Origin of the sequence: Bacteroides sp. ET336, from assembly GCF_024733815.1 — a bacterium.
In the GTDB taxonomy this organism is placed as follows: Bacteria; Bacteroidota; Bacteroidia; order Bacteroidales; family Bacteroidaceae; genus Phocaeicola; species Phocaeicola cellulolyticus.
The window spans coordinates 1-96,120 of the sequence record NZ_JANRHK010000015.1 but is presented as its reverse complement, the minus strand read 5'-3'; the positions used below and the strand labels follow the sequence as shown (position 1 = coordinate 96,120).

The 96,120-nt window shown below is 44.7% G+C and carries 101 protein-coding genes and 1 pseudogene; 42 read left to right on the top strand and 60 right to left on the bottom strand.

Translation table 11 applies throughout. The features are described from left to right. The 4 genes from NW213_RS12990 to NW213_RS12975 form a co-directional block, all read left to right on the top strand. Positions 1-328, top strand: a 328-nt coding sequence (locus NW213_RS12990; protein ID WP_258323039.1) for a transposase, incomplete at its 5' end; no start/stop codon positions are given. A 113-nt stretch (positions 329-441) separates the two neighbouring features. Next, a complete protein-coding gene (locus NW213_RS12985; RefSeq protein WP_204394739.1) occupies positions 442-630 on the top strand; it encodes a hypothetical protein in 189 nt (62 codons plus the stop codon). 272 nt (positions 631-902) lie between these two features. Beyond that, positions 903-1,964 (top strand): IS5-like element IS1169 family transposase, encoded by a 1,062-nt coding sequence (locus NW213_RS12980; protein WP_005794453.1) that lies wholly within the window; start codon positions 903-905, stop codon positions 1,962-1,964. A gap of 248 nt (positions 1,965-2,212) precedes the next feature. Beyond that, the gene (locus NW213_RS12975) at positions 2,213-2,791 is read left to right on the top strand and encodes a porin family protein (protein ID WP_154043670.1); all 579 of its coding nucleotides are present in this window, start codon (positions 2,213-2,215) and stop codon (positions 2,789-2,791) included. A 143-nt stretch (positions 2,792-2,934) separates the two neighbouring features. Here the strand turns inward: NW213_RS12975 and NW213_RS12970 are convergent, their stop codons facing one another. Further along, positions 2,935-3,450 (bottom strand): flavin reductase family protein, encoded by a 516-nt coding sequence (locus NW213_RS12970; RefSeq protein ID WP_258323038.1) that lies wholly within the window; start codon positions 3,448-3,450, stop codon positions 2,935-2,937. 284 nt (positions 3,451-3,734) lie between these two features. Here NW213_RS12970 and NW213_RS12965 point away from each other — a divergent pair, with 284 nt between their 5' ends. Both NW213_RS12965 and mutS read left to right on the top strand, forming a co-directional pair. Then, positions 3,735-4,547, top strand: a complete 813-nt coding sequence (locus NW213_RS12965) for a CPBP family intramembrane glutamic endopeptidase (RefSeq protein ID WP_258323037.1) — start codon at positions 3,735-3,737, stop codon at positions 4,545-4,547. A gap of 100 nt (positions 4,548-4,647) precedes the next feature. Beyond that, the gene (gene mutS, locus NW213_RS12960) at positions 4,648-7,272 is read left to right on the top strand and encodes a DNA mismatch repair protein MutS (protein ID WP_258323042.1); all 2,625 of its coding nucleotides are present in this window, start codon (positions 4,648-4,650) and stop codon (positions 7,270-7,272) included. Here mutS and NW213_RS12955 read toward each other — a convergent pair. The 4 genes from NW213_RS12955 to NW213_RS17020 all read right to left on the bottom strand — a co-directional run bounded on the left by NW213_RS12955 (position 7,265) and on the right by NW213_RS17020 (position 11,629). Beyond that, positions 7,265-8,011 (bottom strand): NigD-like protein, encoded by a 747-nt coding sequence (locus NW213_RS12955; RefSeq protein ID WP_204392381.1) that lies wholly within the window; start codon positions 8,009-8,011, stop codon positions 7,265-7,267. The genes mutS and NW213_RS12955 overlap by 8 nt on opposite strands. A gap of 142 nt (positions 8,012-8,153) precedes the next feature. Continuing rightward, a complete protein-coding gene (gene glgP, locus NW213_RS12950) occupies positions 8,154-10,712 on the bottom strand; it encodes an alpha-glucan family phosphorylase (protein ID WP_258323036.1) in 2,559 nt (852 codons plus the stop codon). A gap of 28 nt (positions 10,713-10,740) precedes the next feature. Next, positions 10,741-11,379: a porin family protein gene (locus NW213_RS12945; protein ID WP_258323035.1), complete on the bottom strand. Its 639-nt coding sequence runs from the start codon at positions 11,377-11,379 to the stop codon at positions 10,741-10,743. A gap of 40 nt (positions 11,380-11,419) precedes the next feature. Then, positions 11,420-11,629 (bottom strand): winged helix-turn-helix domain-containing protein, encoded by a 210-nt coding sequence (locus NW213_RS17020; RefSeq protein ID WP_204392375.1) that lies wholly within the window; start codon positions 11,627-11,629, stop codon positions 11,420-11,422. A gap of 203 nt (positions 11,630-11,832) precedes the next feature. Here NW213_RS17020 and NW213_RS12940 point away from each other — a divergent pair, with 203 nt between their 5' ends. Beyond that, on the top strand, positions 11,833-12,735 hold the full coding sequence (locus NW213_RS12940) for an AraC family transcriptional regulator (protein ID WP_204392373.1): 903 nt from the start codon (positions 11,833-11,835) through the stop codon (positions 12,733-12,735). Between the two features lie 210 nt (positions 12,736-12,945). Here the strand turns inward: NW213_RS12940 and NW213_RS12935 are convergent, their stop codons facing one another. The 5 genes from NW213_RS12935 to NW213_RS12915 all read right to left on the bottom strand — a co-directional run bounded on the left by NW213_RS12935 (position 12,946) and on the right by NW213_RS12915 (position 15,865). After that, positions 12,946-13,938, bottom strand: coding sequence for a nucleotidyl transferase AbiEii/AbiGii toxin family protein (locus tag NW213_RS12935; RefSeq protein ID WP_013617187.1), 993 nt, complete (start codon positions 13,936-13,938; stop codon positions 12,946-12,948). Next, positions 13,928-14,659, bottom strand: coding sequence for a hypothetical protein (locus NW213_RS12930; protein ID WP_245546583.1), 732 nt, complete (start codon positions 14,657-14,659; stop codon positions 13,928-13,930). Before NW213_RS12930 ends, NW213_RS12935 begins: the two co-directional genes overlap by 11 nt. Before the next feature lie 498 nt (positions 14,660-15,157). Next, positions 15,158-15,259, bottom strand: coding sequence for a transposase (locus NW213_RS12925; protein WP_258323041.1), 102 nt, complete (start codon positions 15,257-15,259; stop codon positions 15,158-15,160). Positions 15,260-15,344: 85 nt separating this feature from the next. Next, entirely contained in the window at positions 15,345-15,641 is a 297-nt protein-coding gene (locus tag NW213_RS12920; protein WP_052305967.1) for a transposase, read from the bottom strand. Positions 15,642-15,718: 77 nt separating this feature from the next. Further along, positions 15,719-15,865, bottom strand: a complete 147-nt coding sequence (locus tag NW213_RS12915) for a hypothetical protein (protein WP_258323034.1) — start codon at positions 15,863-15,865, stop codon at positions 15,719-15,721. Positions 15,866-16,161: 296 nt separating this feature from the next. On the opposite strand from NW213_RS12915, the gene NW213_RS12910 reads away from it, so the two are divergent. The 23 genes from NW213_RS12910 (at position 16,162) to NW213_RS12800 (ending at position 34,502) form a co-directional block, all read left to right on the top strand. Then, positions 16,162-17,460, top strand: coding sequence for a metallophosphoesterase (locus NW213_RS12910; RefSeq protein WP_258323033.1), 1,299 nt, complete (start codon positions 16,162-16,164; stop codon positions 17,458-17,460). 29 nt (positions 17,461-17,489) lie between these two features. Then, a complete protein-coding gene (locus NW213_RS12905) occupies positions 17,490-18,386 on the top strand; it encodes a hypothetical protein (protein ID WP_258323032.1) in 897 nt (298 codons plus the stop codon). A 2-nt stretch (positions 18,387-18,388) separates the two neighbouring features. Further along, positions 18,389-19,306: a hypothetical protein gene (locus NW213_RS12900; RefSeq protein ID WP_013617181.1), complete on the top strand. Its 918-nt coding sequence runs from the start codon at positions 18,389-18,391 to the stop codon at positions 19,304-19,306. Next, entirely contained in the window at positions 19,303-20,130 is an 828-nt protein-coding gene (locus tag NW213_RS12895; RefSeq protein ID WP_013617180.1) for a hypothetical protein, read from the top strand. Before NW213_RS12900 ends, NW213_RS12895 begins: the two co-directional genes overlap by 4 nt. Then, the gene (locus NW213_RS12890; protein ID WP_041583905.1) at positions 20,127-22,118 is read left to right on the top strand and encodes a hypothetical protein; all 1,992 of its coding nucleotides are present in this window, start codon (positions 20,127-20,129) and stop codon (positions 22,116-22,118) included. Before NW213_RS12895 ends, NW213_RS12890 begins: the two co-directional genes overlap by 4 nt. Positions 22,119-22,824: 706 nt before the next feature. Then, entirely contained in the window at positions 22,825-23,082 is a 258-nt protein-coding gene (locus tag NW213_RS12885; RefSeq protein ID WP_013617177.1) for a hypothetical protein, read from the top strand. Between the two features lie 11 nt (positions 23,083-23,093). Further along, positions 23,094-23,948, top strand: coding sequence for a DpnD/PcfM family protein (locus tag NW213_RS12880; RefSeq protein ID WP_117652600.1), 855 nt, complete (start codon positions 23,094-23,096; stop codon positions 23,946-23,948). Between the two features lie 23 nt (positions 23,949-23,971). Further along, a complete protein-coding gene (locus NW213_RS12875) occupies positions 23,972-24,352 on the top strand; it encodes a hypothetical protein (protein WP_258323031.1) in 381 nt (126 codons plus the stop codon). 95 nt (positions 24,353-24,447) lie between these two features. Then, a complete protein-coding gene (locus NW213_RS12870; RefSeq protein WP_258323030.1) occupies positions 24,448-25,371 on the top strand; it encodes a hypothetical protein in 924 nt (307 codons plus the stop codon). Between the two features lie 41 nt (positions 25,372-25,412). Then, positions 25,413-25,715, top strand: coding sequence for a hypothetical protein (locus NW213_RS12865; RefSeq protein WP_258323029.1), 303 nt, complete (start codon positions 25,413-25,415; stop codon positions 25,713-25,715). 33 nt (positions 25,716-25,748) lie between these two features. Beyond that, on the top strand, positions 25,749-26,006 hold the full coding sequence (locus tag NW213_RS12860; RefSeq protein ID WP_258323028.1) for a hypothetical protein: 258 nt from the start codon (positions 25,749-25,751) through the stop codon (positions 26,004-26,006). Between the two features lie 215 nt (positions 26,007-26,221). Further along, positions 26,222-26,470, top strand: a complete 249-nt coding sequence (locus NW213_RS12855) for a hypothetical protein (RefSeq protein WP_258323027.1) — start codon at positions 26,222-26,224, stop codon at positions 26,468-26,470. 64 nt (positions 26,471-26,534) lie between these two features. Then, positions 26,535-27,692, top strand: a complete 1,158-nt coding sequence (locus NW213_RS12850) for a hypothetical protein (RefSeq protein WP_258323026.1) — start codon at positions 26,535-26,537, stop codon at positions 27,690-27,692. A 3-nt stretch (positions 27,693-27,695) separates the two neighbouring features. Then, complete coding sequence (locus NW213_RS12845) at positions 27,696-28,589, top strand: hypothetical protein (RefSeq protein WP_258323025.1); 894 nt, start codon at positions 27,696-27,698, stop codon at positions 28,587-28,589. Between the two features lie 73 nt (positions 28,590-28,662). After that, the gene (locus tag NW213_RS12840) at positions 28,663-29,220 is read left to right on the top strand and encodes a hypothetical protein (protein WP_258323024.1); all 558 of its coding nucleotides are present in this window, start codon (positions 28,663-28,665) and stop codon (positions 29,218-29,220) included. Positions 29,221-29,407: 187 nt separating this feature from the next. Continuing rightward, entirely contained in the window at positions 29,408-29,689 is a 282-nt protein-coding gene (locus NW213_RS12835) for a hypothetical protein (protein WP_258323023.1), read from the top strand. Positions 29,690-29,694: 5 nt separating this feature from the next. Beyond that, positions 29,695-30,399 carry an SAM-dependent methyltransferase gene (locus NW213_RS12830; RefSeq protein ID WP_258323022.1) on the top strand — a complete coding sequence of 235 codons (705 nt, stop codon included), beginning with the start codon at positions 29,695-29,697 and terminating at the stop codon, positions 30,397-30,399. A gap of 5 nt (positions 30,400-30,404) precedes the next feature. After that, a complete protein-coding gene (locus NW213_RS12825; protein WP_258323021.1) occupies positions 30,405-30,614 on the top strand; it encodes a hypothetical protein in 210 nt (69 codons plus the stop codon). Positions 30,615-30,648: 34 nt separating this feature from the next. Continuing rightward, positions 30,649-31,878, top strand: coding sequence for a hypothetical protein (locus NW213_RS12820; RefSeq protein ID WP_258323020.1), 1,230 nt, complete (start codon positions 30,649-30,651; stop codon positions 31,876-31,878). 74 nt (positions 31,879-31,952) lie between these two features. Then, positions 31,953-32,828: a hypothetical protein gene (locus NW213_RS12815; RefSeq protein ID WP_258323019.1), complete on the top strand. Its 876-nt coding sequence runs from the start codon at positions 31,953-31,955 to the stop codon at positions 32,826-32,828. Between the two features lie 23 nt (positions 32,829-32,851). Further along, positions 32,852-34,012, top strand: coding sequence for a hypothetical protein (locus NW213_RS12810; protein ID WP_258323018.1), 1,161 nt, complete (start codon positions 32,852-32,854; stop codon positions 34,010-34,012). Between the two features lie 16 nt (positions 34,013-34,028). Beyond that, on the top strand, positions 34,029-34,181 hold the full coding sequence (locus tag NW213_RS12805; protein WP_258323017.1) for a hypothetical protein: 153 nt from the start codon (positions 34,029-34,031) through the stop codon (positions 34,179-34,181). Positions 34,182-34,208: 27 nt separating this feature from the next. Continuing rightward, positions 34,209-34,502 carry a DUF4120 family protein gene (locus NW213_RS12800; RefSeq protein ID WP_087209319.1) on the top strand — a complete coding sequence of 98 codons (294 nt, stop codon included), beginning with the start codon at positions 34,209-34,211 and terminating at the stop codon, positions 34,500-34,502. Between the two features lie 334 nt (positions 34,503-34,836). Here NW213_RS12800 and NW213_RS12795 read toward each other — a convergent pair whose 3' ends face one another. From NW213_RS12795 to NW213_RS12710, 19 genes and pseudogenes are all read right to left on the bottom strand, one after another. Further along, a complete protein-coding gene (locus NW213_RS12795; RefSeq protein WP_258323016.1) occupies positions 34,837-35,382 on the bottom strand; it encodes a hypothetical protein in 546 nt (181 codons plus the stop codon). A gap of 11 nt (positions 35,383-35,393) precedes the next feature. Continuing rightward, positions 35,394-36,740, bottom strand: coding sequence for a hypothetical protein (locus tag NW213_RS12790; RefSeq protein ID WP_087209315.1), 1,347 nt, complete (start codon positions 36,738-36,740; stop codon positions 35,394-35,396). Beyond that, positions 36,727-37,464, bottom strand: a complete 738-nt coding sequence (gene tssD, locus NW213_RS12785; RefSeq protein WP_087209312.1) for a type VI secretion system tube protein TssD — start codon at positions 37,462-37,464, stop codon at positions 36,727-36,729. The genes NW213_RS12790 and tssD (NW213_RS12785) overlap by 14 nt, the downstream gene beginning before the upstream one ends. 153 nt (positions 37,465-37,617) lie before the next feature. Next, the gene (locus NW213_RS12780) at positions 37,618-38,487 is read right to left on the bottom strand and encodes a toprim domain-containing protein (protein ID WP_258323015.1); all 870 of its coding nucleotides are present in this window, start codon (positions 38,485-38,487) and stop codon (positions 37,618-37,620) included. A 63-nt stretch (positions 38,488-38,550) separates the two neighbouring features. Then, the gene (locus NW213_RS12775; RefSeq protein ID WP_258323014.1) at positions 38,551-39,060 is read right to left on the bottom strand and encodes a glycoside hydrolase family protein; all 510 of its coding nucleotides are present in this window, start codon (positions 39,058-39,060) and stop codon (positions 38,551-38,553) included. 5 nt (positions 39,061-39,065) lie between these two features. Continuing rightward, positions 39,066-39,374 carry a hypothetical protein gene (locus NW213_RS12770; RefSeq protein WP_258323013.1) on the bottom strand — a complete coding sequence of 103 codons (309 nt, stop codon included), beginning with the start codon at positions 39,372-39,374 and terminating at the stop codon, positions 39,066-39,068. Then, on the bottom strand, positions 39,371-39,868 hold the full coding sequence (locus tag NW213_RS12765) for a DUF3872 domain-containing protein (protein ID WP_258323040.1): 498 nt from the start codon (positions 39,866-39,868) through the stop codon (positions 39,371-39,373). Before NW213_RS12765 ends, NW213_RS12770 begins: the two co-directional genes overlap by 4 nt. Before the next feature lie 31 nt (positions 39,869-39,899). Further along, positions 39,900-40,481: a conjugal transfer protein TraO gene (locus NW213_RS12760; RefSeq protein ID WP_258323012.1), complete on the bottom strand. Its 582-nt coding sequence runs from the start codon at positions 40,479-40,481 to the stop codon at positions 39,900-39,902. Further along, complete coding sequence (gene traN, locus NW213_RS12755; protein ID WP_258323011.1) at positions 40,478-41,392, bottom strand: conjugative transposon protein TraN; 915 nt, start codon at positions 41,390-41,392, stop codon at positions 40,478-40,480. The genes NW213_RS12760 and traN overlap by 4 nt, the downstream gene beginning before the upstream one ends. Before the next feature lie 60 nt (positions 41,393-41,452). Further along, positions 41,453-42,745 (bottom strand): conjugative transposon protein TraM, encoded by a 1,293-nt coding sequence (gene traM, locus NW213_RS12750; RefSeq protein ID WP_258323010.1) that lies wholly within the window; start codon positions 42,743-42,745, stop codon positions 41,453-41,455. Continuing rightward, positions 42,669-43,007 carry a TraL conjugative transposon family protein gene (locus NW213_RS17015; protein WP_375338148.1) on the bottom strand — a complete coding sequence of 113 codons (339 nt, stop codon included), beginning with the start codon at positions 43,005-43,007 and terminating at the stop codon, positions 42,669-42,671. Before NW213_RS17015 ends, traM begins: the two co-directional genes overlap by 77 nt. Then, a complete protein-coding gene (traK, locus tag NW213_RS12745; protein ID WP_258323009.1) occupies positions 43,004-43,627 on the bottom strand; it encodes a conjugative transposon protein TraK in 624 nt (207 codons plus the stop codon). Before traK ends, NW213_RS17015 begins: the two co-directional genes overlap by 4 nt. Before the next feature lie 18 nt (positions 43,628-43,645). Then, positions 43,646-44,659: a conjugative transposon protein TraJ gene (traJ, locus tag NW213_RS12740; protein WP_258323008.1), complete on the bottom strand. Its 1,014-nt coding sequence runs from the start codon at positions 44,657-44,659 to the stop codon at positions 43,646-43,648. 3 nt (positions 44,660-44,662) lie between these two features. Then, positions 44,663-45,295 carry a DUF4141 domain-containing protein gene (locus NW213_RS12735; RefSeq protein WP_258323007.1) on the bottom strand — a complete coding sequence of 211 codons (633 nt, stop codon included), beginning with the start codon at positions 45,293-45,295 and terminating at the stop codon, positions 44,663-44,665. Beyond that, the gene (locus NW213_RS12730) at positions 45,292-45,654 is read right to left on the bottom strand and encodes a DUF3876 domain-containing protein (RefSeq protein WP_087209294.1); all 363 of its coding nucleotides are present in this window, start codon (positions 45,652-45,654) and stop codon (positions 45,292-45,294) included. Before NW213_RS12730 ends, NW213_RS12735 begins: the two co-directional genes overlap by 4 nt. A 14-nt stretch (positions 45,655-45,668) precedes the next feature. Continuing rightward, positions 45,669-48,182: a TraG family conjugative transposon ATPase gene (locus tag NW213_RS12725; RefSeq protein ID WP_258323006.1), complete on the bottom strand. Its 2,514-nt coding sequence runs from the start codon at positions 48,180-48,182 to the stop codon at positions 45,669-45,671. Further along, complete coding sequence (locus NW213_RS12720) at positions 48,179-48,499, bottom strand: DUF4133 domain-containing protein (RefSeq protein WP_258323005.1); 321 nt, start codon at positions 48,497-48,499, stop codon at positions 48,179-48,181. The genes NW213_RS12725 and NW213_RS12720 overlap by 4 nt, the downstream gene beginning before the upstream one ends. 4 nt (positions 48,500-48,503) lie before the next feature. Further along, on the bottom strand, positions 48,504-48,800 hold the full coding sequence (locus NW213_RS12715) for a DUF4134 domain-containing protein (protein ID WP_013617142.1): 297 nt from the start codon (positions 48,798-48,800) through the stop codon (positions 48,504-48,506). A gap of 348 nt (positions 48,801-49,148) precedes the next feature. Then, positions 49,149-49,352, bottom strand: a pseudogene (locus NW213_RS12710) (IS982 family transposase); the annotation flags it as partial. A gap of 77 nt (positions 49,353-49,429) precedes the next feature. Between NW213_RS12710 and NW213_RS12705 the strand changes: the two are divergent. Continuing rightward, on the top strand, positions 49,430-50,896 hold the full coding sequence (locus tag NW213_RS12705) for a hypothetical protein (protein ID WP_258323004.1): 1,467 nt from the start codon (positions 49,430-49,432) through the stop codon (positions 50,894-50,896). A gap of 546 nt (positions 50,897-51,442) precedes the next feature. Here the strand turns inward: NW213_RS12705 and NW213_RS12700 are convergent. The 5 genes from NW213_RS12700 to NW213_RS12680 form a co-directional block, all read right to left on the bottom strand. After that, positions 51,443-52,117 (bottom strand): DUF4122 domain-containing protein, encoded by a 675-nt coding sequence (locus tag NW213_RS12700; protein ID WP_258323003.1) that lies wholly within the window; start codon positions 52,115-52,117, stop codon positions 51,443-51,445. Continuing rightward, complete coding sequence (locus tag NW213_RS12695) at positions 52,105-52,524, bottom strand: DUF3408 domain-containing protein (RefSeq protein ID WP_258323002.1); 420 nt, start codon at positions 52,522-52,524, stop codon at positions 52,105-52,107. The genes NW213_RS12700 and NW213_RS12695 overlap by 13 nt, the downstream gene beginning before the upstream one ends. Before the next feature lie 14 nt (positions 52,525-52,538). Further along, positions 52,539-53,309, bottom strand: coding sequence for an AAA family ATPase (locus tag NW213_RS12690; protein WP_258323001.1), 771 nt, complete (start codon positions 53,307-53,309; stop codon positions 52,539-52,541). Positions 53,310-53,682: 373 nt separating this feature from the next. Then, positions 53,683-54,045: a DUF3408 domain-containing protein gene (locus tag NW213_RS12685; RefSeq protein WP_258323000.1), complete on the bottom strand. Its 363-nt coding sequence runs from the start codon at positions 54,043-54,045 to the stop codon at positions 53,683-53,685. Continuing rightward, complete coding sequence (locus tag NW213_RS12680; protein ID WP_258322999.1) at positions 54,042-54,329, bottom strand: hypothetical protein; 288 nt, start codon at positions 54,327-54,329, stop codon at positions 54,042-54,044. Before NW213_RS12680 ends, NW213_RS12685 begins: the two co-directional genes overlap by 4 nt. Before the next feature lie 259 nt (positions 54,330-54,588). Here NW213_RS12680 and mobA point away from each other — a divergent pair, with 259 nt between their 5' ends. From mobA to mobC, 3 genes are read left to right on the top strand one after another with little or no spacing between them, the layout of a single operon-like run. Then, complete coding sequence (mobA, locus tag NW213_RS12675) at positions 54,589-55,011, top strand: conjugal transfer protein MobA (protein WP_258322998.1); 423 nt, start codon at positions 54,589-54,591, stop codon at positions 55,009-55,011. Further along, positions 54,996-56,249, top strand: a complete 1,254-nt coding sequence (locus tag NW213_RS12670; protein ID WP_258322997.1) for a relaxase/mobilization nuclease domain-containing protein — start codon at positions 54,996-54,998, stop codon at positions 56,247-56,249. Before mobA ends, NW213_RS12670 begins: the two co-directional genes overlap by 16 nt. A 32-nt stretch (positions 56,250-56,281) precedes the next feature. Then, positions 56,282-58,312, top strand: coding sequence for a conjugal transfer protein MobC (gene mobC / locus NW213_RS12665; RefSeq protein ID WP_258322996.1), 2,031 nt, complete (start codon positions 56,282-56,284; stop codon positions 58,310-58,312). Positions 58,313-58,329: 17 nt separating this feature from the next. Here mobC and NW213_RS12660 read toward each other — a convergent pair whose 3' ends face one another. From NW213_RS12660 to NW213_RS12645, 4 genes are read right to left on the bottom strand one after another with little or no spacing between them, the layout of a single operon-like run. Then, entirely contained in the window at positions 58,330-59,436 is a 1,107-nt protein-coding gene (locus NW213_RS12660) for a hypothetical protein (protein WP_258322995.1), read from the bottom strand. Continuing rightward, positions 59,433-61,610: an AAA family ATPase gene (locus NW213_RS12655; RefSeq protein ID WP_087208694.1), complete on the bottom strand. Its 2,178-nt coding sequence runs from the start codon at positions 61,608-61,610 to the stop codon at positions 59,433-59,435. Before NW213_RS12655 ends, NW213_RS12660 begins: the two co-directional genes overlap by 4 nt. 44 nt (positions 61,611-61,654) lie before the next feature. Further along, positions 61,655-67,276: an ATP-binding protein gene (locus NW213_RS12650; RefSeq protein WP_258322994.1), complete on the bottom strand. Its 5,622-nt coding sequence runs from the start codon at positions 67,274-67,276 to the stop codon at positions 61,655-61,657. Between the two features lie 6 nt (positions 67,277-67,282). After that, on the bottom strand, positions 67,283-67,909 hold the full coding sequence (locus tag NW213_RS12645; RefSeq protein WP_258322993.1) for a hypothetical protein: 627 nt from the start codon (positions 67,907-67,909) through the stop codon (positions 67,283-67,285). Between the two features lie 120 nt (positions 67,910-68,029). On the opposite strand from NW213_RS12645, the gene NW213_RS12640 reads away from it, so the two are divergent. Further along, complete coding sequence (locus tag NW213_RS12640) at positions 68,030-68,935, top strand: IS982 family transposase (protein WP_258322992.1); 906 nt, start codon at positions 68,030-68,032, stop codon at positions 68,933-68,935. 716 nt (positions 68,936-69,651) lie between these two features. Here the strand turns inward: NW213_RS12640 and NW213_RS12635 are convergent. The 11 genes from NW213_RS12635 to NW213_RS17010 are packed head-to-tail and all read right to left on the bottom strand — an operon-like array spanning position 69,652 to position 79,174. Then, the gene (locus tag NW213_RS12635; RefSeq protein WP_258322991.1) at positions 69,652-70,524 is read right to left on the bottom strand and encodes a hypothetical protein; all 873 of its coding nucleotides are present in this window, start codon (positions 70,522-70,524) and stop codon (positions 69,652-69,654) included. A gap of 47 nt (positions 70,525-70,571) precedes the next feature. Then, the gene (locus NW213_RS12630; protein WP_258322990.1) at positions 70,572-70,952 is read right to left on the bottom strand and encodes a hypothetical protein; all 381 of its coding nucleotides are present in this window, start codon (positions 70,950-70,952) and stop codon (positions 70,572-70,574) included. 12 nt (positions 70,953-70,964) lie between these two features. Beyond that, positions 70,965-71,855 carry a translation initiation factor 2 gene (locus NW213_RS12625; RefSeq protein ID WP_258322989.1) on the bottom strand — a complete coding sequence of 297 codons (891 nt, stop codon included), beginning with the start codon at positions 71,853-71,855 and terminating at the stop codon, positions 70,965-70,967. A 7-nt stretch (positions 71,856-71,862) separates the two neighbouring features. After that, positions 71,863-72,384, bottom strand: a complete 522-nt coding sequence (locus NW213_RS12620) for a hypothetical protein (RefSeq protein ID WP_258322988.1) — start codon at positions 72,382-72,384, stop codon at positions 71,863-71,865. Between the two features lie 24 nt (positions 72,385-72,408). Continuing rightward, the gene (locus tag NW213_RS12615) at positions 72,409-73,110 is read right to left on the bottom strand and encodes a PoNi-like cognate immunity protein (RefSeq protein WP_258322987.1); all 702 of its coding nucleotides are present in this window, start codon (positions 73,108-73,110) and stop codon (positions 72,409-72,411) included. Between the two features lie 21 nt (positions 73,111-73,131). After that, complete coding sequence (gene tssD / locus NW213_RS12610) at positions 73,132-74,283, bottom strand: type VI secretion system tube protein TssD (protein ID WP_258322986.1); 1,152 nt, start codon at positions 74,281-74,283, stop codon at positions 73,132-73,134. Positions 74,284-74,307: 24 nt separating this feature from the next. Then, entirely contained in the window at positions 74,308-76,797 is a 2,490-nt protein-coding gene (tssR, locus tag NW213_RS12605) for a type VI secretion system protein TssR domain-containing protein (protein ID WP_258322985.1), read from the bottom strand. A 6-nt stretch (positions 76,798-76,803) separates the two neighbouring features. Continuing rightward, positions 76,804-77,709 (bottom strand): PKD domain-containing protein, encoded by a 906-nt coding sequence (locus NW213_RS12600; protein WP_258322984.1) that lies wholly within the window; start codon positions 77,707-77,709, stop codon positions 76,804-76,806. 5 nt (positions 77,710-77,714) lie between these two features. Then, entirely contained in the window at positions 77,715-78,224 is a 510-nt protein-coding gene (locus tag NW213_RS12595) for a type VI secretion system transmembrane protein TssO (RefSeq protein ID WP_258322983.1), read from the bottom strand. Between the two features lie 11 nt (positions 78,225-78,235). Further along, complete coding sequence (gene tssO, locus NW213_RS12590; protein ID WP_013617121.1) at positions 78,236-78,733, bottom strand: type VI secretion system TssO; 498 nt, start codon at positions 78,731-78,733, stop codon at positions 78,236-78,238. A gap of 21 nt (positions 78,734-78,754) precedes the next feature. Further along, positions 78,755-79,174 (bottom strand): type VI secretion system baseplate subunit TssG, encoded by a 420-nt coding sequence (locus tag NW213_RS17010; RefSeq protein WP_375338147.1) that lies wholly within the window; start codon positions 79,172-79,174, stop codon positions 78,755-78,757. Between NW213_RS17010 and NW213_RS17005 the strand changes: the two genes are divergently transcribed. Then, a complete protein-coding gene (locus tag NW213_RS17005) occupies positions 79,173-79,313 on the top strand; it encodes a GXWXG domain-containing protein (RefSeq protein ID WP_375338146.1) in 141 nt (46 codons plus the stop codon). The two genes, NW213_RS17010 and NW213_RS17005, sit on opposite strands and share 2 nt — an antisense overlap. A gap of 423 nt (positions 79,314-79,736) precedes the next feature. Here the strand turns inward: NW213_RS17005 and NW213_RS12580 are convergent, their stop codons facing one another. The 11 genes from NW213_RS12580 to NW213_RS12530 form a co-directional block, all read right to left on the bottom strand. Then, on the bottom strand, positions 79,737-80,897 hold the full coding sequence (locus NW213_RS12580; RefSeq protein WP_258322981.1) for a type VI secretion system baseplate subunit TssK: 1,161 nt from the start codon (positions 80,895-80,897) through the stop codon (positions 79,737-79,739). Between the two features lie 11 nt (positions 80,898-80,908). Next, positions 80,909-81,787, bottom strand: coding sequence for a TssN family type VI secretion system protein (locus NW213_RS12575; protein WP_258322980.1), 879 nt, complete (start codon positions 81,785-81,787; stop codon positions 80,909-80,911). 14 nt (positions 81,788-81,801) lie between these two features. After that, on the bottom strand, positions 81,802-83,646 hold the full coding sequence (locus NW213_RS12570; RefSeq protein WP_258322979.1) for a type VI secretion system baseplate subunit TssF: 1,845 nt from the start codon (positions 83,644-83,646) through the stop codon (positions 81,802-81,804). Between the two features lie 8 nt (positions 83,647-83,654). Beyond that, on the bottom strand, positions 83,655-84,119 hold the full coding sequence (locus NW213_RS12565) for a GPW/gp25 family protein (protein WP_309148298.1): 465 nt from the start codon (positions 84,117-84,119) through the stop codon (positions 83,655-83,657). Further along, positions 84,110-84,547 (bottom strand): type VI secretion system tube protein TssD, encoded by a 438-nt coding sequence (gene tssD, locus NW213_RS12560; protein WP_258322977.1) that lies wholly within the window; start codon positions 84,545-84,547, stop codon positions 84,110-84,112. The genes NW213_RS12565 and tssD (NW213_RS12560) overlap by 10 nt, the downstream gene beginning before the upstream one ends. After that, positions 84,544-84,948, bottom strand: coding sequence for a type VI secretion system tube protein TssD (gene tssD, locus NW213_RS12555; protein ID WP_258322976.1), 405 nt, complete (start codon positions 84,946-84,948; stop codon positions 84,544-84,546). Before tssD (NW213_RS12555) ends, tssD (NW213_RS12560) begins: the two co-directional genes overlap by 4 nt. A gap of 14 nt (positions 84,949-84,962) precedes the next feature. Beyond that, positions 84,963-85,256 carry a hypothetical protein gene (locus NW213_RS12550; RefSeq protein ID WP_258322975.1) on the bottom strand — a complete coding sequence of 98 codons (294 nt, stop codon included), beginning with the start codon at positions 85,254-85,256 and terminating at the stop codon, positions 84,963-84,965. A gap of 383 nt (positions 85,257-85,639) precedes the next feature. Beyond that, a complete protein-coding gene (locus NW213_RS12545) occupies positions 85,640-86,581 on the bottom strand; it encodes a hypothetical protein (RefSeq protein ID WP_258322974.1) in 942 nt (313 codons plus the stop codon). Further along, complete coding sequence (gene tssD, locus NW213_RS12540) at positions 86,581-86,997, bottom strand: type VI secretion system tube protein TssD (RefSeq protein ID WP_258322973.1); 417 nt, start codon at positions 86,995-86,997, stop codon at positions 86,581-86,583. The genes NW213_RS12545 and tssD (NW213_RS12540) overlap by 1 nt, the downstream gene beginning before the upstream one ends. A 14-nt stretch (positions 86,998-87,011) precedes the next feature. Next, positions 87,012-87,434, bottom strand: coding sequence for a type VI secretion system tube protein TssD (tssD, locus tag NW213_RS12535; protein WP_013617109.1), 423 nt, complete (start codon positions 87,432-87,434; stop codon positions 87,012-87,014). A gap of 14 nt (positions 87,435-87,448) precedes the next feature. Continuing rightward, on the bottom strand, positions 87,449-89,929 hold the full coding sequence (locus NW213_RS12530; protein ID WP_258322972.1) for an ATP-dependent Clp protease ATP-binding subunit: 2,481 nt from the start codon (positions 89,927-89,929) through the stop codon (positions 87,449-87,451). A gap of 263 nt (positions 89,930-90,192) precedes the next feature. On the opposite strand from NW213_RS12530, the gene tssD (NW213_RS12525) reads away from it, so the two are divergent. The 6 genes from tssD (NW213_RS12525) to NW213_RS12500 form a co-directional block, all read left to right on the top strand. Continuing rightward, positions 90,193-90,591 carry a type VI secretion system tube protein TssD gene (gene tssD / locus NW213_RS12525; protein ID WP_013617107.1) on the top strand — a complete coding sequence of 133 codons (399 nt, stop codon included), beginning with the start codon at positions 90,193-90,195 and terminating at the stop codon, positions 90,589-90,591. 119 nt (positions 90,592-90,710) lie between these two features. After that, positions 90,711-92,522, top strand: a complete 1,812-nt coding sequence (locus tag NW213_RS12520) for a type VI secretion system Vgr family protein (RefSeq protein WP_258322971.1) — start codon at positions 90,711-90,713, stop codon at positions 92,520-92,522. A gap of 11 nt (positions 92,523-92,533) precedes the next feature. Further along, a complete protein-coding gene (locus NW213_RS12515; protein WP_258322970.1) occupies positions 92,534-93,892 on the top strand; it encodes a hypothetical protein in 1,359 nt (452 codons plus the stop codon). A 44-nt stretch (positions 93,893-93,936) separates the two neighbouring features. Beyond that, positions 93,937-94,410, top strand: coding sequence for a hypothetical protein (locus NW213_RS12510; protein ID WP_013617104.1), 474 nt, complete (start codon positions 93,937-93,939; stop codon positions 94,408-94,410). Next, positions 94,407-95,783: a DUF5458 family protein gene (locus tag NW213_RS12505; RefSeq protein WP_174490712.1), complete on the top strand. Its 1,377-nt coding sequence runs from the start codon at positions 94,407-94,409 to the stop codon at positions 95,781-95,783. Before NW213_RS12510 ends, NW213_RS12505 begins: the two co-directional genes overlap by 4 nt. Positions 95,784-95,864: 81 nt before the next feature. Next, a partial coding sequence (locus tag NW213_RS12500) for a hypothetical protein (RefSeq protein ID WP_258322969.1) occupies positions 95,865-96,120 on the top strand: 256 nt, incomplete at its 3' end.

The window sequence follows — 96,120 nt, the reverse complement described above, 5'->3', positions numbered from 1 at the left end:
AGCGTGTACCGGTTTTGTTGAAGATCATCACATTTATCTTCTCCAGATGATCCGAAAGGATATAGACCAGACTCAGGCTTTGGTTGATGATTTGTCCGAACGTATAAAGAGACTGTTGTCCAAGTACGATAATGTCCTTGAACTTCTCAGGGAGATTCCCGGTTTTAGCACCAAAGTTGTAGAGGATCTGGTTTCTGAGATAGGTCTTGACATGTCCCACTTCCCTTCAGAAAAGCATCTTTCGTCCTGGGCCGGTCTTTCTCCGGGTAACAACGAGAGTGCTGGCAAAAAAAAAGCGCACGAATCACTCACGGAAACAAACAGGTAAAGGCGGTAATCACAGAAGCCGCATGGGCTGCGACCCGTACAAAGAATACGTTTTTCAGTGAGAGATACCATCGTATAGCTGCCCGCAGAGGAAAAAAACGTGCCTTGATTGCAGTGGGACATTCTCAGTTGATATCCGTTTATCTGATACTGAGTACGGGAGCCCGTTACCATGAACTTGGTGCACAATATATGCAATCCAAGATAGAGCAGAAACGCAAGGTATATTTGTCTTCCGAACTTAAAAAGCTTGGATACAATGTCTCGCTTACTAAAGTTCCACAAGCAGTAACACCCAATTAACAATACAGACCAAAGGCCGACTTTTACTGGAATTACCATAGTCCGAAAATGAAATTGGTCTCAACAGCTAAGCGCCAAAGATTGTGACTTATGTACACGTGTATGAAACTTTTAAATTCTTAGCTGTTGCTATTTGTCATCGTATAATAGCCGCATTTGTGTTTTCATGAGTGCTAATCTTTCTTTTGAGGAGTTCTATAAATTAAAATATTGTAGTACAGTTGTTTATATGGTTCCAAGAGCGTAAATTTGCAGAAAATAAGAATTTTATAATGAACAAGTTATCCCGATACCGTAAGCTTCGTTATAATCAACTATTTGAGTCAGAGAATCGTGAATTGCGTTTGAATGAAATGGGCAATCCTCTTGAAGTGTTGTCTCAGTATGTTGATTTTGAGATCTTTCGTCCTACTCTTGAATCAGCCCTTTTTACCGGAGAGCGCAAAAGTAATGCCGGTCGTCCGCCGATAGACTGTGTGCTGATGTTCAAGGTCTTGTTTCTTCAGCGTTATTATGGTTTGAGTGACCATCAGATAGAGTATCAGATAGTTGACCGTACGAGTTTCCGCAAGTTTCTTGGTATTGAATGTGTTGACGATGTTCCTGACGAGAAGACGGTGTGGAAGTATCGCGAACTCCTGACAAATACAGGCGTTTATGACAAGCTTTTTTCGGAATTTCATAGTTTCATGGAAAGTAAGGGTCTGCAATTCAATGAGGGTCGCATCATTGATGCCAGTTTTGTTATTGCCCCTCGCCAACGTAACACCCGTGATGAAAATGAGCAGATAAAACAGGGAGCGGGTGATAAGTTGTGGAATGACAATCCCCACAAGAAGTGCCACAAGGATGTAGATGCCCGCTGGACAAAGAAGCGTGATGAGACTTTTTACGGCTACAAGCAGCATACTAAAGTTGAGAAACGCAATAAGATCATACTTTCTTATGATACCACGTCGGCAGAAGTGCATGATTCCAAAGGCTTTGAAGGACTGCTGGATGAAAAAGACGAAGGCAAGGACTTGTATTTGGACGCCGGTTATGTCGGACAAGAGGAGATTGTAAAACAGCATAAGATGAATCCGATAATTTGCGAAAAGGGCTACCGTAACCGTCCGCTTACCAAGGAGCAGAAATCAGACAATAGGAAAAAATCCAAGACACGTTGCCTTGTCGAGCATGTATTCGGGTTTGAGGAACAAACCATGCGTGGACTTGTTGTGCGTACAGTAGGGCTTATTCGTGCTAAAGCCAATGTAGCACTCACCAGTCTTGTGTATAACATCAGTCGTTACACGCAAATAATCAGGCTGAAACCTGAGTTGTTGGGGTGAATTATGCCTGCACATCCAATTTTTACAACAAACACAAGTTAATTATTGTAAAAATTGGGGGGGGTAGAAAATATTCGCTAAATTTGAAAGACTAAAGCTCACAAATTGGGCAGTTAAAGAGTTCTGCTGTCTGATACAAGAGGATAAATTGAATTGATAGAACTCACCTTTTGTCAAAACACTCGGCTTTATATCAATTTTAGTATAAACCTGTCCTGCTTTATGTGTAGGACGCTTAATATTTACGTATGAAAAAGGTTCTTATTTTATTCGTGTGTTTAATTGCGTTCTCTTTTAGTAATTTGAATGCTCAGAGTCAATGGTCGTTCGGACCACGTGTTGGTGTCGGATTCTCCAGTAGATATGGTGATAATGGTTATTATTCCAAAATGTTAGGCGGTGTGTTTGGAGAATACAGAATCAAAAAGTTTGCAACAGAACTTGATGTTTTATTTACCAAACAAGGAGAAGGTGGTGAAGATTATCTGGAGAAAAGTAAATGTATTCTTATTCCATTAAAATTTAAGTTTTATCCTTGTTCTACATTGGGGCTAAATATCTTTGTCGGTCCCCAGTTGGATATCTATTATAATGGTTTGGAAGGAATGCAACCGGATGGTAGTCCTATGATTCATTATCGAAAGACGTCGGCATCTTTAACGGCAGGTCTTGGTTATCGTTTCAAGTTTGGACTTGATTTGACATTCAATTATAATTATGGTCTTGTAAAATTGAATAAGGATGAATTTCCCGGATTGGAAAACTATAGAGACAGGGTATTTCAGATTTCCTTGGGATATGATTTATTCAGTCTGTTCAAAAAGTAGAGAATAAAGATAACTCAATTTTTATAAGAAGGCATATCTGACTTGTTTCCAAGTAATGATATGCCTTCTTTAGTTGTTAAGTTATAATACTTATTTTTATACTAATGAATTTACTGACATTCTTATAATCAGCTGATTTATGCTTAGTTCTTTGTTTTTCTCCAAATATGTTCTATCTCCAGTATAATCATCTTGTGGTAATTGCCATGCCCATTGCCGTACCATTTTCCGTCAAGCGATTTGTCTATGAATTTTTCCGGCTTTATGTCGTCTTCGTAAAGCTTTCTGCATTCCAGTGTAAGGCGTGCCTGATCAAATGTAATATTACCATTTTCTGTTAAAGCCGGTTTAAGTCCTGTTTCTGCTATCTTGTCCGTGTCACGTCCTGATTTTGAGCCGCACACCTTATGTATAGCCTTGTTTTCTTCACCCAGGAACGAGAGTGTGAGAGTGTCACATTTTTCTATAAACTCGTATGTATAGCGTTCAGGACGTATGAAAATAAATGCGACTGTTTTTCCCCATAACACTCCTGTGCCACCCCAAGAGGCTGTCATTGTATTGAATTTCTCTTTTGTTCCTGCTGTTACCAACATCCATTCTTTTCCGATGGCTTCAATCATGTTGTCTGCCAACTGAGATACGTTTATTTCTTTCATTCTTTCTTTATATTAATATGAGTTTACAAAAATAGGAAAAAGAGAAATTTGAGAAATATGTTTTTCATCAAATTTCTGCAATCTCATTTCTTGGTGACGACTATTGTGGACAGCACTGCTGACTATAGTCGGCATCATTGCCTACTATAGTGGGACGCATTGCTTACTATGGTCAGCACCAAGAAATACATATATTGTGGTACTTAATTCTTCTGACCTTCTTATTATACTTGGTTTATTACGTTAAACTGTATATTTTTGTGGTGTAATATAATAGAACTTTTATGGGACGTACAATAAAATTACTATTGCTTTATTTTGCCTATCAGCTGGCATTTTTCGGAGTGCTTGTAGGAATATATATGCTGAAAAACGGAGTTGTGGAAATGCCGGACGTGTCCGGTAGTGGATATATGTCTGTCATTATGTGGGCACAATTTCTTTCCACGTTGTCTGTAGGTCTTCATGTAGTATTGGGAAAATATGTATCTATTGATGTTTTCAGATTGAAAACTTCCAATAGATGGGCTGTATTGTTTGCATCAGCTGTTTTTATCGTGGCAATGGGATTGTGGACCAACTATTTCAGCGAGCTTGCCGGACTGCCTGACAATATGAAGGATATGTTTGAACAGATGATGAACAATCCGTTGGGGATAATATCTATTGTAGTTATGGCTCCGTTGGTGGAAGAACTGCTGTTCCGTGGTGCTATACAGGGACATCTTATGCGAAAGTGGAAAATGCCTTATCTTGGTATAGTGGTGTCGTCGCTTATATTCGGTGTGGTACATGGTAATCCGGCTCAGATTCCGTTTGCATTCGTAGTGGGAATGGCCCTTGGATGGATGTATTACCTCACAGGAAGTCTTATTCCTGGAATGCTGATGCACTTTATTAATAATGGAAGTTCGGTGTTGCTTTATGTTTTGTCGGGCGATCCTGATGCGACAATGATTTCATCACTTGGCGAGACTGGTTCTCTGGCTTTGGCTGTGGCAGGAATTATTCTTACTGTAGTATGTATTTTCATTATCAGAAGGAAACTGGTGAAAGAACCGGTGCAGTGGAACGAAGAAAATAACTTGCAGGCATAAATGATATTCGTGGATTTTGGAGTATCTTTGTGCGACAATAAAAATAATCGAACAAAATAAAAGAAAGGATTTTACCGTGGCAAAAGACAGCGAAGTAGTAATGACCCCCATGATGAAACAGTTTTTCGACCTGAAGGCGAAGCACCCGGATGCTATCATGCTTTTCAGATGCGGAGACTTTTATGAGACGTATTCGGAAGATGCGGTGGCAGCATCCGAGATTTTGGGCATTACCCTTACAAAGAGGGCCAACGGACAGAACAAGACTATCGAGATGGCGGGATTTCCTCATCATGCTCTTGATACATATCTGCCAAAACTTATCAGAGCAGGACGACGTGTGGCTATCTGTGACCAGCTGGAGGACCCTAAAACTACCAAGAAACTGGTGAAACGCGGTATAACCGAGCTTGTTACGCCGGGTGTGGCCATAGGCGACAATATTCTTTCTTATAAGGAAAACAACTTCCTGGCTGCCGTTCATTTCGGAAAGACAGCTTGCGGTGTAGCTTTTCTGGATATTTCTACCGGAGAGTTTATGACTGCAGAAGGAAAACTTGATTATATCGATAAACTTCTCAATAATTTTGCTCCTAAGGAGGTACTTTTCGAACGTGGAAAGAAACCTATGTTCGAAGCTAATTTCGGAACCAAATTCTTTACTTTCGAACTTGACGACTGGGTTTTCACTGAGACATCGGCTGTGAAGAAACTGCTCAAGCATTTTGAAACGAAAAATCTGAAAGGTTTCGGAGTGGAACATCTGAAGAATGGTGTGATAGCTTCGGGAGCTATTCTTCAGTATCTTGAAATGACTCAGCATGAGCATGTCGGGCATATCACATCGCTGTCGCGCATAGAAGAGGAAAAGTATGTGCGCATAGATAAGTTTACTGCCCGCAGTCTGGAGCTGATGGGAAGTATGAACGATGGTGGAACTAGTCTGCTCGACGTGATAGACCATACTATAAGCCCGATGGGGGCACGTATGCTGAAACGTTGGATTATATTCCCGCTGAAGGATGTGCAGCCTATTAACAGGAGGCTTGATGTGGTGGAATATTTTTTCCGTCATCCGGACTTTAAGGAGGAGGTTGAGGACTGCCTTCACAGAATAGGTGATTTGGAACGTATAGTGTCGAAAGCTGCTGTGGGCAGGATTTCTCCACGTGAAGTGGTGCAGCTTAAAGTGGCTTTGCAGGCTATTGAACCTATCAAGATGGCTTGTCTTGAGGCTGACAACGAGAGTCTTCGCAGGATAGGTGAACAGCTCAACCTGTGTGTTTCTATCCGTGATAAAATAGCAAAGGAAATAAACAATGATCCTCCGCTCTTGGTCAATAAGGGTGGTGTGATAGCCGACGGTGTGTCCGAAGAACTGGACGAACTGAGACGTATATCATATTCCGGAAAAGATTATCTTCTTCAGATTCAGCAGAGAGAAAGCGAGCTTACAGGTATTCCAAGTCTGAAGATAGCATATAACAATGTGTTCGGCTATTATATAGAGGTGCGTAATGCGCATAAGGATAAGGTTCCTGCCGAATGGATAAGAAAACAGACTCTTGTGAACGCTGAAAGATATATCACTCAGGAACTGAAGGAATACGAAGAGAAAATCCTCGGGGCTGAGGATAAGATTCTTACGCTGGAGACACGTATTTATAACGAGTTGGTAATGTCGTTGGCTGAGTTTATTCCTGCAATTCAGATAAATGCCACTCAGATAGCAGTTCTTGACTGTCTGCTTTCGTTTGCATCGGCTGCGAAGGCTAACGGGTATATCCGTCCGGTTATATCTGAGGATGAGGTACTGGATATTCGCCAGGGAAGACATCCTGTTATAGAAAAACAGCTTCCTCTGGACGAAAAATATATAGCAAATGATGTATATCTTGACACGGAGAAACAGCAGATTATAATCATCACGGGTCCTAATATGGCGGGTAAATCGGCTTTGCTAAGACAGACTGCCCTTATCACTCTTATGGCTCAGATAGGTTGTTTTGTGCCGGCGGAAAGTGCGCATATAGGTATTGTAGATAAGATATTTACCCGTGTGGGTGCAAGCGATAATATATCTGTGGGAGAATCTACGTTTATGGTTGAAATGAACGAGGCTGCAGATATTCTGAACAATCTTTCACAGCGCAGTCTGGTGCTGTTTGATGAGCTTGGACGAGGTACATCTACATACGACGGTATATCAATAGCATGGGCTATTGTGGAACATATACACGAAAATCCTAAGGCAAAGGCACGTACTCTGTTTGCAACCCACTATCATGAGTTGAACGAAATGGAGCGTAAATATAGCCGCATAAAGAACTATAATGTATCTGTCAAGGAAGTTGATAATAAAGTGATTTTCCTTCGTAAACTGGAACCTGGAGGCAGCGAACACTCGTTCGGTATTCATGTGGCTAAGATGGCTGGTATGCCTAAGTCTATCGTTAAGCGTGCTGACGAGATTCTGGCCCTTCTGGAGAAAGAAAACCGTCAGGGATCTATATCTGGTAAGGAAAAGGAGATAACTTCGGAATTAAAGAAAAAGAAAGGTGCTTCATCGTCGTCAACATCAGACGGTATTCAACTGAACTTCTTCCAGCTTGACGACCCCGTATTAAGCCAAATAAGGGATGAAATTATCAATTTGGATATCAATAATCTCACCCCTGTTGAAGCTTTGAACAAATTAAATGAAATAAAGAAAATTCTTAATTGATGAAATTCTTTGCTCTCACGCTTGTCATTTCCGGATTTGCCGGAGTTGACTGGCGTGTGCAGTAGTCAAACTCGTGGCTCTTTTCGCCGCTATATGAGTTCCATATAAGTTTAAGTTTTACAGTCTCGCCTTCTGTGTCGGGCAATATTCCGTCAAGCTTGAATGCTACAAGTCCGTCGGCAGGATGTCCGTAAGTATCGCCGTATGCATTGTGGCGGAATTCCACTTCGTATGGATTTTCAGGATTGTTTGTCGAAATCAGGTTTACGAAGTGTTTTGTTCCTGTGTTGCCCCATGCGGTGCTGAAACGTAATGTCAGATAGCCATCTTCTGAAACAGTCATCCAGCTGTTCATAATCTCTACCGGGTCGTTTCCGTAAACTTTGTCATTCTCTTCATCGCCCAGGTTTGCTGCAATAGGTTTAGTCAGGATACTGTCTATCCAGTTGATGTGTACAGCCTTGCTGAAACCTTCCGAAGGATCTGTAGTCTCTTCAAAATTAACCAAAGCTCTAACTTCTTTTTCGCCGAAAGGTGATTTTGTAACATTCACCGGAAGAAGTGTCGTTTCATTGTCAAGCTGAAGGAAGAAAGTATCATTGGCATCTGTTTTTACAGTAACCAGCGCGTTAGGGAACATTAGAGAATAGTCATAATCATCGTCATTGTCGCATGACTGGAGTGAGAATATGGCAACCGAAGCTACCAATGCATGTTTAAAAATTGAACGTAGTCTCATAATAATTTAATTTTTAACGTGTTAACTTTGAATGTTTGTTTATACGTTAAATGATGGACTTACTGATTTAATGCATCCTATTTTGTTAATTATATATAATGCCATGATTTTTTATCATGGCATTATAGTATTAAGTATATTCTCAAAACCAGCGTACATAGCAAAAATCTTGTCTGTGTGGAAGCAGTTTATTCTTAGGGTACATTCTGAAGGATTGTTTAAAGCTTCCTGCGTTAGATATACATGATTTGCCTTTGAATGTGTATAAGTTTCCGTTTCTGGATATAAGTTCAAGAGGTATTACCGAATATATGCGTTCATTTCCATTCTGTATATGCGTAATCACAGATTCTACACCTATTGCGTCGTCAAGTCCTTTTTCGTCAATGACAATTGTAATATCATATTCTTCACCGGCTTTTATAGTAGCATTTAGTCCGTTTCCTGTGTCAATAGATTTTATTTCTATGTCGTTCCATTTTGAAGCTATTTCCTTTTTCCATGTTGTTATATATTTAGCTTTCGCATAATTGTTTTCGGAAAGAACTTTGAAACGTTTTTCCAATTTGTTGTAGAAACGGTCGTAATAATCGTCTAATTGCCTTTTCATTGTATAATGAGGGGCAATGTTTGCAATGGAGTTTTTAATGTACTTTATCCATCCTTCGGAGAAGTCTTTTCCATGTCGTTCGTAATATAGTGGCAATATCTCGTTTTCCAGTGTGTAGTATATCAGTTCTGCATCTAGTTTGTCCTGATACTCGTTGTTCTGATAAACACTTTCAGCTGGAATTGCCCATCCCGCTTCTTTTTTGTAACCTTCGTACCACCAGCCGTCAAGAACGGAAAAGTTCAATACTCCGTTCATTAACGCTTTTTCTCCGGATGTGCCTGATGCTTCTGCCAGACGCGTAGGTGTATTCATCCATATATCAACGCAAGAAACAAGTTTACGTGCCAGTTCCATATCATAATTTTCGACGAACAATATCTTTCCTAAAAATTCCGGCCGTCTGGATATTTCTACTATTTGTTTTATAAGGTCTTTACCGGGACCGTCATTAGGATGAGCTTTTCCAGCAAATATGAAAACTACTGGTTTTTGTGGGTCGTTTACTATTTTTGATAATCTGTCAAGGTCGGTAAACAACAAATGAGCCCTTTTATATGTTGCAAAACGTCGTCCAAATCCTATCATTAGCGCATTAGAACTGAATTTACTGAATGTGGAAATTCCTAATGATGGGTTTGCCTGACTGTTAAGCCAGTCTTCTGTACATTTTTTCTTTAAAAAATCAGCTAGTTTGTTTTTCATATGTTGTCTCAGGAACCATATTTTTTCGTCCGGAACATTATAAATATTTTTCCAATATGATTCATCAGATAAATTAGATATAAATTTCTCGTCAAAGTATTCTTTGAAAAGTTCTTTCCATTCTTTAGCACACCATGTAGAAAAATGTACACCATTGGTTACATAGCCTACATGGTTCTCTTCAGGAAAATATCCTTTCCATATTGGTGCAAACATCTTTTGTGAGACTTCCTGATGAAGCTTGCTCACACCATTTACTTCCTGACATGTTTTGCAGGCAAAGACCGACATACAGAAACGTTCGTTTTTGTCACCTGGATTTTGTCGTCCCAGATCCATAAGTTCTTCCCAGCTTATTCCTAATTTGTCTGTATAGCCTTTCATGTATTTATAGAAAAGCTGTTCTTCAAAATAATCATGTCCTGCAGGGACGGGTGTGTGTACTGTGTATAATGATGAAGAACGTACCAACTCCATTGCTTCATTAAAACTCAGTCCCTCTTTGATATATTTACACAGTCTGTAAATGTTTATCAGTGCGGCGTGTCCTTCATTGCAATGGTAAATGTCTTTTTTTATTCCGAGTTCATCCAGCATCATCATTCCGCCTATACCAAGCAGTATCTCCTGTTTTAGACGGTTTTCCAAGTCTCCACCGTACAAGTGGTGTGTTATAGGACGGTCGTATTCGCTGTTGAGTTCATTGTCTGTGTCAAGCAGGTATAGCTTTATTCTTCCTACATTGACTTGCCATACATTTGCATGTACTGTAAAACTATCTGCATAAGGTACGTGAATTACCAGCTGTTTTCCTTCCTCTGTTGTAACTTTTTCTATTGGAAGATGTCCGAAATTCTGTGCTTCATAGTCGGCAATCTGTTGTCCGTCCATGGAGAGAGTCTGGTCAAAATATCCGTAACGGTACAGAAGTCCTACTGCACACAGGTCAACATTGCTGTCAGACGCTTCTTTTAAATAATCTCCCGCAAGGATACCCAATCCTCCGGAATATATCTTAAGTGCCTGGTCAAGTCCATATTCCATACTGAAATAGGCTACTGATGGTCTTGAATGGTTTGTTTCAGTATCTATATATCTTCTGAAAGAGGCATATACAGAATTCATTTTTTCAATATAGTTTTCATCTTCCGAAAGTTCTTCCAGCCGTTCGTGGCTTGTCTTCTCCAATAACAATACTGGGTTATGTCTTGTTTGGTTCCATAGCTCAGTGTCAATTACGGAAAATAATTCCTGCGCTTCGTCGTGCCATGACCACCATAGGTTGTGGGCTATTTCTGAAAGATTTTTTAGTTTTTCCGGTAAATATGAACCTACAGATATTTCTCTCCATTTTGGAGTATTTGCATTGTAACTGTTGAATTCCATAATTATATATTTTGGTTGATTTATGTCTTTAAAATGCTAGTCCTAATCGTATTCCCATGCTGTTTAGTCCGTTTACTTGTCTGGATGATACATCATGTTTGTTTGTAGCATATGCATAATATGCCGCCAGATTGATGCCAAGCAAATATTTTTTGAATGGAAATATGTTTATTCCCAATTCAGGGGAAACGTAAAATCCCCATGATTTGTCGCTATATGTATCGAGTGGCATAGTTGATTTTGCTTCAGCATAATTAAATCCTACTTTTGCTGATACATACGGTTGCCACCAGGTATCATGGATAAAACGGTATCTTAAGGATGCTCCAAATGGTACGCTGATATATGATAATGTTTCTTCAATGTTTTCGGATGTTGATGTATTGTCATTGGTAACATTGCGTGTGACATCATCATATTGTGTGTTTACATTTATAAAACCGCCTAAGGAGATGTTGTGGGTGAAATAATACCCAGCATCAACATATAATCCCAAATCGTTCATTTTGTTGGAAAAGTCCGATTTTATAGGAAAATCAAACTGCCATCCGCACTGATAGTATGTATTAGGGTTTACTTGAGCATTTAATGCCATTATGCCTAGGATAAAAAATAAGTATAATGTGATAAACCGTTTGAAATCTTTTATGTAATGTTTTCTATACATATTTATTGATATTAATTATGGTTTGGATAAATAATGTTATTTAAGTTGTTATCTTGTAACATACTTCATTTCCATTGACGAACTGCAGGATTTTGTTATTGCGCAGTAAATGTAGGATGGCCATACATAGATTAATATCATTTAGGCCACTTAGCTTTTGCAATTGCTTGAAAGTCAGTTTCTTTGTACTTGCAAGAAGTTTATATATTTTCTTGCAAGCGATTTTAATATTATTACTGTTAGGTAACATGGCGTAATTGTTTTAAGTTTATATATGTCTTTATTGATATATTGCAAAATTAAATCCAATATATAACTATTAAATGTCTTGATATGTATATAATTAGTCCGAATGTGACACTTGGTTTATTTTTTGTTTAAAGATTATAAATCAGTGAAAATACTTACTGTGAACGGGCTTATATCATTATTTTTGTAAAAAACGATGTTATAATGAAAAGGTATATTTGTTCGGAATGGATATCAGAAAGCGCCTTTGACGAAGGCAAGGTAGATCAAGCGGCTTTCAATGATGATATGTCAGTATTAAAATTACACGGGAAAGGGATTTTTAAATCCGGAATGATAAAAAATCTTCATCACACATTCTTGTTGGTAACCAAAGGTAAGGTAAATTTTATAGCAAGAGGAGAAAATATAGTGGTACATTCGCCGGCATATATCGAGTTTATAGCTTTTTACCGTCAAATATGTTTAAATACCGATAGCGAGTTCGAAGGTTATCTGTTGGTTACGGAGCAAAGTCTTTTTCAAAGGATAGCTGAAGATACGCGTTCTGTTTTTGCCAGATGCATGTATAAATATGGTCAGAAACCTATTTTGTCTTTAGATGATTGTGAATTGGGACATTTATTGCCTTTCATTGATATATTATTAAATACTATAAACCAGAAAGAGCATTACTTTCTACATGGAGTAATGAAAAATACCTTTATTGCATTGCACTTTGAAATATGGAATATAATTTTCAGGAAATTGAAAAATGATACCGGAAGCGATCCGGTTAATCGTTGGAATGATGTTTTGTCACATTTCATTTATCTGATGCATACGAATTGTTGCCGACAGCATGAAGTTGGCTGGTATGCTGATAAATTGTGTGTATCTCCTAATACATTGTCTGTAAAATTAAAAAGAGTATATGGTAAATCTGCTAGTCAGTTAATAAACGAATGTATTATGGAAGAAGCTAAGATTTATTTAAGAAATCCGTCAAATTCAGTTCAGAAAGTGGCAGAGATGCTTTCATTTTCAGACCAAGCAGCTTTTTATAAGTTCTTTAAAAGACTTAGTGGGGTGTCACCAAGTGAATTTCAAAAGGATATAAAAAAATAAGTCTCCATAAAAATGGAGACTTAAGCGGTGCGGACGGGACTAACCACCTCAAATTTAATATTTGATATTCAGTAAGTTGTAAAACCATATCTGAAAAAGGTCCCCGATTTTGCACCTATATAGCCTCTATATTCTTCTGTTAGGAATTTGCCTTATTCCGTTTGGCAAATATACAAAATCTTGTTGATATGGCAATGACAATCTGAAAAATTAGTTGCTTTCGATTTCATCTTTGTCCTTCATAATTTGTTGTTGTGTCCGTAACGCTACTGGATGGTCAAGCAATTTAATGGCCGTTTCATTATCAAACAGCAAATCGGGACAATAATTGCCTCTATAAAATTCATCTATGTACTTTTGTTCTGTTTCATCCAGTGCCATCAGTGTAGAAAGATAGTTTATTACACAATGATTTATTTCATCCTTTGGGTATTTCCCCGCATTGATATGAAGCATCGGCAATAGTTGTGCCTTGACATCCTGAAACGGCATTTTCAAAATATGCCTTACATCCTGTTTTAAAAGATGAGGATTGTCCGGATTCCCCAAAGTACTGTAAAAAACGATGCATTTTCTGAGCAAGGCACGTTCTTCCGGAGTTGATAGGATATTCGATTGGGCAAGAGAATATATATCATAGATATCTCTTGGCTTGCAACGTTCATAAAACGCCTTGATTTTTCCACCGAATAGTTCCGGCATAGCTAAATGGGCAACATTCAGCATACCATCTTTTACTGAAAAAGGAAAAGGTATTTGAGTTATCACATAGGGAAGTATATGGCACCTGTTATGATAATTTATATCCAGTTTTATCTTATCTTTACTCCCTGTTACTGTTATATAATACAGAGAATAAGAGTCCAATGAGAATGATTTCCGCTGTGTAACTTCATAATCGTTCTCTTGGCAATATTGGATCAATGCCTGATTGATTTTGTTCCTTTCCTCCAGCATCTGCTCTCTCGATATGTTTTCCGCAAAATCCAAGTCGAGGTCAACCGAGAGTCTGGGTGGTTCGGCAAAGGCAAGTAAATTGATGGCGGTGCCTCCTTTTAGCAATAATTTCCCTCTAAATTCCGTATGCGTATTCAGGTCATTCAGAATAAAAGACAGCCGAATGACTTTTTCAACATTATTGACCGTATAATTATGTTCTGCGGCAATCTTTTGTATTTCAGATTTCTGAAGCTCAAATTTCATAATAGCAATCTTTTTGAATTTCTTTCATTGCATTTGCCGGGATACACAGTTTCCATTCCTTGGAAAATGAATTGCAGTAATATGGATTTAACAAGTAACTGATATTCTTTCCCATACCTTCCTTGCATACTTTGAAAAAATAGTCCGACAAGCGCAAATCATCTTTAAAGTGAGACAAAACAAATCCCGCACGTTGAAAGAGGCTCTTGCTTCCATACAGTTCCAGACAGTGCAGCATATCTTTCTCATTGACAAGTGTATGGTCAAGTTCTGATATGGCATACAACAGTTCTTCCAATCCTCCAGATAGATTTATATTGTATAAACAGTCTATAAGAGTCTGGTTGATAGATGTTACCCGGATAGGATACGGATTGTCTTTATCCATAATAAGCGGTTTATACAAGAATTTGATCGGCTTGTAAACATAGGATTCTCCTTGATAGGTGAATGTACGGAAAATGGAAGTGCTATGTACATATAGCCAGTTGAATTCCTGTGTCTGTAGTGAATAATATTCCAAGGCAGCATGATATACAAGGCAACCTTCCTCGACAGCGTTGCAGGCTATTCTGAACTTGTCCTGTAAATCTGAGGGTAAATAGATACCTTTGCGCACATGCGCCACCATTCCCTGTTTCTTCCAGTGATACAAGGACGGCGTGGTGCTCTTTCCCCTGAGAAAATGATAACGCTCTAATTTTTGAGTTGTCTGTGACATATCCATACTTAATATTTTATGCAAAGATACGGTTTTTATTTTAATTGCGTGTAATTCTAAGTGTATAATTTGCCGAAATAATTCTTCTTCAAATTGATGATTATTATGTAGTTCAGTTTTAAATTACCATAAAGTCAATAGTTTTGATAGTTTGACAGTAATACATTCGATAAAATACCGTTTACGCCAAGCAATGATGTAAAATTATTTTACGACACGCGTGCGGTATTTTATTGAACACAGAGACACGGAGGCACAGAGTGTGCTTTTTCAGCTCCAACCTCTTGTACGCCGGGAAAGAACACAGAGGGGCGGCATTGCCGCTCGGAGAACACGGAAAATTTACAACCCGGCAGCAGTGACGAAGTCACAGACTCTGTGCCCTCTTCCCTGTTGGTAACGCAAAAGGATGGGTAGAAATAAACTTTGTGCCTCTGTGTCTCTGTGTTGAATTCTAAATTCTCTATTGCATAGTATAAACTAAAATTGAACACCTGCTTACATAATCCTGTCATAGAATGGCATAAGCCTGTTCTTTATACTGGACCTTATTCCCGTAATTATATGAATGCCCTCCTCGAAAAGGGACTCAAAAAGTATCGGTGAGATGTAGCCTTTGTCGGCAAACAGCCTTTGCCGTACAATTCTTTCGCTAGGACATTCTACACTTCAGAAGCCCTATTATCTACATTGGCTTTGAAAAGGTGATGATTTCCCCGCGCTTGTTATAGATGAAATGCAGTTTGACATCATGACACCAGTCCATTGTTCCTTTCTTGTCGGTGTCCATGCCCTTGAAAACCTTGTTGGCATACCTTCTTAGATTGTTGCACACAGGAATCATTGTGCTGTTCACAAAGCTAATGTCTGTGCATCTTTCAAAGGCGTAAAGTTTCAAGAAAAATTTCAACTTAAAGAACACACGGCTTTCCAGTTCAACAAACCTGTTGTAGAATACTGTATCGGAGAAGTTTCGCTGCAAGTGCACTTATATAATGAAAGTAATAGTGCTTGAAATTGATGAATGGCCAAATTGAAACACAAGTAAATGGTCATAACTTAATTATCGGATAGCGATGTCTTATGATGTCGGTGGCGAATGTCGGTAGAGGATAAGAGCTCGCTCTTTGCTACTTCCGCATCAAATTTCTTACTGAATTCATCCAATGTACAGAATATATCTATAATTTTATCTTGGGTAATCATATATTGCTAATTTCATTAATTTGCTATTTCCCAGATAAAAATCAAGAGAAACAACTGTGATTACCTATCTTAGGGGATTTTTTGTCCCGAACTCACGTAGGTTTTGGCTAAATTGAAATCTTTTCGTAACTTTGCCATTGGTTTATATAGCTATGTGTTGCTTGTTTGTATTTGTAATTCATACTATAATGATACAACAAATTTTGTTGTTTACCAACTTCTATTTTTAATTTAATTTTATCGAACTTACGACCGTTATTTAGGGCAGGTTTGAAATAATTTTAGTTGAGGAATATATGGGGAAAATACAAATTTTACAAATTTCCGATATTCACTGGTTATCCATTCCCGATGCAATAGACGATTACAGTTTGATGCGTCGTGAGTTTTTGGAAGATATAGAAAGTTTTTGCAAGAATGGGAATGGGAACTTTGACCATTTGTTAATCTGCGGAGATATAGCTTTTAGTGGTGAAAAAGATCAGTATACAAAAGCTCAAACTTACATTGAAAATATTTGCACTAAAATCAAACTTAAAAAGTCGGAGGTGTATGTTGTTCCTGGCAACCATGACAAACAAAGGAATGCAGGAAAACCTGCATTAAGAAATCTTATCCAATCGGGATTGGCGTGCGAATCAGCCAATGACAAAATGTTCTATGATCTGATGAAAGGGGATATTGAAACATTTCGCGATCTATTCGTTCCTTTTAAAGAGTATCGTGATTTCAGCGCGGGTTATGATAGTGTGGAAATGATGATGGACAAATGTATCGAACGCAAGGAAATAGACGCAGACAACGACCACACGTATTGGGAGACTATAATATCCGACAACTTAGACGGTTATCAAGTTCACTTGTACGGCTTTAACACCTCTTTGAGTTGTGACCAATATGATTGGGACGATTGGGAAACAAAGAGAAATGGCCATAAGATGTTTTTGCCCAAGTTCGCTTACAATGGTTTTCATAAGAAAAAAGGGAAACACATCTATATTTCAATGATGCATCATCCAACCAAGTACTTGGCTAACGGAAGTAAGATTGAGGAAGAATTTGATAAGTTTTTCCAACTACAGTTTTATGGGCATGTACATATTTCTAATGCTTTCCAAAATGCTGATAAAAGTACTGTTAGGGTATTCTCTGGAGCCATGCAGCCTCCAGGCGCATTAGACAAAAAAGATTGTCAATATTGCCCTGTTTTCAACATTGTAGAATTATCTATCAATAAAAATATGGATGGAAGAGATTTTCTGCATATGAATCTCAGAGTAAACCGCTGGAATGACGCAACGAAGAAGTTTGAAGATGATAAGAAAGCGTCCAAAGAGTTTGATATAGAAATAAACGCTAATCCATCCCGTTGGGAAAATGCTCCAGCTCCCGTACTGCCAAAACTGCCTGATGGCGTAACTATAAGGGATATACGTGTAAAATTTGTGAGCAGACTTGACACCAAACGTATCATCAATAGTGTTTATCACGGCTTTTTCGATGAAACACAAACATCCCATACGAACAATGTGAACTTTCTGAAAAAGATTAATGAAGACAATAAATGGATAGAGTTATGGAACAAAATGAAATAAATGAAGAGAACGTATTAAACGAACTTCTCATGCAAAGTGGACTCATTATACCTTATAATAAGAGTTTTACTTTAGTGATGGAAGAAAGATGTAGAAATTTTATTGATGAAAAATTGAACTTTGATGTTTTTGCAGATTTGGCTATGAACTACACAAAAAACAGTTGTCCAGACCTGTTAAAAAGCCATATATGGGAACTAATTGATGAAAACGAGAAACTTTCCCCATGCGTGTGGAACACATTGGTTTTTTACATTATCTATATTGCTATTATTGATAAAGAGGATGAGAAAGAGAAAGCCATCTACTCCTGTATGTTGCAAAATATCCTCGTGCAACGTAAAGGACATTGGGAAGAATTGAGATTTCCATCCTATCTATTGAAACTATATGGTTTCATGGATGCATACTTAAAAAACAACGAGGTCGGTAGTGGCGACTTTCCCAATGATTTTTTAGGAAAAATGTTTGGTGACATTAATTCACTAAAGACAACTCTAAATACAGAGGAAGAGCAGAGGAAGCTAAAAATCATAGGGAAATATGCTTGGAAACATCACTTGGAAGAAATGATTAGGAATGGAGAAATTCAATATCAAGATCCATACTTGAAAGCTATGGTGTTTCTTCAATATTTATTCGAGAATCGTCCCAGTGTATTCATTCATGACGGTGTGTTTGAACTTATTCGAGAATCCAAATTCCTACAGAGTCAGAAAAAAGAAACTTTGGACAGGATACTTGAAACCATAAGGGATGCAGAAATTATTAACGAAGAGACTGAACGGTCAAAGTCCTCAGTCATATTGAGACTAATATCTGAAGAACATATAACAGACGACACATTCCTTCAGGAGAAATTCACTCCAAAAGAATTCTTTGTCTGTGTGTATTACGAACTATTGTTGGAATCTATACTGAATTAAAAATGGAAAACAATAAATCAGCCATATTAAAGGGAAGCGAGCAATCTCAAGAATCCATTGTAGGGGTTAATACAAGTGAACTTCTTGCAACAGAACCGAATCTTGCCGGCAGGTTTTATTCAGACGCCTTGGACGATTCGCAAATAAACGGCATCATCCGTTCAATCAATCCACATCTGATAACACTGATAGGCTTTTCTGAATTTGGAAAATCAACTTTTGTCGCTTCGATGTATCATAGGGTTATGACGCAAGGACAAATAGACGGATATGACTTTTATGATTCTGATACTTTCTCTGGCTTTGAAAGAAGAGCATACATACGAGATGTGGGATTAAAGCTTAATAAGAGGTTTAACAGAACCACCAATACGGAAGGATATTTCTTAAACATGTATTTTAAAAAGGGAAATGAAAAGCTGCTTTTGGTGATTTCTGACAGAGCCGGTGAAACTTATAGAAATGAATATACGACCAATGCAAATGCTGTAAAAGCAGACAAGTCACTTATCTATAACAAACATATCGTGTTCTTTATAGATGTTTCGGCTTTAATAATAGACAAAAATTACTTGGGATTTAAAAGTAAATTCAACACCTTAATTTCAAGGTTCTATAGTGCAGGCGTATTTAAAAACGAGAAGATTATTGACGTGATTTTTAACAAGATAGACCTATTGAATAAGGAAGATAAAAACGTTTGTCAATTATTTGAATCAAATGCAAAAGAAATAATACAAATGATAGAAGAAACTTCACAAACCAAAATCAATAAGCAATTTAAAATCTGTTCGAACAATATGGAGAATAATCATGATTTATACGAGGTATTTGATTATTTCGTAGAAAGTTGCAGGCTTATAAATATTCCTACTCTCTCTGATGTTGATTGGATTAATACAAAAATTAGGGAACTATGAAACAGATGAATTGCCTATTGGCTGGATTACCTGACACAGGAAAATCAACTTATATTGGTGGGTTGTGGTACAACCTGGAAAACCAATCCTCGAAAATGAAGATGAAAGCAAGCCGGGAGTTGGTTGATGACACACAACATTTGGAATCTTTGAGTGACAAATGGTTAGAAGGTGTAAGGGTTGACAGAACGACAGAAGACAAGTCATCCAGTGTAGAACTGAGGATAGAGCAGAAAGACAACGGAAATGTTCTGAACATCAACATTCCCGATTTCTCCGGTGAAACTTTCCGCCAAATCATCGAGATGACGAATAGTAAGGACTTGGACGACTGGTGTGAAGCTGCCGATACCCTGTTTTACATGGCAAATAATTTAGACCCAGGACATTTTGAAGATGATGACAATATAGGCACAGTTGAAGGCGAAAAGAAGAATGATGAAGTGCCACCTTTCAATTCGCAGAAAATGTCTGCATGTGCGCAAAACATTATGGTCTTGAAGTATCTTTTGGGAAGAAAGCAGTTTAAGAAAATGATTTTTGCCATATCATGCTGGGATAAAGTGACTGGAAATGGAATAAATCCTGAAAATCCTGAATCTTGGTTGAAGAGCCACTCACCAGTTTTATACAATTTTCTTAAAGACCAACAGCCTGATAGCCTAATTATTGGCATAAGTGCTCAAGGGCTTGACTATGAAGGAATAGACGATGATGCTGTCATCACCAACAAAACCAAATCCGGGGAACGTGCTTTTGTGGAGATTGGCGATGAAATTAAGTATGACTTGTCATTGCCGCTATATATGTTAATAAACGAATGATGGTTATCGAACAAACACTTCATGGATACGATATGGGGCATGGGCTGTTGGCTTCCTCATTGCCAAATCTTGCCCCAGAAGACCAGGCTCTTTTATTCAAGTTGAGTGATTGGACTGGCTTCCATGTCTTGAATGCTAATGAGGAAGATTGCTATCTGACAGCCTACCCCCTACCCAGCAAGAAATATTATGCCATAGCGAAAACATGGTATGCGGATGAAATGGAAAGGTCCGGATGCGTGTGGACACATACATTACTGATACCTATTGACGGCATATCGCAAGAATTTGATTTCAGAACAATCATTGATTTATTTCACAGACCCAATAACAAAAATTTCTCTGATTATAATTTGTCGATTGAAATTGAGGACAGAAAGATGAAAAGTTTGAATAAGAACTCTGTTTTCAAGAACTTTGATTTTTTATCAATAATATTCTTGTATACATTTCTGATTTCAAAAAATAAGGGTGCTTGTTTGAAGATTGAGCGTAGTCAGTGTGAATTGCAAGAACTGATCTTATCCTTTCTTCAATACCTCCCTGTAGAATATCTACAATATACGTCGCTATGTACAGGAACAGATACCCCAAGGAAATATGAAAACGAATTATTTTCTTTGCAATTTGTTACTGGGGGACGGGCTGTGTCCATAGACAAAGATTCCCCATGGGAAGGGAAAGTAAGTGAAGAAAATTTCAATGAAGGAATTCGCTATATTATAAATGAATCTTTAAAGAATGATGATGAAACCCCGTATCTAATCCGTCTGTTTTCCAAAGATATTGGAAGCAGTGAAAATAAGTTTATTTCTGTTGCCAATCTACTGCGTCTACTTGATGCAGCAATGACGCATGATGTTCACACTGAGCGTCCGGACTATAATGATGTTCTTTATTATATATTTACAGCATTCCCAAAATCACAAGATGGCATCATCGTTAAAGATAATTTTCTTAGCGAACGTGTAGTAAAGTTATTCTGTTCGGAAAGTGAATTCTTATATGATGTCGTCACATATAAGGGCATGGACAAAGCAAATATGGCTTTGATGAGCTTCACTAAACGGCTTCAGAATCTGAAAGATGATGATATATCTGATTTCTATAGTTTAGTTAATGATGTGGCTTCCATAGAAGAAATCAATGATGCAACTATAGAAATCCTCACCTATGCATTAGAGCAGTTGAATCAGCAAACCATAAATCCTATCATTGAATCGCATTGGGAGACAATGTTTCCCCTAATTTCCAAAGACAAGGATTTTATATTAAAATGTTATTGGCTAGACTTTAACAACGAGCATTTCAGCATTTTCTTCCGCTCATTAAGTTTAGATGTGGCGGATGGAATCACGAAGTGGAATGAATTGCTTGACAAGATACTTTCTGTTAACTGTGCAACTGAAGAGGAATGGGCTGCTTATATAGTAAAGCATGCGGATGATTCAGTGATTAAGATATTGGATTATGCCAATGTAAAAGATGTGCCTCAAAATCTCTTGCAGGAATGCAAGTTATATGTAAAAAAATGTCTACAATGGATAGAACACCAAAGTTCATTCGGCATCAATACTATACGTTTTGTATCCAACACTATAAAGCCATCATGTTTAGAGGTGAGACAATCACATCCTTCTATGTGGATGGTGTATCTTAATTCGGATAAAGAGGGATTGGATTATACTTATTATAGTTTCATTTTTTCCCTGTCATTTAATTGGCATGATGAAAACTCGCTATTGTTCTTATCTCATTCATTTGATAGGATTTACATTGCGTTAAGTAAAAACATATTCCCTCAAAAGGAATGGGAAAGGATTGAACCTTTCACTGAAGACCGTGGAAGCATCTTTGAGTGGGACAAATGCAAGAAACTCTGCGCAGGAGTTGCGTCATACTTGAAAAGTAACGGTTTTGATAAAGATGCAATAGATAAAATATCGTCCGAAGAAAAAATAAAAAAGAGATTGCGTAAAATGTGGTAATTGTGTTCTATTTTGTTCATGTTTTAGGCAACTCTCCACAATGTTGAGATATGTTTAAAAATGAATGACTTTAGAAATTATTGATAATGAGAATTCAATATAATTGCTGTTCGCTAAAAAATATGTCAAGGAAGATTCAGCTGTTCGCAGTATCCATAAACGGATATTTTTGTTTGCCTGTCAGTATCATCTAACTGGTGCAAGTCCTTAACGAGGGACATTCTGTAAATACTATAGAATTAGCCACCAATTATTGCGAATTAGTCATCCATTGAAAAGTATATGCTAACGAGATATTTTTCCAATAGAGTATACCGGTAAGCATTTGGTAAACTACAGGTATTAAAACCTTTATATACAACAATAGCGACTGTCACTATAAACCAAATAGTTGTAGTCGCTATTGTTTTGTTGAATCTGTATATTGCAGTCAGCTCTGCAAAACATCCCTTCATTCTATCCTTCACATTATTTACAAAATCAATCCTGCATTTCTCTTTCTTACAGCAAATCTAGCCCCCTGCCTTTGGATTGAGCAAGGCCATGCCCCGTTGGGGTTGGCCGGGAAAAAATCATCCTCGCTTCGCTGCGGTATTTTTTCCCGCCAAGCCTTGCACAATCCCGGCAGGAAGCAACCTTGCACGTAAGAAACAGAAATACTGGCTCCAAGAGCCGGTCATGTCTAACTGTATAAAAGATAGCAAATATGAGAACAGAAGTAAACCAAACGAGAATTAACGGCAAGTATCCTACAGGCAGCGTATATTATTTCGGAATAGCATATCCTGTGCGTGAAGTGGACGGATATAAGGTTTCCACGGAACGGCTGGAAGCCAGACTGGAATTTGACGGTTCTTTGCTGATGGAAGCGGCCGGAATGCTGGAAGAATTCGCCTGTTTCCTAAGCGATGAGGACATTCACGCACTGAGTGATAAAGAAATACTTGAAATCATCCATTCATAAAACAAAGTAATATGGAATACAAAATCGCCATTGAAGAACTGCTCCGACGTGTAGTGACGGTGGAAGCGGAAAATCCCACACTTGCCGTATATGAAGTGGAGGAGGAATATAATTTAACAAGACACGTACTCTCCGAAAATGACTTCATCGGTGTTGATATCGTGTTGGCTCCCGAAGACAAGGAGGCGCAGGAATATTTGAACAACGGCACTTTCCGCAGTTTTGTCGAAAAACGTTTTAACATCCATTCAGCGGACTTTCCTTTGATAGACAAGGTCCGTTTCGTATTCGGCAGCATGGACAACGCGATTTATGAATTTAGCAAACGGGCAAGCAAGCCCTCTTCAGAAGAAAAGGAAATCTGGCTGCTCTACCGTTGCGATGCCTGGCTGAGCACGGCCAGCATGGAACTGGTCGCCCCCTTTTCCTCCAAGGAAGCCGTGACGGATTACCTGGCAGGTAACCGCAAGCGCTTCCGGCTGACGCAATGGGACCTGGACTTCTTCCGGGAAAACAACCAGACCCAACGGGGCGGTACCAATTACATTGTTTTCAGCCACAGCCTTGATCCCGCGCCCAAGCCCCAGCCGGCTGACACGGACGATGCCTTTTACAAAAAGCCTTTCCGCTATGGCACTACCGTCCTGACCCGTTACGACCTTGAAAACCTTTCCTGCCCGTTCTGTACAAAGGATACGGATGATGAGGCAATGCGCAAGATAGTCCGCCGTATGCACCGGAAGATTAACGGACGGATAAACGGCAATGCCGGTGAAACACCGGATATGGAACCAATCCGTTTGGAGGAGATGGACGAGGCGGCGGCGCATTTCAATGTCCCTTACTATGAAGATTTGCAGGAATGACAATATAATTACAACAGGCAAATATGAGTTATCAGATAATTACCCAAATGGTTTATAACGCCCATACCCACCAAATAGAAACGTGGCAGCATTCCAACAATGTATGGCCGAGAACCGACCATTTCCATGTGCTGGACGTACGTACGGACGAACAACTGTTCCGCTTCATTACCCTGGTGGCGGAAGGCTTGTGGCAGACACGCAAATGGCACAAGGAGTTTAAAACGCTGTTCCGGGAATACCCCGAACTGCGCATGGATTCCTACCGGGATGAACTCAGGGGCAAATCCTGGCCGGAATATTGCGCCATTCGCCGAAAGTATAAGGAACTTGCCTGGAGCAAATGCGGGGAAATAGCCGCACGTTTCAGGCAGCTTGTCAAAATAAGGCTAGAAGAAAAATAACGGAAGGGCGACCGCAAGGCCGCCTTTTTTCATTTATGCACTTTCATACACATCATGTACGGGAAATCAAATCCTGCCGTACACAGGTAAGACAGATGAAGAAAAAACTGACAATGGAATTGGTGAAATCACTGATGGAAGAATCCTATACGCTGGTATGGACGGACTACCGGGACAATCTTGACGGCAACCGCGGCCTGCTCCAGGAATGCCTGAATAAGAGAAGTCCGGAACCTCTTTGGGAAAAGGCGGAAGAATGGTGCGGAGATTCCGAATGGGAGGCGGCCAAAGAGATTATGGGAAAACTCAAGGAAAGATGCGTCCTTTTCCATGATTCCGATGAGGATGAAGTGAAATCTTTCTTTGAGGAACACGACGATGAGATACGGAGTGAGATTTACGCCCGTGATGATTCAGACGTTTTAATGGAGTTGATCAAACATACGGATGACATTCCGGTCCGGGTGGAGATGCTTTCCGATTATGACTGCATCAATTCCAACTGGTGGGAATCACAAGGAGGGTACCGTTACGAGGAGTCCTATTTCGGTGACATGGTGGACGCCTTGAGTCTCAATCCTGCCAGGGTAAAGAAGATGCTTGTGGAAAAGGGCTACACGGTACATGGCTGCTTTCCGAACAGGAAAAGCCGTGACGGTAAGGAACAGGTGACCTACGAACATTTCTATCAGGAACTTATCAATTCCTGTTGCGGTGCGAACTTGCTGACCTATATCGGGAAAGTAAGTCTAAAAGACCTATATGACATCGGATTCTCATTCAAGGAAGTCATTATTCCCAAAGGTAACTATTGCGGCATATTCAGTTCCATATACGGTGGCGGCAGTCTGTTCGGAATGGAATTGCAACAGGATGTAAAGTTGGAACTGAAACCAAAAGGCCGCTACAGTTTCCGTTTCAGGCTTGACAACGAAAAGTCAGAGACCGAATGTTCCATTCAACATGTATATGGAGCATGTGACTCCTTCTTCGGTGAAACGTTAAAGATTGTCTCTTGACCAATTTGACAATCATTGTATAATTCTCAAAAGCAGATAAAATGGAAAATAAAACAGAACCAAGACGGGCAGGAATGTCCGAAAGCAGACAGGGCTATTTTGAAGAAGAATTGTACTGTTCCGGCAACAGCCCTTTGCAAAGTACCCTTTGCGATAAGAAACTGGAGGAAATAAAATCCGGTTATAGTGACAGTGAAGTATGTATGGGTGAAATGCTGGCATCCGTACCGGCGGACGGACTGACAGTGGAAGAAGCGTTCTACCTGTACATACGGGCCATGCAATGGGCCGAGGGAGACCGCTTTTTCCGCTGGATATATGACGGGAAGGAAGAACGTTTCTGAAGTGAACTATATATAACCTCAAATAGAAGAATTATGAATTTTCAAGCAGAAAATGCAGTTTCCAGTTTCTTCTACTATATGTGGAATACCTGGAGCCAGGAAGAGTGCAGGATTGTGTACGGGAACATGTCCCGTCATTTTTGGGAAAAATGGTGTATGTTGTCTGACAAAGGCGTATTCGGCGCGGCTGAACGCTTCTATGCGGAGTTGTCGGACACATACCGGGAGCCTTTAGTAGAACGGGCCGTCAGCCTGTATGACGGCAAATCATTCCGAAATATGAGGACATGAACCCCTGACATTCTATTTATATTTCTCTTTCTTATAGCAAAGATAGCCCCGTGCCTTTGGATTGAGCAAGGTCAGGTTGGCTGGGAAAAAATCATCCTCGCTCCGCTGCGGTATTTTTTCCCGCCAAACCTTGCACAATCCCGGCACGGGACTACCTCGCATATAAGAAACAGAAATACCGGCTCCGGGAGCCGGCCATATAAAAAATGAAAAATATGGAAACAGAAAAGAATCAAGAGAAAACGGACAGAAACTACCTGTGCTATTTCGGAGTCAGGTATCCGGTCCGGGAAGTGGACGGATGGCATGTATCCACAAAACAGTTTGAGTCTGTGCTGAGACGTGACAGCCTGCTCCTTATGGAAGCGATAGACATACTGGAAGGTTTTTTCTATTTCCTGGATGAAGAACTGTTCCATTCGTTGAGCGACGAGGAAATATACAGGCTTATCAACAGGTTATGACCGATATGAAAACGATAAGATAAAAAGCCCGACAGGACTTATGTTTAACTAAACCAACAGAACAATGATGACAACAACGACACCGAAACCCCGTGAAGGACAAGTAGCGGGCTTTCCGAAAGAACAGGCTGTCATGCTCACGGAGAGCAATGCCTATCGTGCGAAAAGCATCAGAAGGACGGGGACGGACGAAGCTCCCGTCCTTTTTCATTTCCGGAAACGCTGCATGGGAATACATTCGTATGTGCATACCATAGAGGCGGCAGACGGGACAGAACGGGAAATCCGCCCGTCAGATTTCAAGGACTGGGAAATTACCGGATGCAGATATCCCGGCTATCTGGAAGACCTGTATGGCAGTGCATGCAGCGCCTACCGGTGGAATTCGTTTGACCCGGAAGAGCGTGCCCAGACAGACATCTGTCGCCATGAGGAGCAGTTGTGTGCCGACCTGACTTCCATTCCCGAAGAAAAGCGAGAACAGTATAAGGAAGGCTACCGGAAGCGCCTTGCCGGTTTGTTCGGCAGCCTGTCACGGTGTGCGAGCCCGGCTGTGACCGGACCGGCAGGCTTCGGCCGCCGGAAACAGGAAAAGGCGGAGCAGGCCTGCCAGAACAGGCAGGAGGAGTTTGAAAACTGGCGGGAACGCTTCCTTGCCGCCATGAAGCGGATGCAGGAGGAAGCCCGTCCGGAAGAGGAGAAACTGGAAGCCGCCTGGAAAAACCTGAAAAGAGACATCGCAGACAGTGTCCGGACCATTCACGAACTGGATACCGGGAAAATCCGTGGGTATAACCGGGCGCTTTTTGTCAGCAGCATCCTGAACAAGGTAATGACCTACGTCAACCGGGGTGAAGTGGAAACCGTACAGAAAGCCGTCGATTTTATCCGTATCTGTAACGCAGGCGTGAAGAAGCCGGTCATTACCCCGCGCAACCGTTTCTTCCAGTTCCCCGAAATGGCGGCCCGCGTACGGGAGAAAATGCAGGCTTCCAGACAGGAGGAAAACAGTGAAATCCTTTTTGAAGGAGGCAGGCTGGTGTGGAACCGACAGGCCGACCGGTTACAGATCCTTTTCGACGGCATCCCCGACGATGCCAGACGCAGGGAGCTGAAGTCGAACGGCTTCCGCTGGTCCCCCAAGAACAAGGCGTGGCAACGGCAGCTGACCATGAATGCAGTGCGGACGGCAAAAAGGATGTTGAACCTTCAAGACGTATAAAATATGGGCAGTAGCAAAAAATATGTGGCAGATTCCCGGTATTTCCGGGGAGATGTCCTGACCGTCATGTCTGACGGAGTACATTGTGACGGTTCCGGACACACCCTCATGGAATTGCGTGAAAAGGAACGCAACCCGTACTTGTGTGCTTTCGGGGTGAAAGAGTTGCGCAAGAAAGGACGTATCTATATGGAATCTCTCTGTACACTGTTCAGAGAAATCTCCCCGGAACGGTACGAGGAACTGTCGTTTTATTCAAACATCCGTAAAAACCGCAATAGTTTCTTTGAAGCAGAGCCTTATTATTGGGAGTTGCATGACTTTTATTTCAAAGTGTCCGGCCGGTGCTTTACCGGTATCCGTCCTGTCAACCTGCCCTACGAAGAACTGCAGCGTCAGATAGGCGAACATTACCGGCGTGTTACCTGCAGGCCGGAAATCCGCAAATGGAACATCGCCGTTCCCGGAACGGACGGGAACGGCGGAAGAATGGGCACCGCCTATTTCTTCGTGACAGACAAGGGCTGCCAGCGCTTCATCTGCAACCTGACCGTATCCGGAGAGGCGGAATCCGTTCAGGAGGCACGCAAGGATGTCGCCCGTATCCTCCGAAGCCTGCGCAGGCATCATTTCACTTACTATGCAGGAACGGAAGGCATCGATGACCTGGACCGGTTCATGGATTATATGGAAAAGAACGATTATACCTTGCTGTCAGCCGGGACATTCTTCCAATACCCGATAAACAGGGAGTCCGTCACCTTCACGGGAAAAATTAAGGAAACAGGCAAAAGGTTCCTGTACCGTATTTACGACCGTGAAATTTTCCTGCACCTCTTGAAGCGCCTACGGGGCGTCAAGAGAGAAACGGAACATACGGAACGCATAATGACCTGAGTGTGATTAAAACGAAAGCCCTGTCCTGAACGGATGGGGCTTTCATAGTTCTAATAATGATTGGAAATATAAGATGAGAAAATTCAAGGAAAAACAGGCAGTGTACTGGAACGACCCTGCCGGAGAAACATCAGGCGTCTATGAGGTGCTTGATACGAATGAAGAATATAATGCAGGAATAGCGGAAGCGGAAATTCCGGGCTTTGACTCCCGGGTGCTGCTGATAGGGAACGGCATGAGTGAAGCGGAAGTTTATGCGGAAGAACTGTCCGTCATTGACCCGCCGTCAAGTGAAAGCCGGGGCCTGGTCCAAAAGGACATGGAGAACGGTTTCAGGAGGTTTGTCCGGAATAACGGCTGCAAACCGGATTATGCCGTCTGTTCCATTGCTTGGAATGACGGCGGCAGCTATCCGGAAGTCAATATCCGGCTTTCGGAAACGGCGGATCCGGACACGGACGACAGCTTTTTTTTCTATTGCAACGGACTGGAAAGCCTCAAGTCACTCGCTTTTCCCGGTCTGGAAGAGTTTTACATAACAGGCATCCTTCATTTTGAGATTTTTGCAGGAAACGCCAGGCACAAAAAACAGAAGATAGAATGTCATCCTCATTTCTTGCGGCAAAGATAACCGTTTGCCCGGCTGACCGTGCAAGGCGGCCCCCATGGGGCTGGTTGGCCGGGAAAAAATCATCCTCGCTCCGCTGCGGTATTTTTTCCCGCCAAGCCTTGCACGGTCCCGGGTCAAACGCCAACTTTTGCGACAAGAAATAAGAATGCCTGCAAGCAGGCAGATGTCTCATTAAAAAATAGGATGTATGGTAACAATGGACTACAGACAAATGCTGGTTGTATCCCTGTGGCAGTACAATCATCACGCAAGCGAAGGGCTGACCCTCCCGCTTTTTCAGGAAACTTTCGGAAAAGTCTACGGGCAGCACTATTACGAGAAATGGACGCTTTACTTCAACCGCAACCTGTGGGATATGCTGGCCTATTTCAGGAGCGAGGAGGAAAACGGGCAGAAATTCTGTAACATGGTGGCACGGCAGGTAGAGCTTTACCTTCATAACCGGAAACAGACAACCCTAAAAAATTGAAAGCGATGGCACAATACCCGGTTCCTAAAGAAATACAGCCCTTGGCGAGGCTGATGACGGATTTCGCCCATGCCTGCGGTTATGATCCGTTGACCGTATTCAATGACTTCCTGACATTTGTCATCCACGGTTTCTCCCCCGGCGCACCCCCGCTCAAGAGTTGGAAATACAAGCGGCAGCAGAATGCCGCGTTCATGGGCATGGTTTCCGAATGGGTGCGGCTCATGCAACACCAGTTAAAGGAAGACACAAGTTGGTATGATCCGTTCGGTGACATTTACATGGCATTCTCTTCTACGGGATCCAAACAGGCGCAAGGACAGTTTTTCACTCCGGTGCCGGTTTGCGAACTCATGACGGCCTGCGCCGATACGGGAGAGCATCTGCCCGGACAGCGGATGGGAGATCCTACCTGTGGCAGCGGACGTTTGCTGCTAGCCTGGCACGTACGCAATCTCGGCGGCTATCTGGTCGGTGAGGACATCAACCGCACCTGCTGCCTGATGACCGTATGCAACATGCTCATACACGGTTGCATAGGCGAGGTTATCTGGCACGACAGCCTCCAACCTGAAAAGTTCAACGACGGCTGGCTGGTCAATCCGATGCTTACCCATACCGGCATTCCCACTATACGCAAGATGAGTGAAGAAGAATACCGGAGAAGCCGGGAACTTCCTGTAAACAGAACAATAAATTCTAAAAAATGACAGCTATGGCAACAATCATTATTGTCCGGATCTGCAACTCATGCGGCTGCACTCCGGAAGAAGCGAAGGAGTATCTGGACGGTGAAATACGCAACTTATTGGACTATAGGGATGCGGATGACCTCCGTGCGGAGGATTTCGCACAGGCATGCGACAGCTTGGGTCTGGAACATGACTTCATCCCGTATTTCATCGAACGGCTCAGTATGTGTTGAATTTATGAATAATCCATTATTAAACAGACAAATTATGAAAGTGAATGCAAGCAGCGAACTGAAATCCCGTCTGGCCCATGCGGCAGAAAACGGGAGCGTCATCGCAAGGGACATCCTTGCCGAATTGAAGAAGAATGTGGATGTCACAGAGATTGTGCGGGGATTTTGCAACCATTTTTCCACCAAGCGCAAACGGACATCCTGCGACGGGTTCCAGAAAATCCGCATCGTGTTCACCGCCTGTAACAAGGACCTGTCCAACGGGAATTTCCCGGACCGCAACAATCCGCAGGCGCCCCTGTTCCCGGAAAACCGGGTGGATATGGAGCCGTCCACGTTCATCAGGCAGTTCAAGAACCTGCCAGAGTATCCGGAAACAGACATGGCCTATTTCGCCAGCGCCATCTGCGTGGACAGCAAGGTGACCGTGCGCCTGTTGGAAGGGATGCAGGACATTTACGAGGCGTATGACGGGGATAATTATTCCCCGATAGCGGACGATACGGCATCAACCCTGCACAATTCCTGCATGCGTTATCCGGACAAGGCACGCAATGCCGCGGATTTCTATGCCAACTTCGCCGGGGCGAAAATCCTGGTGGCAAGGGACGAGAGCAACAATGTGCTCGGACGTGCCATCGTGTGGGAGCATGTGCGCTGTCCGGTTAATGATTACGGGCTGGACACGGTTTCACTGACGGACCGGATATATTCTTCCCATGCGTTTGTCATAGGAATGATGCAGCATGAGGCACGCCGGAACGGGATCCTCCTGCGCAGAAAGTACAACGATTATCACCATACCAAGGAATATGTGGCATTGAACAGCCTGCAAGAAACAGGCATTGTGGCAGGGCAAGAACTCCAACTGGCACTCATCGTGGATGTGCCGGCTTTCCGCTGGCATAAGAAAGGGGTGCCTTATATGGACACGTTTTACAGCATTGCCATGAAAGCCGGGAAAATAGAACTGAGAAATTATGAAGGGGACGGGCAGATTGCCACCTGCCGGAATATTGGGGGAAGCGCCGTCCGTACAATGCAGGTATGTCCGGGCTGCGGCAAGATACACGGCGGTTTCGGGAATGTTTTCTGCTCCTCATGCAAGTCTTCCTTTTATGCCAGCACCGTTTTCGGTGAAGTGATCAAAGGTACTGTACGGGATTACAAAGGAGAGGTTTATCCTTCCGTGCTGTTCAAGAAAGGCCGGCCGATCCCGCCGTTCAGGACTTATTTGCAGTTGGAAAAACTTTTCATGTCATGAGAACTGCCACAGGCGTATATCCGCAAGGGTGTACGCCTGTGTCTGATGTGTCACATTCAAATACTTAATATCTTATGGAAAGACTGGTTACACTCTATAATATAGCTTCCCCGTCGGGGAAGGAAAAGCCTATGCTCCGTTACCTCAAGGCGGAGTTGAAGCGTATGGGCATTTCCTGCAGGCAGGACCGGCAGGGCAATCTTTATGCCGTAAAAGGCCGGGCAAAGACTTATCCGTGCGTCGTGGCGCATGTGGACGAGGTGCACCGCCACAGGACAGGCACTTACGGGGCACACGTGGTGGCGGATGCCATGGTGATAGGTTACGACCATCGCCACAAGTGTATGACGGGTATCGGTGCCGATGACAAGAACGGCATCTGGATCTGCCTGAAATGCCTGGAGGATTTCAAAGTGATGAAATGCGCTTTCTTTGTCCAGGAAGAGAACGGCTGCATAGGAAGCCGGGGGGCGGACATGGCTTTCTTTTCGGACTGCCGTTTCGTGCTCCAGTGCGACCGATGGGGGAATTCGGACTTTATCACCCGCATACATGGCACGGAACTCTGTACATGCGACTTCATCGGATGTGCCGCCGCTCCCAAATACGGCTACCAACCGGCCGAGGGTGCCACAACGGATGTGTATGTGTTGAAAAGAAGGGGACTTCCGGTTTCCTGCGCCAATATCTCCTGCGGGTATTACGAGCCGCATACGGACCGTGAATATACCATACTGGAAGACCTGCACAAATGCTACCGCTTTGTACGCCATATCGTCATTGCACACAAGACGGTCAGCATTCACTCTCCGGAGGCGGAACAATATCCGTTCCCCGGATATTATGAACTGTTCGGCATCGGCGGGTACAGCGAGGAAGAATACCAACGGATGCTGGGACGGTTCAAAAGCGGCTGCTCCCGAAAGCTGTTGAAGAAAGACTTTATCTGACAATATTAAAACAAGAATCATTTATGGAAACAACATTGACAATGCCGGCAGCTGCGCCGGTACAGAAGCAGCAGGGATTGAATCAGGTAGTGATTAACAAGGTACGGCGGATGGTCGAAGGCAGGCAACAGGATGTGATGGGCACCATCACCCGCCTGCTCGCAGAAGGGAAAATCGCACAGGACTACATCGCACCCATCGGGGTCAACCGTAGAAACGGCGAGCAGCGTCCTGTCGTGTCGTTCAAGGCGGCGGGCCGGGTGCAGCTTTCGATGCCCGAAGGTGATTTCAGCCTGCATGCCAATGCCATCGGCCAGGTTTCCGAAAAGATGGGCATCCCGGCAAAATACCTCCGCGAGCTTTCGGCGGGAGCCGCATGGCAGAAACAGTTGTGCGCCACCATCCTGAACGAGCATTCGGGCTGGACGGAACGGACGCGTGTGCTGGTCCGGACGGTAGGGACCGAGGTACGGGGCATATTGTCCGATTCCTACCGGAGGCTCAATTCGGTGGAGATCCTGACCGCATTCATCCGGGAGGCGGCAAACCAGGGGGCGGTCGTTTCAGATGCCTACATGAACGATACGAAGGTCTGGTGCGAGACCATCCTGCCCACTCCCATAGAGATCCCCACCCGCAAGAACGGTACGGTCGTCATCTTTGCCGGGGCACGTTTCTCCACGTCCGATTACGGAAACGGTTCGGTGGACATGCGTTCCTTCCTGCTTAACGGGGCATGCCTCAACGGGATGGTGCGTGAGTCCGTCATGCGGCAGGTACATTTGGGGGCGAAGCTGCCGGACTCAATGGCTCTTTCCCAAAAGACTTACGAACTGGACACGCAGACTACCGTGTCGGCGGTTTCCGACCTGACCAAAGGGCTGTACAGCCGGGACACCCTTATGCAAAAGGCCGTGGAGATTCAGGGAGCCGCTGAGGTGGATGTGGATTTCGATAAGGAACTGAGACAGTTGGTACAGCGGGGAGCCTTGCTGAAGAACGAGGGCCGCGAGGTGGAAAAGCTGCTGATGAACAATAACCCGGACGACGGGGTGACGGGCGGTGCCACGCTTTGGAAACTGACCCAGGGCATCACGGCATTCGCACGGGCACAGCAGCCGGAACGCTGCCGTGAACTTCATGAGATTTCCGGCCAGTTGCTGAACCGGGTAAAGGTGAACTGAAAAAACGGTTATGGATATGAAAGCCGGGGATTTTGCCACGCTGGTACACCCTTATAAGGGGTACCGCAACATCGAATTGATCAAGCGCCTGCCATATACATGGCTGGTACGTATCTGCGAAAGCGGATTGGAACTGGAAGTTTACGAGGACGAATTTGTCCTTGATTGAGTATGAACCCTATAAAAAATAACAAATATGAAAATTTTATGTAGCCAGGAGCACTACGACAAGGTAGTGCAGTATGCCGAATCCATCGGCGACACTACGCTCCAAAAATGCCTGGAGCGTCTGAAGAGTTGGGAAAAGAATCCGAACTGTCCTTGTGAGATTGAGTTGTTTTATGACTTTGCTCCTTATTCATTCGGTTTCAGAGAACGTTATCCGGATGGCAGAATTGGCATTGAGGGCGGACTGCTCTATCATGGCAGGCCGGACCAGTCCTTTGCAGTTCTGTTAGAGCCTTTTCACGGGTGGAGCATACATACCTGATGTTGTAGTTGTAGCATAAAAGAATCTCAATTTTGAATTTGAATCTAAAAAAATACAAAAATAATGTTCAGTTCAAAATTGAGATAATATCTGATAAAATGATACAGTTACCAAAAGTCAGTGACTTATTAAACTGTTATCTAAACTATTTTGAATTTATTGTGCGATGATTTAGGATGAGTTTTTGCTCCTTTTCGATGTTGTGATGGGGAAGATAGCGGGCTATCTGACGAAGAATAAGAGTGAAAAGGAGCAAAAAATCGCCCAAAACACACGAAAACGATATACATCAAGACGAGAAAAACTTTTTGTAGAAAATCAAAACAGTTTCTTATTATTGATTGAAATAAACTCTTAAAGGAATATTATGCCATTTTTTATGATCATGGAAATGTAAAAAAATAGAATCTCCTTCAAAAAAATTATTTATGATATTTTTAAAGTTGCTATTGAACTCTTTTAAAGAAACGTGAATTGTATCTTTCTTTTCATTAATCATTTTGTTAAAGTATCCTGATAATTTTTTTTGTAAAGTATCATTTTTATCAATAATATATAATGTAGAACCATTAAATACTTTATAAGATGATGTCAAATAATTATCTTCATCACAAGTCATTAAGTAACAGCCTGCTGTACCAGAACTAAGATTCTTATTGTGGAATAAATAAGAATTTTCCGCATAATAAATGTCTCTATTATCTGTTTTTCTTATCTTAAAAGATAAAGGATAGGATAAACTGAAAATAGAACTTTTGTCTTTCTTCAGTCTCAATACAATTGAATTTGTACTTTTAATTTGTTTTACCAATACTACATCTCTGTTAGAAACACATCCAACAAAAAACAAAACTATTAAAATCTGAATAATGCGAACCATATTATATAATGTTAATTAATAAAAAATGAATCAATCAGAAATATTAAACCATTATCGCTATCAAAATACTCATATAAGATAGTTATATTTTTATCATCTACTTCTTCGTCCGATGCAATTCTGAAGTCTCTAAATTTTTTATACTTACCTTTAATAAGTTCGTTAGCCAAATTAAATGAGACCTTAATAAATCCAAAATGCAACTTTGAAGTCCTACTATTATTAGCTCTTTGAACTACTTGTTGAACCTCATATAAGCCTTTGCTTTTAGCATTCCATAATTCTACATGTACATATTTACTGTATAATTCTTCTCCTTCATAATACATATCTTCCGCTATAAGACCACCTAAGTCTACTAAAAGTGATATAGCCATTCCGAAACCACCTGTTATACCAGGTAATGAAATCGATAATGGTTTTGATGTATCACTTGCATGTGTTTTTGTCACAGAAGAAAAAATATCCCAAGATTGTATACTTTTGGAAAATAAATTCAAAATAGTTACTTTTACTCCTCTATTTGCAAAATGCTCATATTGGTTTATTCCTTTCGTTGACAAGATTTTCCCATCACTAGTTCTTGTAGTCCAATTCTTACCTTGTTTTACATAGATAAGTTTTCCATCTATTGTATAGTAACTATAATCATATACTTCTCTACGACTGCCATCACTTAACATTTCATATACTTTACCTTCATTATTTACCATATATCCTTTTGCTAGTTTTGCGAGGGCAATTTTATCTTTATAAAAATCTATAAACTCGACAGTTTCTTCTGTAATCTTATCTGCTACCTCATCTTTGACAAAATTAATAAAAAACAATTGTTCACCATTGCTAGTATACAGCTCTGGCATCCCCTCATTTATTAATGAGGGTTTGATGAAGAGATCACGGTCTGATATTCTTACATTTAAGAAATCTCTTTTTCCCTTGGGCAAAGAAGTTTTATTTATATTATTGGAGACTATTTTCCAATATAATTCAAGAATTCCCCCATCTTCTTCTACATCTTTTGTCCATGTCCTTGGAAGCTGAAGCTCTATGATAGCATAATTATTTTGTATATATGTATAGGCTGTTTCTATTTTTCCATTAAACTTATATTTATCAGGACACAGGTAGTCTAAAAAAAGAAACTCTTCCAAGTTATATAATTGTAAATCAATTTTTGTTCCATTCCGAACACCACTTGTCTTGATTACAAAATACACGGTATCTTCAAGTCTGGCTTCAGTAATTTTATATTGAAGGTCAGAACTGTTTTTACTAGACCACCATCCTGTAATTTCTCTTATGCCTAAATAGGCTTTACCATATATTTGCGGAGAGGTAATTTCAATTTTCTTCATATTGCACTGTCTCAAACTTAAAGTTCTCAATGACTATAATACCTTCACTATTTATTATGCCTGAGTATTTGGCACATTTATAAGTGCCAGAATCATTAAACTTAAAATTTAAATCAACACGTTTCCCAACAATAGGGGTATCAACTTTCACATATAAAGTAAAAGGAATATCAGGAAAAGAATCTTTTTGTATTGCATTGTTCTCATCAATCCAATAAGCATCCGTTATGAAGATTTCTTGCTTTTCATCATTATTCACAACTCTTGGCTTCACGCTAATATCCGAAACTTTCCACACTTTCTCTCGCGGTTCACAATTCATACGTTTGAGGATGCCAGGTGACAGGAGCACAGTCATCAGCATGGGCATTTCTCCTGTGCACAAGGTTTCTTTCAAACTTACGCAATAGCAATCCCAAAAACGGAATATGTCCACGATGTCATCTCCTGTGGCAAATTCGATTTCTCCGTTTGCCATATTACCTTGGAGTAGCCATTCATAGAAGAAGTTGTCATGATCGGTCGATTCAAAGGTCAGTGCAATCAAATCCCCCTCTACAGGAAGATACTCTACGGTGCCAAGTTTTTGGCAGACTTCCATATGCGCGGCAATAATCCGTCCGATATCAGGACGGTCACTGTGGGCGATATGGCATTCATAACCGTAGCATGCCACATCTCTTTCTACACCATTTTGCATTCTCAGAGTCACTTGATAGGCCATAATATCTGTCAGGTATAAGTTTGCCGGATGTTGGCAAAAGTCTTTGCAACAATTATTTTCTGCAAATATAAAAAGATCGGTTGGTATAATTGTGTGGTAATCAGAATTTATTTCTATGTTTCAAAACAGGATGCGGGAAAGTTCGCAACAGATTTACAGCAGACTTTTCAAATAATCGTTGAGGTCCTTCCAAGTTGAGTACTTAAAAGATTCATCTTTCACATGTCCCCCGTATGTTTCCCTGAGATTCTTCAAGGCGTCCTTCCCGGCACGGTCATTATCCAGAAAACAACGGATTTCCTTGTAACCGTCCAAAAGCGGCACAGCTTTTGCCAGGTTGGCAACAGAGTTCAGCACAATATGGTCACAGCCCGGCTGAAAGCCTTCAACACCTTTCTTCTGTAATGTCAGGAACGACAGGTAATCCATAAACCCCTCATAGAGGCAGCACACCGGCCTTTTCCCTTCCGGTTCCCGGATATACGACACGGCTTTCGGGGAAATGCAGGCCTTGAAATACCGGTTCCGTATCTCATACCCGCCGTTCATGTTGGGAAATCCGACCGCGAAATAGCGTTTCCCGCCCAGTCCGTAACGGATTTCCCGGCATTCCTTGCGGGCTGTTTCCGCCTCGATGCCCCTTTCTTTCAGGTAGCGGTACAAGGCAGGCGATGCCAGTTCCATCACTTCCACGTCCTGAAAAGCCGGTTTCGGCTTTTCCCGTTTGGGGAATGGGTCGGTTATAGGACAGGCGTGTGGAGCCTGGCTTCCTATCTGCCGCAACAGGTAAGACACATCTTTTGACCCGTACAGTTCGGAGGCGAGGGCAATCAGGTCCCCGCCTTTTCCGATGCCGAAATCGAACCATTTATTGAGGGCCGTGTTTACCTTGAACGATGCGTCCGTTTCTTCCCGCAGCGGCGAGCGGTACCACAAGTTCGACCCACATTGCCGCACCGGGAGATGTCCCAGCATGTGCAAATAATCTTCAATGCGTATTTGTTTGGTTGTCTGTATGTTCATAAGGATTTAAGTTAACCGTTATGGAATGAAAAATCCCCCGGAAACTTTTCCGGAGGATTCAAGCTACTGAGGTAAGGGTTCATACAGCAGTGCCAGTTCCATCCGGCGCCGCCTTTCGATGGAAGGGATGACCCGACCTTTCCAGCACCGGAACGACAGGTACTCCCGTTCGATGTCCCGCTCCCCTCGTTCCAGCTTCCGTATCAGTTTGCTTTTGGGCATCTTTCCGTATCCCAGGAGCCGGTTATGGCCGACCTGATAAGCCAGCACAGCCAGCAGGAGGCTGTCCGCCCCGAAGCGCCGGAAGAGGGCGCACCGTTCCAGCAGGTCTTTCCTTAGCAACGCTTCCCCTTCCTCGCGGCTCATCCCGTAGGACAGCTGTTCACCCGGGAGGATGCGGTGCCCGTAAGCGATGTACGGTGTCTTGTCCGGTCCGTGCCAGCCTTCGTACCGCATGATCAGTTGGATGGCGCGTTCAAAAGGAGGCAGCCGTTTTAGTCCCTCCATATCCTGCGCTGCCAGCAGGCAGGGAAACAGCCCCAGCAGGCAAAGGGCGGTTTTGGCTCTCTTCATCCTGCTTACCATTCCACCACCTCCACATCCAGCGTGCAGCAGGGCGTGCCGCCCTCATAGCTCCATTCCCGTCTGCTCACCGTCAGTTCACACTCCTTCAGGAAATCCCCCACACTCATGCTTTCTGTCCTTTCGTTGCGTTCAAAGCAATGGCAGGCGGGCGTTTCTTCCAGCACTTGCCGGGAAAACTTGCAGGCAAGCCGGTCCGCGTTTATGCGGAGCCGGTCGCCGATGGCAGGCACGGTCACCGCCTTCCGGGTCAGCAGGACATACTCCGGCAATCCGGGTATGTCGGCATACAGCAGGATGTTCATTCCGTGCCCTCCTCTCCGTTTTCCGTTCCTGTCCCGGCAGGCTCCGTCACGCTTTCTTCCGGAGCGCCGTCCTCCGCATTGAAACTGAAGCTGAGCTGGCAGACGGCCCCCCAGTTGTTTTCAAAGTAGAGGTCGATGGCCTGCGCCTCATCGCTGCTTTCCGAAGTGTAGTACAGCCTGAATTTCAGGTCTTCCAGCAGATAGCGGTCGTTGGGCTTCAGTGCCGTGCCGTCCGCCAGCTGGAGGGTGCCTTCCCCGTCGGGCTGGAAATACCTCAGCGTGTAGACGGTGCCGTTGAATTCCCCTTCTGGAATGATTTCCAGGCGGATTTCCGCCGTTTCCCCTTCCATAAGTTCATCCGTTACCGGCAGGGCTTCCACGGTGAACGGGTATTCCTGCTGCACCTCCGGCCCTTCGTCACAGGAAGCCAGGCAACATACCGCCGCTGCCAGGCAGCAGGCGGCTTTCATCCGGTCAAATGTCTTTTTCATCATTTTCATCATTGTTTCTTGTTTTCAGTAGGGTTCAGAATATGTATTTGAGGGCGATTCCGTATTGGGTATGGAAATGTCCGGCCGCGCTGCCCCACAGGATGCGTTCCCGCAACCGGAAAGCCAGTACGGTGCAGTCGCTCAGGTAGGCTTCCGCTTCGAAGGTCACGAAACCTCCATAAATGAAGGATTCGCTTTCCTGCAGGACAGCCCCGTCTTCCAGCATCCGTTTCCCGCCGTTTACGCGCTCATACCCCAGCAGGCCCGACAGTCCGGCGTTCAGGAACACCGTCTTGCCCGGCGTGGACAGGAAATTGTAGCAGTATCCCGCTTCCCCCGTATATTGCGCGAGCGGAATCCGGGTTTTCCGGTAGGGATAATGCCGTTTCATCATCCCGATGCCGTACACCCACTTGTGGCCCCCTTTGCCATAGGTGAACAGGGCAAGCGAGAAGGCATAACCGGCATCCTTCCGGTTCCTCTGCGAATAGAATCCGTCCGCCATCTCTGCTGATACCTGTATGCCTTTCATGCCCGGCAGGCACCGCTGGGCTTCCGCCCGTCCTGCCAGAAGGACGGACAGAAGCAGGGTTATAAACAATACCTTCCCCTTCATCGCACACGCAGTTCATTGATGGTCTCGGCCTGTACCAGGTCTTCATTCTCCAGCTCGAAGGTCTGGTGACGCCCGCCTTGTTTCTCGTACATTTCCACGACCAGTTTCTTTCCGTCGGGTATCGTGAATTTCGGCAGGGCGAACACCGTGCATTCGGACTTCCTCCCGTCCACACGGGTCACATAGTTGTAGGCCCGCAGCGGATAGACCACCTGTTCCTGCATGGCGGTACGCTTCACCAGTTTCTTGTCCGCTATCTTGAAAGTCACGAAGTCCACATCGAAGGGCACGTGCGAGGTGTTCTTTATCTGCGTGTGGAAATAGAGCAGCCCGCCGTGGCTGTACAGCCCTTTCAGGAGGAACTGTACCCCGAAACGCTTGCACCCGATGTGGCGGATGCGGCGCTTGTCGCGTTCATACACGGACTTCATGATCAGGCGCACCAGGCGGGGCGACTCGTTGTCCAGTTCCGTCAGGTAGATTTCCATCGCGTTGTTCGGGCGGTTCACCGTTTCCCCGTCATGGATGAAGTCGCACATCTCCACGTTCAGCAGCAGGGGCTCGTCCGCGTACTTCACATTGAAGCTGTAAAAATTCCCGTCTTCCGTAATCACGCTCATGTTCGTTTCCTGCCGGAAGTTCTTCGTGGTGGCCTTCACGCGGATCACATTCTCCGCGCCGTCCGCCTTTCCCGCTATCAGGTCCGTGGACCCCAGGTCCACATACCTCACCGGTGAAGGGAAGATGACGTGCACCGTTTTGTCGTACGTGATTTCCAGCCCGTGCGGGGGAATCATCTGGCTGAATCCGATCTTGCGGCTCAGCCCTTCAAACCAGTCGCCGCTGCTTTGCTGTGCCTGCGCGGCGTTCATGCCCAACAGGGCGGCAGTCAGAATCAGGATTTTCTTCATAAATCTGCTTGTTTGGTGAATAATCGTTTGTTCCATGTCCTTTGGTTCTCCTTCATTATATTATTGTCCGGGCGGGTACAGCAGCACCCGGTGGCCGGCTTTCAGCGTCACTTTCACACGTTGCATCTTTTGGGTGACGTATTGCGACACGCCCCGTATCACGCCTTTCCCCAGGTCGGAGGCGATCTGCGCCCCGGCATCCGTCGAGATGTTGATGCTGCTGTTCATAGAGCCTCCCATGTTGGCGGCTATCTCGCGCAGGGCATCGTATTCCATTGAGTTCGGCACCGCTATGCCCTGCTGCCCGTCGGCATCATACACTTCCAGTTCCACGGGGATGACTGACCCGTCATGCTCCACGGTAGAGATGAGGATGTCCAGGCGTTCCCCCTGCATCCGTGTGCCTCCGGTCAGCACCGTCCCTTTCGGGATGAGCCGGTCGTCCACCGCCATCGGTTCCAGCAGACGGATGCGGAGCGTCTGCCCGTCCGCCACGGTCTGGGTGCCGTGCACGCAGGCGGCGATGGTATTCCTGGCCGAAGCGAGCGTCTTTCTGACCGGCGTGTGGAACCCCGTGTTCCTTTCCCCGGCAAAGGCCGCCGCTCGCTCCAGGTCGTCTGACGGACGGGGAAGGGAGGATACCACCTGGTGCCGGACAGCCGTCACCGGCCTGGCCTCCGCCTTACGCCTTTCTGTTGCCGGACGGACCTGTGCCGTCTGCCCTCCGTTGTAGCGGGCGGCCAGTTCGTAGGATTTCTCCATCAGCGCCAGTTTCTCTTCCATCGAGTATTCCGAGGAAGCCTCCGGCTGCTGTGCCTGCCGCCGTTCCAGTTCCGCCACGCGCTTCCGCAGTTCCTCCTTCTCCCGGTCATAGGCCGGCTCATAGAAGTTGTTCAGGGTGCGGTTCATGTCGCGGTAGGCGGCGGACGGCGAGCGGGCGGTTTCCTGCCCGGCTGTTTCCCAGAGCTTTTCCGGAGGCAGGTCGGGCAACCGCACCGTATCGGCCTGTTTCCGGTCCAGCAGCGAGGCCATCTCCCGGTAGGTGCTCCTGCGTTCCTTTTCTTTTTTTTCCAGTTCCTCATGCTCGTAGGCGGCCACTTTGCTCTCCTGTATCCGGGAGTCTTCCGGCAGGGGAATTTCGGTGTTGAAGCCATTGCCCTGCCCGGCCTTTGCCTGTTCCTTTTCCGAAGGGGACAGGGCCAGCCAGACGCACCCGGCGCAGAGGAGTACCAGGACGGGATAGACGATGTATCCGGCCCGCTTCCGTTTCTGTTCTTCAGTCAGCGGCTTGCCGCCTTCCTTGGGCGGAGGCAGTTTCAGCAGCGTCCTGAGTTTTCCGATGTTCATTTTCATGTCTGTTTTCCGCTTGTTCTTTTTCGTTCATACTTTTTGTTCCGAATGTGATGCCGATGGGGCGGATGTGCTCCACCTCCGGCCCGGGACCGTCCCTTTCTCCGAATCCCTGCAGGGCGGTGCCTACGGTGTAGACGCATCCGGCAAGGAAAGGCAGGAACAGGGCCAGCAGGACGGCGGCCCGTTGCCTTTCCGTCAGTTTCCGGCAGGACATCCGCAGCCGGATGTCCGCCCGTTTCCAAAAGTTCCGCCGCCTGTTCATCGTTCCGCGCTTCTGAGGTCCCTGTTTTCCAGTATCACCAGGTGTTCGATGATGAACCCGTTGGGGTTGGCATCCGAGCGTGAGGTGTTCTGCAGCTCGCAGCCGGTCACCAGCGAGCGTTCCGTCACGTTGCTCTCGCGGATAATCAGCTGGCGTGCGTAGGTCTTCACCCGGTAAGGGTACACGGAGAAGTCGCACGACACGCTGTCCACTTGGAGCACCTGGTTCACGTTGCCCGATATCAGGCGGTTGTAGTAGCCTTTCTCGGCGAAGTCCGTATAGTACCGGTAGGCACTCCGGTCGGCGAGCTGCAGGGCACGGTTGATGTTGTGCTCAATGGCGTCCTTCTGCGGCGAGAGGCCGAAGAAAAGCTCGTGGAAACGCCGCACATGCTCCCTGGCTTCTGCGGGACGGTTCTGGGAGAGGTCCTGCGAGAGGGCGAGCATCAGCGACTTCCCGCCGTCCAGCACATAGATCTTTTCCCGCTGCTTTTCGGCGAAGCGGAACGAGCTCCACAGGGCATAGCTGGTGACGAGCGTGCAGCAGCCGATGAACACGGCCAGCATCAGGCGGATGCGGCGGAAGCTTGTCTCAATGTTGGTCAATGACTTGAATTCCATAATCTGTCTTTTCTTGGGTTATTTCCCCCGCAGCCTGCCTCCGACGTTGCCGAGCGCGGAGCCTGCGGCTCCTGCGGCCAGCCCGCCGCCTTTCACGGCGCTGCGGTTGATATTGCGGTTGTAGTTCCCTCCTCCGCCTGCCTGCACGATCCATCCCGCCACGGTCGGCACGGTGAAGTAGCCGATGATGCCTATCAGCATGAAGATGATGTACACGGCATTGGAGTTGTCCACCGAATAGTCGGGGTTACTCTGCAGTTCCAGGATGTCATTCTGGAGCATCAGCACCTGTATCTTGGCAAGCATGCAGCTGAACAGGTCGCTCACGGGCAGCCAGAGATAGACGGATATGTACCGGGTGAACCATTGGGCGAGCGTGGACTGGAACCCGTCCCACACGGAGAAGGCGAAGGCCACGGGGCCGAGGATGGAGAGCACCACGAGGAAGAACGTCCTCACCGTGTCTATCAGCAGCGAGGCGGCGGCGAACAGCAGTTCCAGCAGGCTGCGGAATGCGTCCCGGATGTTCTTTTCAAGGTTGTACATCCCCACTTCCATGTACATGCCCATCCGCGTGGCGGCGTCCCCGACAGACCATCCCAGCTCGTCCAGCTGCCGGTCAAACTCCTCGTCGCTGACCAGGTAGGCGGTTTCGGGGTTGCGCAGCATGGCTTCCCGCTCCAGCTTGTCCTTCTGTTCCCGGTATTTCTCCATGTCCATCGTCTGTGTCTCCAGCATGGAGTGCGTCCCCTGCACGATGAGCCCCAGCGTGTTGTTCAGCGTGCCCAGCACCAGCGTCGGGAACAGCAGGATGCAGATGCCGATGGCGAAGGGGCGCAGCAGCGGGTACACGTCTATCGGTTCGGCCTGCGCCAGCGACTGCCATACGCGGACGGCCACATAGAACAGGGCGCCCAGCCCGGCAAGCCCTTTCGACACGGCGAGCATGTCGCCGCACAGGGGCATCATCTCCTCATAGAGGTTTTCCAGCACGGTGTGCAGGTTGGTGAAGTCGATTGAAAGCAACGTCATGGGCTACCAGTATTTGGCGTCAGCTTTCCCGTAGAGCCGCATCACGCGGTCCAGGTCGTTCTTCTTCCGGGCACGCAGGAAGCTGACGGCGATGTTGCGATTCGTGTAATAGCCCACCAGGTTCCGATAGCGCCGCATGTTGCGGTAGCATCCGTCCACCACGTCCATGCGGTCCTTGTCCGTCATGGAAAGCGTGCTCACGTTGATCACCTGTTTCAGGTCCTGCAGCACGCCGTTGCTCTCTTCCAGCAGCTTCGTGTAGCCGAAGGCGATGGCGTCCAGTTCCTCCGGGGAGAAGTTCTCATCGTCCATCATCTTCCCGAAGTTCGTCACGTAGATGTCCGACACTTCACCGGTCATCAGGATGATTTCCTGTACCTTGCGGGCGTCACGCACCAGGTTGTTCACGCTTTTCAGCGCATCGTAGTAGCGTTTGGCCTGTTCGTAGATTTTCACGGTCTCTGCAAAGCTCTCCGCCGTGTTCACGGCCGTCTTCGAGGTGTGGGCGATGTTCTCCGCCATGTTGATGATGCCCTGGGCAAGGTTCCCGGGATCGCTCACCACCCACTGCGCCTGAGCGGCGGACGTGCCGAGCGCCACCGCCAGGCCGAATGCCAGGATTTTTCCGTTCCTCATGGCCGCACCTCCTTCCGCACATAGTCGCCTCCCGGCGAGAAGGTCAGCACGTCGGCAGCCTCGTTGTAGGCCACGTCAATGCGGTATCCGGTATTGATGAAGAGATTCCCGTCCTCTTCCACCAGCAGGTAGGTCTGCGGTCTCAGGCGGCGAGTCTTCCCGCTGCGGGCGAACACTGTCACCTTGTAGGAATCCCCTTCCCGGTAAACCAGCACGTCGGGTTTCCCTTCCACGCTTGTCCACGGCCCGCACAGCTTTTCCGTTTCCGGCCCCTTGATGTCCGCACATCCTTGCAGCATCAGGGCTGCCGCCCCCATGAGGCAGGCGGCCAGCTTCGGCAGTTGTCTGTTCTTTTTCATGATTGTCTCTGTTTTTAGGGTTGTTTCTTTTCATCACGTCTTTTTCCGGCAAGGCGGCGCACGGCAAGCTCCAGGTCGCCGTCCAGCCCGTCCGCCAGCCGTTGCAGTTCCAGTTTCTCGGATTCCTCCGTCGTGTACACCAGGTACTCTTCTTCGCTCACCTCCGTGGCGTACACGGCAGAACGGGTGCCTCCCAGCCCGATCCATACCTCGCGGTAGGCGTTCCCCGGGCGGTTCGCCTGGTTGATGGAGAGGATCTGTCCCTTTTCCTTGTCCGTCAGCCCGAGCAGTTTTTGTATCTGGCCGAACTTGTTCATGTATTTCCGCTGGTCAAGCAGTATCTTGCAGTCGCTGTTGTTGATGATGGCTTCTTTCACGATAGGTGAGGAGATAATGTCGTCCACTTCCTGGGTGACCACTACCGCTTCCCCGAAATATTTACGGACGGTCTTGAACAGATATTTTACATACTCGCTCATGTTCGCCGACATCAGGGCCTTCCAGCATTCCTCGATCAGTATCATTTTCCGGATACCTTTCAGCTTGCGCATCTTGCCGATGAAGGTTTCCATGATGATCAGCGTCACCACCGGCAGCAGCACCCTGTTCGAGGAAATGTTGTCCAGCTCGAAGACGATGAACCGTTTGTTCGTGAGGTCCAGCTTCCGGTCGGAATTCAGCAGGAAGTCATAGTCGCCTCCCCGGTAGAAGGGTTCCAGCACGTTCAGGAAACCGTCGATGTCGAAGTCCTTTTCACGTACCTTCTTCTCTTCCATCATCCGGCGGTAATCGTCGCGTACGAACTCGTAGAAACCGTTGAAGTCGGGCCTCAGGCTCCGGTCCTGCGTGATTTTCCGGATATAGGCGTTCACCGCGCCGGACAGGGCGACTTCCTCCGAACGGCTCGGCGCCTCGTCCTCCCGTTTCCAGAGGGTCAGTATCAGCGTCTTGATGCTTTCGCGCTTCTCCACGTCGAACTCCCCGGAATCGGTGTAGAAGGGGTTGAAGGCGATCGGGTTGTCTTCCTCATAGGTCAAGTAGATGCCGTCCTCGCCCTTCGTGCGGCGGTTGATCAGCCTGCACAGTCCCTGATAGCTGTTCCCGATGTCCACCAGCAGGATATGGGTGTTCTGTTCGTAATACTGCCTCACCAGGTGGTTGGTGAAGAACGATTTCCCGCTTCCGGACGGGCCGAGTACGAACTTGTTGCGGTTGGTGATGATGCCCCGCCTCATCGGTTCGTCGCTGAGGTCCACGTGCACGGGTACCCCGCTCTGGCGGTCCGCCATACGGATGCCGAACGGGCTGGGTGAACTGCGGTAGTTCGTCTCTTCCGTGAACAGGCATACCGCCTGCTCTAGGAAGGTGTGGAAGCTTTCCTCGGCAGGAAAGTCGCCCGCATTGCCGGGGATGCCCGCCCAGTACAGCACCGGTACGTCAACCGTGTTGTGGCGGGGCGTGCATTCCATCATGGCCAGCTGGCTTCCCGTATCGTTCTTGGCACGCCGCAGGCTTTCCCCGTCTTCCGCCCAGGCAAGCACGTTGCAGTGGCAGCGCACGGGCAGCACGCCTTTCGTGTGGGCCTCGTCCAGGTACATTTCCACCCATTCCCGGTTTACTGCGTTGCTGCGGCTGTACCGGGAGAGGGAGAGCATGTTCCGGGCGGTCTTCTCCATGTCCTGCAGGACTGTCCGCGCGTCGTCGATGAAGACATACTGCGAATAGATGTGGTTGCAGGGGAGCAGCAGCCCTACGGGGGCGGCGAACGAGAGGCGGCAGTCGCTGCGGTCCGTGGACATCCGCCCGTAGCGCATGTCGGTGCCCACCTTGCCGGGGAGGTCGTCCGCTGCGGAGAGGGTGTGCAGGCACAGCCGCTTGTCTCCGATGCGCATCCGGTCCGGCTCCAGACAGATGTCTTCCAGTACCGTCTGTCCGCCTTCCGGAGAGAGGGACAGGTAGCGTTCCACCAGCCCCGGACGCTCTTCCGTGCCCGTGATTTCTTCCGGCGGCAGGCGGCGCAGGCGCACATGCCCCGAGTCGTTGACAATCCGTTCGAACTGTTCCACCGCCTCCATGAAACGGGAGGCGGCCTCCTTGTCCGTCACTTCTTTGGGCAGGATATGTCCCCGGCACAGGGTGCTGAAGTCGCTGTTCCGGCGGCTCCGTTCCCGCACGGTCTTGGTCACGTAGAGGTAGCAGCGGTGGTTCAGGTAGGGACGCTCGTTGAAGTGGCGTTCATAGCTCCGGGCCAGGAAGCTCATCTCCCTGCCTTCCCAGTCCGGCCGGTAGCTCTCTTCCGTGAACCAGTCCTGCTTGCACACGATGGAATAGTCGGGCAGCACCCGGATGGCCTTCACCCACACGGAGTGGATGGCTTCGTATTCCCCCGCCGCCACGGTGTACACCTCGGGCAGCGTCACCTCGAAGGCGACCGTCAGGTCCGCGTCCTTCGACACGATGCAGCGGTGCTCCACGGCAAGCAGGGGGAATTTCCGTTCCAGTGTCTCGGCTTTCAGTGTGTTTCTCATGGCTTTCTTTCAGAATTTAACACTCGGAATATCTTTCTGCGCCGGATCAGGTAGCGCGGGTGGCGCTTTTCCGCCAACATCTTCATCAGCCCGTGTTCGCCGAACCGCGCGTTCAGCCGGAACACGCCCCAGGCCAGCAGGCTGCCGGCAAAGATGCCGCCCAGGATGCAGGTCCATTGCCCCGCACCGGCGAGGTACAGGACGACCACCGCCAGCAGCACGGCGGCGAGCCCGCCCGCCAGGATGAAGAGGTACATGGAGGTCAGCCCCTTGAACTCCACCTGTTTTCCTACGCCTTTGTTCACGTCGTACTCCATAGGCTCAGAGGAAGAAGGAACGCAGGATGGTGGCGGCTACAATCAGGAAGATGCAAGCGAAGAACCAGCTCGCGGCGGTTTTCGACGTGTCGGGGTCCCCGCTGGAAAACTTTCCGTAGGTCTTGATGCCGCCCACCAGACCGAGTACGGCGCCGATGGCATAACACAGTTTCGTGGCCGGGTCAAAATAGCTGGTCATGAGGCTGGTGGCCTCGTTGATGCCTGCAAGTCCCTCGCCCTGGGCGAAAGCCCCTGCCGTCACTAACACGCTCAATGCGGTAAAAAGGATTCTTTTTCTCATGCTTGAATCGTTTTTGGGGTTACACAATTGATTTCGGTGCAAATATAGAGGCGGACAAAGTGTCATGGTACGGGTGTTTCATCACATGGCGGCAGATGTCCTCAGATGTCTGTTTCAAGAGTCGTCCGGCATTCTTTATACTCTAAGCCAGAGCCATTCTCGGCAGGCTTTCATCCTCAAGACAGATAAAGTACAGCAGATGTTACCATATTCACTATGTCATGACCGATGTGAAGCTGGGCACACGGCATAGATTTTTTAAAACAGGAACTCTATCGTTAGTAATGTACACATTTTTTGTCTATTTTATTTAAATCATTCATTATGCAAACAAATTATAAGAATGTAATTCAATACCACAATTTCAAGGGTTGAGAATCTGGAAGTTACTCCTCTTCTTGGCACATTGCCTGATCTATTGACTAAATTTCCGACTACTTGCTTGGATATATTCAGAATTTTTGCGAATATTGCAAATAGGTAGTGCATACGATATTTATCTATTAAAAGTTTAGGTATATTTAATTTGTTAAATATCAGCAATATGCACATTTCTATACATAAATCTTTTATCAATTTAATTTCGTCAACGGGTAACTATGAGGTGCTATGTATGTAATAGGGAGATAATGGATAAGCCTACTAGTGCGAATCATTGCAAGGCACATGGAGAACATATAATACACAATGGGATACGGGGAAAGTTAATTTCTCGTACCATATTGTGCGAGGAATGCGGAGGTGCATACAGTAAAGATGACGCAAACTTTTGCAAAATTTTTGCACCATTTATTGTAGCTTTAAGCGATCGAATGATTCCCGCAGATCATGGTAGGCCTGATGGAAATACGCTTAAAGGAAGTCTATTCAAGACTCCTGCCATAAAGGAAGGTGATAATGGCATAGAGGTTACAGCCAAGAATGGCAAAGTTATACCTATTCAACCATTCTATACGATAGAAGGAAACAAAATAGATGTTTATGCTGGCGAGAAGCGCATCAAAGATTACCTAAAAGTGCTAACTAAAGAATTAACAGACAAGGGTGATGACATTGGTCATTATACAATAGAACAGCATACAGATATTCATGATCAAGGCTATCTTGCTTACTATTTTTCAAAAGGGAATGACAATTTCAACGTAGACTTTAAAAAGGGTATGGTCAAGATAGCTACAGAGTATGCTCTTCATTGCGGAATAGACCGTGATGTACTTACTGAGGTTATATCAATAGACGACAAGGGTAAGGGAACGATAGACTATGACAAGGCAAAACTGACACCTTTTATTCCAACCACATTGTTCGACATTTTATATGAAGACTATCGATATCTTTTTGAGGATGGTTATCCCTCACATATGCTTAAATTATTTACATCGAAGTACAATGATGGCAAAACGCGATTGTATTGCTACCTTGATTTGTTCAGTACTTTTCAATATTATGTACTATTGAACGATGACTACAAAGGCGAAGAGATAAGTAAAGCTTATGCACAGCGTTTGATACCAAAGGAATCGCGCCCTGATGTGAGCAATTATAGTCCAAAGGATTTGAGTGTAGTAGTACAAGAGTATAAGATAGATAAGAGCGGGTTGGAAGGCAAAAGCTATGAGGAGCAAGTAGCATATGTACAAGCATGTATAGATAAATACCCTCTACAAACCTATGATTTACAGGTAGCACTAGAAAATGCAGTTAAGAGGATCTATACGATAGTTACGGCTTATTATGCAAAGTTGCCAGAAACATCTTTTCAAGAAGGGGCGTGGAAAGCCTTGTTATCTCCTTTGGGATTGAATGATATACCTGCATCAATAAATACTATTCTAGATACTTGTTGTAAAGATGCTCATATCACTGACCTGCCAAAACATTATCAAGCATTTGCAGAATCAATAAAGCCAGAGTACTATCGGAAGTATGGATTTGAGATTATTGAAAATGAAATAATAAATTATTCTCATCCCGATGAGAGCATGAAGGTTTTACACAAGATGAAGGCAGCAGCAGAGGAATATACGAATGCTAAATTCTCACATTTGAGTTGTTTGTGTTATGAACCGTCAAAATTGAAGGAAAAAAACTTGTAGGATGAATCAGAAATCACTAGAGTTTATATGAAAGGGAAAGTGTGTTAACGTACATTTCTCTTTCCTTATCCGTATGGGACGGTGAAACAATCTTTCTACACCTGTTCTTTGAATAATAAGGTATATAACAGAAACGTGGATTTTAACTTTTCACAAAGATTCGTCCATCCACCCCTACCGAATACCTATCATTATGTAATCTATAATCGGATATTGTTCCAACAAAGAGTAGAAAATACTGCTTCATAATGTTGTGAAGCGATATGATGCTAATCTTATAAAAAATTTTATGAAGTGATAAAGCGTTGTTTTTCTAAGGATGATTTTATCTATAGTGACCCATCTGATTTATGGCATATTGTCTCATGTAATGTGCTTTCCTAGTTCACTTCCATTTGAAAAAGAATATCGGATAGCAATGGAATCATCCGTATCAGGACAGATATCGGGAAATTGCAGGAACTACCTTTGTGACAGGAAAAATAACAACGCCCGACACAGCACAGACTCACACACGTGTGAAACAACTGTATCGGGCGTTTTTATTTACGCTATCAGTGTTTTCCAATCCTTTCCGGATTCATTTTTAGGAGGAGTGCTGTTCCTGACCGGCTTCGGATTCCCCTCTTCATCCAGATACCTTCCCATCAGTTCCTCGATGACCTCCTTGTTTTCCACCTGTGCCTCAATGACCGCGAACATTTCCGTTTCACGTATTGCATGCAGTGTAAGGGCGGCACGGGACGATTGTTCCTCGTTCTCCCTGGCCCGGTTCCGGTTGAACAGCACGTCGGCCATGTTCACCAGGTCCGCCTGTGTCACCGGTTGCGACACGGCTTCCGTGGGTATATTCATGGCATCCAGTTCTTCCTGTTCTTCCTGCAACAGGCGTATCCGTTCCAGGTCCAGCGTGCATTCCACGTCCTCTTCCGGCATTTCCGCTTCCTCGCCGATAAAATCCTTCTCCAGAGGCAGGCTCAGGAAAGGGGCTCCCGTTTCGCCCGTGTTCTCGTCTAAATAGACGGACTGCGTACCGCCCATCACACCCGCTTCCGGAATCGGTTCGGGAAGCGGCGTTCCTTTCTTCTCCGTTTGGGAGGATGAGGGCATGGCATACAGTGCATCACAGATTCTTCTGACCGGGCCTTTGGTTTGCCATACCTTATATAAGATATAGGCGGCACAGGCCGTCCGTACCGACAGATAGATTAATTCTTCCATTGTATAGGTCTTTGGGTGGCTTTTTCATTATAAATCTCGTTGATGATCTCTTCATACTGCTTCAGGTGGTCCGAAAGCACGTTGTTTACGAAAGCGGGTACCGACAGGTCCGGTGCTATCACAGGCAATACACCCGCAATGGCACGGTACAGCGCATCGTGGATGTAGGTCTGCCGCCGGGTGCCTTTGAGACGTTCCGCAAGAAAGCGTTTCCGGTACGCTTCCTGTTCCGGTGGTGCCCCGTGAAGGGGTTCCATTTCCTTTTCCCCGTCTTTGGGGTCCTTTCTTTGAGGCGAAGGGGATGCTCCGTTGTCCGTCATTTCTTCAAGGGCGGCCGTATCTCCCGCCACTACCCGTTTGAGGACATCCTCGTCCACATCGTATATTTTACGGTTTCTGTTTGCCATAGTATGCTGTATTTTTAGTCAGTAAGTCCGAGTATCGTTTCCAGTTCGTCGGCAAGCAGGTCGATGTGGCTCCCTTTCAGCAGGGAAGGCGAAGGAGGAAACAGTGTGCTGCGGAATACCTGGCCGTCCGTGCAGATGCCCCGGTTGAAGCGTTCCGCCTTCGGCAATACGGTTTCCAGCGTCTTCAGCTTCAGATGGCGGAAGATTTCCGTGTAGGCGCGGTAAAGTTCCTTGGACACCCGGCGGTCCATGCAGTTCCAGAACAGGCGGATGTCCTTCAGCGGGAAACTGTCATTGCGGGAAAGCAGTTCCCGGATGGCAAGCACGAAGTTCATGCTGCTCTGCATGACCATCCGATTCTGTGTCACCGGTACGAACAGATAGTCCATGTTCACCAGGGAACGGAACACGCCTGCGGCATTCACCGTTCCGGGCAGGTCCGTCAGCACAAGGTCATAAGCGGTTTCCGAGCGGTCCAGGAATTCGTAGGCGGTCTGCTTGGCGTCTTCGGGGGTGGAGGTCAGCACGGTATAGGCTTTCCGCTCGCTTCCCTCAAACTGTTCCAGCAGCTTTCCCTGAAGCTTTTCGTTCTTTTCCACTGTCTTGATGTCCCATTCCCGGATGTCGCGGATGCTGTGCTGCGGATAGTCGCAGTCCACGACCAGCACGTTTCTGCCTTTCCGGTAATGGAAATAGCTGGCAAGGAGTATCGTCAGCGTGGACTTGCCGACGCCTCCTTTCTGGTTGCTCAAGGCAACGAACAAAGGTTCTTTCTTCTTTTCCATTGTATTTTCTTTTTGGGGGTTGATTAGCTGTTTGTTTATGTAGGTGTGCCATGCAGAATGCCTTGCATCAGTACCTTGCTACATACATTGCGCTCGTTGATACAATGCAACATATACGATAGGGCATTGTATATATGGCAAAGTGTATGATGCCAAAGAATGTATGGCAGGATTGTCACCAATGCATCCATGCAATATAATATGGAATGCATCAAGGCCATACTTGCAGGAGTCAATGCAGGACGTTACAGGCCACAAGGCATTGACATATCCGATGCACCGTCATACCTGTTGCATCCTTGTATGTACTGTGTCACGGCAAGTGATGCAACGGTGGCCGTGTTATGTCACGATACCTGTTGCAAGGCTGCGGTCAGAACTTTACATCATCCAGCTTGCGGTGGAACAGTTCTTCCAGTTCCGCCCCGTAGGTCTTCAGGTGATGGGCCAGCACATTGTCCAGAAAGGCGGGCACGGTCATCCCTTCCTTGACCATGGGCAATATGCGGGCAAGCAGGGAGTAGGTTTCACAACTGATGTAAGTCTGCTTGCGGTGTACGGTTTCGTTGCGGTCCAGAAAGAGGTCTTCATAGGTTTCCTGCATCCGCAAGTCTTCGGCTGCGTTTCCTTCCCGGTCATCCGGGACGGCGCCGAGTGTTATTTGCTCTACCAGGATGGTACCGCCGCTTTCCTTTTTCCGGCACAGGCTTTCAAACAGGCTTTTCTTCTTTCTCATAACTTCTTGAATTTAGGTGAATATTCATTTTCCGGTTCACTCTCATGGCACGCGACAGGGCAATGTGTTCCGTATGGCGGTGCATCCCGTCCGGCATTGCCGCATACACGGCATCCATGCAATGTTGGAAGCAAGACATCCCTGTCATATCTTGTGTATGGCAGGATATGAACGGATGCGTAGCACTGCATGCCCTCTTGCGTCACGTCAAAAGTAGGAAGTATTTCCGTCCCATGGATGACCGGTGGAGTGCTTTGGCATGATACGACGTCAGATGTCCTCACATGTCAGGCAAACGGTTGTTTGACAGCCCGTTGAAAGGGACTAATTTTGCACCGTAAACCATGACGGAAGAGGGAAATGCGCTTCACCGGCCTGCCACGCTCCGCAAGCGTCGCACGGCAATCCGGCGAAGGCGGATTCTCTGTTCAAACGAACAGAGCAAGTTGTGTCTTTGTCCGACAGAAATGCTTCTGCCCGACAAAGACCTCCGGCCCGCCCGGAGCGGGCGTTTTTCTCCAAAGTCAAAAACAAGGGAAATTTATGGGTAAAGACACAAGGGCAAGAACAGGCAGGAAGCCCAAAAACGATCCGGCGGACTACAAATACAGCTTCCGCCTGAATGCGGCGGAGAAGGCGAAGTTCGACAGACTGTTGGCGGAATCGGGAGCCAGGGACCGTACGCTTTTCATCAAGAAGGCCGTCTTTGGAGGCACGCTCAAAGTAGTGAAGGTGGACAAGGCCGGCATGGACTATTACGTCCGGCTGACCGAGTTCTACAGGCAGTTCCAGGCGGTGGGCAACAACTACAATCAGGTGGTACGTTCCATCCGCAACAACTTCGGGGAAAAGCGGGCGATGGCTTTGCTCTACCGGCTGGAGAAGTCCAACCTGGAACTGATACTCGTGTGCAGGAAAGTGATGGCACTCACCGAAGAATACCAGCGGAAATGGTTGCAAAGATAAGTCACGGGACAAGCCTCTATGGGGCGCTTGCCTACAACTTCAACAAGGTGGCGGCAGGTACGGCACAGGTCCTTTCAGGCAACCGCATCATATCCGACCGTCCGGACCAGCCGGGCGGGGACATGCGGCTGGCGCTGCTTTCCTTCGAGAATCACTTGCTGGCGAACCGGCGTACCGAGAAGCCGGTCCTGCACATCGCCCTCAGTCCGGCACCGGAAGACACACTGACGGACGGACAACTGGAAGGGCTGGCGGCAAAGTACATGGAAAAGATGGGCTATGGCAGCCAGCCTTACATCGTGTTCAGGCACGGCGACACGCACAATCCGCACATCCACATCGTCAGCGTATGCGTGGACGATGAGGGACGGAAAATCAGTGATGCCTACGAACACCGCCGGTCCATGACGGCCTGCCGTGAACTGGAACAGGAATTCGGTCTGCGCAACAGTGCGGAAGTACAGGAGCGTGAATGGGGAACGGAACTGAAGAAGGTGGATGCTTCGTCAGGTGACGTGCGCCACCAGGTAGGCAACACGCTGAAAGCCGTGCTGGAAAGCTACCGTTTCCAGACCTTCGGCGAATACAGCGCGTTGCTGTCCACGCTCAATATTGAAGCGAAGCTGGTGCGGGGCGAATACGGCTGCAGGTCCTATACCGGCATCGTGTATGCGGCAACGGACGACAACGGGAAGGTGGTCAGCCCGCCGTTCAAGAGTTCCCGGTTCGGCAAACGGTTCGGGAAGGAAGGGCTGGACAGGAGGATGCTGGTGCATGCGAAGGACATCAGGGAAGGCAGGTGGGCACCGTCCATACAGCGGCTGGTGGCGGAAGCCATGCGCAACGCCCGTTCGCGGGAGGAGCTGGTCAGGATGCTGGACAGACAGCATATCGGGGTGGTGTTCCGCGAGAACGCATCCGGCAGGATATACGGCGTGACCTTCATCGACCGTGACCGCCGCGAGGTGTTCAACGGATCGCGCATGGGCAAGGAGTTCTCGGCAAATGTGTTCAACGAACTTTTCCGCTGGTGGGAAGGCATTCCGGCTCCTGCGCGGACGGATTCCTCTGCCGAACTTTGGCGCAGCCGCCGTCCGGAACAGGGCAGCGTGCTGGAACAGGCGGCCGGCATCCTCTCCATGGAACAGAATCCGGCGGTCGATTACGAGGAGGAGGCTTTCCGCCGCCGTATGAAACGCAAGAAAAAACAGCAGAAACGCAGGTCACGCGGTATTTGACCGTATAGGAACAACGAATAATTTTTCATTCTATGCAACAGGAAGACGATTTGAGGGCGCTTGCCAAAATCATGGATTTCGGCAGGGCTGTGAGCATTTTTTGGGGGGTGGTACATGTCTATGTGTACTGTTATCCGAGTTTTCACCACTGGAACCTGACGCTGGAGGTGGTGGACAGGATATTGTTGAACTTCAACCGTACCACGGGAATTTTCAACTGTATTCTCTGGAGCAAGCTGGCGGTAGTCCTGCTGCTGGCCATATCCTGCCTGGGTACGATAGGTGTCAAAGGAGAAAAGATTACCTGGAAAGGAATCGGTACGGCACTCTTCGCCGGGACGGTGCTGTTCTTTCTCAACTGGTGGCTGCTGGACCTCTCCCTCCCTCACGGGGCGGTCACGGCTTTGTATGTCTTTACCCTCGCTGTCGGCTATCTCTGCCTGTTGAAGGCGGGCTTGTGGATGAGCCGTCTGTTCCGGCACCGGCTGATGGAGGACCGCTTCAACATCGAGAACGAGAGCTTCATGCAGGAGACCCGGCTGATGGTGAACGAGTATTCCGTCAACCTGCCTACGCGCTTCCGTTACGGGGGCAGGATGCACGACGGGTGGATCAATGTGGTCAACCCCTTCCGGGCTTCCATCGTGCTGGGCACGCCGGGATCGGGCAAGTCCTATGCGGTGGTCAACAGCTATATCCGCCAGATGATTTCCAAGGGCTTCAGTTGCTACCTGTACGACTACAAGTTCGACGACCTCTCCACCATTGCCTACAACACGTTGCTGCACAACACGGACAAGTACAAGGTCACTCCCAAATTCTATGTTATCAACTTTGACGACCCGCGCCGCTCGCACCGCTGCAATCCCATCAATCCGGAGTTCATGACGGACATTTCCGATGCGTACGAGGCAAGCTACACGATTATGCTCAACTTGAACCGCACCTGGATTGAAAAACAGGGCGACTTCTTCGTGGAGTCTCCGATTATCCTTCTTGCAGCCATCATTTGGTACCTCAAAATATTCAAGGGCGGCATCTACTGCACGTTCCCTCATGCCGTCGAACTGTTGAATAAACCGTATTCTGACTTGTTTACCATCCTGACTTCCTATCCGGAACTGGAGAACTATCTTTCCCCCTTCATGGATGCCTGGAAAGGCGGAGCGCAGGACCAGCTCCAGGGTCAGATAGCCAGTGCGAAAATTCCCCTGACCCGTATGATTTCCCCGCAGCTCTATTGGGTGATGACGGGCAACGATTTTTCACTGGATATCAACAATCCGCAGGAACCCAAGATTCTCTGTGTGGGCAACAACCCTGACCGCCAGAACATCTATTCCGCAGCCCTGGGGCTGTACAATTCCCGCATCGTCAAGCTCATCAACAAGAAGGGTCAGTTGAAGAGTACGGTCATCATCGACGAGCTTCCCACCATCTACTTCCGCGGGCTGGATAACCTGATAGCCACCGCCCGAAGCAACAAGGTGGCTGTCTTGTTGGGCTTTCAGGATTTCAGTCAGCTTAACCGGGACTATGGTGAAAAAGAGTCCAAGGTCATCCAGAATACGGTAGGCAACATTTTCAGCGGCCAGGTGGTGGGAGAAACGGCAAAGACGCTTTCCGAGCGCTTCGGCAAGGTGCTCCAGCAGCGGCAGTCCGTTTCCATCAACCGTCAGGACGTATCTACGTCTATCAATACCCAGCTTGATTCGCTCATTCCGGCATCCAAGATTGCCAACCTCTCGCAGGGTACCTTTGTCGGTTCGGTGTCGGACAACTTCGGCGAGAAGATTGACCAGAAAATTTTCCATGCCGAGATTGTGGTGGACCATGCCAGGGTCAGTGCCGAGGAGAAAGCGTACAAAAAGATACCTGTCATTAACGCTTTCAAAGACAGGGACGGCAATGACATCATGCTCCAGCAGATCCAGCGCAACTACGACCGCATTAAGGCAGATGCACAGGCGATTGTTAATGAGGAGATGGAACGTATCAAGGCAGACCCGGAACTGTGTAAACGGTTGGGGCTGAAAGAGAATGATGAAGAATCTAAAGATTAAAATGGTATGCTATCACGCTATTTCAACATATCATTCCTTAATTTCGTAAAACTCATTTCTCCATTGTCATAAAGGTCTTTTTGGAAAATATCACATTTGATTTTTTCAAAACTATAACCAAAATGTTGTAATGAATTTGCCATCATTTGAATATGTGCATCTGTATAATCAATTTTCATTTCCATCCAATGCAATGCAATTTTTATGTGAGATTGGTAACGCTCCTTTAATTTGAATAATTTGACAAAATTTTCATAATCAGGGTCTTTGCATAATATTTTTAGTTCAAAATCTTGAGGGTGAAGTACAGGTCTGATACGTCCCGGATTTGTACCTTGTTTGGTTATAATATGAAATTCTGCATTACTGTCAAAGTCAAAATTAGGGCTTGTCGGGCTTAATTTTTCGCATGGAGCGCCTGATAAGTCTCCTAATACCTTTGTTTTTTTCAACTTTTGATTGCAGATTTGACAACTTGGTACGAAGTTAAACAAGGAAAGCGAAACCAATCTGCAATTAGATTTGGGTAGCACATGATCAAGGTCAAAGTGATGTCGATACTTATAATTAGGTTTAAAAGTCTTTTCATATTTATCTGGAGCGAATCTTGTTTTTAATGCTTTAAAGTCATTTTTACTATGAAATATACGCGCTTGCTTAATCTTCTCAATGGTATTATCTGATTTTACCTTTAATTTTGCTTTTAATTCTTCATCAGATGCAGTATTCAAAAAATAAATAGCATCTGCATCAGGATCTATTTCGAATACATTAATATAAGCCATGTCACAATAATGGCATGATGAGATGCTGAAGCCATTTTGTGGGTCTTTGAAAAACTCAGCTATTTCTTGACTCCAGTCATCATAATTAAATAGTGTTTCTAAACTACTATTCAATTTTTCTCTTATGGATAATGACCAATTCATAAACAAATTGTACCATTGTACTAATTGATGAAAATTTCCAATTAGTATATCCTGAATATTTGTTGGAAATTGTTGTAGTTCGACATTGGTTTTTCGCAAACTCTCCCAACTAGTTTGCATTTTCGTTAGTGTCGGTTGAAAAATTTGCATGTAAGTTTTAAGGATATTCCTATTTTGATATGCTACTTTTCTCATTTCTTCTTTTCTAATTTGTCCTTCAATGAATTAATTTGTTCTTCATGATAACGAATTTCATCACGAATCTGTTCTTCTTGTGACTTATGCAATATTCGTTGCTCCAATTGTTTGTAAATTTGGTTGAAATTACTACGAATATATTCTTCACCTAAATGATCTATTGTGAACTTAATATGGTCTTTTTTCTCCACAAATATTCGCTGTTGCTTATTCATATCATCCTCATAATACAGATCTAATATTTCACGCAGTTTCATTTGTATTAGATCGCCAATAGCATATTCTAGGAAAAATCCATTTTTCAATAAATCATAAATGTTGGCTCCTAAAGTTGTACTCGTTTTTTCATTTGTATATTCTTCACTTTTATCCAGAAATAAAATATTGGTTTCTGGCAAATCTGATAGAATAAATGGTGAATGTGTAACGATTATAATGTTGATGCTACGGATATTTGTTCGGTTGATATGGCACATGGCTAAGCGTTCTAACAGTCTTTTTATGTACTGTCGTTGATATTCTGGGTGATAGTACAATTCTGCTTCGTCAAATATCAGATTGATATGGTGATAACCTACTACACGTTTGCCATTTTCACTCTTTATGCTGGCGATATTTTTTATATGATAAAATATGTAGCTTAAACTATACAGCATTTGTTTTTCACCGCTGCTCATGGATTGCAAGGTGATTTCTTGACTATTATCTTTTTGGTCCATCCTTTTTGTATCCATTTTCCGATAAACAACTTCTGTGATAAAAAAGGATGGTGCCAGCAATTTCATCATATCATCATAAGTCTCGTATTTTTTACCTTGCAATAAATCTTTGTCCACATCCAAACAGTCTTCACCTTTTAGATACGTATGTTGAGTAAGATAATTCAAGCATTGATGAATTTTCAAGGTGATATGGCTATTCGAATTTTCGGCTATATCTTTGATGACATTCAATAAATGTTGGATGTGACTTTTGTACCACGTTAATATGTTGCTTTCTTTTACATACATTCTTTTACTGCCATCTTTGTTAATGACAGGTCGTTCATTTCCAGTCCTACTATCAATCATCATTTTAGGTTCCTGCATTTTCATCAAAGAATCCCAATCTGACATTTCTTTATAGTGAGGATAGGTAGAGCATATTTTAAGTGTTTTATATGCCAGATAGTACAAAGCTATTTCATCGCGTTTGGAATTATTTTGCTCCAAATCAATGTTCCATTTGCCAATAAGAATTTTCTTCCAAAGTTCTTCTATTTGAGCGATAATCAGGTCTTGTCCATCTCGTATTTCATTCCTGATAGGTTTCTCCAATAGTTTTTGTTGCTTTAACTCTTTATATTGTGGATTGAATTTATACTTGTAGTATATCGGTTGATATTCATCCAGAAATTCCTTCCCTTGTGAATGAAACATAAGAGATAAAATTTCAATCCGTTGCTGTGCTAAGCTGTTTTCATTATTTATGTCTATCTGACCCTTGTCACGGAATGGAGTTAATACCAATGGAATATAATAGCCATCGTTCTTGTGGAATAAATAATTGAGCCAATCACCATCGTTACTATTATCTTTTGGTCGGAATTTTGAATTGAAGTCCGAAGGATTAAATGCATAAAGACTATAGTTTACGCTGATTGTGTAGAAAAATCCATTAAGTATAGCATCCCGTTGTTTTTCAGTCAATCCATGAATTTGTATTTTTTCGGGCTGTCCGTCTATTATCTCATAATAGTCTGTACCAAAATCATTGCATTCTATGAATTTTTGCACTCCGTCCAGCTCAAAATGCAGCCGACCTGAAATGCCTTGGGCATGCCCAATTTCGTTGGTCTCGTCCAGCCCTTTCCTCAAAAACGTATTTTCAGCAAAATTATTAATGATGCGATACAAAATATCCAATAATGATGATTTACCGGAACCGTTTTTCCCGACTATTGCAGAAATGGAAATCTTGGGTAAATCTTCATTTATTCTGTAATAATCTTGTGGACACTCGTCATCAGAAATTTCTGGGTATGAATCCTTGGAGGTTCCTATATCTCGTTTGCATTTAATAAAAGGGTACCATCCTGGCTCTAAAGCCTTTCTTACATCACTCAAAGTATCTTCAAAAATTTGAATTCCAATAAGCCGCAAGGGCTTTGTAATGTCTAACTTTGCTGGCATATTATATATCTTTTAATAACGAATTGAATAATATTATTTTAGCATCAAATATTCATCCCCCATATCGGATCCACATTCTGGTATTCCGGTCGGGGAATGTTCGGATCGCCATTTTCATAGCATTCCGCAGTATAGATATACGCCTTGCTGTAAATATCCTTTATGGCTTTCGACATGCAGTCTATGTATCCGCAGTTAATCAGATAGCGTTCCAGTGCCATATAGAACTGCTCGGTATCATTCTGCAGGTCATCATCCAGGTAATACAGCCCGGCAACCATCTCTTTATATGCATTTCCTTCCGTATGCATTTCTGTTGTTTTTCTGTAATACATCAGGGCCATTTCTGCCGGATAGTTACTGATGATATACCGCAAATTGGTCGGTTCAATGACCGACAGGATGTGGTTATAAAATTCGGTGCCTAAAGTTCCGAAATCGGGCTCAAGTCCTTCGCTTCCGATTTCACAGACACATAATTCCAAAACTTTTTTGATAGTCTGCATGTTCCTTCTTTCTTCCATGTCAGTCAAGGGCTCTTCCATAGAAATGTGGCGGGATGTAATGAAAGAGTTTAGGGCTATAAGAATCTTATTTTGTACAGCCTCTTCCGCGTCCATGTATTCGTATGCGAAATACAGGAATTTGAAGATTTGTGTCCAGGCAAACATCATCCGGTAGATTTCTGCAATATAACTGTTTGTGTGCAGCAGTTGGTTGGTATTGGTCGTTAGTACGGACAATATTCGTTGCAAGCAGAACATGGAGTCTTTCAAAAGGAATTCAATTAATTGCAATTTATCTTTTACAGTCAGGTAATCTTCCGTCATGCCGCATTCTTCCAGATTCATGCCAAACAGTTCCAATTTATTCTTTTTCAAAGGCTCTTTTAAGAAACGGGCGAATTTCTTATAAAATACAATGGGGGTATCAGTCCTGTACCTTATTTTTCGTTGTCCTTTGGTTACATGATATTCCATTAAATCGATGCCGTCAAACAGATAGTCTATGAACATATAGTTCCAGATGGCTTTCATGCGGGATTCCACAATCAGTTGTTGGACGGTTCGTTCTATATTGTAAGCAGATGACAGACGGTAAGAATATAGTTTTAGTATGTTCAAAGTTTCGGCCTTGCTGAAATCTTTAGGCATTAATGAGGGTCGGTATTTGAAGTGTCGGTAAATATATAGTTTTAGTTCCGTGGAAAGCATGATGATTTCTTCTATATCCGGATAAAGGGAAAGCTTTTCCAGGGAAATGTCTTCGTATGGTTTCAGAGAGAACAATCCTTTTAGGTCTTGTATCTCCGCTATACTGATATTCTCATTGTGGGCATAGAGGTATAAAGTGGCTTTTCGTGTTACCACATCAATGATTTTGCAGAGATATTCGGACAAGACTGGTATCCGGTGGTCTGTATGCGAAGGAAGCATTTTTTCTACCATGATATATCGGTTCAGCAGGCACAGGATTTTCTTCATACTGATAGAGGCGTCTTTCAGGAACGAACCTCTTTTATAGTATCTGGCGGCTGCCCAATAATACAATATCGCTTTTTCCAGTGAGGTCAGTTCCTCCATTCGTTCAAATTCTTTATTGCTGTCAGATAATTCTGCCAGTTGTTTTAAAAAGTCCTCTGTAAGTTCCGAATCTTTCCCTGAGCAGCTGAGCAGCACATTGCCCATGCCGTCCAATGTGATGGCTATGGTCTGCAGATAATTGGGCCTGAGAGAATAGGTCTGGGGAGACCAGTTAGCTTTTTTCAAAAAAGCACGTACTTTGGATACCTTATCTTCAATGTTCACTTTTTCCCCGAAGAAATATTCCAGCAGGATATGCATGCTTCGGTTGTAATACCGGCAGGAGAAGCAAGGAACAGAACATCCTTTTTGGAGCATTTCTTTCCGATGTCTGTTACATTTATCAACTTTGAAGTAGGACAAATTTTTCACATAAGATTTTTCAATGTTCCAGTTCTTGAGGAATTTTTTTGTATCCTCTTTATAGGATTTCAATGGCTCATCATCCAGTTTCATCTTGTCCACAATATCAATGAGACGTTTTTTTATTCTGTCCCATTGTTCCGTGTAATCCACATCTTTCCATCCGGCGATATCGTTGCCTAAATCGCTCCATAATATTCTGTTGATAACGCGTTCTATGGATTGTTGTGTCTTGATGTTTAGTCCGTTATCCCGGCAAAATTCTTCAATGTCGGTGTCAAACTCATACCCCCAGAAATAAAGCCCGGTCACAAATCGGTCTGAATTACGGTTGATGAGTCCGTTTTTGTAGTACAGGATTTCGGCAAGTCTCCTGAAGAAATCCACTAGAATGATGAATTTGTCTTTGGCATTGGTCACTCGATACAAATAACGGAATTCCGATTCTGCCACATCCACATTGGCTTTGGTAATTCCTCCCAGTTCGACTTTCTCCAATACGAACAGCTTGGCAAGGATAGCTTGGTAAACAAGCCGAAGGTCTTCCAAAAGGGACAACCGGAAAATCAGGTTACTTTTCTCCGGAGTCAGAATCCGTGACAGGCCGGTCACTAGTTCATCGCCCTGCATTTCATATTGGTCGGTCAAATGTTCACGGGTAGGCAACAGTTGGGTTTCTATCTCTTTCTCGAAATTTTTCTTTTCTTCAATCTCATCTTGTTTGGTGACAAAATAGTTGGGATCTATCCCTTTGGGGGTACCTGTTTCATGTTCTTTATAAAGTACATATTTCTTGTCTCGCCAGTCTTGTGATTTTTCCACACGGAGTTTAAGCCCTAATTTCGCTTCGTCCACATACCTGAAATCAATCAGCATACAAATCAGTTCGTAGTAGATAACGTATGCGGAATTGTTGGTTTTACGGTGCTCATAGGTTAGCCCTAGCTTCAGCATATTCCGGATAAGGGGAAGGATGATATCTCCCGAAGCCATTTGTTCAGATGCCTCTTTCTGGTGAAGCAAATCTTTCAGGTAGGCTATGCTGTTCCGGTATTCCAAGGCTGAATCCAGATAATTTTCATCCGTCATTTGCAAGTCACCCAGTACCTGATGGATTCTTGATAGAATGATGGCATAATGTTCATAGTTTGAATTCGTCTGCTTAAGCATATTGGAATAATGCACGAGCATACGTGTGAAATGCTTCTTGACTGAAAGAGACTCATCCAGTGTGAAGTTGAATATAGCGGCTATCTCTTCTGAATATTTGGAGAATATGGCAATTTCACTGGCTACACTTTTCCTGAATTTAAAATTATACAGTCCTGATGGAATGTTGGTCATATGGGTATGCACCATATAGGATAAAATCGTATGGATGAAGGTGCGCAACTCTGGGGTACGGTACACTTCCAGCAGTTCGGGTGCCTGCTCCAGATTTCTCCAGGAAAAACTGTAGCTGTGGTATTTATAGATATGATTCATTAGAAACGATGCGGATATCAATAGTTTGTCGCCGTATTGGCTGGCATTGTTGATGATAGCCTGCATGATAGGATAAGCCATATAGAAGATAAAAGCTATTTTCCGTTGATTGACATAATTGAAGGTCAACACATAGTTCTTGCTTGGATGCTTACGTTTGTCACGTGTTTTCCATCCATAGATATAAGGGGATTTATTTCCTTTGCGGTATAGGTTATCTTCAGTCCTCACATACATGCGGAAATAAGAAAGAATTTTCTGTGGTGACCCATTACTGATATGGGTCAGATAAATGGAGAAATAATGCAGGAATACGATTCCTCCTTTCAAACGCCATTCTTCTGCTGCACTGGAAGAAGGATTATCCTTTTCAAGCTCACGTAGATACCTGTAATACCATTTCAGTGAAGGGTATTCGGGGGTGCTTATACCATATCGGAAATATTTCTCTTTCATCTTGTTCCGTAGATATTTTTTGGGTAGGAGCATTTTGCACAGATATTGTTCTGTCATGGAGATGACATTCATTTGTGTGCGGTTTGATGTCAGAAAGCTGTCCACATAAATTGCACCGCTAAAAACGCTGCTTATGGCGAATTCCCGGTCAGACAATCCGGCAAGGTATGCATCGTACAGCTCACGCCCTGATATGAATATGAATTTGGCGCGTGCAGTAGAAATGAAATGCTTCATGTTGGCGAGGAGCCGGAGCACATTGTCTTTCCTTTTGCGGGAACTGGAATCCCCGGAAAAGCCATTGGCGGTACCTTCAAATGTCGTGAATAGTTCATCTTCCGGCTCTTTGTTACTCATCTCCGGATCTATCTTGTCTAACTCATCAAATACGATGACAAACTTAAGCGTATATGGGTTGATAATGCGGTCAAAATGCGATAATATGTCTATCAGTTCGCTTTCTATCTCGCGTACTTCCGCAATCGGATAGTTTTTTTTCCTTCGTTTCCCGAAAGTGATGTTGATGAAGCCTTGGCTGCCTTCGGCTAATGGGGGCGTTTCTTCGTCAATTACGGTATGGATTCTGTCATTCAATGTATTTAATTGTTTCCTTATCCATACATATTGTTTGATTCCGGGAATAAACAAGAAAGTAATTCGCAGTAGTTTTCTGATGCATAGATAAATTAGAACAAAACAGATTATTTTGAAAAGAATAATATAGCCATTGCTTGTTTCTTTTAGTTGTATGAAAAAGGTTTTGAGGTAGGAAGTAAGTGTTTGAAAGAAACCGGGTTTGCTGTTTTCTTGTAAGTGGATAAAAGACACCTCTCCTTTGGCTGCCATATCAGAGGCATTTGTAATATGAACTTCCGAAGTAGAAGAGGGTGAGGGTGTTTGTTGTTCATAAGTCTTTAGGACTACCTCTTTAATAGGACCGTTTAATTGCTCCATGATTCCCCACGTGGCAAAACAACATACTGAAATGTAAAAATATGCGGGCAGAAAATACAAGTGTTTGTTGGAAACAAAATTTTCCACCTCTGCTTTTATGCGTTTGGCTATTAGACACAGTATGTCTCTTTCTGTGAGGATTTCATGCCCTAAATTGATATGGATGGCTATTCGCTGGGCCGTTTTTCTTCTATAGTCTTTGAAAATGATTTTATTCAGGCGGCTACGCTCTTCTTTGTCTATTTTCCGAAGCCTGCCACAACATTCTGCAATGCATTCCTTTATAGATTTCCCTATATCACTGGTGCCATTCTTGCGCCATTCTCCATGCTGGATAATATGCTTGACGAGGCCGCAATACAAGCAAAAATATCCCCAACAATATCTTATGTGATATTTTTTTACATAGCAGAAAATAGAGAGCATAGCTAATGCTGCAAGCCCTATAAAAAGGTAATGAATATTATCAATGGGCTTTGTTATGAAGAGGGTACAAAACAAAGCAATGGTTATCAAATGCAGCATAAAGAATATGAATTCGATTTTACTGCTTCTCCGTCGTTGCCTGGTCAGGTCGTATAATGCTTTTTCAACAAATGAAGATTTCCCCATCCCCCTATATCCAGCCACTAAGAACGAACCGGTTTTGTCTTTATTCGTAATCCAGTTCCTTAGCCTGTACAAAATATCTTCTCTTCCAATAAAAGCTTCATGAATATTTTGCTTGTTTGTATAGCGCCTCTCTCGTAAAAAAGGAAGATAATAGTTCAAGCGCCTGGTACGTGATGAGTATCGGTCGAAAGGATTTGTATGCTGCTGTTCCATGTGATTTTATATTTTTAGTCGTGATGCTAGTTCTAACAATTCATAGAAAAATGATTTTAATGATGCTTTGTGGAAATCATCAACAGTGGCTAAATCTATATTTCCATTAATAGCCTTAATAGCATCATCAAAAGTGAAATTTTTATCGGATTTTAAGCGAGTTTGCTCATCCTGAATGTCTTTTATTTGAGATTCTAATATTATAATTTCTGTTTTGCTACTATTTATGCTTTGTTGATGCGGCAGGCAGTCCTTATGGCATTTCTTTATAGCTTCTGCCTGTTTTCTTCTAATTTGGCAAATTTTCTCATTAATCTTTTTATCGTCCTGCTCTTTTGAAAGAATACTGATTTCCTCCTGAAGTTCGTAAAAATCAGTCAAAGCCACTTGTCGTCGATTTAAACAGGCTAAGTCTAAATTTTGCTTCCTATTTTTGAGACATTCTACATCCTCATTCTGAGATTTTTCCTCAAACTTTAAGTTTGCCAATTTTATTTTATTCGATATGGATTTTTCATATCTCATCAATTCAATGGAGCATTCTAGCATAACGGCTTCGATTTTTTTTGAATTGCGAAGCTTTCCATAGAAAAAAGCGGATAATAAAGAAAAGAGGATCAATAAGTATTCCACCAGTATTAATTTAACGTGAGTTCGAAATAAAAATAAATATATTTCAGTGATAATTAGAAACATAGCGATAAAAGTATTAAATTTATAGTGCTGAATTATAAGATTTAAACGATTACCACTATGTTTCCAGAGTCTAAAGTTACAGAGATTTATTGTATGGCCGATGATTTTTGCAAGGAATTTACATTGCAACAGGAAAAATATATGATTGAGGATAAGAAAACCAGGCATCGTAACAAACCTAACCGTATGAGTGATGCTGAAATTATGGTTATTCTAATCCTGTTTCACTCCGGTGGTTTCCGTTGTTTCAAACATTACTACAAGGAATATGTCTGTAAACATCTGAAGCACCTTTTTCCGCGTCAGGTTTCTTATAACCGTTTTGTGGAACTGGAGAAGGAAGTATTGCTTCCCATGACCATCTTTATCAAAAAAGTACTGCTGGGGACCTGTACCGGCATCAGTTTCATCGACTCCACTCCCTTGCGTGTATGCCGTAACCAAAGAATCCTGATTCATAAGACATTTGAAGGCCTTGCCGAGCGTGGAAAATGTTCTATGGGATGGTTCTTCGGATTCAAACTGCATCTGATAATCAATGACAAGGGAGAGATCCTCAATTTCATGTTCACACCTGGAAACGTGGATGACCGGGAACCATTGAAACAGGGTAAGTTCGTGGAAAATATTAAGGGAAAACTATGTGCAGATAAAGGATATATTGGACAGGCTTTGTTTGAAAATCTCTTCCTAAACGGTATTCAGCTTGTTACAAAGGTAAAAAGCAACATGAAGAATTCACTGATGAGTATTGCTGACAAGATTCTGCTTAGAAAAAGAGCCTTGATTGAAACAGTTAATGACGAACTGAAGAATATTGCTCAGATAGAACACTCCAGACATCGTTCTTTTAACAACTTCATTGCAAATTCTTTGTCGGCTATAGCAGCATATTGCTTTTTTGAAAAGAAGCCCGCCATTGATGTAAACTTTGTCAATGACGGACAACTGGCTATTTTCTAATTTTATATCGAATTCACGTTAATTTATATTTATACAAAGCAGAATAGTCTACAAGACTAATAAAATAGTGAAACAATGAACTCTGTTTAAAGCCAACTGACATTAAATGAAAATGATCACATATTATTCCATAAACCAATAATATCACCCAGCATAGGACGGCACAACCCAAAACAATACATATTGTTGTAAGCCATTGCACAGGAACTCCGCAAAACAAAGAATGTTCACGAATGTATTCGCATATTTTTCTTTCTCTGTATTGCTTGAATTTCTCAAGAGTATTAATCACATCTTTCATCTTGTTTCAATATTAAAGTTAACACTATTGCTAGATAGGGAGATAGACAAATGGAACATTAGTTGATTCCTTCCATATTAGCCTGCCCCAACAAATACCGACCAATCGGTTTGCAAAAATACAAAAAAAACACAAAACGCTCAATATGTGAGGTAAAAAAAGACACAACCTTTTGACAAGTCGTGTCTTTGACTACTGTGGATAGATGATTTTGCAGCATCTCATTTCGATACATGCGCTGATTACTAACAGTGTTATCTCCACTACATCAAGTGTACCCGTACTGGGAGCTCTACGATTGGGGGTACCTATTGTTTTAGAGGCAATAAACCTGAAGTTTAAAAATAATTGGTCTTGTTTTCATTTAACCATCCCTCATAGGCCAAGGATTGACAGGTGAATATCTGGCCTATTGTCATTTCAATTCATCATTGCCCTCTTTTTCTTCACTTTGGATACAAAGAATGGGAATTCCAACATTATTATTATCTGACAGGGTAAGCTTTTGGGGTAGATCCAAAAAATCAGAAATCTCATCAGAAGCTCTTGAGGCCTTTACATATCCATATTTGGATTTATTAAATACAGATTGAAATGAAATTTTCAGCAAATCCCAAATCATTTGTGACCAGCTGTCTCTGGGAGCACACTTGACAAAAGTCCGTCCGGTTTGGAATTCAATAAAATCTACCAATTGTGAGGCCAAACATTTTGAGGCGACGAGTATATTATTGGGCATGGCACACCAAAACGGCGTACAAACAGCATTTTTATCTATCAACAAATACTGGGCACCTGCCGTTATGGTCTTAGGTATTACGCTTCTTTTCTTTCCGTTCAAGTTATTGGCTCTTCGATATATGAATTTAGGCCAATGGGTATATAAAAATAGCTGATGCTTATCATTATAACCAATTTTATGATGATAAATGCTGTCCGTATTTCCATTCAGTTTCTTGGCTTGTAGTAGCAAAGCGTTATATGTGACTTCTGTACCGCGTATTTTTTTATATACGATGAGTAAATCTCCTATTTCAGGATCCTTTTTGTATCCTAACGATCTTTTCTCGCAAAATTCTGCAATAGGCTTTTGATGGAGGAAACACCCTCCAACCTTGAAATTCAATGTGGGAAAAGCATGGTTGAAGATTGCTTCTAAGTGAGAAGGTAATTGTGTAACAAGTGCTGCTATGTATGCAGGTTCATCAGGATTCGTAAGTCCTTTTATGCACTGCTTCAATGCATCCATGATTTCTACCTGCAATTTGTTCCTTAGATATGCTTCCATATAGTATTGTATAAACAGTTTTTACATCTTCTTCCTATAGTTATAAACTAAAGACACATAGACTTTATCCCAAACCCCACAACAATCTCCACCACCTCTCCATGCTCCCTCACAACCTTCAGCATTCGTGCCGGAATACCATGAGTGAAACAACAGCGGATAAATTCTATCCCGATAAACACGCCCGTGTCCGAGTTCCCGATCCCATGTTGCTCCTTGTTCCGAAAGGTTACTGTTCCCTCCATGGTTTCATGTCTTCGTTTCCGGTAGAGGGCTTCTTTCTGAAACACTTGGGTGATGTTGTTCCGTACAATTTCCACTTGTTGTCCTCCGTTTTGCAGAAAGTCCAGATAGTCCGCCAGTAGGTCTTCCGGACATCCGCTTTGCGACAGGGCTGTCTTAAGGTGTTGTATTTCCATTGGATTCATAAGCATTCCTTTTTACTTGGCAATAATCAGTTTTTTGTCTTTGATGATAAGCGTGTCTTTCCCGCCGTTCTTAATCAGGTTCACATTATCCAGGTCTATGCGGCTGTTCGATATGGAGAAGTCTTGATGTATCGTATCGTTCCGCAGGAAATGGATATCCTGTTTATACAGGTTCGGAATGGAAAAGAACAGGGCTATGATTCCGCCCATGCAGCATATCATCAACAGTGTAAAGGCAACAAACCAGCGTTGGTGTTTTCTGTCATCCACCACCTTCACCTCGACAGGTGCAGGCTCTTCGTTGATTGTCACCTTTTTCTGGCTGCATATCACGCGGCATCTCAAGTTGGGGAATTCATGCAGGCTGAACAGGTCCGGAACCTGTTGCAGGAATTGCAGGTATTGTTTGGTTTCCATCAGCACCTCCAGCTCCACCGTTACACGGATAACACTCCGCTTCATTATCTTGGGCTTCCCCAATGCGCCTATGGGCTTGGCGACATTGACGGGACGGATGTCCGATGCGCCTGTATCCACGCTCATGGCAAGCTCAATTCCGGTGCTTCCTAGCGAGGGGGCATCTGCCGGATGGTTTCCATAAAGAGACGAGTTTTCTGTTCCCTCGTATTCCGCTATCAGGTCTGCTATTTCCCGCACCTCGGTCACTGTTACACCCTTAGCCTCTGCATTCACAAAAGCTTCCACTTTGGCCTTCACCCTGTCGGTCAAAAAGGCTTTTATCTTGTCTTCGCTTTTCTTATGGATAAGGTAGCTCGGATACTTCTTGGTGAAGCTCCGGGCTATGTTTTCTATATAATCCATTGTATAGTCATAGTTACAATCAATAGTCAGGAAATATACAACGGACAGACTGAACTGGCTGGATGTTTGAAAATCATTCATACATTTCTCAATAAACAGTAATTATCAAATCTTTCTGGGCTTCAATGGCTTCATCAAAAATAAAATTCAAATCATCCATTTCTTCTTCATAATCATAATCACCAATGCCGTTTCCTGCTTCCAATGCAGCATATTGCTGTTTTTTGATTTCCAATTCTGACACCGGAATACTTATGATATAAGGAAAATCATCACTGAGTGGAATAGGTATAAAGGTACTCTGTTTGTCCAGCTGCCACAAGTTCTCGGTATTATAGATGATTCGTCCATAATATTCACAGACTTTTTCATATACATATCCATACATGAATGCCATGTGGGGAAAACGTTTCTCTCCGTTTACAATGTCAGCAAGTACACTGTAAGCATCCTCTGACGGACTTATTTCACTTCCAAAGTAATTATTTAGGCTGTCTAACTTCTCTTTCAGTGAAGAAGACAAACGGCTCAACAAATCCATATCGTGCGAACCGTAAACGGCTTTTACTTTATCTGCATCTACCAAATAAGCATGAACATAATAACTCATATCACTCTCGTTTTTAATTGTTACTTACTTTTGACCATCTGCCCAATGAACCATATCGTATGGATAATATGGTTGTCCTTTCAAAATACTGTCATCAAGCCCCAATACCTTAACTAATGCACCGCTCTCAAAACTCCAATAGCCATCATGGTTAATTCCATATTTATGGTCATTGTACCAAGATAAATCTGAATGTCCCCGATACCACTCTTTTTTGAGATATTTTCCTAAACGTTTCACGGCCTCAGTTTTACTCTGTTTAGCTAATTCAACAACATCAATAACAGCTTGATAAGGAGATGGATATAAAACAGTTTTAGTTAATTGTACCCAATCAGGAAATCTATATCTAATTAAAATATCATAGATATAATCTTTTACATCGTTATCTTTTATCAATTGAACTAATTTTTGCATAGCATTGTCATCATAGTCCAGCATTATGCCAATTGATAACATCCATAACATTTCAATATAAAATCCGTTTTCAGTCCAAAAATGTGGCATAATTCTAACAATTTCCATATAGTTACCTTTTAAATCTCCAAGATCCTGTCCTACAGAAAACTGTACTAATAAAGAACGAAGTCTATAATTGAACAAAGAATCATATCCTATATGTTTACCAGAACGATGCAGTTGCTCATAATATAAAATATCTTCATCATACAACTTTAGTTGTGATAAATATTGTTCTTCTGTAAAAAGTTTGTCTCTTATTTCCATATACATTTAATATTATAGTTATTATGGCCAAATTTCAAAAATAAAATCAGAAGTTTTTGAACCTATAGACTCACTTCCTTGAACTTTAATTTTTTTAGTTACAATTTTACCATCTTCAAAAATACGAGAAACAATCCTATCCACCTCGTTATTCTCTAATGCACGAATAATTTTTCTCGATAATTCTGGAGTTATAATCCTTCTTTTTTCTAATTTAAGAATTTTATCTTTAACCCATGTCAGTCCCATCTGAGGACCTTTTTGGGTTTGACTAAGCATTGAGGTCCCGTACTTAGTTTCATCAATAACAAATTTAGGCAATGGTGTCAAATTCTCATAAATACCATCAATACCGTGCCTGATTTTAGAATCCAAGCTGTTAGGTGCATCATCACCAATTCTTTTCAAATTGTATCGTTTGCCATTTACACCTATCTTTAATTTTTCGCTAGTCAGCAAATTAAGGCAGGATTTTATCTCTCCATAATTGCCTTTTTGTTTATTGGTTGGTTCATCTTCATTTTTATTTTCTAATAAAGCTTTAAACCGTTCTTTCTCTTTTTCTGATATTTGTTTCATATTTGCTATTTGGGCATCAATAATAGCCAAATCAGCCTCTGAAATCAAACCAGATGATTTTGGGGTAAAATTAGTATTCTCCTGAGAATCTGTATTCTTTTCTATTTCGTTTTTAACAAAATTTTCTGCATGGCTTTGAATTGCGGGATCACTCACTTTCCATTCCTTCTCTCTCGCCTCCAAATTATTCCTCTTGATAATCCCCGGTGACAAATATACGGTCATCACCATCGGAGAGTTCCCGGCACTTATGCTTTCCTCTATCTTCAAGCAGAAACAGTCCCAGAACCGGAAAATATCCACAACCTCATTTTCGTTATAAATGAAATGGATTTCTCCGTAGTGCATGGTACCTTCTACGTTCAGCCAGTCATAAAAAAACTGCTCGTCACCGCTGCATTCAAACATGAGCGTAATCAAATCCCCTTCAACCGGTAAGTATTCTCGATTACCTGTCTCTTCACAACCTTGGATATGTAGCTGTATAATCCGCCCCAAATTCGGATCGTCACAGTGCCTGAGATGACACTGGTAGCTGTAATAGAGCAACGGTATCTCTTTGCCTTTTATTTTCAATATTGCCTGATAAATCATAACTGTAAAGTTTCAAATGAACGATTAGGGTAACAGCTCACGGCTGATCCAGTAATAGGTCTCCCCGTTGGATTTGAACGATTTGCCGGCAGCTTCGTCCAACATTTTCTTCTTTTCCTTGAAGTATTCAATCAGCATGTCCAGTTCCACGTCCGTAATCATATCCTTGTCCTTCAGGTCCTTGACCCGATAGACCTCAAAGAACGGATAATCCGCCGGGCAGGAGGTAAACCGCTGCAAGGCTGCCGATAGGGGCATTCTCAAAAATGTCTTCCTCTTCACTTTGCAATACTTGTCCGTGTTGCGCTCGGACAGGAAATGCCGTACCAACTTTCTCCGCACACGGCGGGTAGAGGCATATTCCGGCACGTTCAGGCTGTCCGTCTTCACGCGTACGGTGGATTCTTCGGTATCTGTTTCGAAGTAGTCGTCCGGGCAGTCGCAGATGTCCACTTTCGCCTGTTTTTTCTTCTTGACGGCCTCGTATTTATAGTCCACAATCAGCTTGGCGGGTTCCTCCACATATTTTCTCAGGCGCTTGAACTCGTCTTCGTTGGCAAGCAGATAATAGTCCAGTGTCCGTGACAGCGAGTCCGGCAACACGACAGGCTGTGCCGGTAGGTTCCAGGCAGGTTCGATACCCGGAAGCACAGACAATATCGGTTGCACCCCTGCCTGGCGGATGTGGTAGTAGTCCGTCATAGTCGAGTCCGCCTTATACCGTTGGGTTCCCACTTCGTCGAATGCTCTTGTCAGGCTGTTGCTCAGCAGGGTGTTGTCAAACTTCACTTGTAGTAGCATGGAGTCCAAGGCGGAGGTCAGCCCTTCCAGTTCCAGCGATTCGTTCTTTTGCGGAAACACCAGCCATCCCTGTGTCATGCTCTGGTTGGGGAAGTCCAGGCAGTAGGTGTTATGACCCACTTCCGCGTATTCGTTTTCATTCCGGACTTGCTCGGGATATACCACCAGCTCCCGTTTCTTCCGGCTGATGCGTGGTGCCGAGCAGTCTATCATGTTCCCGATTTGCAGCACAAAGTTGTTGAAGTTGTCCGGTTCTCCCCCGTAAAGCTGGAAACCCAGCAGGCGGCAGTTGTTCTTCACCAGCTTGTTCACCAGAGTGGAGTCCGCCCATTCGCTGTTGAATCCTTTGTCGCCGATGACGACCAGGATGTTTGTCTCGTCCGGGCATTTGTTGAACTGTTCCACCCCGATTTGAACACCTGACCAGCTGCCGAACCGTCCGTATGTAGGTTTCAGTTGCTTGGCGTTACGTGCCTTGGCGGAAAGGAAGTCAAGCAGCTCCATGTAGTCGGGAGTCAGTTTGCAAATGGGGTCTGTCGGGCTGTCCGGTTCGTTGAAGGTCAGTACGGCGCCAAACCTGAAAGAAAAGCTCTCGTCATTTACCAGTTGCGACTGCAATCCCTGAATGGCGTTCACTACGGCTGGAAACTGCTGGATGGTGTTCTCTTTTCCTTCCAGGACAAACACCAGGTTTATTTTCTGCAAGTCCTTCTCTATCTTATTCTTGAAAGTGCTGTAATAAATCGGATTGCCATTTACGTTCAGCACATAGCTTTCCTGTTTGTCAATGATCGGCATCGGAATATGCGTCCTGAAACACAGGCTCGTGTCATTCTCTTTGTAAAACAATACAGGACTGTACCATATTGCAGGCTGGCTCTCTGCAAATTCCAGTTTCTGCCTCATGTCGCCGGCCGACAGCTGCAAGGTGTCCTTTCGTTCCCTGTCTTTGAAGATGAGCGTACTGTCCGGCAGCGAGGCTATGTCTATATGGAGTTGTTGTCTGGCAGCGGTCAGCAGCCGTTTGTCTATCCATCCAATAGCCGTCTGTCCTATGCTGTCTGCGTCAAGCTGCGGTTTGTTTGCCACGAGTACACATCCCTTGTCCTCCGACGTTTTATAAGGATACACGATACTGCAAAACGGAATCTTGCCGGCTTCCTGTGTCAGGTCGGTATTTTCAAACAGTTTCACAGAATCATTGGCAAAATACGCTGAGGGGTTGGCCAATGCCACGGTGTCGCTCAGCATGACCACTTGCTTGTTCTTGAATCCCGTGAAGACATCGGTAAATCCGCTCCGGGTCAGCAGCAGGTCGTTCTGGTTCATCCAGCCGCAATACTGGGCCTGTTTCCATTCTTTCAGCTTCCCGTTCTTCAGAATGGCGGGATTATATTGGATCAGTTTGAGCCAGTCCCCTTTCCGTTTGATGACCAGAAAGGCATCCATGTATTCCACGGCCTGCATCTCGTTTTTTCCGCTCGGACTCAGATAGCTTGTCCCTTGTTCCTTGGCGAAGACAATCCACGGATGATGCTTGAACAGCGACAGGCTGCGGGGGGCTTTCACTCCTTCCACCGAATAGTTCCGCACATATTCGCGCGGAACATTCTTCACCCGTGTAAAACGGTGTACCGGCCCGCAGGCTGTCAGGCAGGCAATGCTGAAAATACACCCTGTCTGAATCAGATGCGATATAAAGTTCTTTTTCATGGCTCGTTACTTTTTTGATTCGGAAAAACGTTCGTGTTGGGTCACCATCAGCTGCATGACGCATTCGTTGTTCAGGTCATCGCCCATATCGACAAACACTTCATCAATCACGGTTTTCTTTCGCGCAATGATTTTCAGCCCCTGGCAGTAAGAATAGAAGTCATTCTTTTTATGGTTGTTGACAGTGACGGCTATGTCCGGATTCCCACAGAGATATTTTTTCAGGATATAGTTATAATGGGTATTGAACGGTCTGCCGTCCACGATGGCCTGCAAATGTTCACGGATATCGTTTCCGATAATGACAAGCACATCAGTAGAGTCATTTTCTGTATACTGGGGAAGGATTTTAATCTTGTGCCGTACGGGGTATTGTGTGTCTTCCGTAGTCAATAGCACTTCATATTCGCCTGGTTCCGAATAGGCATAAAGCGGATTTTGTTCTCGGGAGTCAACGATTCCTGACTCGCCGAATTGCCACCGCCACTCTTTCGAGGGGCCGTATCCTTTGAAAGACACGATTTCACCTTGGAAAGCGCTTGCCGGAGCTTTCATTTTTACAAGCTGATCGCTCCCGTAAGTGTTTGTTTTCTTCCGTACGGTGATAATCTGCTTCTTTTCCAGCGAATGGTCCACTTGCAGGCGTACCTGGTAACGCCCCGGTTCTTTGAACACATATTGCCCGTTTCGTTCGTGTGATACATCCCCGTTGCCGAACTCCCAGAGCCATGAGTTTGCCCTGCGGGTACTGTCCGCATAATAGATAGGTTCTCCGACCTCCACTTCTATGGGGGTCAGTGTCATCCGCACGGTCCGGCTGGAGAAAAATATCCGGATCAGCACGGCAATAAGTATGCACAGCAGCATGGCTGCCGCTACAAACAGAATCTTTCTGGTATAAATCTTTCCCATGTCATTCATTTTTTAGTGCCTGAACGCAAGTCTTCTTCTTTTTTCTGCAATCCGATCTCGCATTCTTCCAGATTGGCTTTGAACAGTTGTATGTTTTGTTCGATACTCCACAATTGTTTTTTGTCTGCCAACCACATGGCGTAAAAGTCGGCTATGTGCATAAACAGCTTGTACCGTTTGTCCCAGCTGTTTCTTTCGTATGTGTTGCGCAGGTTGTTTATCAGGTAGTGGATATCGTCTTCTTCATATTGGGCATGTACCCCCGGTTCGAAGGTCTCGATTTTACGGAACAGGGAATCTATGGCCAGTTGGCTGTCGGCTTGTTCCTGTTGGAAATCTTTAATGCGGTCCATTTTTATTTTCACGAACTCCTTCTCTTCAAACATCTTGAAATCCGAATTCCACATGAATATTGCCAGGCAACATACCACGGTTGTTACGAAAAAGAACAGGAATACATAAATATGCCCCATCAGGGTCTCCCGCTTGTTCAGTGTTTTTTTATTGTCATTCATAATATGCAGTTTTATTTGTTGTTGGAACCGACATTCAGATTGCGACGTGTCTTCCAGTTGTCTTGGATACATTGCATCAGGTCTTTCTTTACCATCTCTTCCTGAATGCTCAGCAGGCGGATGGAGTCTTTTACACTCAGGAACATGTTGATGTTTCCCAGCAGTTGCTTGTAAAGCCTGCAATCCTTGTCATCCATACTTTGCATGTACTTCAACAGGTTCATTTTCCGCACGCTGACAACGCTTTGCAGAAGAACATCGTTAATCTGTGGCGAGGTGTTCATCAGCTTCATGTACTGATAGACCGAATCCACGCTGTTTGACAACGAAAGTTCTTTGGCATAGACATAGTCATACTTCAATGTCTGTTCCGTGATCCGTTTCACTTCCGTACTGGACGTTTTAAGGAAACTGGCAAATATGGCCACGGCAAGAATGACGCAACCTGTCAGGTAACAGGAAAATTTCAGATAGGCTTTCCTTACTTCCGTATTATTTCTCGGTTTCATATCGGATAGGTGTTTTATGGGTTACAAATAAGTGCTGATTCCTAAATAGGCTCCTTGTTCCGTTGGATTTCCCAGCTTGAACTGGGCGTCCTCCTGCTGTATGATATAACGGACTTGTATTTCTTTGTCGGCAGGCAGGAACAGGTCCATCAGGTCGCAGAGTATCTGGCGGTCAATGGTATCGGAGAATAGGGTCTCCATCTTCTGTGCCGGTAGCGGGCCGATTTCCAACAGCATTTGGTAAGTGCCGTCGGCAAAACGGTTCCCCAGGACCATGGTGTCCCCCAAAAGGCATTCTCCCAGTTTAGGGACAAGATGCGGGTCCGCTTCCACCACGCTTTTCTCACCTTTCTGCAGGCGGATAGGCACTCCGGTCAGCATGCTCATGCACTCGCTTATTTGGGAAGGGCTGACGGTAATCTGTTCCATATAGGCAAGCATGCGGATAAGCATAATCGCCAGATGGACCGGCAGCAGTTTCAGTACCGGCCACTGGTCGGAGAATATGCTTACAAAGTCCGGATGTACGTTCATTTCATCGATACGTCGTTCCTTGTTTTGGAAACTTACCAGCATATAGTCCAGGGTTATCTCGAAAGGCTTGAAAAAGCGCCGGGCATAGAACTCTTCGTCCCGGTGGATCCGGATTTCATCCAGTATCTGCTCTTTGGAGCTTTTGTCGGACTGGTAGAGGTTCTTATGAAAAATGCCTTCAGGCAGTGTGTCATAAATACTCCGCCTGTTCACGTAGAGATACAGGTAATCTGTCAGGTCGTATTGGGAATATTCCGAGTGGGCATCATGGATGTCTTTCGAAAAGCCACGCCGTATGTCCCCCAATCTGGAAATGAGGGTGCGCTCCGCGTCGTAGCCGCTTTCTTTCAGTCCGCTGGCCACCACTTCCGCCTTGAAATCGGTGTCCGGCAAATTGAACGAATGGGGGCGTTCGTCAAAACATACGATTTTGTCAGTTTCTTCTTCCATAACTTTTCGGGTATTCAGGTTAGTCCAATATGTTCCAACGTGTCTCGCTGGATTCCTTGGGGTGTCTGGAGCGTTCGGCAACCACGATGTTCTCCTTATGTTTGCCAATGTATTCAAGGCGGCTGAGGGTGGTCCACAAGTCATTGAACAGGTATAGGAAACGCTCTGTTGTTACCATCAGTTGACGGATATTGTGATGGTCATACAGCAAGCCGCAATTTTCCCGCAACAGCCCTTCGTATGCGCCGGGAGTGATGCCGTTCCATTCATTGAAGTATTTCAACAGATCTTCTTTCTCCTCCTTGCTCATGAAACTCAGGCATACGTACAGGTGGTGTGCCAGTGTGGAGAATACATTCAGAAAACGCAAGGGGGAATAGTATTGTCCTTCATTACGGTAGGAAAAATAAATGTCGGATATGAAAAGCATGATATGGCGGCACAACATGCCGATGTTTGTGGCCAGTGCCGTTTGCTTTTCCGCATTTTCCACCTTGGCGAGAATATCGAATGAGGCTTTTTCGATGGAATCGACAAGCTGCCCGAATTTGGTGTAATAGTTCTTCAGGTCAGGATGGCTGGACATGCTGGTACAGGGAGGTATGAAGTTACCGTCCACTTCGCAGCGGTTGCCGTTCTTGCGCAAACGACCGATCAGTAGGAAGTGCCTGCCTAGCTCGCCTCCGTTGGTTTGCCCTGTTGGCAGTACGCTCAACGCATATTTAGGCAATGCGTTGGGTTGCCGCGGACTTAATTCCTTTTCATCCGGGGTACCTGAAGGACGGTGCTCGAACGGATCAGCCATCAGGATGACGTCCCATCGCAGGGCTTTGTCTTCCATTTCATCGGCAGAAATATGGAAACTGGCCGTCAATTCATCATTGTCTCCTGCGTCATAATCAATCAGGTATCCTCCGGAAGTAATGGCATAGCACCGTTTCAGACGGACTTCCAAAGTTCCCGTGACAAGTTCCGTGATGCTGAAATCTCCGGAAACGGGTTCCCCCTTCTTGAAGGGTAAAAGCCCGTAGTTGGTGCGGTTCAGATGATACGACTGGTATTCGCACAGACGGTGTGTAAAATGGTTTTCCTGCTGGACGAAGTGTTCCTTCTTGACCGGCATGCCATCCGCCCAGTTCACAAGCGGATAGCTGCCCCTTTTATTTTGATTTCCTGCCATAGTATTGCGTTTTAATATTCTTTATATGTTACTAGTTCATTCGCTACCCGTTTGGCGATAATCACATCATGCATCTTCAGCTTGTTTTCCGCAAGCGTGAGTTCCGGGTCAATATAGAACCTCTTTCTGAAAAAAGAGGATTTGGTATAGAATACCCATTCATAATATGCCCCGCCTTCATTTTGATAAACAATGGGCGAAGAGGGCGATTTGAGGTTGCAGTCATCAATCATGCGCTGGAACCATTGCCCGAAAATGACATCATCGGAGGCCTTGCCGGTAATACGTTCCGACACTGGGTCGTCTACTCTGCGGAAAATGTCCACGTCGATGACGATACTTCGTTCGCGGTTGATATACAGGGTCTCTGAATCGTATTCTTCCGAGTATTTCCACACTTTATAGATTTCCAAGGGTATGTCAAAATAGCTTTTTACCGTCTGGGTATATAGAAGGGGAAATACAAAAGGCAGTATGCAGGTCGAAGCCCATACCCCGTATTGAAGTTCGTTGCAGAGGTTGAAGACGACCGAAAAAATTCCGGCACCTAACAGCACGACCGTGACTGTCATCAGGCACTGTATGCCGAAAGAGGGCATCTCCTTGCCCGAAGAAAACACTTTGCGCAAGACATATCGGTTGTAATACCCGCCAATCCAGTATAGGATAACCAGCAGGATATAGATATAAGGCATGAAATTGTAGTCCATAAATCCGGACAGGCCGGGCAGGGCAAGTACAATACTGCACACGAGCAGATAAACAATCAGTCTCTTGTTGTTCAATAGTCTGTTCTTCCGTGCGACGAAATAGGCTGCTATCCCGAAAATTACGGTAAGCAGGGGCATCAACAGATACGATGAAATAAGATGTTGGGTAACTGGGTCCATATGCTATAAGTTATTTAGGCTTTATTGTATTCGATGAATATCCGGTAATTGAATGTATCTGGCGAACAGGCTGAAAGCTTGGTTCTCAGATTGTCTTTCATCTGCTTTTCCTGTGACGGGTCGTCCAGCTTTTCTTTGAGAATCAAGTGTACCTCTTTGGTCCGTATCAGTCCTTCACTGGGCATCGGGCTGATTTCCACTCCGTTCTTAATCTCTGTACGTACCAACAGTTCTCCGAGTTCTTTTTTACAGAAACTGATAATATCATTCTGGGTCAATACACGGCCATGTGAAATAAAACCGTATTTGTAAATGTCTATGCGTTCCCGGTTCTTGGGAGCCTGTTTGCCGCCATAGGTGGTGCTGACAAGCGCAAGTGTCCTTGGCTCCAGATAGGTGTTGGTATTGGGCGACAGATCCACGCCGGCTTGTATCTGGTTCCCTATCTCACAGTTGGTGGTCCAGTATTTGACGGTAACCTGGCCTTTACCGGTCAATTGGTCGATCATCAGATAGTAGGGCGTCTCTCTGAACTCATTCATGTTATCGGTTGTTTGTTTCATTTGTGCCACCAGTTGCTCCATTTGGGCGGCAAGTGCCTGTAGCTTGATGCTCGAAACGGAACCGAATGCATGGGTCTCATCATCCAGCAGGTCCAGCAGATAGCATAGCAGTTCTTTGGCAGAACGGGAGTCAAACCGTTCGCACCCTCCTTTGCGGATGGAATACGTGCCATAGCCCGCCTTGGAATTTCCCTCCGGGTACAGAAGCTCATGATAGCTTTTCCCGTCCGAGTCTTTCACACTATGTACGGACAACAGGGATTCATGATTTTCCGTCCGCAGGGGAATCACCCTGAAAGTGTCTTCAAGGGTGCTCACTTGTTCACGCAACAGTTTGTTTTCGACGGGCACGATATTGATTCCCGCTTGCAGTTCATCCATAACCTCAGCTGTGAAATGGGCGGGAAATTGTATTTTTAGCCAGACCAGCCTGTCCTGCATCTTTTCCCGCACGGCTTCCTTGAAACAAGGATGCAGTTCTTCAGGCAATGTCTCTTTGCAGGAATCATCAAGCGGGAAAGACTGCCGGACGCTCAGGAAATGTTTATTGTAGATTTCCATGATTTCCTTGTCTATGAGGAACATCGCATCATAGTTCTGGAAAAACGCACGGAAGGGATTATCTTGTATATCGTCCTTTTCGTAGATTCCCCGCTGCATGACAACCTGTTCTCCCTTGACGGACCATTCCGTACAGGGAAGCAGGAACAGGTATTCATAGCTTTCCGTAAGATTGGGAAAATCAAGATAGAAAGAGAAATTCCGAAGGTCGGTAATGGATTCGTCCACAGCCAGGCCGAGCCAAACGGTACGCGGAGTCATTCTGGATTCCGTACGGGCAATCATGGTTTTCTCCAGGGTATGGTCTATCCGGTATAGGAGACTATTGCAGACCATATATCTTATGTCGGCTCTATGTAGCAGTGTATCACATGCCGGATAAAACGAAATACTTCCTGTCGACAGCTTCCGGATCAGTGAGTCGCTTTCATAATACATGCCCGATTCCCGGGTGATCAGATAAACGGGTTCAATGGGAAAAGCGTGTACGATGCCGTGTGCGGGGAAGGGGGAGGTCAGGATACCCGGTGTCAGAATCCGGGCGGTCTTTTCCAGCAGCCTTGTTTCAATGGCGGTAAAATCTTCTCCCAGCATATACATTTCATTGGCCAATGCTTCCAGCAGGAGCTTGACGACGGGATCAAAATTTTCGGCTTTTTTGATTCCCCAGAAAGCCGCAGCATACTTCAGCATACGGTTCCTGATCTGTTCCTTGTTATATTTCTCTATGCTCATATACCTTGTTATCGGGTTGAAATGGGACCTAAATAAATCACATAGTAAAAGCAGCGTTTCTCTCCAGTGTGTACCAGACTGCCATACACATACACCTGCACGCGTTTCTTTATGGTCGAAGCGCCGGACACGCTGTCCTGCCGGGTCGCGTCATCTATACTGACCCGTACATATACGTTCGTAAGACGCTTTTCATACCGGGTGATTGCCTTCGTGATGTATTCCGAGAATTGTCCTTCCCAACGGGTGTGGGAGACAATGCTCTCAAAGTCGAGATAGAATATCTCACAGCCGAACTCCTTGTCAAAGGCATGTTCTCCGGGGGCCGTGCTGATTAGCAGTTCGATGAATTGGTCTATCGAGTCTATCTCGCTGCACGATGCAAGACGGTTGTTTCCCGCATCTTCGTTCAGCAGGGCCTCAAAGTCCAGTGGCAGTTTGCAAAATTTCGTTTCCATATCCGTCAGTGCCATTCGTTTTCAAATTCCTCGTTCGTAAATTTCAGTGTTCTTGCGGCAAACAGCAGGACGATGCTGCACTCATGGGTGGTGCGGTCCATCCTTCGCCGGAAACGGATGCAGTTGCCCTCCGTAAACCGCAGGGCGAATGTGGCCTGCTGGTCGGGTTCGTCTTTCCGGTAAACCCGCAGGTCTCCGTTCTCATACACCCTATATGCGGCCCATCTCAGCAGTTCGTCCCCCGGCATGCCGGTAAGCGTGCAGGTGACAAAGCCGCCGTATGCTTCACCCTCCGGCAGTCCGTTGCGGTCGGTATCACGTTTGAATTTCAGGTCAAACTCCTCTACCGCGTATGTCTCGTGACCTACGCTCAGCCGCATCACATACCGGTCATCCGGCACGGCGGAGTCTTTTCGTTTGAACAAAGAGGTAAACCAGTTCATGATTTCAAGTTTAAGTGACACGAATCACCGGCTTCCATTTCCCGGAAATGGATGGATAACGAAGTCCGGCTTTCTTTTACTGTCGAATGCACGTCAAGTTCAAGGCATTGTGCGCCTCTGAAACGGATAACTTCCTTGGGCGCACCGCTCAGGCCGGAAGTGTTCATCACTTCCCCGTCTTTCAGGATTCTTGAATTGAACATCCATTCCAGCAGTTCTTCCGCAGGGAATCCCGCAATGCTTGCCCGCATCCTGCCTCCGTGTGTCTCGCCGGTTACTTGTCCGTTCGGGCAGGCCTGTTTCTCAAAATCATACTCAAAGCTCAGCAGGTCGTATGCCTGCACTTCTTCATGCTCCGAGGGTTCGGCGGTCCAGAACTTGATATACGATTGTGCACTCATATCCTTATGTTTTTTTATTCTTCTTCACTCGTCAGATTGGTTTGCAGCATGGCGGTCAGAGTCCGTTCCTCATTCATGCGTGACTCCACGAACAGCACCGTGTCCTGGCTGTCCAGATGCTTGCGGGCGTAGGCACGCAGGTAGGCTTTGAATGCCTGCACCTTCGTCCGGTATTCTTCCAATGGGAGGGCGAAGATGTCTTGCGTTCCTACCCGTTCCAATCCGTACTTTTCCAACTCGTTTTCCAATGCCTGTTTCTGTTCTATACTAGAAACGGCATAAATTATTATGGATTTGTATTGTTTCATTGATTGATTTTTTTATAAAAATAATGCCATCACTCCCATAATAACAAAAGGAGTAAAAATAAAAAAATATGCCCATAGGCTAGAACTCAATTCAAACTTCTTATTTCTCATAACTTGTAAATACCGATGTTTATATCTAAAATATGAATATAAACTTATCCACAATATAAAATATACAAATAACATACCCCATACATATAAAATATTCCACAAAAAAGATTCTTTTATTACATATTTAATAATTAGAATAATATCAATCAAGTATGCAAAAAATATAGAAGATATTATAGTAGGTGCATGTATATCTAAATACATACTAGTATCCATAAACCTAGTTATGATTTGAATTTTATAAAATAAATATTCTAATATCATTCGCATCTCTACTCATTAAAAAAATAAAATCCATCAGTATACATATCTAACAAATAATATATTGAACTTGCTGCAAATCCCCAAGGCCCAAATCTCCCAATAACAGTAAATCCTACATCCAATGCAGCTTTTAACAACTTCTTATCATATGGTTTTTCATCATCGAAAACTAAGGTCATAAAGGATAAAACATTAGAATATATATTACCAACACCTCCTATTATTTTCATACTTCGAAGATATTTTACACCTGTTCTTCCTATTGCTCTAAATTCCTTTATTAATTTTTCGCCTTCGTTGAGTTTTCTAAACTGGCTATATGAATAATTATAATGACTACGTATGGCATAATCAATCAATTCTGTTTTTGCCCCTATGCCAATACCCAAAGCTCCAATTCCTGTATTAATATTATCAAGAGTTTCCTTATTATGATTAAAAAAGGAACTTAACTCATTGGTTGTACCAAAATCTTTTTTTAATTCTTTCTCTTGTATATAAGAATGAATAATCTTTGAATCACTCAAGAGAATATTACCTTTTGAGTCTGTAACTTCTATATAAATAAAATGATTGCCTTTCTCTTGCTTCAGGAACACATTAATCTTACCTTGTTCTTTTGGAAAAGTTACAGACTGGTTTCCCACAGCAACAGTTATGGTTCCATTACCATTATCATGAGTTATTCTTTCAGCTATATCTTCAGTAGTGTATCCCATGCTCAAAAAGATGCGCTCTGGACTATCATCTATAGCTTGATAAAAAAGAGGGTGTAACTCACAACTGTTCCATTGCACATTGCCATCTGTAATCCTGAAAGCCTGTGCTGGCATATACACAGGGCAGGTATATCCTATACCCTTAATATAACCTGTGTATGGAACTCCTATTGATTTTAGAAACTCAAAATCCTCTGGAGTAATTATTCTATTATTCAGAATATCGCCCATTACTTCACCCAACGATTATCAAATTCAATACCATTCACACTTACACTCTCAGGAGATAGAATCAGAGTAGTTGACAATCCTTGTCCCAACCCCTCGATAATCCGTTTCAGATTGACACAGTATGCATTCGTAAACGCCACCTCAAATATTACCCCGGACGTACCGGTCTTGAACAGCACCGCCCCGTTCTTCTTTACCCACGGCTTGATGGCCCATCCGTAGATATTGTTTTTCACCGTTTGCGAAAGGGTAATCATGATTCGCCCTCCGCGCACTTCTCCTTCTGGTTGGTTCTTGTTTCCGTCAACAGGCTGGTGGAAACCTATCTTGAATTGTTCTACTGCGTATTCGTCGCCGTCAATGCTGAATATGACATTCACATCGCTGTCCACTTGTGGAAAATTAAAGAGTCCCATAGCATTTTCTTTTTTTAGAGTACCCACTGGTTTTCAAATTCCTCTGTACCGAACATCAGTTTCTGTGCCTGTACGGTCAGTTTGGTCGCAATATAGCCCTTACCCTGCCGGATATAGCTGATTTCCATATCCACACAGGTCGCTTTCTCAAAGAGTATCTTCTCAAGCGCGGAGCCTTGGTTGTCGTGCACGACGATGGCGCCGCTCTGATATTTGCGCGCATCCAGCATCCACTGGATCATGTCCCGGTTGGGCAGGTGGGGATAGGTCACATAAAAGGTTCCGCCCTTGACCTCCGTCTGCACCTGACCCTTGACATCTATCCCTTGGGCGAATCCGAACTCACAACCTATCAGTTGATAACTGTCCTTATACATATCTGTCAGCGAGGTGGCTGCCAGATTGCCGATTTTTAAGAATACTGTGTATCCAAACATAGTGCATACAAAATTTAGGAGTGAATATTCAAGGTTAATTCGTTTCGTTCATCCAGGCCGACCTCCAGTGTCTTTCCCTGGCACAGTTCCTCTTTGATAATGAGGCGCGATATGGGTCTGCGCAGATAGTTACGGATTACGCCGGCCACTTGGCGTGCGCCGTATTTGGGAGTAAATCCCTTATGGGCAAGCATCTTTCGGGCATCGTCACTGATGATGATGTTGATACCCTGTTTGTCCAGTAGTTTCTTGACCCCGTTGAATTGTATATCGAATATTTTCAATAGGATATCTTCGCTGATAGGGGAGAACGGTACGATTTCAGACAGACGGGCAAGGAATTCCGGGCGGAAATACTGCCCCATCACCTCCATTATCTGGTTGGTGGTCGGCACATTGCCCGATTCCAGCTGTCTTGTCAGCCACTCGCTTCCCACATTGGAGGTGAACAGGATAATGGAGTTCGAAAAATCCCCTTCCTTTCCCAGCCGGTCATGCAGTTTCCCTTCGTCCATGATTTGTAGGAAAATGTCATATACGGAAGGGTGCGCTTTCTCTATCTCGTCAAATAACACGACGGCGTATGGTTGCTGGCGTATCTTGTTGACCAGCATGCCGCCTTCCTCATAGCCCACGTATCCCGGAGGCGCACCGTATAGCAGGGCGGCAGAGTGTTCTTCCTTGAATTCGGACATGTCAAAGCGGATCATGGACTTCTCGTCGTTGAATAGTGTTTCTGCCAATGCCTTGGCGAGTTCGGTCTTTCCGGTTCCGGTGGGTCCTAGCAGGAAGAAGGAGCCGATAGGTTGCCCCGGCTTGTTCATGCCGCTGCGGGATTCCAGAATGGCGTCCGTCAATGTCTTCAATGCCCGGTCTTGTCCGACGACCCTGCGCCGCAAATACTCCTCCATATTGAGCAGGCGTTCTTTTTCCTGGGACTGTATTTTACCGATAGGGATACCTGTCTTGCTGGCAACAACGGCAGCAACCTCATACACTTCCACCTGCTCTATTTCTTTCTCGGCAAACCGGAGAATGGCATTCAATGCGTTTCTCAGATAAGCTGCCAGTTCTTCATACTTCTGCAATTCATGGACATCCGTCTCTTCTGGTATGACTCCCAGCAGGATAGGGCTTAGCTTGTTGTGCATCAGAAATATCAGGTCCCTCAGTTCTTCTTCCTTCTCTACAGGCTCCTTTTCCGCCTGCTCAATTTCGTTCAATTGGCCAAGCAGGATTTCCGCATCGTTCTTGCCTGTTTCATTCACCATTTTAATGGCGGAGAGTGTCATGTCCAGCAGCCCTATGGCAGAATCCGGCAAACGGCGGTCTTTCACATACCGTTTGGCAAGGCGCACACATTCGGCTACTGCGTCCTCGCTGATTTTTACATGGTGGTAGTCCACATACTGTTTCTGTACGGAGTGCAGCATCTGAATGGCAGACTTCATGTCCGGCTCATTGATTTGTATCACCTCAAAACGGCGGTTAAAGGCATGGTCCGGCTCGATGATCTTACGGTATTCGTCAATGGTAGTGGCGCCTATCACGGTCAGGTTACCGTGCGACAATTCGGGTTTCAGCACATTTCCGGCGCCCGAATTCCCTTGCCGGCTATCCAGCAATACATGGATTTCATCAATAAACAGGATAGCGTTGTCGATGCCGCGAAGTTCTTTCAGGATATTTTTCAGGCGGTCTTCAATTTCTCCTTTATAGGTCGCTCCGGCTATGAGTGAGGCATTATCCAGTTCAAAGATACGGGCTCCTTCCAGGAAGGAGGGTACTTTATGGTTCACGATATCCCACGCAAGCCCATAAACCAAAGCCGTTTTCCCGACCCCGGCATCGCCGACAATCAGCACATTGGATTTGCTGAGGCTGCCTAAAATCTCCATGATCATGCGGTTCTCGCGGTCACGGTTGATTACCGGATGCAGGCTGTTCGTCGCAGCAGCGGTAAGATCCATACAGTATTTGGTTAAAAAGGAAGATGAAGATGAATTGGGTGACAAGACAGGACTTTCCGTCATGGAAACGGGAGGGTTGCCTGACGGCTCATTATTATATATGGAACGGATATCCTTTTCCAGTATGGGAAAGGATTTGAGCTGGTCGCTCGAAAAGGCGACTCCCGGCTTTGCCAGGGCAGCCAATACACATATAGGGTTAATATCGAACAGCCCTAGCTCTATGCGCACATCATCGGCAGCACGGAATAGGCTGCCAATCTTTTCCGAAGGCTTGATTTCTGACAGCTGGGTGGATTTCGGGCATTGCTCGATATGGACATCCGCCCATTCTTCCAGATAGCCTAAATCCTTACCTATACTTAATATAAAATCTCTTAGCCCTACTTCCTTATGAAGTAAGGCTTTCAATAAATGCGAAGGGGTATAATACTCATTCGCATTTTCACGGGCCACTGCCTGTGCTATGTTAAGCGCAATTTTTATAGAATCATCAAGATTAATGAAACCAACTCCTGTATCCATAATCAATAAGATTTAAAATTGCGCAGGAGAACACCGCAAATATAAGGCAAAAAACGAAAATCCGCTACTTTTAGAGCGTTTTTTTTATGCCTGAGGGCATTTTTTCGAGAAAAATCGAAAATTTTTCCTAAAACGCTTTGTTATTTCAGCAAAATGCCATAAATTGGGCACCGAAATTAGAAGTCAAAAATGACGGGGCAACCGGTCATGGATGAGGGATAATTTCAGAATTAACATTTTTATTAACTTAAAACATTGAGAATATGGCATTTAAAGCGTCATTTAAGTTCTCGGACTCGAAAGAGTTTGATGTGTTGAGATGGGATGTCAAGTTCAACCGTGATGTGGATCCTAAGGGTCGTCCGGCATCTGACATCTATGGTGGTACAATTAATGTCGAGGTTGAATCAACTCCGGATACGATTGTACTGGACAAAATGTTCAAGCAGTATCAGCCTGTAAACGGAAACATCGTCTTCAAGAAAGCAGACGAGGATGCCAAGATGAAGGAACTGGTATTTGAGAACGGGTATATTGTGAAGTACGAGGAGGCACTGAATGTAGCGAACTCATACCCAATGACAATCAAATTCTCCATCTCTGCTCAAACAGTGAAGATGGCTGATGCTACATTTGTACAAGACTGGCCGGAAAACAACTAACCGTTGTTTCTAGTCAAATTCTTGGAGTGCCGGAATATACCAATTCCGGTTATTTCGGCACTCAAAAACATACCGACCAGTCGGATTAATAAGTGGGAATTAAATAGATATTAATAAGTATGGGAGCAAGTTTTCTGAATTTGGTAGCCACCAAGGTAACCGTGAAAGGGGAAGAACAAAAATTCGTTTCTTTACGCCTTCATCAAGGTTTCAACCGGCATCACACGTTTACTATAATTGTAAACTATCTGTCGCCTAACAACACCTTTCAGCAGACTCCGGAGAAATTCATCAATTACATTGGGGAGACTGCCAATATTTCATTCGTCCACAAGCAGACCGGAGAAAGCTATGATTTCGAAGGGATTATCAATCAGGTGGAAATGATTGGAAGTGTGGGCGAAACGGGCGGAGTGGCTATTCATGGAGCAAGCCCTACTATACTGTATGAAAATAACAAGACACTCGACTCATGGACGGATCAGACCTTATCCGCCATTATAAAGGAAGTGACACAGGAGTACGGAAAAGTCAATCTGGTCTCTAATCCTGAATATGATTTGCCTATCCCTTACATGGCACAATACAACGAAAGTGTCTTTGATTTTATGAATCGCCTTTCGGCCCTGTATGGGGAATGGTTTTATTACGATGGCGCCAAAACTTATTTTGGCAAGCCGAACAAGGAGGACGACCCTAAGAAGATCTTGTATGACGTGGACTTGGAAGAAGTAAGGTTGGTAGCCAATCTGGTACCGGGGAAATCTGCCAGATACGATTATGTAGCGCAGGAGAACAAAATACATAAGGCAGATACGCCCGCTAAACCGGAAGGAATGAACGACCTCCAGTCCATTGCTCATGGCTGTTCGGAAAAGGCTTACAGCGCCCGCACCACTTCTGCGGCAAATCCGCATATCACAGACAAGGCGGGATTGGACGAACAAATGAAAATTGTAAAGAATTCATCCGGTGCCGGTCTCTTGAATATAAAGGGGATCGGAAAAACATGCCGGATCAGGATCGGAGAGGTTATTGACGTGGCTTTTCCGGATAGGATGAAATTGTCTCCTTTAGGGAAATTCCGTATTACCGAAATCACCCACGAGGTGAATCGGGACGGACATTATATAAATAGTTTTGTAGGCATCCCGGACCAAATGACGCACATTCCTGTGCCCAATGTAAAAATGCCGTTGGCATTGCCTGAGTTGGCAACGGTGGAGAAGAACGATGACGAAAAAGGACAGGGACGCGTGAAGGTTGTCTTTGATTGGCAGAAAAAGGGAAAAACGACCAATTGGATCAGGGTACAGAGCCCTAATGCGGGAACAAGCGATGCGGTATCCAAAAACCGGGGATGGGTATTTGTTCCGGAAGTCGGGGACCAGGTGATGGTCGGTTATGAACACGGCAATCCGGACCGTCCTTATGTAACCGGAGCCATGTTTCACAAGGACTCGGGAAAGGGCGGAGACAAGGACAACAAACTGAAAAGTATCATCACCCGAAGTGGAAACACCATTCTTTTTGATGATGAGACGGGAAGTATCACCATTATGGACCAGACTGGGAAACAGCTTATTGTTCTGGATGGGAAAGATACGATTAATATCATGGCAAAGAAAACGGTGACCGTCACCAACGAAGAAGAGTCGGTTATTATCATGGATGGCAGGTCTATCGGCTTGCAGTCTGATACGATTTCCATTGAAGGGAGGAAAAGCATTACACTGTTGTCAGGCGGTGAGAACATGATACTCAGCGGTGAAAAGAAGATAATCGGCAGCAGTGGAACCAATATCAAGCAGGAGGCTTCCAAAGGATATGACTTGAGTACTCAGAAAGGCACAGTCAAAGGTACAAACTTGTCAATCGAAGGCACAGCCGATGTAGCGGTAACAGGAGGAATCATAAAGTTCAACTCATAAAACCTCAGGATATGGGAGCATCTGCGTCTGTTGTACAGGAATACTTTAAGGCGGTCGATTATTGGGCGGATATTGCCGATAAGAAGGACTGGAAACTGGCTATATGGATTGTCGGACAGAACGATGTGGATTTGGTTGACAGGTTCTTGGAAATCGAACGCTCGCCTGTCGGACAGTTCGAGGATATTTTCTTCCGGTTTGACACGCCGTATGAGGGAAGCGGGGATGAATACACCGAACAGCTATGGCAGGAATATGCCGGCTGGTTCTCAGAAGAAGTGGAGGAAAAATACGACATCATCAAGGCCTTGCGGCACGATGGGCTGTTGAAAGAAGAATATGTCCCGGACACGTCTGTCGAACATACGGCAGCCAATCTGTGGAAAGAGATGTTGCGTTTCAAGGCATGTATATCCGGATTGGAGAATGCCTGTTTCTGCATCTATTTTCCTCCGGGACAGGAAAGGGGGCTTTCCAGGACCGAATGGTTCAAGCAGGTCTTGGAAGAAGGAATTCCGCAGGGAATCCGGTTAACGACCATTGACATGAAGAAAAACAGAAGTGTCAATCTGGATGAATCGCCGGCTGTAATTTATATCTGTCCCAAGTTCGATATGGCGGCGGCCCTGCATAACCGGATGGCACGGAGCGATACGGGCAATGACCTGATTGCACCCGAAAACCGGTTCAAACAGCAGGTGAGTGCCGTCATGGATTGCACACAAAAGCAGGATTGGAAATTGTTGGACAAGGAAATCCGGAAACTGCTGGATGTTGCCGGGGAGTTGAAGGATACGAATATATTGACATCCGCTCTGTTCATCGCCGCTGAAGCGTGTTATGCGATTCGGGAATACAAACATAGCATAAAGTACAGCGACGATACGATCAGGGAAGCGGAAAAGGCAATGGATAATGGCGAAGCGGCTGGATATAGCTATTGGAAAATGGCAACTTCCATGAAAGCGGCTGTCCTGACGGCAGAGAAAAAACGGGAGGAAGCAATTGCACTGTATGAGGGACTGGCGGAGAAAGCTATCGGACAAAAAGATCCCTACTATGTCATGGAAGGTTATCGGATGTGTGGCTTTTTACGCTACGAGGAAGGCCAGCTGAATCAGGCTTTCGAGTATTTTCTGCTTGCTTTGGCAGCCGGGAGTTATCTTTCCGAAGAAATCAGACGGAACTCCACGTTTACTTATGCGGCATATCTGGCGCTCCACACTGGCAGGCAGGTACGTGCGCCGATTGATATGGAGGTCTTGGAAGGGCAGCTTCAGGAATGGCTGGGAGAAGATTGGAAACAACTGGTGGAGGGTCCGGCCATGCAGCAGGCAAAAGCCAGAAGAAAAAGTAAGATTTTCGGATGAGTGAGATTTACTAACATATTTTTTAATTATAAAACAGATTAAGTATGGATTTAGGAAATTACGGAATAGGCGGAAATGAAGTGAAAATGGATGCCTCCGAAGGTATTGCGGAAATTCCACAGAACCGGACATTATTGGTTGAACAATTGACAAAGGACGAACCGGTAGCTCCCGAAGTGGTCATCGGTCTGACTAGCATTGACGAAGTCTTTGCACATTTCCAGCCGGAAATTGATATAGAGTTCGCTGATGCGGAAGGGGCTCCTGTTGAAGAGAACTTCCGTTTCCACAATGTGGGAGATTTCTCCGTGAAGAAAATGACGGAACAGAGTCCTTTCCTGTCGGGGCTGAATGCGGAAAAACAGTTTGCTGACAGGATGGAGAAGTCGTTACGGTCTAACAAGGTGCTGCAACGGGTTCTGGAAAACCCGGCTACACGCAAGGCGTTCGTCAATACACTGTCTATCATGTTGGACGAATTAAAGGAAAATGAGAAGTCTAACCCTGTAAATGAATGAGAACCATGAGCGAACAGAACACACAGAAGGAAACCGCAGTACAGCAACAGCAGGCTGCGGTACAAACCAAAAACTTGAATGCGGAGTTACAGGCTTTGGCAAAGTTCGGAGGTTTCAACGTCTTGGAATCTTCGGTGGACGGCATACAGAATTTGAATCCGGAACGTAAGGCACGCCGGAATATATTCCTTACTGACCGGGAACGGGCTAACGAGCGTAAGGAACTGAGAAAAAGGATTGAGATGTGGATAGATATGCTGAAAGACGGCAAGTCCATCAGCGAAATGGTGGATTTGTGCCAGAAAAAGTCTGCTGCCGTCTCTGACCTGCTCTCTCAAAATCAGCTGAAGGCGGTAGAAGAAGTGAAACAATTGGAAAAATCATACCGCACGGTCATGCTTTTCTACAAGAATACGGATGCTGACAAGATTAAGAACGTATCCATTGTCAACGCTTCCATGGCGCAGCTTACCGATTTGGACAATTCTTTCTTTATCGACGCTATTGCCGACGAGCTTCGTGCCAACTATGACCGTTTGGATTTACGTACCAATTATTCACTGCTGGTAATCCCCGGATACCTGGGTTCCAACAAGGTGGTGGAGAAATGGGCAAAAATAGCGCATGACAACAAGGTTATGATTTTCACTGATTTTGCAGACCTTGAAAAACCGGATGATGTGATTGAGATGTTCTTCGATTCCAATCTGACAGGTGGCGATGTCTATAAGTCCAATGTCTGCATGACATGCAACTATCTGGTAGGACGTGGACGCTATACCGAATTGGGAGAAACCGAGGACTTGCTGATTCCACCTTCGGCTGCACTGGCTGGCAGTGTGTACAAAACCGTGATGGCACAGGTCACTGCCGGAAAGAAGTACGGCTCTATGAGCGAGGTGGACAGCGTGGCTTTCAACCTGAAGAAGAGCGAAATCTCCGAAATAGAAAAGATTGGTCTGATACCGATGGTAAAGGAATACGGCAAAGTCATGGCTTTCTCGGCAAAGACCTTGTTCAATGGTGACAATCTGGGCTTGCAGACCTACTCGGTGGTACGTGTGTTCGATTGGGTGACAAAGGTCCTGATGGATTTTCTCAACCGCCGTGCCTTCGAAAATTGGAACAGCAAGGCTGAAAGGGATTTGCGCGGGCAGATTAGCAATTTCCTGGACAGCATACAAGGTCCCGGACGCCTGATTGAAAAATTCAAGATCCTGCGCTTCGAGAGAGACCCGAAGCAGAAGGACCGTATCTTCCTCGACATTCACCTGACTCCCTATTTCCCGGCAAAGAGCTTTGTCATCAAGCTGGAGGGAACGAAGGGGGATGATGAAAATGAATGGAACAGCGATTATGCACAGGATGCATAAATGAGTATTTTTAGAAGTAACTGAAGGGTCCGGCGGGGCTCTTCAGCTACTCTCCTTTTTACATCCTAAAAAATTCTCACTATGTCAGATGTATTCAAAAATATAGCTGACGCCGTTGATAGCAACAGCGTCAGACGGGGCTTTTCCGACCTTTTCACGGCCTCGAAAGCGGCTCTGGACAGGCTCCAGTCAGGTCTGGCAGGAGCTCTTCCTTCCGTGCCGGGCATGCCTGTGGCCAAGTTCGGCGACCTGTCCGTGGGCATCGACACGCACCCCACGGTCACGCCTCCGTCCCCGGTCATGCCCGTGCCCCACGTGGGGAAGGTGTACGACCTCA

Excerpts from the sequence above, each read along its gene's own strand:
- NW213_RS12870 (WP_258323030.1), top strand. The coding sequence starts at position 24,448 with ATGAAGAAAAAACTGACAATGGAATTGGTGAAATCACTGATGGAAGAA.
- traM (WP_258323010.1), bottom strand. The coding sequence starts at position 42,745 with ATGAAAATGAACATCGGAAAACTCAGGACGCTGCTGAAACTGCCTCCG.
- NW213_RS12890 (WP_041583905.1), top strand. The coding sequence starts at position 20,127 with ATGATGGTTATCGAACAAACACTTCATGGATACGATATGGGGCATGGG.
- NW213_RS12875 (WP_258323031.1), top strand. The coding sequence starts at position 23,972 with ATGAGTTATCAGATAATTACCCAAATGGTTTATAACGCCCATACCCAC.
- traK (WP_258323009.1), bottom strand. The coding sequence starts at position 43,627 with ATGGAATTCAAGTCATTGACCAACATTGAGACAAGCTTCCGCCGCATC.
- NW213_RS12945 (WP_258323035.1), bottom strand. The coding sequence starts at position 11,379 with ATGTATAGAAAACATTACATAAAAGATTTCAAACGGTTTATCACATTA.
- NW213_RS12715 (WP_013617142.1), bottom strand. The coding sequence starts at position 48,800 with ATGAGAAAAAGAATCCTTTTTACCGCATTGAGCGTGTTAGTGACGGCA.
- NW213_RS12855 (WP_258323027.1), top strand. The coding sequence starts at position 26,222 with ATGGAAACAGAAAAGAATCAAGAGAAAACGGACAGAAACTACCTGTGC.
- NW213_RS12580 (WP_258322981.1), bottom strand. The coding sequence starts at position 80,897 with ATGGCAGGAAATCAAAATAAAAGGGGCAGCTATCCGCTTGTGAACTGG.
- traN (WP_258323011.1), bottom strand. The coding sequence starts at position 41,392 with ATGAAGAAAATCCTGATTCTGACTGCCGCCCTGTTGGGCATGAACGCC.
- NW213_RS12575 (WP_258322980.1), bottom strand. The coding sequence starts at position 81,787 with ATGGACCCAGTTACCCAACATCTTATTTCATCGTATCTGTTGATGCCC.
- NW213_RS12860 (WP_258323028.1), top strand. The coding sequence starts at position 25,749 with ATGAATTTTCAAGCAGAAAATGCAGTTTCCAGTTTCTTCTACTATATG.
- NW213_RS12900 (WP_013617181.1), top strand. The coding sequence starts at position 18,389 with ATGGAAAACAATAAATCAGCCATATTAAAGGGAAGCGAGCAATCTCAA.
- tssD (WP_087209312.1), bottom strand. The coding sequence starts at position 37,464 with ATGGCCTATCAAGTGACTCTGAGAATGCAAAATGGTGTAGAAAGAGAT.
- NW213_RS12965 (WP_258323037.1), top strand. The coding sequence starts at position 3,735 with ATGGGACGTACAATAAAATTACTATTGCTTTATTTTGCCTATCAGCTG.
- NW213_RS12655 (WP_087208694.1), bottom strand. The coding sequence starts at position 61,610 with ATGCCAGCAAAGTTAGACATTACAAAGCCCTTGCGGCTTATTGGAATT.
- tssO (WP_013617121.1), bottom strand. The coding sequence starts at position 78,733 with ATGAAACCGAGAAATAATACGGAAGTAAGGAAAGCCTATCTGAAATTT.
- NW213_RS12915 (WP_258323034.1), bottom strand. The coding sequence starts at position 15,865 with ATGATTACCCAAGATAAAATTATAGATATATTCTGTACATTGGATGAA.
- traJ (WP_258323008.1), bottom strand. The coding sequence starts at position 44,659 with ATGACGTTGCTTTCAATCGACTTCACCAACCTGCACACCGTGCTGGAA.
- NW213_RS12805 (WP_258323017.1), top strand. The coding sequence starts at position 34,029 with ATGAAAGCCGGGGATTTTGCCACGCTGGTACACCCTTATAAGGGGTAC.
- NW213_RS12930 (WP_245546583.1), bottom strand. The coding sequence starts at position 14,659 with ATGTCACAGACAACTCAAAAATTAGAGCGTTATCATTTTCTCAGGGGA.
- NW213_RS12635 (WP_258322991.1), bottom strand. The coding sequence starts at position 70,524 with ATGGAAGCATATCTAAGGAACAAATTGCAGGTAGAAATCATGGATGCA.
- mobA (WP_258322998.1), top strand. The coding sequence starts at position 54,589 with ATGGGTAAAGACACAAGGGCAAGAACAGGCAGGAAGCCCAAAAACGAT.
- tssD (WP_258322973.1), bottom strand. The coding sequence starts at position 86,997 with ATGGGACTCTTTAATTTTCCACAAGTGGACAGCGATGTGAATGTCATA.
- tssR (WP_258322985.1), bottom strand. The coding sequence starts at position 76,797 with ATGAAAAAGAACTTTATATCGCATCTGATTCAGACAGGGTGTATTTTC.
- tssD (WP_258322986.1), bottom strand. The coding sequence starts at position 74,283 with ATGATTTATCAGGCAATATTGAAAATAAAAGGCAAAGAGATACCGTTG.
- mobC (WP_258322996.1), top strand. The coding sequence starts at position 56,282 with ATGCAACAGGAAGACGATTTGAGGGCGCTTGCCAAAATCATGGATTTC.
- tssD (WP_258322977.1), bottom strand. The coding sequence starts at position 84,547 with ATGAACTGGTTTACCTCTTTGTTCAAACGAAAAGACTCCGCCGTGCCG.
- NW213_RS12545 (WP_258322974.1), bottom strand. The coding sequence starts at position 86,581 with ATGGGCGATATTCTGAATAATAGAATAATTACTCCAGAGGATTTTGAG.
- NW213_RS17010 (WP_375338147.1), bottom strand. The coding sequence starts at position 79,174 with ATGCTTGCCTATATGGAACAGATTACCGTCAGCCCTTCCCAAATAAGC.
- NW213_RS12700 (WP_258323003.1), bottom strand. The coding sequence starts at position 52,117 with ATGGAAGAATTAATCTATCTGTCGGTACGGACGGCCTGTGCCGCCTAT.
- NW213_RS12790 (WP_087209315.1), bottom strand. The coding sequence starts at position 36,740 with ATGAAGAAAATTGAAATTACCTCTCCGCAAATATATGGTAAAGCCTAT.
- NW213_RS12975 (WP_154043670.1), top strand. The coding sequence starts at position 2,213 with ATGAAAAAGGTTCTTATTTTATTCGTGTGTTTAATTGCGTTCTCTTTT.
- NW213_RS12815 (WP_258323019.1), top strand. The coding sequence starts at position 31,953 with ATGGAAAGACTGGTTACACTCTATAATATAGCTTCCCCGTCGGGGAAG.
- NW213_RS12840 (WP_258323024.1), top strand. The coding sequence starts at position 28,663 with ATGAGAAAATTCAAGGAAAAACAGGCAGTGTACTGGAACGACCCTGCC.
- NW213_RS12865 (WP_258323029.1), top strand. The coding sequence starts at position 25,413 with ATGGAAAATAAAACAGAACCAAGACGGGCAGGAATGTCCGAAAGCAGA.
- NW213_RS12775 (WP_258323014.1), bottom strand. The coding sequence starts at position 39,060 with ATGAAGAGAGCCAAAACCGCCCTTTGCCTGCTGGGGCTGTTTCCCTGC.
- NW213_RS12980 (WP_005794453.1), top strand. The coding sequence starts at position 903 with ATGAACAAGTTATCCCGATACCGTAAGCTTCGTTATAATCAACTATTT.
- NW213_RS12810 (WP_258323018.1), top strand. The coding sequence starts at position 32,852 with ATGGAAACAACATTGACAATGCCGGCAGCTGCGCCGGTACAGAAGCAG.
- NW213_RS12505 (WP_174490712.1), top strand. The coding sequence starts at position 94,407 with ATGAGAACCATGAGCGAACAGAACACACAGAAGGAAACCGCAGTACAG.
- NW213_RS12570 (WP_258322979.1), bottom strand. The coding sequence starts at position 83,646 with ATGAGCATAGAGAAATATAACAAGGAACAGATCAGGAACCGTATGCTG.
- NW213_RS12600 (WP_258322984.1), bottom strand. The coding sequence starts at position 77,709 with ATGGGAAAGATTTATACCAGAAAGATTCTGTTTGTAGCGGCAGCCATG.
- NW213_RS12510 (WP_013617104.1), top strand. The coding sequence starts at position 93,937 with ATGGATTTAGGAAATTACGGAATAGGCGGAAATGAAGTGAAAATGGAT.
- NW213_RS12640 (WP_258322992.1), top strand. The coding sequence starts at position 68,030 with ATGTTTCCAGAGTCTAAAGTTACAGAGATTTATTGTATGGCCGATGAT.
- NW213_RS12530 (WP_258322972.1), bottom strand. The coding sequence starts at position 89,929 with ATGGATACAGGAGTTGGTTTCATTAATCTTGATGATTCTATAAAAATT.
- NW213_RS12650 (WP_258322994.1), bottom strand. The coding sequence starts at position 67,276 with ATGGAACAGCAGCATACAAATCCTTTCGACCGATACTCATCACGTACC.
- NW213_RS12735 (WP_258323007.1), bottom strand. The coding sequence starts at position 45,295 with ATGAGGAACGGAAAAATCCTGGCATTCGGCCTGGCGGTGGCGCTCGGC.
- NW213_RS12850 (WP_258323026.1), top strand. The coding sequence starts at position 26,535 with ATGATGACAACAACGACACCGAAACCCCGTGAAGGACAAGTAGCGGGC.
- NW213_RS12970 (WP_258323038.1), bottom strand. The coding sequence starts at position 3,450 with ATGAAAGAAATAAACGTATCTCAGTTGGCAGACAACATGATTGAAGCC.
- NW213_RS12565 (WP_309148298.1), bottom strand. The coding sequence starts at position 84,119 with ATGGCACTGACGGATATGGAAACGAAATTTTGCAAACTGCCACTGGAC.
- NW213_RS12935 (WP_013617187.1), bottom strand. The coding sequence starts at position 13,938 with ATGAAATTTGAGCTTCAGAAATCTGAAATACAAAAGATTGCCGCAGAA.
- NW213_RS12830 (WP_258323022.1), top strand. The coding sequence starts at position 29,695 with ATGGCACAATACCCGGTTCCTAAAGAAATACAGCCCTTGGCGAGGCTG.
- NW213_RS12910 (WP_258323033.1), top strand. The coding sequence starts at position 16,162 with ATGGGGAAAATACAAATTTTACAAATTTCCGATATTCACTGGTTATCC.
- NW213_RS12625 (WP_258322989.1), bottom strand. The coding sequence starts at position 71,855 with ATGAATGATTTTCAAACATCCAGCCAGTTCAGTCTGTCCGTTGTATAT.
- NW213_RS17020 (WP_204392375.1), bottom strand. The coding sequence starts at position 11,629 with ATGTTACCTAACAGTAATAATATTAAAATCGCTTGCAAGAAAATATAT.
- NW213_RS12595 (WP_258322983.1), bottom strand. The coding sequence starts at position 78,224 with ATGAATGACAATAAAAAAACACTGAACAAGCGGGAGACCCTGATGGGG.
- NW213_RS12760 (WP_258323012.1), bottom strand. The coding sequence starts at position 40,481 with ATGAAGGGGAAGGTATTGTTTATAACCCTGCTTCTGTCCGTCCTTCTG.
- tssD (WP_013617107.1), top strand. The coding sequence starts at position 90,193 with ATGGCATTTAAAGCGTCATTTAAGTTCTCGGACTCGAAAGAGTTTGAT.
- NW213_RS12630 (WP_258322990.1), bottom strand. The coding sequence starts at position 70,952 with ATGAATCCAATGGAAATACAACACCTTAAGACAGCCCTGTCGCAAAGC.
- NW213_RS12685 (WP_258323000.1), bottom strand. The coding sequence starts at position 54,045 with ATGAGAAAGAAGAAAAGCCTGTTTGAAAGCCTGTGCCGGAAAAAGGAA.
- NW213_RS12725 (WP_258323006.1), bottom strand. The coding sequence starts at position 48,182 with ATGAGAAACACACTGAAAGCCGAGACACTGGAACGGAAATTCCCCCTG.
- NW213_RS12955 (WP_204392381.1), bottom strand. The coding sequence starts at position 8,011 with ATGAGACTACGTTCAATTTTTAAACATGCATTGGTAGCTTCGGTTGCC.
- tssD (WP_258322976.1), bottom strand. The coding sequence starts at position 84,948 with ATGAGTGCACAATCGTATATCAAGTTCTGGACCGCCGAACCCTCGGAG.
- glgP (WP_258323036.1), bottom strand. The coding sequence starts at position 10,712 with ATGGAATTCAACAGTTACAATGCAAATACTCCAAAATGGAGAGAAATA.
- mutS (WP_258323042.1), top strand. The coding sequence starts at position 4,648 with ATGACCCCCATGATGAAACAGTTTTTCGACCTGAAGGCGAAGCACCCG.
- NW213_RS12765 (WP_258323040.1), bottom strand. The coding sequence starts at position 39,868 with ATGATGAAAAAGACATTTGACCGGATGAAAGCCGCCTGCTGCCTGGCA.
- NW213_RS12670 (WP_258322997.1), top strand. The coding sequence starts at position 54,996 with ATGGTTGCAAAGATAAGTCACGGGACAAGCCTCTATGGGGCGCTTGCC.
- NW213_RS12690 (WP_258323001.1), bottom strand. The coding sequence starts at position 53,309 with ATGGAAAAGAAGAAAGAACCTTTGTTCGTTGCCTTGAGCAACCAGAAA.
- NW213_RS12800 (WP_087209319.1), top strand. The coding sequence starts at position 34,209 with ATGAAAATTTTATGTAGCCAGGAGCACTACGACAAGGTAGTGCAGTAT.
- NW213_RS12825 (WP_258323021.1), top strand. The coding sequence starts at position 30,405 with ATGGCAACAATCATTATTGTCCGGATCTGCAACTCATGCGGCTGCACT.
- NW213_RS12845 (WP_258323025.1), top strand. The coding sequence starts at position 27,696 with ATGGGCAGTAGCAAAAAATATGTGGCAGATTCCCGGTATTTCCGGGGA.
- NW213_RS12770 (WP_258323013.1), bottom strand. The coding sequence starts at position 39,374 with ATGAACATCCTGCTGTATGCCGACATACCCGGATTGCCGGAGTATGTC.
- NW213_RS12940 (WP_204392373.1), top strand. The coding sequence starts at position 11,833 with ATGAAAAGGTATATTTGTTCGGAATGGATATCAGAAAGCGCCTTTGAC.
- NW213_RS17015 (WP_375338148.1), bottom strand. The coding sequence starts at position 43,007 with ATGAACAGGCGGCGGAACTTTTGGAAACGGGCGGACATCCGGCTGCGG.
- NW213_RS12550 (WP_258322975.1), bottom strand. The coding sequence starts at position 85,256 with ATGAAACAATACAAATCCATAATAATTTATGCCGTTTCTAGTATAGAA.
- NW213_RS12885 (WP_013617177.1), top strand. The coding sequence starts at position 22,825 with ATGAGAACAGAAGTAAACCAAACGAGAATTAACGGCAAGTATCCTACA.
- NW213_RS12660 (WP_258322995.1), bottom strand. The coding sequence starts at position 59,436 with ATGAGAAAAGTAGCATATCAAAATAGGAATATCCTTAAAACTTACATG.
- NW213_RS12780 (WP_258323015.1), bottom strand. The coding sequence starts at position 38,487 with ATGAACATACAGACAACCAAACAAATACGCATTGAAGATTATTTGCAC.
- NW213_RS12730 (WP_087209294.1), bottom strand. The coding sequence starts at position 45,654 with ATGAAAAAGAACAGACAACTGCCGAAGCTGGCCGCCTGCCTCATGGGG.
- NW213_RS12905 (WP_258323032.1), top strand. The coding sequence starts at position 17,490 with ATGCAAAGTGGACTCATTATACCTTATAATAAGAGTTTTACTTTAGTG.
- NW213_RS12895 (WP_013617180.1), top strand. The coding sequence starts at position 19,303 with ATGAAACAGATGAATTGCCTATTGGCTGGATTACCTGACACAGGAAAA.
- NW213_RS12820 (WP_258323020.1), top strand. The coding sequence starts at position 30,649 with ATGAAAGTGAATGCAAGCAGCGAACTGAAATCCCGTCTGGCCCATGCG.
- NW213_RS12515 (WP_258322970.1), top strand. The coding sequence starts at position 92,534 with ATGGGAGCATCTGCGTCTGTTGTACAGGAATACTTTAAGGCGGTCGAT.
- NW213_RS12520 (WP_258322971.1), top strand. The coding sequence starts at position 90,711 with ATGGGAGCAAGTTTTCTGAATTTGGTAGCCACCAAGGTAACCGTGAAA.
- NW213_RS12835 (WP_258323023.1), top strand. The coding sequence starts at position 29,408 with ATGGTAACAATGGACTACAGACAAATGCTGGTTGTATCCCTGTGGCAG.
- NW213_RS12795 (WP_258323016.1), bottom strand. The coding sequence starts at position 35,382 with ATGGTTCGCATTATTCAGATTTTAATAGTTTTGTTTTTTGTTGGATGT.
- NW213_RS12620 (WP_258322988.1), bottom strand. The coding sequence starts at position 72,384 with ATGAGTTATTATGTTCATGCTTATTTGGTAGATGCAGATAAAGTAAAA.
- NW213_RS17005 (WP_375338146.1), top strand. The coding sequence starts at position 79,173 with ATGCGGATAAGCATAATCGCCAGATGGACCGGCAGCAGTTTCAGTACC.
- NW213_RS12720 (WP_258323005.1), bottom strand. The coding sequence starts at position 48,499 with ATGGAGTACGACGTGAACAAAGGCGTAGGAAAACAGGTGGAGTTCAAG.
- tssD (WP_013617109.1), bottom strand. The coding sequence starts at position 87,434 with ATGTTTGGATACACAGTATTCTTAAAAATCGGCAATCTGGCAGCCACC.
- NW213_RS12880 (WP_117652600.1), top strand. The coding sequence starts at position 23,094 with ATGGAATACAAAATCGCCATTGAAGAACTGCTCCGACGTGTAGTGACG.
- NW213_RS12695 (WP_258323002.1), bottom strand. The coding sequence starts at position 52,524 with ATGGCAAACAGAAACCGTAAAATATACGATGTGGACGAGGATGTCCTC.
- NW213_RS12705 (WP_258323004.1), top strand. The coding sequence starts at position 49,430 with ATGGATAAGCCTACTAGTGCGAATCATTGCAAGGCACATGGAGAACAT.
- NW213_RS12615 (WP_258322987.1), bottom strand. The coding sequence starts at position 73,110 with ATGGAAATAAGAGACAAACTTTTTACAGAAGAACAATATTTATCACAA.